Source organism: Streptococcus gallinaceus (genome assembly GCF_024170225.1).
Taxonomy (GTDB): Bacteria; Bacillota; Bacilli; order Lactobacillales; family Streptococcaceae; genus Streptococcus; species Streptococcus gallinaceus.
Genome location: NZ_JALJXU010000002.1, coordinates 55,796 through 171,138 on the forward strand (window position 1 = coordinate 55,796; position 115,343 = coordinate 171,138).

The following is a 115,343-nucleotide window of genomic DNA, read 5'->3' on the forward strand; positions in this document are numbered from 1 at the left end:
TTACTCCAGTATCAAATTCAGTAGCTGAAATGGGACAAAGAGAGGTGGCAAAATTGCTCTACTTTGTTCCCCATGGTGGAATAGTCTTTATGCTTATTTCAGTTCTATGCTATGTTCGAAAAGGTAAGTTTTTACATGATATGATTGGTAAAAGCGAGGTGGTTGTGATTGGAAAACATTAAAACTCTTCCCTTACTTATTTCTTTTGTAGCAATTATTACGATTGTTTACTTCCTTGCTTGGTATTGCAGAGATGAGTATAGCATCAAGAAACCATTCTTACTCTATTGTGTATTTGGAGGAGCATGGTGTGTTGCAAGTTTGTTTTTCCGAGTTCAGTTTTTCTTGGCTTTGGGATTGTTTTTCTTTGGTTTTATTGTCATGATTTTTAGAAATCAACATTATTTTGATAAGGAGTAAAAAAGTAAATGTCAACGTTAATGCACTACAGTCCAGATAATCTCTGGCAAATCGAGCAACGAGGTTTTAATGAAAATTTCCTTGGTAAGACCGAGAGTATCATGGTACTCGGAAACGGTTATCTCGCAACTAGAAGTAGCGAAGAAGAGTCTTATGTAGGGGAGGTTCGCGACACATTTGTAGCAGGGACATTCAATGCCTTTGATGAAAATGAAGTGACTGAGTTACCAAATGTTCCAGATATGTTGGGAATGAATTTTCAACTGAATGGGCAGAAACTTTCCCTTATTCAAGGAAAAGTCAGCGACTACGTTAAAACTTTGAATTTGCAAACAGGAGAGTTGAAACGTGAATTTATTTGGGAAAAAGAAGATGTAAAAGTGAAATTCACCTTCCGTCGCTTCGTCTCAAAAGCACGTCGGCATTTCTTTGCTAGCCAGGTGACTCTTGACAATCTCACAGATCAGAACTTGGTAGTAAAAGTGCGTTCAGGAATCAATGGACAACTTTCAAACGAAGGAAGTCAACATTTCACAGACGGCGAAAAAGGCTTGATGGATGGGCGTTATATCCAAATGATGCCAGTCACAACACAAAGTAAGATTCAATTTGTGCAAACGACTGAGCATAAATTTGAGGGAGTTTCCTTAACGGAGTCTCGTCCAGAAACGACTCGTCGCGGATTTCTAATGAACTACGCCTTTACTCTAGCTGGAAATGAAAAAACGACTTTTGAAAAGCGTTCGTCTATCTATACTTCTATTGATAATGACTTAGAAAATCATGAAGTAGGAGTTATGCGGAAAGTTGCAGTTGCAGAGTTGATTGGATTGGAAAATCTGACTTTCGACCAACTTTTAGCAGAATCTACCCAAGAATGGAAAGGCGTTTGGGAGAAGCATCCAATTACTATTCAAAGTACAGATTTTAGAGATCAATTGGCAATCCGATTTGCCCAATACCATTTGCATGTGATGACACCAGCCCACGATGAACGGATGAACATCGGTGCTAAGGGGATGTCAGGTGAGGGCTATAAGGGACATACTTTCTGGGATACAGAAATTTTTATGCTGCCTTACTTTAGTTTTACACATCCAGAAATTGCCAAATCTTTGGTAACTTACCGTTATCTCGGATTGGATGGAGCTCATAAAAAGGCGGCCAGCAATGGCTATGTTGGTGCTCAGTATCCATGGGAAGCCGCTTGGCCAACGGACGGGGAAGTAACACCAGTTTGGGGTGCGGCGGATATCGTGACAGGGCAAGCAACAAAAATCTGGTCTGGATTTATTGAACAGCATATCACATCGGACGTTGCCTTCGGTGTCAAGCAATACTTGGATGTTACAGGAGATCAAGCTTTTGCCGATGAAAAAGGTTACGAGCTACTGGTAGATACAGCTAAATTCTGGGCTAGTCGCTTGGAGTACAATGCGGAGAAAGATTACTACGAAATCCGCGATGTCATCGGTCCAGATGAGTACAAGGAGCATGTTAATAATAACAGTTACACCAACTATACTGCACATTGGAACATGGTCTATGCCACAAACTTAATTGAAGAATTAGAGACAAATCGTCCAGAAATCTATGCTCGTTTGGCTGATAAATTTGACTTGCCAGACTTGGTAGCCACATTAAAAGAAAAAGCTGCCAAAATTTTCTTACCTCAGCCTACAGAAGAGGGGATTATTCCTCAGGATGATAGTTACTTGAGTAAGAAAATTCTGGATTTATCTAAGTACAAAGAAGCAGACGGTGTTGACTCGCTCTTCCATGATTACAATTTAGAGCAAGTTAATCAGATGCAAATTACTAAGCAGGCAGATGTTCTCTTGTTACTGCTCTTGTTTGAAGGTCTTTTTGAAAAGGAACTCAAAGAGAAAAACTTTGATTATTATGAGCCCAAAACAACTCACGATAGTTCACTCAGTTTGTCTACTCATGCTATCTTATCCGCTGATTTAGGAAAATTGGATAAGTCCTATAACTTCTTCAAACAAGCTAGTAACATTGATATGGGTGAGTACATGAAGTCTTCTGATCCAGGTATTCATGCAGCCAGTCTGGGAGGTATTTGGCAAATGGTCGTTTTTGGATATGGCGGTGTCCGTATTGTCAATGGTCAGTTGCGCATTGAACCTCATTTACCAAAAGAATGGACTAGCTTGACATTTGGATTTGATTACCAAGGTCAAGAGATTACTGTTGAAGTAGATCAAGAAAAAGCAAAATTGACTAAATCTCAAGGCTCAGCGGTAGAATTCCTATTTAGAGGTCAAGTCTACCAACTTACAAATTCGTTCACAATTAATTTATAAAATCTAGGAGGATTTTTTATGAAAACTTGGAAAAAGGTAATGGCTGCGGGTGCAGTCGTATTGACTGCTTCAACTTTAGTTGCATGTGCAGGTGGATCTTCAAAATCATCTGATTCAAAAACCTTGACAATTGGTTATTGGAAAGGTAGCGATACAGAAAATGCTGCGCTTAACAAATTGATCAAACAATTTGAAAAAGACAATGGAGTGAAAATTGAGTCAAAAGTCTATACTGACATCACAACTCAGTTGCCAACTGACTTAGCAAGCGGAACTGCTCCCGATGTATTTTATATTGACTCAAGCTTCTATCCATACTTACAAAAAGAAGGTGTCTTGAACGACTTGTCTAAAGTTATCGATAAGGACGATTTCTATTCAACCATTGCATCTGCGTTTGAGACAGACGGAAAAATTTATGCAGCCCCTAAAGATGTGTCAACATTGGCGCTTTATGTAAATAAATCTATCTTTGAAAAAGCAGGTTTGAATGTAGCGGATGTACCAAAATCATATGAAGATTTCATTAAATGGGCACCGGCAGCACAAGCTAAAATCGATGCCGCATATGGTGCAGGTAACGTCTACCTCATGAACTTCAATGCGGACTTAGCTCGTAACTGGCAATTCATTGTAGCAGACGGACAAAATCCAATCAAAGAAGATGGTACAGTCAATGTTTCAAATGAAAAAATTGCTAAGAATTTAAAAATAGCCTTGGATCTATTCAATACAGGTGCCGTTGTAACACCACAACAAATTGGTGCGGGTGATGAAGGGGCAGGATTTGGTACAGGTAAATTCGCCCTAGTTCTCTCAGGAAACTGGAATTATAAAGTATTCCAAGAACAATACAAAGATCTAGACTTTGAAATCGTTCCCAATATGAGTTTCCTTGGTGAGCAAAAAACAATGGAATTTACAGTTGGTTGGGGTGAATACAAAGATACAGACTCTAAAAAATTGGCAGACAAATGGATCCAATTTGTATCTGGTAAAGAAGGAATGTCAACTTGGACAGAAGGAGTTGGGACTTTAGCAACTCGTCCAGATGTTGCAGAAGGTTCTAAATTCTTGGCAGACAATCCACGTCTCAAAGTTCACCAAGATGCGATTGAATACGCAATTGCGTGGCAAGATGGTACTAATTTGACAACCTTAGTAAGTTCATATGGTAACTTTATCTCAGATGCTTTCAAGAAGGGTGCGACAGAAGCTGATTTAACAAAAGCATTGAAACAAATTGATGAAGATGCTAACAGTAAAATTAGTAAGTAAGTCAGTTTTAAAGAAGAGGGTGGGAAACTCCCCCTTTCTTTTTAGATAAAGCAATTTTGGAGAAATATGATGGCAACAGCGAAACCAAAGTCCAATAAAAGACACGTAGAGGAAATGATCCAAGGGTATGGATTTCTAGCTCCAGCTTTATTGGTCATCTTTGTCTTTTTCATTCTATCCATTCTTTTTGCGATTTATTTGACATTTCATAATGTTAATTTGATTGCCCACACTTATGAATGGAATAATTTTAAAAACTATCACAATATCCTAGGTGATAAGCAACTGATTCGCGCACTGCAAAACACAGTTTTTTTTGCTTTGATTGTAGTTCCTGCACAGACAGTGATAGCACTGATTATGGCATATGTATTAGCAAATCGTGATGTGAAAGGGAAGAAGCTATTTCGTTTGATTTACTTCCTGCCTACACTGACAAGTTCTGCGGCCTTGACCTTAATTTTCATGTTTATCTTTAATCAAAATGGTCCGATTAACCAAATGTTGCTCAATATGCACTTGATTCATACGCCAATAAACTTTATCAATGATACCAATTGGACATTGAAGGTTATTATGGTCATGAACATTTGGTCAACAGTACCTTACTTTATGACCATTTACCTAGCTTCTTTGGTGGATTTACCCTATTCACTCTATGAAGCAGCAGAGATTGACGGGGCGAATACATTTGAGAAATTACGCTATATCACCGTTCCCTATCTTCGTCCAATTACAACTTATGTACTGTTGGCAGGGATTATTGGGACTTTTCAGATGTTTGACCAATCCTATATCTTTTCAGGAGGTACTGGAGGGCCAGCAAACTCTACCTTGACAGTTTCGCTTTTGATTTACCAATATGCATTTGGGCAAAATAATCAAATGGGCTATGCAGCAGTTCTTGCCTTGCTTCTTGCTGTGATTATCTTTATCGTGACACGAATTGCTGAAAAATTAAATGGAGGTAACGGTCTTGAAAACAACTAATAAATCGAGAGTGCTCAAAGCACTTCTATATATTATCTTGATTGGCTATGCCTTTATTACCTTTTATCCATTTATGTGGGCAGTTTCTGCTTCTTTCAAACCCCTTTCTGAGATTACAAGTGGAAGTCTATCGATCATTTCAAAAAATTTCACTACAGAGCAGTATCAATATCTCTTTAGTCCTGAATCGGGTTCAATGTTTGTGCAGTGGTTTATCAACTCTGTCATTATCTCAACCATTGGTACAGCCATCAATCTGTTTTTAAATACCATGGCGGGCTACAGTCTTGCTCGTCTACACTATCCAGGTCGTTCTAAAATTTATTATGGTATTTTAGCCATGATGATGGTACCAACGCAGGTTCTCTTGATTCCAAACTATTTGATTATCACAAATCTTGGACTTTTAGATAGCTATTGGGCTTTGATATTACCTGCTGCAGTTAATATTGGGAATATCTTCATGATGCGGCAATTCTTCCTCAGTTTTCCAAACGATGTTGAAGAGGCAGCTCGCATTGACGGTCTAAGTCGGACAGGGACATTTTTCCGTATTGTCATGCCACTCGCAAAACCTTCTATCGCGACTCAGGCAGTTTTTGTCTTTATGGCTTTTTGGAATAATTTCATGTCTCCAATGCTTTATTTGAAATCACAAAATAAATTTACATTAACAGTCGGCTTACAAATGTTGCAGAAAGCTGACCAAGGTGGACAGATGTGGAATCGGGTAATGGCAGCCTCAGTCTTAACCATTATTCCCATTGTTATTCTCTACATTATCTTTAACCGTTACTTCCTTCAAGGAGTGCGGATGGATGGTGAAAAATAGGAGTACATATGCACGATTTTATTCTTACTTTAGAAGATTTGTCGACAAAGGCTATAGGAAATGTAGAGGCCTTATTTGCTCAGGCGAATGGTTTTATGGGGGTGCGGGCTAGTTGGCCTGTTCGGACGCCAGAGGCTACGCCGGGGTCATTTGTCAACGGTTTTTATGAGTCACATGAGATTATCTATGGGGAAAATGCCTATGGCTACGCCAAAGAGCATGAGACCATGGTCAAGCTCTTTGATTTTCGGTCTTTGGAATTGGCAGTGTATGGACAAGTTTTTGATAGATTGATTTCTGAAGAGCGCGCGCTCCATATGGATCAGGGGATTTTGCATGAATCGTTTGTCTACGCGACGGCAGTTGGGCACGAGCTTCAGATTGATCTGGAAAGTTTTACCAGCCATGCTAAGCGGGATACCTATGCGCAAAAATGGACAATCAAGGCACTGAATTTCTCTGGCAATCTGTCGGTGAAAACAGCGGCGCATCATTTGGTGGCCGAGTCGGATGATGAATTTGATCCCCGTATTCGAGAGGCTAGTGCGGACTTGATTTTTGAGGGTAATCGTCTTACAACTCGGCACAGTGGATTGAGTCTCTACTCGGAGTTTTCATCTGTTGACCAGCAGTTTGACTTGGCGGAGGGGGAGTCCATTTCCTTTGAAAACTTTTATCGGCTTTCCCGTGAAAATCACTTTGAACCGGTGGATTATGAAGACTTAAAAAACCAGCAAGCGGCTATTTTTGAAGAGTTTTGGAAGGTGTCCGATATCCTGATTGAAGGCGATGTGCAGTTACAAAAAGGGATTCGACTCAATCTTTATCATCTTTTTAACTCTGCCGGTCGAGATGGTGTGACAAATTTTGGTGCAAAAGGTCTGACTGGTGTGGGCTATGAAGGGCATTATTTCTGGGATACGGAAATATATTTACTTCCCTTTTTCATCTTTACCCAGCCCAATATTGCCAAGAATCTCTTGACCTATCGTTTGCAGAAATTGCCGCTAGCGAAAGAGCGTGCGGCTGAGTTGGATTTCAAGGGGGCACTCTTTCCTTGGCGAGGCATTTCCGGTCGGGAAACATCAGCTTATTATCCAGCTGGAACCGCTCAATTTCATATCAATGGCGATATCGCCTACGCTTTTTCCCTCTATGAAAAGGTGACGGGAGACCATGATTTTATTGAAAAATCAAAAGAAGTCATCTATGAAACAGCTAGATTTTGGCAGAGTTTCGGCTTTTTCTCAGAACGAGGGTTTGAGATTCACGAAGTGACGGGGCCAGATGAATACACAGCGCTGGTCAACAATAACTACTACACCAACAAAATGGCCCAGCACAATCTTTCCTACGCAGCTGAACTTGCCAAGCGGTTCGGAGAACATGTGCAGGAGGCGGCTGATAAGATCTATCTTGGATACGACCAAGAATGTCTGTTGACCAAGCAGGATGATAGTGCCCTAGACAAGCAAGTCTGGGATTTTGCAGGCACACCGAAAGAAAATTATCCGCTCTTGCTTCATTACCATCCGATTAAGATTTACAAGCATCAGGTCTTGAAGCAGGCAGATACACTATTGGCGCATATGCTTTACCCAGTTGATTTGGCGCAACAAGCGCGTGATTTTGACTATTATGAGCCCTTGACCACGCATGATAGTAGCCTATCAAAGGCTATTCACGGCATTATTGCTAGTCGTTTGGGACGGGATGAAGCGGCCTATCAATTCTTTGCGGACTCGGCCATTATGGATATGGTTGATGGACAGGGAAATGCCAGTCATGGTATTCATGCCGCTAATATGGGTGGTAGTTGGTTGGGCTTGATTTATGGATTTGCAGGGCTTGAGTTTGAAAATGGTAAGCCTGTTTTCCACAACCATTTGCCAGCCTCTATTCAGAAAATGAGCTTCAAGATAAAAGTGAAGGGACAGGTAGAGACTTATACCTTTACTCAGGAGGAAAGAAATGTTTAAAGCAGTTTTATTTGACTTGGACGGTGTCATCACAGATACTGCCGAGTACCATTATTTGGCCTGGAAGGCTCTTACAGAAGAGTTGGGAATTCAAGGTCTGGACAGAGCTTTTAACGAGCAGTTAAAAGGCGTTTCGCGAGATGATTCGCTTCGCAAGATTTTAGCATTGGGAAATGTCGTTGTGTCTGATGAAGAATTTGCTCGGCTAGCTAATCGTAAAAATGACAACTATGTGGACATGATTCAGAAGGTTACACCGGCGGATGTCTATCCAGGGATTTTACCATTATTAGGAGACTTGAAAGCAGCGGGGATCAAAATTGCTCTAGCTTCTGCTTCGAAAAATGGTTCCTTTCTCTTGCAACAAATGGGCTTGACAGAATACTTCGATGCTATCGCAGATCCAGCCAAGGTTGCGGCTTCTAAGCCAGCGCCCGATATTTTCCTTGTGGCTGCTGAGCAAGTGGGCGTTCCCATCACAGAAGCGATTGGGATTGAGGACGCATTTGCAGGAATCACCGCTATCAAGGCTGCAGGTGCTCTACCAATTGGTGTTGGGCGAGCAGAAGATTTGGGAGAAGACATTGCGCTCGTGCCCGATACCAGCCAGTTCAGTCTAGCTTATCTCAAAGAGGTCTGGTCTTCAAAATAAAATCAGCCTCAAGACCGATGAGAAAAATCTGGATAGAAGGTATACTATTATTAATCCTAAATATTTTTCATAATCTCCTTGAAAGCACCGTTGTGAAACGGTGTTTTCTTTGTTTTTAAGGAGTTGAATCCCATCATTTTATACAAAAAAATGGTATAATTGTATAAATTGTATCACAGTAGAAGGAGTCAAGTTTGCAACATACAGACTATCTATCAGTCAGCAGTTTGACAAAATATTTAAAACTAAAATTTGACCGAGACCCCTATCTGGAAAAGGTCTATCTGACAGGGCAGGTATCCAATTTCAGAAAGCGTCCGAATCACCAATATTTTTCGCTCAAGGATGACAAGGCCGTTATCCAAGCGACGATTTGGGCGGGTATTTATAAAAATTTAGGCTTTGATCTAGAAGAGGGCATGAAGGTCAATGTCATTGGGCGTGTCCAACTTTATGAACCAAGCGGGTCCTACTCGATGATCATTGAAAAGATTGAACCAGACGGGATTGGTGCCTTGGCGCTTCAATTTGAACAGCTCAAGAATGCTTTGCAAAAAGAAGGTCTATTTAATCCCGAATTCAAACAAGCTCTGCCACGATTTGTCAAAAAAATCGGGGTGATTACTAGTCCCAGTGGAGCTGTTATCCAGGACATCATTACGACGGTTAGCCGTCGTTTTCCCGGTGTGGAAATCCTACTTTTCCCCACCAAGGTGCAAGGGGAGGGAGCTGCTCAGGAAGTGGTGGTCAATATCCAAAAAGCCAATGCGCGAGATGACCTAGATGTCTTGATTATTGGTCGCGGTGGTGGTTCCATTGAGGACTTGTGGGCCTTCAATGAAGAAATTGTGGTGAGAGCTATTTTCGAATCACGCCTACCGGTCATTTCAAGTGTGGGGCATGAAACGGATACGACCTTGGCTGATTTTGTGGCGGATAGACGAGCTGCAACGCCGACGGCTGCTGCAGAATTAGCCACGCCTGTGACCAAGCTAGATGTGCTCAATCATCTCAGTCAACAAGAAAATCGTGCCAGCCAAGCTATGACCCATCGCATTCAATATTTGCGCAGTCAGCTGACGCGTGTGGGGCAGTCCGTCATTTTCCGTCAGCCAGAAAGACTTTATGATGGCTACCTGCAAAAGTTGGACCAATTGACAACCAAATTAAGCAAGCAGATACAAGGGATTTTCCGTGAAAAAATGCAGGAAACCCAGCTCTTGGCACAAGGCTTGAAGGGGCTAGACATGCAGCAAAAGCTCAGTCGGTACCAAGAAAGAGTGAGCCAGATGGAACGCCTGCTCAAGAGCAATATGGCCAACATCTATGACAATAAAATGGCGCGTGCGGACAAGTTGATGGAAGCCTTGACCATGCTGGATACCACACGAATTGTGGCGCGAGGCTATGCCATTTTGGAGCAAGATGGTCGTGTGCTGGATAGCGTAGAGAAGATTGAAACAGATAAGACACTGACCTTACGCATGCGGGATGGTCGAGTAGATACAGAGGTAAAATATGTCGAAAAAAATGAAAACATTTGAAGAAAATTTAGCGGAATTAGAAGCCATTGTCACTAAGTTAGAGCAAGGTGATGTGGCCTTGGAAGAGGCCCTGGCTGCTTTCCAAGAGGGAATGATTTTGTCAAAAGATCTGCAAAAAACGTTAACCGAGGCAGAAAAGACCCTGGTCAAGGTCATGCAAGCTGATGGCGGCGAAGTGGAATTGGAGTCCTAATGGCTGAATTGAAGAAAATTGATGCAGTCATTGACCGCTATTACCGACAGACTTATGATGTCGTGTCAGAAGATTTAGTGGAAGCTATTTTGTATTCTGTTCATGGTGGTGGCAAGCGAATTCGTCCTATGATTTTGCTGGAATTGCTGGAAGGTTTTGGAATTGCTTTGATGGATGGACATTATCAGGTTGCAGCTGCGGTGGAGATGATTCACACAGGGTCGCTCATTCATGATGATTTGCCAGCTATGGACAATGATGATTACCGTCGTGGTCGACTGACCAACCATAGGCAGTTTGACGAAGCGACGGCTATCTTGGCAGGTGACTCCCTCTTTTTAGACGCTTTTGACATGGTGGTGAAGGCTGGTTTTGATGTGGAGAAGAGCCTTGCCTTGGTAGAATCTTTATCGCTATCTTCAGGAACTTTTGGGATGGTGGGCGGTCAGATGCTGGATATGAAAGGCGAAGAGAAGCAGTTGACGATTGAAGAGTTGGCGGCTATTCATGCCAATAAAACTGGTCGTTTGCTAGCTTTCCCTTTTCGGGCAGCTGGGATTTTGTCGGAGCAGTCGCAAGAAGTGATTAGCCATCTCTACAATGCTGGCTTGCTGGTAGGATTGGCCTTTCAGGTGCGGGATGATATTTTGGATGTGACCGCAAGCTTTGAAGAAATCGGGAAGACTCCTCAGAAGGATTTGGTGGCGGAAAAATCAACCTATCCAAGTCTTCTTGGCTTAGAGAAATCTTACGAAATTCTCAATGATTCCTTGGACCAAGCGCTAGCCATTTTCCAAAAAATAAAAGAAAATCAAGACTTTAATGCAGGTCAAATTACAAGATTGATAGAAAGGTTACGACTCAATGCCTAAGGAAAGAGTAGATGTCTTGGCTTACAAGCAAGGGCTTTTTGATACACGAGAACAGGCCAAACGTGGCGTCATGGCGGGTCTGGTGGTCTCTGTGCTCAATGGAGAACGCTATGATAAGCCTGGTGAGAAGATTGATGAGGCGACCGAACTAAAACTCAAGGGAGAAAAACTCAAATACGTCAGTCGTGGGGGTCTCAAATTAGAAAAAGCCCTGACTGTGTTTGGCATTTCGGTAGAGGGCAAGACGACCATTGACATCGGGGCTTCGACAGGAGGTTTCACAGATGTTATGCTGCAAAATGGGGCCAAGCTCGTTTACGCAGTGGACGTAGGGACCAATCAGCTGGTCTGGAAATTACGCCAAGATGAGCGCGTTCGATCGATGGAACAGTACAATTTCCGCTATGCAGAGCGGAAAGATTTTACAGAAGGCTTGCCATCATTTGCATCAATTGATGTCAGCTTTATTTCTCTCAATCTGATTTTGCTGGCTTTACATGGAATTTTAGCCGAAGGTGGCGAAGTTGTAGCCTTGATTAAGCCGCAATTTGAAGCAGGTCGCGAGCAGATTGGGAAAAATGGCATTGTCAAAGACAAGGCTGTCCACCAAGCAGTTTTGAAAAATGTGACATCATTTGCTGTCGATTTCGGATTTACAGTAAAAGGGCTGGATTTTTCACCTATCCAAGGTGGCCATGGCAACATTGAATTTTTAGCTCATTTGGAGAAATCAGATTCAGCCCAAAATAAGGTGCTGGAGCAGATTTCAGACATTACAAATAAGGCACACGAGGAATTTTAAAAGAATGAAGAAAAGTGATCGTTTACAGTTGATTAAGGAATTAGTCTTGCGCTATCCGATTGATACGCAAGATGAGATTGTCGAGCGCTTAAAAGAGGCTGGAGTTGTGGCCACACAGGCGACCGTCTCGCGTGATATCAAGGAATTGGGCATTATCAAAGTCCCTTCTGAAAGCGGCTATATTTATGGATTTTCAAAGACAAATGCAGCCAAATTACAAATCAGCAATATTCGCCAGTTATCGACTATGAATAACATGGTCAATCTACGCTTGGTACCAGGAAGTGCGACCGTTTTGAAGCGTCAGATTTTGGAGTTTTTTGCAGATGAAATTTTCAGTATTATTGCGGATGACGACTCGATTCTCCTGATTGTTAAGGATGAGGCTGTCATTCCACAAATGGAACAGACAATGAAGGTTTGGTAGGCTATGCTGTTAGAAATTTCGATTAAAAATTTCGCCATTATCGAAGAGGTCAATCTGGCATTTGATAAAGGAATGACTGTTTTGACTGGGGAAACTGGTGCAGGGAAGTCCATCATTATTGATGCCATGAATCTGCTCTTGGGTGCACGCGCGACGACAGATGTGATTCGCCATGGCAAACCCAAAGCGGAGATGGAGGGGCTATTTACTGTTGAGGCAGGCCCCTTAACGGCTTTTTTAGCAGACCAAGGTATCGAAGTAGGAGATGACCTGATTATTCGCCGCGAGGTTTTGGCAAATGGTCGTTCAGTCAGTCGGATCAACGGTCAGCTGGTCAATCTTTCTGTTCTTCGTGAAGTTGGTCAGTATTTGGTGGATATTCACGGGCAACATGACCAGGAAGAACTCATGAAGGCTCAGCACCATATTCAGCTCTTAGATAGCTTTGGTGAAGCAGAATTTTGGTCTTTGAAAGCCGATTATCAGGCGACATTCGACAATTATCGTCGTTTGCGCAAGCAAGTGCTTGAAAAGCAGAAAAATGAGCAAGAGCACAAGGCGCGTATTGAAATGCTGGAATATCAGATGGCTGAAATCGAAGCCGCCAGCCTACAGCCGGGCGAAGATGTCAAATTGGAGCAAGAACGGGAAAAATTGCTGAACCATAAGCAGATTGCCGATACCTTGACCAACGCCTTTAGCATGCTGGACAATGAAGATTTTTCAAGCCTATCCAATCTACGTTCTGCCATGAATGATCTGCAAAGTCTAGAAGAATTCGACGTAGAATATAAGGAAATGTCCACTAGCTTAACGGAAGCCTACTACGTGGTAGAAGAAGTTACCAAGAGCTTGGGAGATGTGTTAGACAATCTAGATTTTGATGGGAATCGCCTGCTTCAGCTGGAAAGTCGCTTGGACATGCTCAACACCATTACGCAGAAATATGGCGGAACGGTTGACGATGTCCTAGGCTACCTGACGAAGATTACAGATGAGTACAACTTGTTGACGGGGAATGACTTGTCGGACGGAGACTTGGAAAGTCAACTCAAGCAGATGGAGAAGCACTTGGTGGATTTATCTGCACAGTTGAGTCAGGCACGACACGATTTGGCCCAGCAATTAGAAGCAGAGATTCGTCAGGAATTGCAAGACCTCTACATGGAAAAAGCCCAGTTCAAGGTGCAATTTAACAAAGGGAAATTTAACCGTGAAGGAAATGAAGTGGTCGAGTTTTACATTTCAGCCAATCCAGGTGAGGATTTTAAACCGCTTGTTAAGGTGGCTTCTGGCGGGGAATTGTCTCGTCTCATGTTGGCCATCAAGTCAGCATTTGCTCGTCGCGAAGACAAGACGTCTATCGTCTTTGATGAGGTGGATACAGGTGTTTCAGGTCGAGTTGCTCAAGCCATTGCCCAAAAGATTTACAAGATTGGTCAGCACGGTCAGGTACTTGCCATCTCTCACCTTCCACAAGTCATCGCCATTGCCGATTACCAATTTTTCATCGAAAAAGTGTCAGATGAAGCTTCTACAGTATCGCGGGTTCGCTTGCTCTCAACGGAAGAGCGCGTCGAAGAAATCGCCAAAATGTTGGCCGGTAGCGATGTAAGCGATGCTGCACGCGTGCAAGCAAGGGAATTACTGAAAAAGTAGTCTAGATTACTTGGAGAGGGAAGATGAAGAGTCAGGAAGAAATTTTACGGAAAACGGAAGCCTTTGTAGAGGAACAACTAGCTGGTGAAGCCAGCGGTCATGACTGGTGGCACATTGTTCGGGTGCGCAATATGGCTCAACGATTGGCTGTGGAAGAAGGCGCAGATACCTTTATTTGTCAGCTGACAGCCCTCTTTCATGATGTAGCAGACCAAAAGATTGCTTGTACAGAGGAAGCGGGTCTTCAGACAGTCAGAGAATGGTTGGAGTTGCAAGAACTTTCGGAAAATGATTGTAGGGATTTTGGACAGTATTCAAAAACTGTCTTTTAAAGGCGGCACGCAACTCGATGCGACCTTGTCTCTGGAAGGCCAGGTGGTGCAGGATGCGGACCGGTTAGATGCCCTGGGTGCGATTGGAATTGCCCGGACCATGGCTTATTCGGGGAATAAAGGTAGATTGATTCACGACCCAACTCTTTCCCCGCGTCAATCCATGACTTTGGAAGAGTACCGCTCTGGCAAGGATACAGCCATTCTGCATTTTTACGAGAAGTTACTTCTCCTTAAAAATTATATGAACACAGAGACGGGAAAACGCATTGCAGCCGAACGTCACGCTTTCATGGAAAATTATTTACAGCAATTTTATAGAGAGTGGGATGGCCTGGATGGGCTTTCATAAAGTGCATGTGTCAGTACCTATTTTTCTAAAATTTTGGTATAATGGTAGTCAAGAAATTCAAAGAATGTGAAGTAGAAGAGAAATGGCAAGTATTAAAATTGTAACGGATTCCAGCAACACAATGGAACCAGAGTTGGTAAAAGAGCTAGGTATTACAGTTGTCCCTCTTTCAGTGATGGTAGATGGCGTGGTCTACTCGGATGCCGACTTGGCAGAAGGTCAGTTCCTGAATTTGATGAAAGGGAGCAAAAATCTTCCTAAAACCAGTCAACCACCGGTTGGTTTGTTTGCAGAAGTATTTGAACATTTGGCTAGCGACGGCAGTCAGATTATCGTCATTACCCTATCACATGCCTTATCAGGTACGGTGGAAGCTGCTCGTCAAGGGGCAACCTTGTCTGGTGCAGATGTGACTGTTATCGACTCGGGCTTTACAGACCAAGCTACTAAGTTCCAAGTAACGACTGCTGCTCGTATGGCAAAAGCTGGCGCAAGCAAGGAAGAGATTCTTGCTGCTATCCAAGAAGTCCACGACAAGACTCGTCTTTACATCGGTGTATCTACTTTAGAAAATCTCGTAAAAGGTGGTCGCATTGGCCGTGTTACTGGTCTCCTTAGCTCTCTTTTAAATATCCGTGTCATCATGGAAATGAAAGACCACGCTCTGAATCCGATTGTCAAAGGTCGTGGTGCTAAGACTTTCAAGAAATGGTTAGATGAATTCATTGCTGGGCTAGGTGATAAAAAAATTGCCGAATTAGGAATTTCCTATGCGGGAACGTCTGAATTTGCTGAAGAAATGAAAGCTCGTTTACAGAGCTATGTTCCAGGAAATATTCCTGTCCTAGAGACAAGTTCCATCATCCAAACTCACACGGGCGAAGATGCATGGGCAATTCTTGTGCGCTATGAATAATCGAAAAATATTGCAAGGACTGGTCTTCTTTTTTACCGGTCTTTTAGGTTTTCTTTTTCTCTTTCATCTATTGATTCCAGCGGCTCCATCTTTGTTGACCAATAAAGACTATCAAAAGACGCAGGCGACACCGCTACACTATGTGGCTTTAGGGGATTCGCTGACTCAAGGAGTAGGAGATTCGACCAATCAGGGCGGCTTCGTTCCACTCTTATCCCAGTCCCTCATCAATGAATACGGCTATGCTGTAGAGGCTGAAAATTATGGCATTTCAGGCAATACTAGCAAGCAAATATTGGCCCGAATGCAGGAAAATTCGGAGTTGGTAGCTAGTTTGAAAAAGGCAGATTTGCTGACACTGACAGTAGGGGGCAATGATCTTCGACAGGTCATCTTGGACAATCTTCAAAATTTGACCGTTTCAACCTTTAAAAAACCAGCTCGAACGTACAGCAAGCGCCTGGAAAACATTATTGAAACTGCCAGGAAGCAGAATCCAGACCTCCCAATCTATGTTTTAGGCATCTACAATCCCTACTATCTCAACTTCCCTGGGATGACAGAGATGCAGACCGTTGTGGATAATTGGAATACGACGACAGAAGAAACAGTGAAGGCCTATGAGAATGTTTATTTCATTCCCATCAATAATCTACTTTACCAAGGCTTGAATGGTCAGTCGAGTTTTGCCAATGATGACCAGACAACTTCTGCTGGTTCGACTAGCTCGACAAAAACCAACAACCTTCTGTACGAGGGGGATCATTTTCATCCAAACAATACAGGATATGAAATCATGAAAGAAGCAGTAATGGAGAAAATTCGTGAGACAAAAGACAAGTGGAAACATTAACGGCTGGAAGTGGGCATTTTTACTTCTCTTATCGGCTCTGTTGGCTGGGGCAATGGTACTTGCCTTTCGGATGACTACTCGTCGTGAAAATACGAGTCAGATTGTGACAACGAGCAATAAGGACCCTAAAATCGGGACCTTTACCACGACGCGAGACCAGTTGAATGACACCATTGCAGCCTATCTGAAAGACTATCAAACCAAGGATTTCACCTATAAAGTTTATGCGACCAATCAGTTGGTCCTATTTGAAGGACAATACGAGCTCTTTGGAACAGAAATTCCTCTTTACATTTATTTTCAACCAAGTAAGCTTAATGATGGAAGTGTGCTACTAACCGTGACTGAAATTTCAGCGGGCAGTTTATCGTTTCCAAAAGATGAGGTCCTGACCTATCTACAAAAAAATTATAAATTGCCAGCATTTATTGGTATCGACCCTGCTACAGCGACTGTGAAAGTGAATCCAGCAGACATCAAAAATAGCTTAGGAATTTATGTAAAAGCCAATACAATTGACCTTTATAATGACCAAATTTTATTTGATTTGTATCGTAAGAAATAGTGAAAAAAGGTTTGAAAAACCGGCTAAAAACTTGACGATAAGCGTTTTTTTAGGTAAGATAATAGGGTGAGTAAAAACTCAGAAAATTATTGGAGGACTTAGCAAAATGGCTAATAAACAAGACTTGATCGCAAAAGTTGCAGAAGCAACTTCATTGACTAAAAAAGATTCAGCAGCAGCAGTTGATGCAGTATTTGCAGCAGTAACTGACTACCTTTCAGCTGGTGAAAAAGTACAATTGATCGGTTTCGGTAACTTTGAAGTTCGCGAACGTGCAGAACGTAAAGGTCGCAACCCACAAACTAAAGAAGAAATCACTATTGCAGCTTCAAAAGTTCCAGCATTCAAAGCTGGTAAAGCATTGAAAGACGCTGTTAAATAATGACACGTTAAAAAGCCTATTGTATCAACGTTTTAGCGTTGTGCAATAGGCTTTTTTCTATGTTTTTGAATGTTTACTGGTATAGTTTTGAAATTGTCAGTAATACTTATTATGGTTTTATTTGAAGTGAGAGAATATCTTTGAAATCTTACTTTTTACTTTAAAGAAAATGATTTGCCATGTTCTTCTATAAAAAAGGGCCAGTATTCTATTTTGAAAAGTTCTTATCACGTTTTGTCGCCAATAATATTTAAGATCCCTATGTCTATTGTGACGCATTTCCACAATACCATAAGAGTCAGGTGTAGGATTGAATGGTATTGTGAGGAATCGTTTTGGAGTCTCTAATTCTAAAAAGTGGCCTTACATATATTTATATGGTTGATAAAAGGCGAATGTTCCTTTAAATACAGAATATGATGGAACTATAATTGGTAGAGTTGAGGTATATCTGTTGAATTTCGTATATTTGCCTCCCACTTTCATTTCAATCTGGATTACATCATCGAGAAGCTCACCTTGGTCACTACTATATTCTTGCGATTCTTTCTCCGTAATTGTCAAACCTGTAATTATCGATGGGGTTTGAGAATCGTTAATAATAATTATTTCTACAAACATTACTTGCCTGTTTTGCCCATTTGAGTGAGTTTTCTCGCTGAAATAAACTTTTCCAGTTGCAATACCGAGACGATATAGTTGTCGATAGTGGTTTATTATAAAAAGAATAACCGATAAGGATATAGATATTATAGATAGAATTAACGCAAGCACACATTTCTCCAAACATTTATTTTTAATTATATCACATAGAACAGGTAAGTCATACAGAAATGAGACTATATTTAAGATAGACTGCAACGCAAAAATCCAACCGATTGGCTGGATTTCTAAGGAGATTTTCCTCGAGTCTCACGACTGGAGAGGAAATATTTAGGATACGAGATTAGTATAGAATGTTTGCAGTAGAATGGCATCCGTCTCAGGGCTGATTTTACAAAGTGGGTATTTTATGATAGGATAGAAACACTATTAAGGAGGATGGTCATGATTCGAAGAGCAGAACAGGCGGATATTCCAGTCTTGAACCGGTTGTTGCAACAAATTTTACAGGTCCATCATGTAGCGCGACCAGATATTTTTAAGGCTGAAGGGCAGAAGTTTACGACTAGTCAGCTGGAAGAGTTGCTGAAAAATGAGGACAAGCCAGTATTTGTCTATGAGAAAAATGGTGAAATTTTAGGGCATCTTTTTTGTGAAATTGGCCAGGCGGATGGGCACGTTTTAGAGCCTGTTAAAACACTGTTTATCGATGATTTGTGTGTGGATCAGGCGGCGCGTGGTCAAGCAATTGGGCAGCAGTTGATGGATTTCGCCCGTGCCTATGCAAAAGAAATTGGCTGTCATAATCTGACCTTGGATGTCTGGAATGACAATGCTGGTGCGACTCGTTTCTATGAGCGTTTGGGGATGACACCTCAGAAAACACGTATGGAAATGATTTTAGAAGATTAAAAAACCTTGGACGAAGTTCCGAGGTTCTTATTTTTTTGTAATTTTAACAGTCAATTGTGCGGTGGTGGGTTAAAAAGGTCCGGGAGATCTTTTTAATCTGGAAATGACACTTGCAAGGCAAGTGTCAACAACATCAATTTCTACGAAATCACGATTGAGTCCCACTCTCTTTTAGTCTATTATCTTGTTCGTAATTGTTTGAGAAGATTTTGTGCTGTTTCTAGGTTCATGTGTTTTTCTTGACTCAGTAATTGGGCTAGGAACTCAATTTCCTCCTCGTTGGCACCTGCTAGAAGAGCCAGAGATTTTGCATGGAGTTTCATATGTCCTTGCTGGATTCCAGATGTCACTAGGGCTCGGAGAGCTGCAAAATTTTGGCATAGTCCAGTTGCAACAATAAGGGAAGCCAGCTGACGGGCATCAGGGTGACCCAAGAGTTCGAAAGCAATTTGGACTTTAGGATTGAGGCCAATTGAACCACCTACAGTTGCAATGGGCATGGGAAGTGTCAGACTTCCGACCAATTCATCTTCTTCAATAGTCCAAGTGGAAAGACCACGATACTGACCATCATGGCTGGCGTAGGCATGTGCACCAGCTTCTACAGCCCGCCAATCATTGCCAGTAGCAAGTACTAGTGCATCTATTCCATTGAAAATTCCTTTGTTGTGCGTTGCAGCACGGTAGGTGTCCACTTGGGCCAGTTGACTTGCAAGAGATAGTTTTTCAGCTGTACCTTTGGCGGTTTCAGGGTTCGTGTGGAGGCTACTAATCTTGATACGGCAACTAGCTGTTACAAGAGAATCCGTAGCGTAATTAGAAAGGATAGCCATGAGACTTTTTCCAGCGGTTACTTCTTCCAGATACCCCTTGATTCCCTCCAGCATGGTGTTGAGAATATTGGCACCCATGGCTTCTTGGACATCCACGTGTAGGTAAAGGATAAGAAAGTCTTCTTTTATCGCTAGGGAAATGGCTCTAGCCCCGCCCCCGCGTTTGACGATAGAAGGATGAGCTTGATTAGCCAAGGCGAGAATGGTTTGTTCTTGCTCCTTCAAAAGAGCGCTAGCTTTTTCCATATCTTCAATCGCGTACAGTGCCACCTGACCAATCATGAGGCGTTGGTGGACTTGTGTCTGAAAGCCGCCAGATTTTGCGATGATTTTGGCTCCGAAAGAACAAGCAGCGACAACGGAGGGTTCCTCGGTCACCATAGGCAGGCTGTATTCTTGACCGTTTAGGACAAATTCAGGCACAACAGAAAAGGGGAGAGCAAATGTCCCTAGATGATTTTCGGCCATCTTCCCTGCAATGTTTTCTGGTAGATTGAGGTCTTCATCTAATGTTTGTTTTTGCTGGGCTGACAAGCCTTTTTTTTCTGCTAAAATGGCAATCCGCTCAGCGCGTGTTTTTTTGTAAAATCCTGAAAAGTCTGACATAGAGTTCCTTTCAAACTAAAAAACTCCAGCATCGCAGCTGGAGGCAGTGATTTATCCTTTGCGATAAATGCGTTTGTGGTCTTCGATTTTGTGAAGTGCAAATGGTGCAGTATCCGTAAGTTCAGCAGCATTTCCTTGGTCATCCACTTGGAGTTCTTCGAAGAAGATAGACTCGTATTGATCAACGGTCAGACGCGTCCGTGCTTCTAATTTTTCTAGACGTTGACTATCTAACTGATCGCGGAAGCCTTCAACCAAGCGGCCGCTGAAAATTTCACAAACCGCTCCCGAACCATAGCTATAAAAGAGTACTTGGTCGTCTGCTTGGATAGCTTGACTATTTTCTAGGAGAGAGAGCAAGGATAAGAAGATAGAGCCTGTGTAGATGTTTCCGACGATTTGGTTGTAGACGATTGCTTCGTGGAAGCGTTCTGTGAGACGCTCCAAATCTGAACCTTGAGCGATAGCTTGGAGGCCTTTAAGACCTTGTTTTGAGAACGGGATGTGGAGGCACATGGCTGCAAAATCAGCGAGGCTCTTGCCTGTTTTTTCTTGGTAACGTGCAAAAGTGGTTGTCAAGCAGTCAGTGTATTGCTCTGTTGAATATTTACCGTCCACACGAGGGTATTTGTCGTAGTTTGGACGCCAGAAGTCCATAATGTCGCGTGTTTGGCAGATATTGTCATTGTTGAGGACCATGATGCGAGGGTCAGCAGAGACTAGCATGGCAATGGCGCCAGCACCTTGCGTGGACTCGCCACCAGAGGCAATCCCGTATTTGGCGATGTCGCTAGCAATCACCAAGACTTTTGAAGTTGGAAACTGTGCAACATGGCTCTTAGCCAAACTCAGACCAGCAGTCGCTCCGTAGCAGGCTTCTTTGATTTCAATCGAGCGGGCAAAGGGGTGAATTCCCAATAGACCGTGGATGGAAACCGCTGCAGCCTTACTTTGGTCGACGCTGGACTCAGTACCTACGATGACCATATCGATAGCTTGTTTGTCTTGGTCGGTCAAAATAGCTTGCGCTGCTTGAGCACCAAGGGTGACAATGTCTTGACTGACTGGAGCAACAGCCATCTGGCTTTGCAAGAGTCCAATTTTGAATTTATTTGGGTCAATATTGCGGGCAGCTGCCAAGTCTGCTAAGTCTAAGACGTAGCTAGGAGCAACAAAACCAATTTTATCAATACCAATGTTCATGTTTTATCCTTTTGCATTTGAAATAATGAGGGAAATTCCTTGCCCACCACCGATACAGAGGGAGCAGAGCCCCATTTTTTTTTGGCGTTTTTCTAATTCGTGAATGAGACTAACCAAAATCCGCGCACCACTGGCACCGATTGGATGACCGAGCGCAATCGCACCGCCATTTACATTGACTTTTTCTGGTGCAATATCGAGTTGGTCTGCCACGGGAATAGCCTGAGCAGCAAATGCTTCATTGAGCTCGAAAAGATCAATGTCTGAGACAGAAAGTCCAGCCTTGTCCAGTGCTTTTTGACTTGCAGGAATAGGACCCAATCCCATGAGGTCTGGGGATACACCTGCCGTAGCATAGCTTTCGATATAAGCCAAAGGCTCGATAGCTAGTTCTTGAGCCTTTTCCTGAGACATGAGGACCAGCACTGCACAGCCATCGTTGATACCAGAGGCGTTTCCTGCTGTGACCGTACCGTCTTTCTTGAAGGCGGGTCGGAGTTGGCTTAGCTGCTCGAGAGAGGTCGCGCGTGGGTATTCATCTGTGTCAAACAGTACTTCCTTGCGGCCTAGTTTGACAGTTAGGGGGGCAATTTCATTTGTAAATCGTCCAGCTGCAATGGCCTGCGCAGCCTTTTCTTGACTGGCTAGGGCAAAGGCATCTTGTTCCTGGCGTGAAATGCCGTGCAGGCTAGCAACATTTTCAGCTGTGATGCCCATATGTTGACCTGAAAAGGCATCTGTCAAGCCGTCCAGAAGCAGGCTGTCTTCTAATGATAGATGACCAAGTTTGCTACCAAATCGTGCTTGTTTGTTGAGATAGGGAGCTTGGCTCATGATTTCAATCCCACCTGCGACGACGACATCTGCGTCACCGAGCAAGATAGATTGGGCGGCCAAGACAACTGCTTGTAGTCCAGAGCCACAAACTTTATTGACAGTATAGGAAGGAACCTCTTCTGGAATGTCTGCTGTAATGGCAATTTGTCGGGCAATATTTTGTCCGTGACCAGCAGCCAAGACATTTCCGAAGATAACCTCGTCAACAGCAGTGGTTGGAATTTGTTTCTGATTGAGCGCAAAACGGGTCACATCTGCACCGAGTTTTGCAATGTTCACATCTGTGAGACTGCCACCAAATTTGCCGATAGCAGAGCGGTAAGCAGAGACAATAGCGACTTTATTCATGGTATCTCCTGTCTTTGGACACATCATGTGTCTTAATCAGCTTTTCCATTATACCATGTTTGGCTAAAAAAGTTTGGAAAGATTATCCGTCTTGAGGCTGATTTTGGCAAGGAAAAAATATGAAAACGCAACCATCTTGCTATAAGTCTAGCTATTTTTGCTAATTTTGTGTAAAATAGAAAAGTAAAAGAGGATAACCTCAAAATAAAAAGGAGAATCCAATAGAATGGTAAAATTGGTTTTTGCTCGCCACGGTGAGTCAGAATGGAACAAAGCTAACCTTTTCACAGGTTGGGCTGACGTTGATTTGTCAGAAAAAGGTACACAACAAGCAATCGACGCTGGTAAATTGATCAAAGAAGCTGGTATCGAGTTTGACCTTGCTTACACTTCAGTCTTGAAACGTGCTATCAAAACAACTAACCTTGCTCTTGAAGCAGCTGACCAACTTTGGGTACCAGTTGAAAAATCATGGCGCTTGAACGAACGTCACTACGGTGGTTTGACAGGTAAAAACAAAGCAGAAGCAGCTGAGCAATTCGGTGATGAGCAAGTTCACATCTGGCGTCGTTCATACGACACATTGCCACCAAATATGGCACGTGATGATGAGCACTCAGCACACACAGACCGTCGTTACGCTCACCTTGATGATTCAGTTATTCCAGATGCTGAAAACTTGAAAGTGACTTTGGAACGCGCTCTTCCATTCTGGGAAGACAAAATCGCTCCAGCACTTAAAGATGGTAAAAATGTTTTCGTTGGTGCACACGGTAACTCAATCCGTGCCCTTGTAAAACACATCAAACAATTGTCAGACGACGAAATCATGGATGTTGAAATTCCTAACTTCCCACCACTTGTATTTGAATTGGATGAAAAATTGAACATCGTTTCAGAATACTACCTTGGTAAATAATCAGAAGAGAGCAAATTAGCTCTCTTTTTTATGCATTTATGCGAAAAATGCTACAATGAATCATATTAACTCGTAGTTAGGAGAACAGATGATTCAGTCAATGTGGTTAAATTTTGCAACCAAATCAGTTGTAGATACGGGGAAGTTTTTTAAAGAACTTGGTTTTGAAGTGCCTTATCCTCAGGGAGAAAGTGGTTCAATCGTGGATATTCGTCTAGGGAAAAATGGGCAGATTGTCTATTTCGACGAAAACGTTTTTGCCCAAATAGCACCATTTTCAGTGTCGAAGGATGAAGTCTTGGTCAGTATGGATGCAGAGAGCTCGGAGGAAGTAGAGGATTTTCTTGCCAAAGTAGCTGCAGCTGGTGGGCGTATCAGTGCTCCAGCAGGGGACCGAGGAGGAATCTTTGGTGGCGCTTTTGAAGATTTAGACGGCCACTATTTTACGATTATCGTGATGCCAGGCTAACAAATACTATGTCGGCGATGCAATAAAAATCAGAAGAGGTGTGCCTATGCTTTCTCAGCAATTGGTGGCCACAAAGATCGGTCAGATCTATACAGAATTTCGTAAGGGGAAAAACTGTATCGTATTTTTAAGTGGTGTTGGAGATTTTTCTACCAGCGATAATTTTCAACAAGTTTTGAAAAAGATGCCAGAAGATTGGGGTTATTTGACAGTGGATTATCCTTGTTCTGGGAAAAGCCCGGTGCAAGATCAGTCAGAATTTGGTGTAGGAGACTACATTGAGGCTGTCCGTTCACTTCTTCAGCAATTTCAAATAGAAGATTTTATCATGTGTGCGCATAGTATTTCAGGAGTGATTGTACTGAATTTAGCCAACAAAGCTGGTAATCCCTACAAAGGCGCTGTTTTACTAGAACCAACAACGAGTGCAATCCTCTTTGGAGGCTTAGCGGAGCATCTCTATCCTGAGTTTGTAGCTCTTGAACAAGAAATTTCAGAAAAATACGGTAGCACGTTCAACTATTTGAAGGAGATGAGTCAGTCTTATTTTAATGAACACGATTATCAACTTTTGTGGCAACATGCGAGTGATAGTGCTTGTCGAAACGAAGTAGCGAGGTTATCAGGAATTCAAGAGTTACCACAAATTTCTCCTAGAGATTTTGAAAGTCAAATTTCAGAGAAACAGCCAGTTGTCATCTTTGCACAGGCTTTTCGACAGGATGAATACAACCGTTCAGAATATAAAAATCATCATCCATTGAGCCAAGTCATGCTAGGTGGTTCTACTCATTATCTGCAGTGGTCAGAGTCTGAAAAAATCGTAGAAGCATTGGGTGATTTGTTGGATAGGGCGTTGTGATTTTAAAAATTCGGTGCCATTCCCCTTCTCCATCTCAAAGCTATAGACGGTGGTCTACGGCTTTTTCTTTTTGAAAATTCAGTTGTTATCTAATCGGTAAAGATTTTTTAGAAAAGTGTTGACATTTAGATGCTTAACTGGTAAAATATAATCTGATTTTCATTAACCAGTTAATTTTTAGTCAGGAGAGTTTATGAAGAAAAAACAATTATTGTATAGCGGTTTGATACTGGCGGCACTTGCCTCTGGTTCAGCGCTAGCCTATCAATTGGGGGTGAGTAATGGCAAAAGCAGTACCAAACCATCTGTTCAATATGTGAAGAATTCATCAAAAGATGCGGACAAGAGTGAAACAATGGCATCGGATGCATCGAAAAAAGATGCAAAAGAAGAGGGAATTGCTGCAGAACAAATTGTTGTCAAAATAACCGATGAAGGCTATGTAACTTCTCACGGGGATCATTTCCACTATTACTCTGGGAAAGTTCCTTATGATGCCATTATCAGCGAAGAACTGCTCATGAAAGATCCGAACTATGTTTTGGACCAAAGCCATGTTGTTAGTTCCATTAAAAATGGTTATGTGATCAAGGTTGATGGCAAGTACTATGTCTACTTGGAGCCTAACAAACCACATGATCAAGTAAGAAGTAAGGAGCAGATTGCGCAACAACGCCAAGGAAATTATGGTCACCAAGCGGGCGCAAATCAAACAAATACAGAACGAGTAAAAAATGGCGGTAGCTACAAGACGGATGATGGCTATGTCTTTCATCCGAGCGATGTGATGGATGATTTGGGAGATGCTTATATCGTTCGTCACGGTGACCATATGCATTACGTGCCGAAGTCAGATTTGTCTGAGAGCGAAAGAGTGGCTACGAAGCAGTTTTGGACTCAACATAAACCTGCTCTTACAGCGGTTGCACCTGCAAGACATTCGCAAGGAAGCAGCGCAACGGTTACGCCTGTGGACAAGGTGCAGGCGGTACCATCTGCACCAGCCGTTCCTAATGCTGACGAGAGCCTGGCTGCGAAACGTGCCTATATGGCGAAGATGTACAATTTGCCTCTTTCAGTAATTCAAATTGCGGGAGACTATTTCACTTATCCACACGGTAATCATCGCCATGCGATGTTGATTTCAAAAGTAGTTGTGGGACAATTTCCGACAGCAGAAAGTGTCGCAGCGGATTTGAATCATGGTCATGAACCAATGGTTAAGCCAGCAGAGCCTGCTACACCAGTTCAGCCGAGTCAACCATCCACACCAACTCCAGCACCAAGTCAGTCAAAAGAAGAACCGACAGAGACAAAACCAGTTTTAGACAAGGAATTGAAAGCTAAAATCGACTATATCTCTCAACTGTATGGCGTTGATCCGGCAACAGTTCAAGTACAAGGTGATAGCTTGATTTGGCCACATGAAAATCATTCACATAGCATTAAGATTGCAGATGTGGTCATTCCTAAAATGAGTGATGACCCAGAAGCGGACTTTGAAGCTGAGTTGAATACCCTTGCGAAGAGCATGCATGTTGATTCATCTAGCATCATCATTGCGGATGGTACGATGACGATTTCCCACGTGGATCACACTCATACTTACAATATCAAGAGCCCAGGCTGGCGTGATTACATTAAGAACAAGGTACCAATTCCAAGCGGTGCTTATATCCCTGGAACCTTGGACCGAAAAGTAGTAAATGATAAGGTCACTTCTTTGATTCAATTGGCAGAAGAAGTGTATAAAGACAAGCCAAAACAAGTCCGTCGGATCAAATCAGCCTTGAATAGCTTCCAACAAGATTTGGTTTGGGCGACAAACTCAACAGCTGGTTACTTGAAGATTCTCTCAGACTTTGAGAATAAATACATCCAAGCAAGTACTGCACCAACTCCGTCAGAACAACCAATCGCAACACCTTCAGACAAGGAAGTAACCTGGAAAGAATTGGACTTCTTGTCTAATAAGATTTCGGCAGCGTTGACAAAAGATCATCCTGAATTTACGCAAGCAAACTTTAAACTGCGTGATTTGAATGTGACGATTTCATTCCGCCAAGGAGATAAGGCGGCCTTGAAAGCCAAACTCTTGCAGTTTGCGGCTGATTACCACTTGCCGATTGATGCCGAAGCACCAAAACCAGGTACAGCAACTACTCCATCAGACAAGCCTGCAACCTGGCCAGAAGTAGATGCTCTATCTAAGGCTGTTTCAGCGGTTCTGACCAAAGAACATCCACAATTTAGCGATGCAAAACGCAAGTTGCACTCCCTCTCTACAACCATTGCTTACCGTCAAGGGAAGCCGGCAGCTTTGGAAGAACAGTTGAACCAATTTATGGCAACATACAATCTCAAAGTGGCCTCAGTTTCTGCAGACAGCAAACCAGCAGAAAATGCTGAAACAACAAAACCAAATGGCAGACAGCTTGCGAACTTGAAACAATACTTAACAGCCAACCAATTCGATAAACGATTGACAGCTGAAGTGCGTAAAGCCGTCCAAGCAGCTCTTTGGAACGGGACAAGTAGTGTACAAGAACTTGAAAACCTCAAGCAACAAGTAAAAGATTGCTTCCGCCAATACGAAGAAAAACAAAGTCAGTTATCAGCTCGCATTGCAGATTCATTGGCGAAGTCACAAGACTTGCTCTCAGTGGTAGGAGATGCTGAACGTAAGGCAGCTTTCCAAGCAACTTTGGATGATTTTAAGGCACAATTGCAAGCATCAGATACAGATAAGACAGCTCTTTATGCAAAAGCAAAAGAATTGCAAGCACAATTAGAGCAAGAAAAAGCAATTGCAGAGGCACCAGTTGTTCCAGCAGAGGCAAGCCAACCAGCCCCTTCAGCAAATGAAGACAGTGCTGCGCTTGCTCATCAAGCCGAAGTGAAAAAACAGATTCAGGAAATTGTTGACTTTATCAATCAAAACAAAGATAAGATAGAAACAAAACCTGCTAGTCTGAAACAAGATTTGTTGAATCAATTTGTAGCTTTACAAGCTCAGTTAGCAAATGGTTCAGCGAATGTGGATGAATTGTTAGGGCAATTCCAAGCGCTAAAAGCACAAATTGAACCACATATCAAGGCCAATACAGGTTATCGTTTTAATCCTAGTGACTGGTCAGGTATGTATTAAGCTAGATTGATAGCTTCTGTTAAACTATTTCTTTACAAAAAATGCAGTCTCCAATTAGGAGGCTGCGCTTTTGTGTCAATTATCCATTAGCTAATCAGTAATGAGAGAAGCCAGATAAGCAAAAAGTGAGCTGGTTAAAAGCTGTAGTTAAACCATTTGGACTGTTTTCCGCGTTGACCATTGTAAAAGAGGAGGGCGAGAAAGGCGAAAATAGAAGACAACTCTTTCAAAAAGATCAGGTAGCCCAATGTTTGACGGAGAAGAGCTGGGAATTTTCCTTTGTGACCAAAGTAGAAAATCAACCCTAACCCGATACCATAAAAGCCGAAGTTTACAGAGAAGACCTCTGACAAGGCGATACCGCTCACAGAAAGCAGAAGGACAATCGGGATAGACCGGTAGCGAAATTTATCAATGGCCCAATCAATGCCCATGAGGATGACAAAGAGCAGGACAAATGTTGTGAAAATATTTTGATGTGCCCACTCCACTTGTCCATAAGTGGCAAGGTCAAAAGGCAACTTGGAAATTAGTGCGGATAGGATCAAAAAGCCCAGCATCTTCAGCCGATTGCGCGTATGGAAGAAACTCTCTACTATCAAAAAAACAAAAAATGGGAAAGGCGATAGTTCCTAGAAAAGCACACACATCGCTGATAAAGGCAAGTAGGGGATGATAGGAGCGATTGAGCAGTAGCAAGAGAAAGCCCTTGTTAAAGTGGTCGAGGAACATCGATACGTAGGCAATGTATTTTAAATGAGCAGCGTTAAGACTGATTTTTTGCATTGTCTGTTTTCCTTTTATCAATAAAATTTTTTAATATGTTATCAAACTGTTTAAATGCTTGTCAATCAATTGGCTTAGAGAGCTCTCGTATCATACAGTTTTTACAGTTAGATTTCCCCTTTGGTGCCTGATGTCGGCGGAATTTATGGTATAATAGGGACAACAAACGCAGTAAAGGAGATACAAATGGCAAGTATTAAAATGCTTCACGCTTGTTTGCGTGTAGAAAATTTAGAGGCATCAATGAAGTTTTATGCGGACTGTTTTGGTTTTGTCGAAACACGCCGCAAGGAATATCCTGAGCACAAGTTTAGTTTGGTTTACATGGCTTTGCCGGGCGATGAATTTGAGATTGAATTGACCTACAACTACGACCACGATCCCTATGTAGTAGGAGATGGATTCTCACACTTGGCTCTTTCTTCAGATGATTTAGAAGGAGATAATGAAAAGCACAAGGCTTTGGGCTACAAGACGACCGACCTTTCTGGCTTGCCAGGCAACCCAGGTCACTACTATTTTGTAACAGACCCAGATGGTTATCGTGTAGAAGTTATTCGCGCAGATTAATAGACAAACGGCAAGAGAATCCCCTTGCCGTTTCTTACAAAATTGTTATGTTCCCCTAGTTGACAGGGGTAAGGGATTCAATTACTATGGAAGGAAAGATTAGAAACGGGTGAAATGATGAAAAAATGGTGGTGGTTGTTGCTTATAAATATCGTGCTAGTTATTGCTGTAGGGTTGGGCTCTGTCTCTGCTTATAAATCTTATATTGAGCGTACATTGGCTCATACGATTGAGCAAAAAAAGGAACAGCTGGCGCCAACTACTGCCTATGACCTGCAAGAAGGCAATAGCGGTAGCAGCAAAGTCATCGCTTATTTTCCAAAAGGAAAAGATGGCAAGCGCATCAGCACTCTGGAGAGTAAGATGTATGCTTCCATTGACAAGCGAGTTGGACGCAAAGCTGCTAAAAAGCGCGTGAGTCAACTCTATCTCTTGTGGACTAAAGAAGAACAAACTAATGTTCCAAAAGTTAGAAAAGAACGATTGCACTCCGTTTCTTATCGGATTAAGGGCAACAAGCTTGAGCAAGAAAAGCAGGAAGAAGAAGGAGCCGTCTTATTGACAGAGGACAATCAGCCCTTCAACTTTACGAATTTATTTAAAGATGCTAGTCATGTCGGCGATGCCTATGCCAAGCAGTTGGAAGATGAATTGACAAAGGCTGGAAAGTCTGATGAAGAGAAAAAAGCCGCTCTTGCAACTTTGAAGCAGATTGACTTGGCTAGTGTTGAATTCAAATATGAAAATAGCCAACTGACGCTTCTTTTACCAACTTCATTAGCAGGTATTAGCCAGCTCAGCTTGCCAGTTTCGCGCTTTTATGACGTTATCAATGTAGACTATCTGGTTGATGCTGATAAGAAAGCTTACGAGGCTTACAAAGCGGAGCAAGAGGCTAAAAAGAACCAAAATCGGATTGCTTTGACTTTCGATGACGGTCCGAATGCGACAACTACTCCGCAAGTACTGGACTTGCTGAAAAAGTATAATGTAAAGGCTACTTTCTTTGTATTAGGAAAAAATGTAGCGGGCAATGAAGCCATTCTGCAACGGATGCATGCAGAAGGTCACGAAATTGCTAACCACAGCTGGAGTCATCCACAGTTGACAGCCCTCTCTGCGGACCAAATCAAGCAAGAAATTGACCAGACACAGGCCGCTATCAAGGCAGTTATTGGCAAGGCGCCCACAGCCTACCGTCCGCCTTATGGTGCGGTCAATCAAGCAGTTCAAGCGGTGACACATTTGCCAGCTATCTACTGGACGGTGGATACTCTGGACTGGAAGAGCAAAAATCCAGCTGCTATTTTAGGGGAAGTAAAAGCTCATACTCAGCCAGGAAGCATCATTTTAATGCATGATATCCACCCAACAACTGTAGCTTCATTGGACAATGTCTTGGCCTATCTGACAAGTTGTGGCTACAGCTTTACGACTGTTGACGACCTTATCGGTCCAAATGTAAATCCGCAATATGTTTACTACAGTCAGTCATCTTCTGGTCCTGCACGATAAAAAAGAGCCCTTGGCTCTTTTTATTTTGTGATAGAAAGAATATAATCCTTGAGCCCTGGGGCCTTTTCAAGATTAAATTTACGGGAGAACAAGTGTCCCAACTCCCGTCCTTTTTCCAACTGTGCAATGTCCTTTTCGCTGTCTGTCCACTCGTAAGGACGACCGTCCCACCAGTTGATATAACGAAGATTGCCTTGAAACTCGTCTGGTACTTCCTCTACAGGATCGTAGTGGTAAATCTTGTCGAGCAGGTTAGCACGTTTTAGCACCATGGCAAAGAAGTATTCGTCTGAGCAGAAGGTGAAGCGGAAATGTTTGCGGATAAAGGCTTCATTTTCAAGTACGGTCAGAAGAACCTCGTGATTGAAGGATTTCCATTCAGAAAATCCATCGAAACCCATTTCAGCGCGTTTTCCATGTAGGCGGTCCACTTTGAGCGCAGTCTGGAGCTTGTTTTCAGCGATTTGATAAACGCGCAAGACCTTGCGGGCAATTGGAGACAGATTGCGTGGATTAATCCGACGCGAGAGATGGTAATGCTCGACTAATTTATGAAGTTTTAACTCCTCGGCTTCTTCTTGATTGTAGCGTGTGATAAAGATCTTGTCTTCTTTATCTTTGAAAAAATCGTGGATAACATCTTGAGATTGGAGAGGCAAGTCAGCACCAGAAATCAAGTGATACATGGCGTACGGTCCCTTTTCTGCAACGGCTTTATAGAGAATCAGCTCGCATTCTACCAATGAGAAATGTCCCCAGTAAACCGCAATCCGAGGCGTGAAGTAGACCTTGGAGTACTTAGCAGCAGAGACCAGCCGCTCCTTGTCAGCCTCTGTCAATGTACTGCGTTTATCAATGTGGATGAAAATATCATTTCTAGGATCATCTACTAATGAAATTTGGAAAGCAAGTTGCTCGTATTTATCATAAGCGATGACAAGATAAGCATGTTTGTTCATAGATTATTCCTTAACATTTACTGGTATAGAAGTCCTTACCATTCTAAACTAAATGTTCCCGTTTTACAAGCTAGGAGGAAAAGTTTATAATAAACAGACAAGTAACCAATGAAAGAGAAAATTATGTCTGAAAATATAGAAGCGAAACAGTCTCATGGGAAAGCGACCATGGTACGAGGAATGGCTTGGTTAACGGCAGGTAGTTTTATCAGTCGTTTGCTGGGTGTGGTCTATATCATCATCTGGTATCGTTGGATGGGGGAGCACAAGGCAGAAGCTAATGCTCTCTTCAATATGGGCTATCAAGTCTATGGAAACTTCTTACTCTTATCAACGGTTGGCTTACCGACGGCAGTAGCCAAGCAGATTGCCAAGTATAACATTCAGGGTCGAGAAGATGTTTCCTATTATTTGGTGAGAGAATTCTTCAAGCTCATGTTGATTTTTGGTGCTATTTGTGCTGGAATTATGTACCTTTCATCCCCTTTACTAGCGCAAATGTCGGGGGCAAAAGAAGAGTTGACACCAGTTATGTATAGCTTGGTGCCCCCCTTGTTTATCTTCCCGACCATGAGTATCATGCGTGGATTTTTCCAAGGACACCACAATATGAAACCCTATGCCATCAGTCAGATTATCGAGCAGATTGTCCGCGTTATCTGGATTTTGGTAGCGACCTTCATCATTATGAAGCTAGGTTCTGGTGATTACCGAGAAGCAGTTGTGCAGTCAACTTTTGCGGCCTTTATCGGAATGATTGCGAGCGTAGGAACCTTAGGTTATACCATGCACAAGCAAGGCTTCATTAAGAAAATTTTTCGACCAAAACCTGCGTCCATTACGATTGACCTGAAAAGCCTGATCATCGAAACGGTTAAGGAAGCCATTCCGCTGATTATCTTAGGATGTGCTTTCCAGATTTTCCAATTGATTGACCAGATGACATTTGTTAACTTTATGGCCTTGATTACCGACCAAAGTAAGAAGAGCTTGCTCGTATTGTACTCTTATATGACGGCCAATCCAAGCAAGATTACCATGTTGATTATCGGGGTGACAGGTTCATTAGGAAGTGTGGCTATTCCGCTGATTACAGAACGATTTGTTCAAGGAGATAAAAAGGGAACGGGGCAACTCATCGAAGACAATCTTCAAATGCTCTTTATTTTCATGATTCCAGCTATCACTGGAACTGTCCTTCTAGCCCGTCCACTCTACAGTATTTTCTACGGTGTCGCTTCTGACATTGAGATTTACCTCTTTATTGCAAATCTGCTCTTGATTTTTGTGCAAGGCTTGTATGCAATTTTTGGTGTTGTCATTCCAGCCATTTTCCAAAATCGGGCAGCCATCCAGTATTTCTTCATCGGTTTCTTGGTTAAATGTGTTCTCCAATTACCAGCACTCTATCTTTTCCATGCTTACGGCTCACTCGTGGCCTCAGCAATAGGTCTAACGGTGACTGTTTATCTTTTTTACAAGCGTATTAAGCAGGTGGTTCCTGTTGACGAACATCATGTGAAGACAGACATCCGCACCATTAGCGCTATTAGTCTTGTGATGGGAATTGTTGTCTGGCTGGTTGAATGGGCTTTGAATGACCTGCTTCCGCTGACAGGTCAATTGACGAGTGCAGTGCATGTGGCTGTCAGTGGGTCGGTCGGAGTAGCAGTCTTTGTTTTACTGACCTTGAAGACACGTCAATTGGATAAATTGATTGGTTCACGTGCGGACAGACTTCGTCGTAAATTGAAAATTTCCTAAAAGAAAACCATAAGGTTTTCTTTTTTTGGAGATTTTGTGGTAAAATAGTCTAGATAAATACAGAGGAGTAAGATGATGAAACCCAAATATGAACGTATTCTAATCAAATTGTCAGGAGAGGCTTTGGCTGGTGAACGTGGTGTCGGAATTGACCTACCAACCGTTCAAGCAATGGCAAAAGAAATTGCGGAAGTCCATAGCTCAGGTGTCCAAATCGCTTTGGTAATCGGTGGCGGAAACCTCTGGCGCGGCGAACCTGCGGCAGCAGCTGGCATGGATCGTGTGCAAGCAGACTACACTGGTATGCTTGGTACAGTGATGAATGCGCTCGTGATGGCAGATAGCCTTCAACAATACGGAGTGGATACGCGTGTGCAAACGGCTATTCCAATGCAGAATGTTGCGGAGCCTTACATTCGTGGACGTGCTCTTCGTCACTTGGAAAAAGGACGTATTGTCGTATTTGGTGCAGGTATCGGTTCACCTTATTTTTCAACAGATACAACAGCAGCTCTTCGTGCAGCTGAAATCGAAGCAGATGCTATTCTCATGGCCAAAAATGGCGTTGATGGTGTCTACAATGCAGACCCTCGTAAGGATGCCAATGCTGTCAAATTCGACGAATTGACACACGTTGAAGTCATCAAACGTGGCTTGAAAATCATGGATGCAACAGCATCTACCTTGTCAATGGATAACGATATCGACCTCGTTGTCTTCAATATGAACGAACCAGGAAATATCAAACGCGTTGTCTTCGGTGAACAAATCGGTACAACCGTTTCAAATAAAACAGAACACAAATAAGAAAAGGAATCTTTATGTCGAAAGAAATCGTAACAAAAGCACAAGAACGTATGGCTCAATCACACCAAAGTTTGGCTCGTGAATTTGGTCAAATCCGTGCAGGTCGTGCCAATGCTAGCTTGCTTGACCGCATCACTGTGGAGTATTATGGAGCAGAAACACCGCTCAATCAATTAGCAGGGATTACAGTTCCTGAAGCGCGTGTCCTCTTGATTACCCCATTTGATAAGTCAATCTTGAAAGAAATCGAACGTGCCTTGAACGCATCAGACCTTGGCTTAACACCACAATCTGACGGTACAGTCATTCGCTTGGTTATCCCAGCTTTGACAGAAGAAACACGTAAGAGCTTGGCAAAAGACGTGAAAAAAGTCGGAGAAAACTCAAAAGTTGCCATCCGCAATATCCGTCGCGATGCTATGGATGATGCCAAAAAGGCTGAAAAAGCAAAAGAAATCACTGAAGATGAGTTGAAAACTCTTGAAAAGGACATCCAAAAAGCAACGGATGACGCCATCAAGACAATTGACGATATGACAGCTGAGAAAGAAAAAGAACTCCTGTCTGTATAAGAAAAGGCCTGAGTCAGTTTAAGCTGGCTCTCTTTTTAACATTAAAGGAAAAATATATGAACCATTTATTAGCAACCTTCATCGTCGGTCTTGTGACGGATGAAAATGACCAATTTTATTTTATTCAAAAAGAAGGCTTCACCTTTGCCTTGGCAAAAGAAGAAGGGCAGCACAAGCTAGGTGAGTCTGTTAAAGGCTTTGCTTACTTGGATATGAAGCAAAAACCACGTTTGACGACCAAAGATGTGACGGCAACCCAAGAAACCTTTGGTTGGGGAACAGTGACGGATGTCCGTAAAGACTTGGGTGTGTTCTTGGATACTGGATTGCCGGACAAGGAAGTCGTTGTGTCTCTCGACATTCTCCCAGAAATAAAGGAATTATGGCCTAAAAAAGGCGACCAACTCTATGTTCGTTACAGCATAGATAAGAAAGATCGTATTTGGGCGCTTCCAGCATTTCAAGAAGAATTCCAAAAGATGGCGGGACCTGCCTATGACAATATGCAAAACCAAAATGTTAAAGCCATCGTTTTCCGTCTGAAAATGAACGGCACCTTTGTCTATCTGCCAGACAACAATATGCTAGGCTTCATTCATCCAAATGAACGCTATGCAGAACCGCGTTTGGGACAGGTGCTAGATGCGCGTGTCATTGGCTACCGTGCCGTAGACCGTACCCTCAATCTCTCTCTCAAACCGCGCTCTTTTGAGATGCTGGAAAATGATGCGCAGATGATTTTGACCTACTTGGAAAGCAATGGCGGCTTTATGACCTTGAACGATAAGTCTTCTCCAGCAGACATCAAGGCAACCTTTGGCTTGTCAAAAGGTCAATTTAAAAAAGCCCTTGGTGGGCTGATGAAGGCTAAGAAAATTAAGCAAGACCAGTTTGGGACAGAGCTCATCTAGCCGTCTCGACCAATCATGTATTTTCCAATATAGTTGAAAAATTCACGGGATACAGGGAAAAGCCCGTAGTGGAGTTGGCTGGCGTATTGTTTCCACTCGGGATGTTGTCGAGCATAGTCGATTGGACATTCGCGTACGATTGGTAGGTAGTCCATATCCTTTCGGAATGGATGAAAGGATTCGTTCATGTTTACTTTGTAGACGGTATCGTCTGTCAGTTGTCCCAGTGCGGTAAAGGCTTGATAGGCTTCTTTGGTTTGCATGGACAGCTTAGGGCTGTAGTAAATCAAGTAATCGCCCTTTTTCATCCTGCTGAGTGACGCCTTTTTCCCATGACCTACTTGGGAAAATCCGTCTTTGACAGCTAGGTCTACGTGTTCTTTTGAAACAACTCCAATCCAATAATTTATAAACATTCCTTTGCTAGATTTTTATAGTATAGGAGTGTTTCATCAAAAATGCAATCAATTGCTAGAAATGAAGGTGTGTATGCTCGTTTATATTGCAGGAAGCGGAGCCATGGGTTGTCGCTTTGGTTACCAATTGTCTAAAACCAACCATCGTGTGATTTTGCTGGATAACTGGGAAGATCATATCGCAGCTATTTCTGAAAATGGTCTTCAGGTGACGGGAGATGTTGAGGACTGTGTCCGTTTGCCGATTATGAAGCCAACTGAGGCGACAGAGATTGCGGATCTGATTATCCTCTTGCCTAAGGCTGACCAACTCCCTAAAATGTTGCAGGATATTCGGGGAATTATCGGTGAAAATACCAAGGTTCTCAGCCTTTTGAACGGACTGGGACATGCCACCACCATGCGTCGTTATCTGGCGCAGGAAAATATCATGGTCGGTGTGACCATTTGGTTAGCTGGTTTGAAAGGACCAGGACAGGCCTTTTTACAAGGAACCGGCAGCCTTTCTGTCCAAAATATGGTGGGAGATGGGGATGCTGTTGCACCGCTTATTGAGATGTTTAACGAAGCGGGGCTGAATGCCTCTTATGACGACAATGTTATTGAAGCCATCTGGCGCAAGGCCTGCGTCAATGGTGTGATGAATCCAACCTGTGCAGTTTTGGATTGTACCATTGGAGAGTTGTTTGGGACAGAAGCAGGTCTCAATCTGGTCCAGCATATCTTTGATGAATTTATAGCCGTTGCCCAGTCTGAGGCAGAAGGGATTGACAAGCAAGCGATCTGGGCTTATATCATGGAGACTTCGAAAAAAGCTTCTAGCCACTATCCGTCTATGCACCAAGATTTGATTCAGCACAAGCGGCGCACGGAGATTGATTACCTGAATGGGGCTGTGGTCTTCAAAGGAAAACGGGCAGGCATTCCGACGCCTTATTGCCAAATGATAACCGATATGATTCACGCCAAAGAGGCCATGCTCGGTCTGCGTTAGATTAGAAAGGACACTATGCGCAAATCATTTTATAGCTGGCTCATGACCCAGCGTAATCCCAAGTCCAATGAGCCTCTGGCCATCTTGGCAGACCATGCTTTTGAGGATACCACCTTCCCCAAGCATACAGACGACTTCGATACAGTCAGCCGCTATCTGGAAGACCAAGCCAGTTTTGTCTTTAACTTAGGCCATTTTGACCAGATTTGGGAAGAGTATTTGGGGCATTGAGATGGATATTTCATTTAAAACGGAATCTGTACGTTTCAATCTTCGTGTAGCAGCAGTGATTCACCAACAAGAAAGGTTGCTGGTGATTCGGGAAGAGAATGCTCCCTATGCCTACTTGCCAGGAGGTCGTGTGCACATGGGTGAGGATGCAGAAGCCGCTATTTTACGAGAAATAAAGGAAGAAATGGGGGAACAAGCCAAGATTGTTCGACCTCTTTGGTTGTCCCAAAATTTCTTTCGAGAAGAAGTCAGCGAGGAAGATTTCCATGAATTGTGCTTGTATTTCCTTGTAGATGTACCTAATATCCGAAAATCTGACTTTACTGTTGTGGAAAAGGGACGCGAGAACCACTTTTTCTGGCTGGATTTTGACCAATTACAAGAGGACAGAGTCTATCCACAATTTATAAAAAAAGAAATAAAGCAATTACCAAGGGAATTGACCCTGAGAATAGCTCGAGACTGATAAGAAATCCCCCCCCTTGGGGATTTTCTGCTATAATGAAGCTAGAAATAAAAAAGGAAGAAATGAATAGTGCAAGATTTTTCGGTTGAGATTGCCTTGAGTCATCCAGATGATGTGCTGGCTCTGTTTGGGAGTAATGAGCGTCATCTGCGTTTAGTAGAGGAAAATTTAGGAGTTGTCATCCATGCGCGGACAGAACGGGTGCAGATTTTAGGGGATGATGAGGAGGCAGTCGAGCTGGCTCGCATCACGCTACAAGCTCTTTTGGTTCTTGTTAGTCGTGGGATGTTGGTCAATACTTCAGATGATGTGACAGCTCTCTCCATGGCTCAGGCGGGGACTATTGATAAGTTTGTAGCCCTCTATGAAGAAGAAATCATCAAGGACAACTATGGTAAGCCCATTCGGGTCAAGACCTTGGGTCAAAAGGTCTATGTCGATAGCGTCAAAAAGCACGACGTGGTCTTTGGGATTGGTCCTGCGGGAACGGGGAAAACATTTTTAGCTGTGACCTTGGCAGTGACGGCTTTAAAACGAGGACAGGTCAAGCGCATTGTCCTGACGCGACCAGCTGTTGAGGCAGGTGAGAGTTTGGGCTTCCTACCGGGGGATTTGAAAGAAAAAGTGGATCCTTACTTGCGTCCGGTTTATGATGCCCTGTATCAGATTTTGGGCAAGGAGCAGATGACGCGGCTCATGGAGCGTGAAATCATTGAGATTGCGCCCCTGGCTTACATGCGTGGGCGTACCTTGGACGATGCCTTTGTCATTCTGGATGAAGCGCAAAATACGACTATCATGCAGATGAAAATGTTTTTGACGCGGCTTGGTTTCAATTCGAAAATGATTGTCAACGGGGATACGAGTCAGATTGACCTACCACGCAATGTAAAATCAGGTTTGATTGATGCTCAGGAAAAATTACAAGCCATTCAGCAGATTGATTTTGTGCATTTTTCAGCTAAGGATGTGGTCCGGCACCCAGTGGTGGCTGAGATTATCAATGCTTATGAGCAGCCAGTTAGCGTAGCTGACCCCGAAGCTGTGACAGCAGAGAAATAAATCTTGTCATTAGGGATGGGATTTGATATAATAGATTTCGTTCGGTTAATACGAACTACAATTTGTATTTTAATTCATAGAATTAAATGGGCCTAGGATAAATTTCTAGGTTCTTTATTATGTTTTTACATTGATATTTAAGGAGGGAGTATGACAGCTAAAAAATGGCATGTTGTACCAGCGATGATTGCAACAGCAATTTTGAGTTTTTGTGGTATTTTATTTGAAACGTCAATGAATGTGACCTTTCCAACTCTCATGAAAGAGTTTGGAGTGGGAGCGACTGTCATTCAATGGGCGACAACGGGCAATCTGCTCGCCGTAGCGGCTACGGTGCCTCTATCGGCTTATCTGATTCGAAATTTTTCTGAGCGTCAGATTTTTATTATGGCGAATTCCCTTTTTCTCATGGGAGTAGTGGTAGATAGTTTTGCCTTTAACTTGTCCTTACTCTTGATTGGGCGCGTGTTGCAGGGGATTGGCACGGGGCTGGCTCTGCCCTTGATGTACCATATCATTTTGCACTATGTGCCTGTAGAGAGACGGGGCTTTATGATGGGGATTGCGGCCATGACAACCTTGCTGGCGCCAGCTATTGGTCCGACCTATGGTGGCTTTGTTTTGGCGCATTTTGGCTGGCAAATGATTTTCGTGCTCTTGTTCCCAGTTTTGATTGGGTCCAGCATTGTCGGCTTATTGTCTATTCCAAGTGCAAAAGTGGAGATTACGGAGAAACTCAATCTTCCAGCTTTCATTTCCTTGGGGATTGGGCTTGTCTTCCTGCTTTTATCCATTGAAAAATTATCTCTGATTTTCCTAGCGGCGGCTCTTTTAGGGCTTGTCATTTTCTATTATTTCAATCGGAAAAATCGTCTGCTTAACTTGGGTGTGTTTGGCAATCATGTATTTGTGGTCTTATTGTACGGCGTGTTTGCCTATCAGATTGTTCCCTTGGCCTTGTCATTCGTACTTCCCAACCATTTGCAACTGGTTTTGGGACAAAATTCGACGCAGGCAGGCATGTTCATGTTTCCTGGGGCGATTATCGTTGTTGCTATGTCACCAGTTTCAGGCTATTTATTTGATAAAGTCGGTTCGTTTAAGCCAATCCTGGCAGGCTTGGTGACAGTACTCGTCGGTTTATCAGCCATGTTCCTCTTTATAATGGGCAATTCTGTTTGGCTGTTATTGCTAGCGGATATTATTGTTAAGTTGGGAATGGGGATCGGAGCCAGCAACATGGTGACTTCTGCTTTGACCAAACTTTCGAAAGAAGAATCTGCGGATGGAAATAGCGTGCTCAACACCTTCCAACAATTCGCAGGAGCCTTCGCAACGGCAGTGGCTTCACAGTTGTTTAGCCTAGGAGAAGCAACGGGCCTATCAAATGGTGCCAGTCTCGGTGGCCGAAATGCAGTGGTCTTTGTCATGATTACCGTGATACTGGCTATGCTGGGGCTGATCTTTTTGAGACAGAAGAAAGAATTACGCTAGAAATAAGTCTGGTTTTCCAGTCTTATTTTTTTATTGACAAAAATAGAGTACTTAAGATATAATAGAAAAGCGCTGGTTTAGCTCAGTCGGTAGAGCGCATCCATGGTAAGGATGAGGTCGCCGGTTCAATCCCGGCAACTAGCATATTTAAGCAATTGGCGCATAAAATACTTTGGTAATTTTAAACTTCTTGACCAAGTTTGTCTTGTCTACCAAATATTGTGAATAATACTTTTTATTGTGTGTTTTAATATGAAGACAACATGCAGTTGGGCGCTACACCTCAATAGTGGGACATGAGAAAAACACTGTTATGAAACCAATTTCCTGAATTGAACGGGAGATTGGTTTTTAAAATGTCATTCAATCCTAGTTTCATTATAAAATGTGATGTAGTTCTTGATAATATTTGTTATACTACCGTTGTTGGTGACATGTTCACTTATGTTTCACGTTATGGGGGCAGTGCAGTTGGGATGAAGTTTTGTTATAAATGTAATAAGATAATATACCAAAAATCTATGTTTCTTTAGGAACAAGTGTACCTAAAAAGCATTTGTTATGTTTTAAAATATCTGAACAGATTAGGGAATGCCTTTTGAATTGAAGGAAAGAGTAGTATAGAATTGCGCATAGACTAAGTCATGAGGTTTTCATTTTATTTTATTTATGCTATATTAGATAAGACTAATTTTTTAGGAGAGTTGTAGTGAAACAATTACGATTAACAGGTTTACAATTAAAAATAATTGCTCTAGTCGGTATGATTATTGATCATATAAACACCTATTTTGGTTATCAGTTAGGTTTTCCAGACTGGATAGGTTGGGTTGGTAGATTTGTAGCGCCTGTATTTCTATATTTATTAATGGAAGGATTTATTTACACCTCTAATCGGTCAAAGTATTTTCGACGTTTATATACTGGTGCGTTCGTGATGTTTTTGATAAATTTTGCAAAAAATATTGTAACCAAACATTATTATCATCCAGTAACAAAGGAATTTGATGGTTTTATGCTGATAGAGGGAAATAATATTTTTCTAACATTGATGTGTTTTTTCATTATTTTTTGCCTCGTTGAACGTTTTCAAAAAAATGAACGCAATAAGTGGAAATATCTTGTTTTGCTTTTTCCAATGGTAATGGTCACTTGTTTTACAGAAGGAGGATTATACCTATTGCCTTTAGGACTTGTATTGGCATATTTTGGTAGTTCTAAAAACGCCACAATTTGGACATTGGCTACGACTTCCTTATTATTGGCTATAAAAGCAGTTATTAATTATTATTCTTTTGGAGTTACTTATTCAAATCTATACCATTATTTAGCATTTGATAATCAATTTATGCAGTGGTTAGCTGTTCCGCTTATTCTGGCTTATAATGGCGAGCGAGGAGGCAAAGGGAAACGCTGGGAAAAAGATTTATTCTATGTTATGTATCCAATGCATCTTATAGTTATTTATGTTATTAAAATCATTATTCAATAATTATTGAATAAATTCAGAAAAAGGAGAATATTGTTATGATACTACATCTTTTTTGGGGTGTTCCTTTTCTTATATTTTTACTTCTTTTTATCGTTGATTCTCGTCATTTATTGAACGCTTATCTCTTTTTGATTTCCTTTATTTTATTTGTGATTGTTCTTGCTGGTTATTTTGTTATTCAAGTGGAACGTTGGGATCAGCAATTAGCAATTGCGATTCTTATTTGGGGATTATTGTTGATTCCGTTAAGTATAGTTTTTTCTACTGTTTATCTATTTTTCAATGGAAAACAGATGTTAACATTTGAGGGACGACGATTTGCTAATCTTCTTTCTCTTTTTTATGGTGTTGTGATTGTTTTGGTAATTTTATTGCATTTTTTACCAAGTTATTTTATTACAATGAAGCTCATAAATTTGGTAGATGCTCTATTGTTTTATGGAAGTTTCCTTTACCTATCCTATATGATTTATGGTCTTGTCTATAATCTTTTTCCGATTACTTATCAACCAGATTACATTGTGGTACTGGGATCAGGTTTAATTGGAGATAAAATTCCGCCACTTTTGGAGCAGCGCCTAGAAAAGGGGATCTTTTACTATGAAAAATTTGATAAAAGACCCAATATTATTGTTTCAGGAGGCCAAGGCAGTGATGAGACTATTTCTGAAGCTCAAGCGATGGCTCAATATCTCTTAGCCAAGGGAATAAAACAGGAAAAACTTCTTGTTGAAAATAAATCCACAACAATGCTTGAGAATTTGACTTTTTCCAGAAGATTGGTTGTTGAAAAAATAAAGGGCACCCCTCGATTTTTAGTTGTAACCAATAGCTTTCATTCTTTACGAGCAGGAATTTATATGAGAAAACTAGGACTAAAGGGTCGTAGTGTTGGTTCAAAAACAGCGTTTTACTACTTACCTAGCGCATGGCTACGAGAAACTATTGGGCTTGTTGTGATATATTGGAAATGGCATGTAGTAATTGTCGGCTTTTATTTAGCTTCATGGTTCATTTCATTTTTTGTTTAGATAAGGAGAAAAGGCTTTCCTAGTTAATGTTAGTAGAGATAAAAAATTAAGTATGTGTATAGGAAAGGTAACAGGAACTTATCGAAAATAATTTCGCTTAAATAAAGAGCATACCTGTAGACATCAAGATATGCTCTAAAATAGGGGTTAAGCAAGTATATTTTGATTGTTAATAGAGATTAATAAAATTCTACATTAAGAATACCATTTGGATCAAATAAATTTATTTTTGTTTGTTCTGTAAATGGTGTAATAAGGAGTTTATTATTTTCTATAGCAGATGCAATACCAATAATTTGACCATCTACGATAATAGAAGACCCTGATTGTCCTTTGACTCCACTAATATTTGTTTCCAGCAAGCCGTCAGGGCGAATTTTAGTAATTTTTCCTGTTTCATATACCCATCGACCAGGAAGATTGATTGTATTTGAAACAATGGTAAATTTTTTACCTCTTAACTGTCGAAGGTTACGGTAAACTCGTAATCGTACTTGACTGGTATTTATGTTTGAGGTTTCAGATGATGGATCGGTAATTTTTACCAAAGCTATATCATTTACTCTATTCCAAGCGCCTGAATAAAATGGATAGATAATAAAGGGATTTTCACTGTTTGGAGAACGATAAATATCGGAGCTGTTTGTATAAGTAGCAGGTAGATTGGCGCGAAGAGCACTTGCAGAAGTTGTTTCCTCAGATATATTTCCTGTCTGCTCATCGGCAATTCCATGTGCTACAGTTAATAGTATATTGGGGGCAATTAATGTTGCTGAACTTTTTTTGTAATTATTTTCGCCAACTGTAACCTGTAAGATATAGGATAAATTATATGGCGATTGATTTGCTAGAGAAGTTCCTTCAATGGGTTTTGTAGCAGCTGCTGCATTTTCAAAGAAAGAGACCATTAAGCCTAGTACAAACAAGATACGAAATATTTTTCTTTTCATAGATATTTCCTCCAGAAATGTAATAGAGTACAGTTAATAACTTGCTTAGACCCAATTTTATTATATAATTTTTTATGAAAATACACAAATTAAGATGAAGTGATGTATGACCCAATCTATCCTTTTACTTTGACTAAAAAGGACACTGTTTTTCTTGAGGAATTTTTAGAAGATTATGGAGAAAAGTTGTTAAAACATTATCTAAAGTGGGAATAGTTTATACTTTACCTGCTTTTTGTATGGTTTTGATACGTTGTTGAAGGACTGTTTTAAAAAGCGTTTTTAGAGATGTCAGAAAACTAGGGTTATAGAAAGAAGGCTATTGAAGCAATCTCTTAAGTCTGTGATGGCTTTAAAAGCAGTGTTAGCCCTTTATCAAGTGAATCAGGAATATAGCTCAAGTAGTAAATCTTACTAAAAAAAATAATTCACCGAGCTTTATTACCGTTCACTTATATGGTAAACAAGTTGAAATAATAGCTCAGCGTCTTTCTAAATGCTCATCAATATTGGTCAAGTGTGAGGTTATTCAATGCCCTTATACAAATCAACAGGGACAATGTCGTACTTCCCAGTATATTACCCATGGTAACTGGATAGCATAGAGAATAAGGAAGTGACCACGAAGTGTAAACAAGGGGGATTTTACGGCTTCTCAGCCAGTAAATTTATTTTAATTAATCAGAACGCATACAGGAAGTTTTCTTGTATGCGTTCTTTTAGGATATTACTAAATTATGAATAAGAAGGGGAAGTTGAAAAAATTAGCACTATGTAGTATAATTGGGTTTGTTCAATTAATAAAAAAGGAGTTTGATCGTGATGAAACTTTATTATGCACCAGGGACCTGTGCCCTCGCTTGTTGGATTGCTCTGGAATGGGCAGGAGCTGAATATAGTGTAGAGAAGGTTAATCCGCGTTCGGAAGAGTACAAGAAGATAAACCCATTAGCAATGGTTCCAGCCCTCGAAATTGGCCTATCTCGACCGATGACGCAGGCAGATGCGATTTTGCAGTATATTGCAGAAAGATACCCTGAAAGCCAGCTTGGTAGCGCAGAAGGTCTTGAAAACCAATTTGAATTCAATGAAACCATGGCCTTCTTAACAGGAGATTTCCATCCAGCCTTTTGGCCCATGTTTGTGCCATTTCGCTATACTGTTTCTAAAAAAACAGCTGATTTAGAGAATGTCCGTGAAGCGTCTTATCCGCTCATTGACAAGGTTATGAATCATCTGGATCATCTTATCGGAGACAGAGGACATGTGTATCAAAATAAGCGTAGTGTAGCCGATGCTTATGCATTTGTCATGGCACTCTGGTCTGAAAAGACGCCTAAGACCTGGAAAGATTACCCATATTTGTCAACCTTTATGGAACAAATGATGCAGGACCCTGTTGTCCAATCTGTTCTGGAGCAGGCTAATCAATAGGGGGGGATAAATGAAAAATATGGATTGGCTACGGGTTTTCGCCACATTATCTTTTTTTCTTGGAGTTCTGAGTTTTGTGGCAAAGAGTATTAGCCCAGAATACATTGATAAACAAGGTGTACTACATGAATATTTTTTTCTTGTTCCTACAGGATTCTTATTCATATTCCTTGGCTTACTTTTATTTATGCTATGGTTCTATAAAAAATTTGGAAAGAAGAGTTAAATATGTCTGGATCTCGACTAGAAGCATTTAGTGATGGTGTATTGGCAATCATTATTACAATTATGGTTTTAGAATTAAAAATTCCAAATACAGATAGTCTTGCAGGGTTATATTCTTCTCTTCCCACCATACTAGCCTATGTTCTGAGTTTTTTATATGTTGCAATTTACTGGAATAATCATCACCACCTTGCGAAAAGTATTACTAGAGTGACTTCTACAATACTTTGGTCTAATATGTTTTGGTTGTTTTGCATATCGCTTATCCCATGGGCGACAGCATGGCTTAATAGATTCTACAACAGTGTTATACCAGTTATGACATACTGTTTTGTCTTATTTATAACTGGAGTAGCTTACTATATTTTTCAAAATCAGGTTAGAAAAATAAACAATGAACTACATGCCGTTTTAGGATCAGACTATAAAGGAAAAATTTCTATTATGGTCTATCTTATTTCGTTTTTGGTTGCTCCATTATCTCCTTATTTATCTCTAATCGGTGTTATTTTGGTAGCGATTATCTGGTTTATTCCTGATCAACGTATTAGTAAGATGTTTTAAGTTATTTCAAACTTATTCTTATTAAAAAGTATATAGAGCTCTTAGGATTCAGTTTCTAAGAGTTTTTTACAGCTTGAACAAACTAAACTTATGGAGATATGTATTACAAAAGGTAATTTATGATCAATATGAGGCTGTTCGTAAAATTATGAGTTATTCGAGAGAAATAAATGTTTGGAATTTACTAAATTTTAACTTAAAATATGACAGAACTGGCTTTTATTGGCATTTCAACGATTTCGATAACCATCATAATAGTTATAGAGACAACCTTGTTTTGCAGGGTTGTTTTTTTGTTTCTACACACTAATGCAAAGAATGTTAAAAAAATCACAATTTTATATTGACAGAAAACGCATTTAGGAGTATAGTAGCTCTTGTAAGTAGCTACTAAAAAGGAGTATATATGCTGGTTCAAAAAATGAAACAGTTTGGCTTTGCTGAATCTGAAACAAATATCTATTTAACTTTGGTTGAAAATGGCTTGATGACCGGATATGAAGTGAGTAAAAAATCTGGTGTGCCAAGATCAAAAGTATACAATAGCTTAGAAAAGTTGGTAAAAAGAGGAGTCGTACTGGTCAATAAAAGTGAACCTAAATTATACTCAGCCTTGTCACCAGAGGAGCTTGTGAGCATGCTAAAGCATTCGACTTTGAGTGATATTGATTATTTAAAGGATCATTTGTCTGGGGTTAAAGAAAAGGAGAAAGACACCTTATTATGGCAATTAGAGCATAGGGAAGCAACTTTGTTGAAGTTGCTATACATGATTGAGCATACGAAAAGCAGTTTATACATTCAAATTTGGGAAGATGAGTTAACCCCAGATATTATCAATGCTTTACGGGATGCGGAGGCTCGTTTAGAGACCTTTGTTTGTATTCTCTTTAGCAATAGCGGCCATTATGACTTGCCATTCAAGCGTTTTTATCCTCATGGATTTGAAGCAGACAAGATTCGAGATATGGATGGCCGTTGGGTAAATTTAGTCTGTGATGATGATATTGTATTATTTGGCACGGTGGATGACCATTGTGACGTTATTTGGAGCCACAATAAAGCTATGCGACTTCTTGCAAAAGAGTACGTGAAACACGATGCCTATACGTTAAAAATCATTCAAGAGCACAGACCAGAATTACAAAACGACTATGGAAAGGATTTCGAAGGAATCCGCAAGATTTATTGATGGAGATTAAAAAATGTCATTCAAAGATATTTTATTGTTATTAGTTGTTGTTGTGAATGCGTATTTTGCCGTTATTTTTGTGAAAGATTTATTGGTTCATAGAAATGAAATTATGTCGGAAAAAGCAAATACGATTGCTCTTCCGTTTACGAGTGCGATTATCTTTTTCTTATCAACAGTTGGTATTTCAGACTTTGCGATTAGTACCAGTTTGTATCCAAAACTAAATTGGACGAGTGTGAAAAAATTGCCAGGTACATTGAATACCCAATGTACAATTCCAGTTGCTGTGATGGCGTTGGCCTACATTACAAAAATTGAAGTTAGTGTGGTAACCTTGATTGTCTGTATTGTTAGCCAAATGGTTGGTTCATATTTTGGAGCAAAATTTGCGGTTAAGTTACCTGCTGATAAGCTGAAAGTGTCAATTGGGATTGGGATGATTATCGCATCCTTGATTATCTTAGGTGGGAAATTTGGATTCTTGCCAGGTGGTGGCGATGCGACTGCATTAACAGGAATTAAATTAGTGATTGCAGCAATTGCTTTGGCGATTTTTGGAGCCTTGAATAATATCGGTATTGGTTCCTACGCTCTCACGATGATTACAGTCTATCTTTTGGGATTAAATCCAGCAGTGGCCTTCCCAATCATGATGGGGGCAGCGACTTTCTCTGTACCAGTTGGTAGTGTGCAGTTTGTCAAATCTGGAGAATACAGTCGTAAAATCACCCTATTTACATCAACTTTTGGTGTCCTAGGTGTGCTCTGTGCAGTCTTTGTGGTTACAAGTTTAAATACAGCTATCCTGCAATGGTTTGTTGCATTTATTCTCTTGTATAGTGCCTACGGTATGTTGAAGAAAAATTAAGAGTCTGGAGGAAAGAATATGCTTATTTTAACGAAATCAGACATCCAAGAATGTTTTTCAATGAAAGATGCGATTGCAGCGGCTAAGGATGCTGTTCGATTGTATTCATCTGGGAATGCGACAGTGCCCTTGCGCACAAATTTGGATGTAGTTGACTACCATGGACAAAGTTTATATATGCCTGCAGTGACGCGAGGCGAACAGAATGCTCTTGGTGTGAAAATTGTGTCTGTCTATCCTGAAAATATTGAAAAAGGATTGCCTTCTGTACCTGCCACCATGGTCACTCTTGACCCAGAGACAGGGATTGTATCGGCTGTGTTAGACGGCACTTATTTGACACAATTGCGTACAGCGGCAATTCAAGGAGCTGGAACAGAAGAATTGGCTAATCCAGATGCAAAAATCGCTGGGCTTATCGGAACAGGTGGACAAGGTTACCAGCAAGCGATTGCCATGATGACAGCTCGTCATTTAGAGGAATTACGCGTGTTTGATATTGATTTTCAGCGGGCACTATCCTTTGCTGAACAATTAAGTAAGGATGTAGCGGATACTTTTGCAACGAAGATTTATGCGGTAGAAACAGCAAAAGAAGCTGTAACAGATGCAGATGTTATCACAACAGTCACTACCTCTAAGGTCAATACTTTTGACGCAGCAGATGTGAAAAAAGGAGCCCATATCAATGGTATCGGAGCCTACACACCTGAAATGTTGGAATTACCGGCAGAATTATTGGTTAAAGCGAATGCAGTTGTCTTTGATACCAATGACGGGGTATTAGCAGAAGCAGGAGATATTTTAGAACCGATTAAAAAAGGACTGTTGACCAAAGAAGATTACACCGGAGAATTGGGTGATTTGCTTCTTGGAAATATTCATGGTCGTCAAAACAAGGAAGACATCACTGTTTTTAAGAGCGTGGGCTCAGCTGTTCTAGATATTGTGACTGCTCAAATAATTGTTGAAAAAGCCATTAAAAATGGTATTGGAACTCAAATTGATTTTTAAAAACAAGGATGCGAATAGGTCTACGGATTTATTCTTACCTTACTAACTACCGGTAGAACTCATAGGTGTTTTTCGGATTTGCTAGTTTGCTTCAAGCTGCAAATGCACAGAGAAACACTTATGAGTTTTTACTTTGTCGCTTCCTGGAGAATATAAAAGATTCCTCTGAAATTTTTAGTAAAATTTTAAAATTATTACTAAATACAATTGATAAAACGCTTACAATTTGATATGATGTCATTGTAGAAAATCAAAAAACAATCATTTAGGAGGAAATCTACAATGAAAAAATCAACAGTGAGTATGCTAGTTGCAAGTGTTTTGGTATCTAGTGCAGTGCTAGCTGGATGTGGTTCGTCGTCTGCGAGCAAATCTGGTAAAACTGATGTGGATTCACTTACAGTTTGGGCTTGGGATGCTAAGTATAATGTAAAAGCGGTTGAGTTGGCGGACAAGATTTACCAAAAGACAGATGATAAACCTGTAAAAGTAAAAATTGTAGAATCAGCTCAAGACGATATTGTACAAAAATTAAATACGGCTCTTAGTTCAGGTGTTACAAAAGGTCTGCCTAATATTGTATTGATTGAAGATTACCGTTCTCAAAGTTTTCTAGCTGCTTATCCAGATAGCTTTTTCCCTCTAACAGATGTCATCAATAGCAAGGACTTTGTGGATTATAAGATTGCTGCAGGTACTTACAATAAGGAAGTTTATAATGTTCCGTTTGATACAGCTTCAACAGGGATGTATGTGCGTACAGATATTTTAGAAAAAGCAGGCTACAAGCTAGAGGATTTACAAAATATCACTTGGAAACAGTACACAGAGATTGCCAAAGTTGTCAAAGAAAAGACAGGTGTGAAAGCAATTACCAACCAAATGGATGATTTGGGGCAAATTCGTGCCATGATTAACTCAAGTGGTGCTTGGTACACAGGAGAAGATGGAAAAACACCAACTATCAAAGACAATGTTGCGTTAAAAGAAGCATTTGAAGACATGAAGACATTGAACGATGGTGGTTTGATGAATTTGCATAATGACTGGGCTCAGTATGTTAGTGCATTTAACAAAGGAACAGTTTGGTCAGCACCAGCCGGTAATTGGTTGACACCATCTATCACAGCTGAAGCTTCTCAATCAGGAAAATGGGCTGTAGTGCCTTACCCTCGTCAGTCTGTAGAAGGCTCAGTAAATGCTTCAAACATGGGTGGTTCTTCATGGTATGTTATCAATCAAAATGGTAAGGAAGAAGCCGCAGAATTCTTGAAGGAAACATTTGGCTCTTCAGAAGAACTTTACAAACAATTGACGGAACAAATCGGTGCCATCGGTTCCTACAAACCAGCTACTGCCTCAGGCACTTATAATACAAAAGTTGATTACTTTGGCGGACAAGAAATTTACAAAGATTTTGCTGGCTGGGCAGAAAAAATTCCTGCAGTTAACTATGGATCAAATACTTACGAAATCGAAGATATTTTAGCTAAAGCCTTCCAAGATTATTCTAAAGGTGGAGATCTTGATAAGATATTGTCAGATGCTCAAAAAGAAGCAGAAGATCAGCTCAAATAAGATTTTCAATCAAAGTCTTAGGATGGAGAAATGTGCGGATAGAATTCTTTGATATCAGTCGAAGGTTTTATCCGCTTTCGATTTTAGGAAAGGTTGTGAAGAATGAAATCACATCTAAAAAAACAAATTGTCGGGTGGCTCTTTATTGCAGTGCCGGTTGCCCTTGTCTTTCTATTCTACTTTTATCCAATGATTCAATCCTTTATTCTTTCGCTTCAATCAGGCAAAGGGGTAAATATGGAATTTGTAGGATTGAAGAACTATAGTCGATTGTTCAAAGATCCAGATTTTGTTGTTGCAGTGAAAAATACCTTGATATTCTTGGTTTTTCAAGTTCCGATTATGGTTATTTTGGCCATGTATTTTTCAGTGCTTCTCAATAAAAAAACACTCAAATTCAAAGGGATGTTTCGAACAATTGTTTTTTTACCAGCGGTAACGTCTTTAGTAGCTTATTCTATTGTTTTTAAGTATTTGTTTCAAAATGATGGGATTATCAATAAGTTTTTGATGAGTTTACACCTGATTTCTGACCCGATACTGTGGTTGTCAGATCCAGTTTTAGCCAAAGTATTGATTGTCATTGCGATTACTTGGCGGTGGACGGGTTACAATATGATTTTCTTCTTGTCTGCTTTGCAAAATATCGACCCGCAGGTCTATGAAGCGGCAAGGATTGATGGGGCAAATGAACGTCAACAATTTTTCAAGATTACCATGCCTCTATTAAAACCGGTTATTTTATTTACTTCCATTACGTCTACAATCGGAACCTTGCAACTTTTTGATGAGCCGATGAATATTACTAATGGTGGACCAGGTAATGCTACGATGACCATTTCTCAGTATATTTATAATTTATCGTTCAAATATACCCCAGATTTTGGTTATGCAGCAGCGGTGTCTTATGGTATTGTGATTTTAGTGATAATCTTCTCGATTATGCAATTTAAGGTAGGTGGACGTGATGACTAAAAATAAGAATATTGGCTCCTATATCTTTCTAGGTTTGATGTCCATTGTTTTTGCATTCCCATTTTATTTCCTTTTGGTGAGTGCGACAAATAAATCAATTGATGTGACAAATGGTCGTCTTCTTCCTGGAGGTTACTTTTTTGAGAATTTAAAAAATCTTTTTGAAACAGCAGATATTGCTCGTGCTTTGAAAAATTCAGCTGTTATATCTGTTTTGCAGACTGTATTAGCCTTGTTTTTCGCTTCCTTAGCTGGCTATGGCTTTGAAATTTATCGATCCAAATACAAGGATATTGTTTTTAATGTTCTCATGTTGGCCATGATGATTCCATTTGCTTCTCTGATGATTCCGCTTTTCCGCTTATTTGGTAGCTTGTCCAATACAGTTCCAATTATTGGGATTGATACTTATGCCGCAGCGATTTTGCCCTATATTTCTACAGCTTTCTTAATTTTCTATTTCCGTCAAAATACGAAAATGTTTCCTAAGGATTTGTTGGAAGCGGGACGGATTGATGGGTTGTCAGAATTAGGTTGCTTTATTCGTATTTACATGCCATCTATGAAAACAACCTATGCCGCAGCAGGAATCATTACTTTCTTGTCTGCTTGGAATAACTATCTCTGGCCATTGATTGTTTTACAAACACCAGAAAATCAGACGATTCCATTGCTGATTTCAAATCTTGGCTCAAGTTACTCACCGGATTATGGTGTGATTATGACGGCTATTGTCCTAGCGACTTTACCAACCGCCTTGATTTTCTTTATTTTACAAAAACACTTTGTAGCCGGTATGCTTGGTTCCATCAAGTAATAGGAGAAATATATGTTAATCGAAAATTTTTATGAAAATGTAGATGTGCTCCATGTCAATATGATGCCGCGGAGAAATTACTACATTCCTTTTGAGAGTGCCGAGGCTGCCTTGGGTTCCAAACGTCGTTCGGAGTCGGCTCGGTTTGTGGACTTGAACGGTCAGTGGGGATTTCTGTATTATTCCTCCATCTTGGATGTGTTGGACAAAAGTTTAGAGGCTTTGGTGAATGCCCAGACAGAGAGTATTTCGGTGCCATCAACTTGGCAGCATTCAGGATATGACCAGGCAAATTACACCAATGTTCGCTACGCCATTCCTTTTGATCCTCCCTTTGTTCCAAATGATAATCCTGTCGGGCTCTATACGCGTTCATTTTCGGTAGAAGAAAGTGAGCTGGAATTCGACTTTCACTTGAATTTTGAAGGAGTGGACTCAGCTTTTTATGTTTGGGTCAATGGGCAATGGCTGGGCTACAGTCAAGTTTCTCATTCCATTTCAGAATTTGATGTGACTCCTTATTTACAGGTTGGGGACAATCAGCTGGCGGTTCTCGTCTTAAAATGGTCTGATGGGACTTATTTTGAGGATCAAGATAAGTTTCGGACGAGCGGAATTTTTCGAGATGTCTATCTCTTGAAACGTCCAAGAGAGCATTTAGTTCATTACTTGGTGCAACAGGAATTAAGCGATGATTTTTCAACGGCTCATCTGGATTTGGATTTCTTGGTGATGGACCCAGATTTGGTTGTTTCTGCCTATCAACTCTATGGGCCAGATGGTCAACTCTTGCAGGAAGGCGAGAGCTGGCAGGAAGTGACGATTGAGCAGGTACACCTCTGGACTGCTGAAACACCAGAACTGTATACCTTGATTTTTCAAGTGGGGCAAGAATGGTTCCGTGAGCGCATTGGTTTCCGACGTTTTGAATTTATTGACAATGTATTTCACTTGAATGGCCGGCCGATTAAACTCTATGGCGTCAATCAACATGATAGTCGTCCACGTACAGGGGCAACGGTTTCCGTTGCTGAGCAGATAGAAGATTTGCGCCTGATGAAAGAGCACCATATCAATGCGATTCGTACGGCTCATTATCCAAAGTCGCCCGAATTTTATGAGCTTTGTGACCAGTATGGTTTCTATGTCATGAGCGAAGCTGATGTGGAAGAACATGGCGTTGTTGAATTGTACGGTCGCGGTTGGAATGCGAATTACAATCAATTGGCAGATGATCCACGCTATATTGAGGTCATTAAGGACCGTGTGGCAGCATCAATTATTCCAAACCAGAACTTTACAAGCATTTTTATGTGGTCAATGGGCAATGAATCAGGTTTTGGGATTACCTTTGAAGAAGCTCTCAAATATGCCTATGAGTTAGATCCAAGTCGTCCTCGTCATTATGAAGCCTTTCACTATGCGGACCCTGATCGCGTTAATGATACGACCTATCTTTCTTGCTATTCTCGGATGTATCCAAGTGTAGAAGAGACGGAAGAACTCTATCTCAAGCAACCTGAGAAACCATTTGTCCTGTGCGAATATGCGCATGCTATGGGAAATGGACCAGGTGACTTGCGTGCTTATCATGAATTGATGGAGCGTTACCCGACATTTATGGGAGGCTTTGTCTGGGAATGGTGCGACCATGCTATTGTCCTAGGGACTGATGAGCATGGTCACGATTATTTCGGTTATGGTGGGGATGAGGGTTCTCGTTTCCACGATGGAAATTTCTGTGTGGACGGATTGGTTTCTCCTGACCGTGTACCGCACCGTGGTTTGAAGGAATTTCAAGCGATTCATAGACCGATTGTGTTAAAAGCTGTCGATACTGAAAAAGCATGTATCACCTTGCAAAATCAACTCTTCTTTGCCTCAACGGATAGTCGGTTCCGAGCAACTCTTCAGCACCAAGAAAATGGCGTGATTGTAGAGGAATACAAGTTTACTGTGCCAGCTATTCCAGCCAAGGGAGAGGCAGTCCTAGAGGTACCATTTGTCTTTCATCCTGATGTGCTGACCCACTTAAACTTGCATGTAGAATGGGCAGAGGAGCAATTGCTTATCCAAGCAGGAACGGCAGTGTCCAGCGAGCAATATCTGGTCTATGACCAACCGCTCATCTTGCCAGAATCTGAAAACGTATCTCTAGGCCAATCGTGGTTAGTAGAAGACTATGCAGACCGTTTGCAAATCTCAAACAGGGAAAATCAGTGGACGTTTGATAAACGAACAGGTGGTTTCTCTAGTTGGTTAGTAAATGGGCAGTCTGCATTAGAAACTCCGATGGAGTGGACTGTCTGGCGTGCTCCGACGGACAATGACCGCAATGTGAAGCCGGCCTGGCAGGATGCCGGTTTTTATCAGCCAACTACCAAGTTCTACTCTTGTGAATGGGAAATTGTAGGAGAGGACTTGGTTCTTGAAACGCATCTAGGTTTGGTGCCGATTTATAGGGAAAAAATCTTGGATATCAAAGCAAGATGGATCTTGACGAGTGCAGGTCGGATAAGCCTAACCGCTGATTTGACGCGCAATCAACTTCATCCGTTCTTGCCTCGGATTGGTCTCCAGTTGGGCTTGAAGAAGGAGTTGGACCGAGTAGAGTATCTGGGGAATGGACCATGGGAAGCTTACCAGGATAAGCATGAAGCCAGCTATTTCGGTCGGTTTGCAGCTCGGGTAGTGGATTTGTATGAGCACCATATTCGTCCGCAGGAATCTGGCTCTCATCGAGGAACGCATGAGCTAATCGTGCACGGACAGGCAGGTCAGGGCATCTGTATTCAATCGCAAGCAGGTTTTAGTTTCAATGCATCCTATTACTCACTTGAAACGTTGACAGAAGTAAGCCATGATCATGAGTTGACGGAGGCGGATCATCTGGTCTTACTCCTAGATGTGGAGCAAGCGGGAATTGGTTCCAATTCATGTGGGCCAGCACTCAGCACAGATTATCACCTCTTAGACGAAACCTATCGTTTAGAATTGACCATGCACTTGTTGTAGAAAGAGGGTAAGACTTGTTCTTACCCTTTATTTTAGATAAAATAGACAGAAAAGGAGGGAAGAAGTTGGCGACCTTAAAAGATATTGCGGACCAGGCTGGGGTGTCTCAGGCAACTGTTTCGCGCGTGCTCAATTATGACCAAGGACTTTCTGTGACGGATGAAACCAAGCGTAAAATTTTTGAAATCGCTGAATTGCTCCATTATGAGCAAAAAAGCAAAAAGAAAAAGAAGAAAACGATGGGCGCTCTAGGAATTTGTTACTGGTATTCTTATGAGGAAGAATTGGAAGACGTATTTTACCTATCGCTTCGCAAGTATATCGAGCTATGCGTCAAGGCCGAAGGATACGAAGCGAAGTTCTTCCAATTGACCAATCTGCCCACGGCTGAAGATAATTTGTCTGGAATTGTGACCATTGGAAAGTTCACAGAGGAACAAATTTCCTACCTCAAAACGGTCACTCCTCATATCTGTACGATTGACAATGATGCGATAGATTACGATGTTGATGCGGTCAATGCCAATTTGTACCAAGGAACCTTACTAGCGATTGAACAGCTCTTGCGGCTGGGACACACGCGTCTAGGAATGCTCGGAGGAGCTCGCAAAACAGAGCTTGAAAATGCATCTGAGCCACGATACGACGGACGTCAGCGTTATTTTGAGCGGATTTTACGGAGAATAGGGATGAACACAAGCGAGTTTCCAATTCTGATGACCAGTTTCACGGTTGATTCGGCTTACACAGCCATGAAGTCCTACCTTGAAGCAACTCCTGCATCGGATTTGCCAACAGCTTTTGTGGCAGCAAATGACCCAATTGCGATTGGAGCTATGAAGGCGATAAAGGAGGCCGGCTATCGTATACCAGAGGATATAGCGATTATCGGTATGAACGATGTGCATATCGCTGAATACGTATCGCCCTCTTTGACAACGGTACAAATACCGATTGAGCAGATGTGCAATGAAGCCCTTCGTTTACTGAAAAGTCGCATTGATGGAGAGACGGAAGTTGGCCGACAAATCCTATTATCCACCAAATTAATTGTCCGAGAAAGTTGTTAATCATTAAAAAATTAGAAAATAGGCTTGACAAGCGTTTCCCTTGTGCTATAATAAGACACAAATAATACCTAAGAAAGGAGAAACATCATGAACAAAGAAATGATGCGTGCAAAATTGAATAAGCAACCCCTCCTTTCTGAGATGCTGTCTTAGTCCTTTTTACTGTGATTAGGATACATATTACCTGTTAAGGTCTCAAATGGAGGAATCTGTTTGAGGCCTTTTTGCGTACATTTTTGAGGTGAAGTGATGTAGTGTTTAGTAGAATTCTTTGGAAAGAATGGAAATAGGAGATGAAAAATGTTTGGTTTAATTTTTAACTATGTCAAGAAACATAAGTGGATGTACCTCTTGATTGCTCTATTATTGATTGTTTACGACATGACCATGTTGGTACCGACCAAGGTCATTCAGGGATTGGTGGACAACTTGTCCAATCAACAGTTGACTGCTCAGGTTCTCTGGTCAAATGTGGGGATATTGGTGGCAGCGACCCTGGTCAACTATCTGTCAGCCTATATTTGGCATTACAAGCTCTTTCAAGCATCGGTCAATTTCAAATTTGACATGCAGTGGCAGGCTTTTCGAAAATTAGTATCCATGCGGACGCCTTTCTATGAGAAATTTCGTTCAGGTGATATGATGACCCGTTTTTCAACGGATGTGGAAGGTCTGATGGAAATGGTGGGCTACGGTCTCATGATTGTCGTCTACGCAGGCGGGATGATTGCCTTTATCATTCCAACTATGTTTTTGATGTCTTGGCAGATTACCCTGGTAGCCATGATTCCGATGGCGGTACTGATGACAGGTTCCTACTTTATCAGCCGCAAACAGGATGACTTGATAGAAGCAAGACGTGAGGCGATTTCTAACCTCAACAATGAGGTGCTTGAGGCGGTAGAAGGCATTCGTGTCATGCGGGCTTATTCGAAAAAGGCCAGACAGGAAAATCGGTTCGCCAAGCGTACCAGTGCCTTGGTAACATCGGGTGACCAGATTACAGCCTTGCAGTCGCTTTATCAGCCTATGGGGAGTCTCTTGATTGGCATGTCCACTGTACTTGTTCTGCTTCTGGGGGCTCATTTTTTGAAAATGGGTCAAGTTAGCTTGGGGCAGGTTATCGCCCTTCAGCTCTATATGGTTTCCTTGATTGAGCCGTTCTGGATGTTGTCAGACTTTATCTTGGTCTACCAGACAGGAAAGACGTCATTTGCCAAAGTCAATGAGCTGATTACAACAGGGGACGATATGGAAGTTGACGGGGAAGTGAGTTTGGCTCCTGGTCAGGATTACCAATTTAGAAATTACGACTTTTCTTATCCCAAGGCTGAACGGCCTAGCTTGCGCGGTATCAATTGGACTTTGAAAGCTGGTCAGACGGTTGGAATTGTCGGGAAAACGGGCTCTGGGAAGACAAGCTTGGTTCGTCAATTTTTGCGGCAATATCCACAGGGACAGGGAGAATTTTTGGTTAATGGCCTGCCGATTACATCCTATATGCGTCGTTCGGTGGAGCAGCTAATTGGCTATGTCCCTCAAGAGCACATCCTTTTCTCCAAATCTGTAGGTGAAAATATTGCTCTTGGGAAGTCGGATGCAAGTCAAGAAGAGATTTTGAAAGCTGTTGAGACGGCAGCCTTTGAAGAGGATTTGAAGCGGATGTCAGCTGGTCTTGAGACCATGATTGGTGAGCGTGGGGTGTCCATTTCCGGCGGGCAAAAGCAGAGGATTTCCATTGCACGTGCCTTCTTGTGTGACCCTGATTTGCTGATATTGGACGACTCCTTGTCTGCGGTCGATGCACGGACAGAACGTCAGATTATCCACAATATCCAAAAAGAGCGGGCAGGGAAGACCAATATCATCGTGACCCACCGTCTGTCTGCGGTCAACCATGCAGATTGGATTTTGGTGCTGGACGACGGTGCTATCGTCGAGGAAGGAACTCCTGCCGACTTGTTAGCGCAAGGTGGTTGGTATTATGAACAGTATCAGCGCCAACAAAGTGAAGAGAAAGGGGAGGAATAATGAAAATTATCGTTCCATTAGTAAAAGAAATTAAACATGTGGCCGTCCTCTTTTTCTGGGGAGTTCTGCTATTTTTACTGGCTACATTGGCTAGTCAGGTTGCTCCCTTGCTCTTGCAGGCGGTCATTGATGGACCTTTGACAGATTTGAGTAAGCACATGGCCTTTGATGAGGCGGATTTTTTAGAGCGTTTGGCAGGCTATGTGGGCTTGATAGCACTGGGTGGGGGTCTTTCCTATCTAGCAATGCGTATCTTGATTCATTCTGCCAATAAAATCGCAGAAAATCTGCGGAATCGTGCCTATGATGTCATGCAAAATCTACCAATTTCCTACTTTGACGATAAACCAGCGGGTAAGATTGCAACGCGGATTGTTAATGATACGGAGACCCTGCGCAATCAATTTTACAGCATGCTGGTCTATATCGGCTCCAACGTCGTCCGTGTTGTGATTACCTACGGCATCATCTTTTATATGAATGTTAGCCTTGGTTTGGTTTTGCTGCTGTTGATACCTGTTTTTTATCTGATACAGCTCATCTATGCCAAGATGACCAATGCTCCTATGAAGGATTTCTATGATGCCAGAAGCGAAGTCAATACACAAGTCAATGAAACCATGAACGGTGCCAGTCTGATTCAATTATTTGGACAAGAAGAGCATATCTTAGACGAATTTGAAGCGACAGCTACCAAAATGAAGAATGCAGATAATCGGATTATCTGGGCCCAGTCCATTGCCTCTTGGCCCTTGACTGAATTCATTAAAAATATGGTGGTAGCAGCTATTTTGACTCTGATCGGGATGCAGTTCTTATCAGGACATGCAGCTATCACAGCAGGCCGTCTCTTTATCTATCTTAATTATGTCATCGAGTTATTTGACCTCATGGGTATGCTAGTTCGCCAACTTCCAAATATCCAACGTTCTATGGAGACGGGGCAACGTGTCTTGAACCTGCTAGATGCCGAAACAGAAATAGATGCGGCAGAAGAGTTAGTTGTAAAAGATGGGCGCGTGCGGTTCGAAGCAGTCCAATTTGCCTACGAGGAAGGTAAGCCTGTCTTACAGGACATTAACCTTGAAGTGGAAAAGGGGCAAACCATTGCCTTGGTGGGACACACTGGTTCGGGGAAATCATCCATTATGAACCTCCTCTATCGCTTTTATGACCCGCAATCTGGTCGTATTTTGATTGATGATCAGGATATCAGCCAGTTTTCACGCGAAAGTCTCCGTTCTTACATGGGGATTGTCCTCCAAGACCCCTATTTGTTCACAGGGACGATTACGACAAATGTAGCTATGGACAAAACGGATGCCAAGGATGAGGACATTCTTGCAGCCTTGGAACAAGTGGGAGCGGGAGATTTGCTTAGCCGCTTGAGCAAGGGCATTCATGAACCTGTCGTAGAAAAAGGTGCTTCCTTTTCAAGTGGGGAGCGTCAGTTAATTGCCTTTGCGCGGACCCTCTTTTCTAATCCCAAGATTTTGATTTTGGATGAGGCAACCTCGCATATTGATACCGAGACAGAGGACATTATCCAGCGGGCTATGGAAGTGGTCAAGGCTGGACGGACGACCTTTATCATCGCCCACCGCTTGTCGACTATTCAAAATGCGAATCAGATTTTGGTACTGGACGCAGGACAGATTGTCGAGAGAGGCAATCATGAAGAACTGCTGGCTCTTGGCGGTATTTACGCTCACATGCACAAGATTCAGCAGAAAGTATAATTAGAAAGTATAAGAAAAAATGACAGATTATCAGAAAATCAACCAAGAAACTATTGATCGTTGGGTCGAGGAAGGCTGGGAATGGGGCATTCCTATTTCACATGAAGATTATGTCCGAGCTCAAGAAGGCAAGTGGGAGATGCTCTTGACGCCAACCGTTCCTGTTCCCCACGATTGGTTTGGAGACTTGGCAGGCAAAAAAGTGCTGGGACTAGCTTCTGGCGGTGGTCAGCAAATGCCCATTTTTGCAGCATTGGGAGCAGATTGTGTAGTTTTGGATTATTCAGGCCAGCAAATCGCGTCCGAAATCATGGTGGCAGAACGTGAAGGCTACACCATTGAGACCATTCAAGGCGATATGACCAAGCGACTTCCTATTGAGGATGAGACTTTTGACTTGATTTTTCATCCGGTTTCCAACTGCTATATTAAGGATGTGGAATTTGTCTTTGCCGAGGCCTATCGTGTCTTGAAAAAAGGCGGCATTTTCCTAGCGGGACTTGGAAATGAAATCAACTATATCGTGGACGAGGCAGAGGAGAAAATCGTTTGGAAGATGCCATTTGATCCAACAACAGATGAAAAAGCGCGTGCTTTTATGGAAGCAGAAGATTGCGGTATGCAGTTTTCCCACACGATTGAAGAGCAAATCGGTGGTCAATTAAAAGCAGGCTTTACCCTCAAGGACCTCTACGAAGACACCAATGGAACAGGTCGGCTCCACGACCTCAATATCAAGACCTTCTTAGCAACAAAAGCGGTTAAATAAGGAGTTTTATGCCAGAATATTATTTTGCTCTGAAGGGAGACAATCCCCAGCAAGCACGAATTATTTCAGAAAATAGGATGAACTATATCTTAGGCTTTGCGGATGGTCATGTGGAAGATGTTTCAAAAAAACAAGGCCAGAAAAACTTGTTTGTGGGGGATATTGTTGCCTTATCTACCGAAGGGAATCATGAGCGATTACATGTGGTCGAGCGGAAAAATAAGATTCAAAAAGCCAATAATACAACGGCAAAGAGTTATCATTTTTCAGATCAAGATCAGGTGCTAGCGACCAATATTGACCAGGTGTTCATTCTGATATCGCTGGACCAAAATTTTTCTATTTCAAAGTTAGAACGTTACGTGCTGGTCTTTTCTCAGCAGGAAGTCAACTTGACCATTGTCTTGAGTAAGAAGGATCTGTGTCCTGACTATGCGACTGTCATGGAGGAAATCCAGCAACTCTACTCCAATATTACTCTAGTGGCCATTAGCAGTGAGGATCAAGACTCTATTGATACGCTAAAAGGAAATTTAGTAGCGGGTGGGATTGGTCTTTTCATCGGGACGTCTGGAGCAGGCAAGTCCACCTTGGTCAATCTCTTACAGGAAGAATTCTCTGCCAAAGTCAATGCCGTGAAGCGACAGGATGGGAAAGGCAAGCACACGACGACTAGCAGCACCTTTGTCTACTGTCCAGACTTAGATTACTATGTGGTGGACACACCGGGATTCAAGGGAATTGACAGCCATTATGCTATGGACACCAAGTCCTTGTTTGCAGTCATTGATGACTTGGCTGCAGCTTGTAAATTTAGCAATTGCCAGCACAGGACAGAGCCCAAGTGTGCGGTCAAAGCCGCTCTTGAAAATGGGACTCTTAATCCAACTATTTTAGAACGCTATCACTATAACTTGGACAAGATGGAACTCTTATCCCAACGAAGAGAAAGCTGGCGCTTGTGAGTTGGTTCAATGGTAAGTGGGGAAACTATGAATATGCTATAATGCTTAGTAATAAATGGGGACTGCCTGGCAGCCCCTTTTTTCTTTCGGCATTGGTTGGCTTTGTGGTATAATGGAAAAAAGACAGAAAAGAGAAAAACATGTATATTGAAATGGTGGATGAGACGGGGCAAGTATCGTCTCAAATGCAGGAACAAATTACGGAGTTGCTGAATTTTGCAGCTAGCAATATTGGTAAGGAAAATAAGGAAATGGCTGTCACTTTTGTGAATAATGCACGGGTGCACGAAGTCAATTTGGAATACCGTGGGATTGACCGCCCAACAGATGTGGTGAGTTTGGAGTATAAGCCAGAGCAGGAAATCCTCTTTGATGAGGAAGATTTGGCTGAAAATCCTGAACTGGCTGAGATGATGGACGAGTTCGATAGCTATATCGGTGAGCTCTACATTTCCATTGATAAGGCGCGTGAGCAAGCGGAAGACTACGGTCATTCTTATGAACGGGAAATGGGATTTTTAGCGGTACACGGTTTCTTGCATATCAACGGGTATGATCATTACACACCAGAAGAAGAAGCAGAAATGTTTGGACTACAGGAAGAGATTTTGACTGCTTATGGACTTACACGAGAATAACTCACAAAAAAAGTGGAAAAACCGTGATTTAGTAGCCAGTATGGAATTTGCCATCACTGGTCTGTTTACGGCTTTTAAGGAAGAGCGCAACATGCGCAAGCATACGGTGTCAGCCATCTTGGTCTTGATAGCAGGATTGATTTTTCGTGTGTCGGTGACCGAGTGGCTCTTCTTGCTCTTGAGCATTAGTCTGGTTATCGCTTTTGAGATTGTCAATTCGGCTATTGAAAATGTGGTGGACCTGGCTAGCGGTTATCACTTTTCCATGCTTGCAAAAAATGCCAAGGATATGGCAGCTGGGGCGGTTTTATTCGTCTCGGGCTTTGCCTTGCTGACAGGGCTAATTATTTTTGTTCCAAAAATTTGGAATTTACTATTTTAAGGAGAAACTATGACATTTAAATCAGGATTTGTGGCGATTTTAGGTCGTCCAAATGTTGGAAAATCAACCTTTTTGAATCATGTAATGGGTCAAAAAATTGCCATCATGAGCGATAAGGCGCAGACAACTCGTAATAAAATCATGGGGATTTACACAACGGATACCGAGCAGATTGTCTTTATCGATACGCCGGGGATTCATAAGCCTAAGACAGCGCTTGGGGATTTCATGGTGGAATCCGCTTATTCGACCTTGCGCGAGGTGGAGACCGTTCTCTTCATGGTACCGGCTGATGAAAAACGTGGCAAAGGGGACGATATGATTATCGAGCGTCTCAAAGCTGCAAATATCCCAGTTATCTTGGTGATCAATAAAATTGACAAGGTGCATCCAGACCAGCTCTTGGAGCAGATTGACGACTTCCGTAGCCAGATGGATTTCAAAGAAGTGGTGCCTATTTCAGCCCTTCAAGGCAATAATGTCGAAACCCTTCTTTCGCTTTTGAAGGAAAATTTGGAAGAAGGCTTTCAGTACTTCCCGGAAGACCAAATCACCGACCATCCAGAACGCTTCCTTGTATCGGAGATGATTCGTGAGAAAGTTTTGCACCTGACGCAGCAAGAAGTGCCTCACTCTGTAGCTGTAGTGATTGAGTCCATGAAACGCGATCCAGAGACGGATAAGGTGCATATTCGTGCGACCATCATGGTAGAACGTGATAGCCAAAAAGGCATTATTATCGGGAAACAAGGCGCGATGCTCAAGAAGATCGGTAAAATGGCCCGTCGCGATATTGAACTCATGCTGGGGGACAAGGTTTACCTCGAAACTTGGGTCAAGGTCAAGAAAAACTGGCGTGATAAAAAGTTGGACCTAGCTGACTTTGGCTATAATGAGAAAGAGTATTAGAGAACAAGGTAAAACAAATGAACCAAGACTATATTTCCTACATCCGATCAAAAGTTGGTCATGATAAGATTATGCTCAACTTTGTGGGAGGTATTCTGACGGATGAGGCTGGGCGCGTGCTCTTGCAACTTCGTGGTGATATGCATACTTGGGGGCTACCAGGTGGCGCCATGGAGCTTGGAGAAAGTTCGGTTGATACCTGTAAGCGGGAATTTTTGGAAGAAACGGGGATTACCGTAGAGCCAGTCCGCTTGCTGAATATTTATAGCAATACGGAAACCCACTATCCAAATGGAGACAAAACGCAGTCTATCGTCATCCTCTATGAGGTCAAGGCTTTGTCGGATGCGACAAAATTGGACTTTACGGACTCGGAAACCTTGGCACTCCGCTTTTTCTCAAGAGAAGAGATTGCTGGGATGACAGATCTGTTTGAAAAACACCGTGTCATGCTGGAAGAATTCTTTTCTGGTCATTTTGAAATGGGTCGATAAGTTGAGCTTTGCTCAGCTTATTTATTTTTCTTGACAGGTAGAAATTATTGTTTTATAATAATTTAAAACAAACAATTATTGTAAAACAATAAAGTAGGATTGTCATGAACAGTCAAAATAGTAAATTTATCGTAACTTTCTTGTTCAGAATGCTGCAGTTTATCTTGTTGATGTGGTTTCTAGTTAGAGGAGGTATCGGCATAGTTATGTTGATTTTAGACTGGAAGCAGTCTTATGAGCCTGTTCAAGTCTTATTTACCCTACTTTTTCAACTATTTTGGGTGGGGTTGTTGCCAATTCTTTTGTTGAATGCTGTCCGTAAATTTGTACTAAATTTAATAGAAAATCGTCTGTTCACAGAAGAGACTTATCAGCTGAGTAAATAGATTTTTGTGCTAAATCTTGTCCTTATCTTTTGCAGTGTGGTAGATGATGTTTTTATCAGCCTGAAATCATTTAGCGGTTTTGAGTAAGTCTTTTTGAACTATATTTTTCCATACTTTGACAATGACATATTGTTATTGGTGTTTGTCAGTCTGATGATTATTGTGAAAAATGGACTTCAATTAAAAGAAGAGATGGATGGATTTATCTGATGGGGGAGATTAGAGTACATCTGGATAAAGTGTTGGCCGAGCGGGGTATTAGTTCCAAAGAACTAGCTCAGCTAATCGGGATTACACAGGCAAATTTATCCATATTAAAAACCGGCAAGGCAAGAGGGATTCGATTTGCAACCTTATTAGCCATTTGTGAGGCTTTGGATTGTCAGCCGGGAGATATTTTAAGCTATTCGAAAGAGGATTAGAAAGGAATACTATGCCAGAATTGCCAGAAGTGGAGACGGTGCGTCGAGGTTTGGAGCGCTTGGTTCTTGGAAAAGAGTTGAGAACTGTCGAAGTACGAGTTCCAAAAATGATTCGCAGTGGTGTTGAAGATTTCGTCACCTATCTCCCTGGTCAAAAATTCGTGTCAGTTGGTCGTCGAGGGAAATACTTGCTCATCTACCTGACAGATTTTGTCCTGATTTCCCACTTGCGGATGGAAGGCAAGTACCTGCTCTTTCCAGATCAAGTACCTGAAAACAAGCACTTTCATGTCTTTTTCAAGCTAACTGATGGTTCAACTTTGGTCTACCAAGATGTGCGTAAGTTTGGTACCATGGAATTGGTAGACAGTGAGGCTGTGGAAGCCTATTTCCAGTCTAAAAAGATTGGCCCAGAGCCGATAGAGGCGGATTTTCAGCTCTGCCATTTCCAAGAAAAGTTATCCAAGTCTGCAAAAACCATCAAAAATCATCTTTTGGATCAGACTTTGGTCGCAGGTCTGGGCAATATCTATGTGGATGAGGTGTTGTGGGCTGCGCAAATCCATCCTAGTCGGTCATCTTCTAGTCTAACCGATGAAGAAAGCGCGCGGATTCGTGAGGAGATTATCCGCATTCTGCAGCTGGCGGTGGAAAAAGGTGGCTCGACTATTCGGACCTACCGCAATGCCTTGGGCGAAGACGGTACCATGCAGGAATATTTGCAGGTTTATGGGAAAACTGGCCAGAAGTGCCCACGCTGCCAGACGACCATTGAAAAAATACAACTAGGTGGACGGGGGACACATTTTTGTTCGAAGTGTCAGGTGAAAAAATGACAAAGATTATCGGAATTACAGGGGGAATTGCCTCTGGGAAGTCGACTGTGACAGCTTATTTGCGACAATTAGGCTACCAAGTAATTGATTCAGACCAAGTGGTGCACGACCTCCAAGTAAAAGGTGGAAAATTGTATCAGGCCTTGGTGGAGTGGCTGGGGCAGGATATTTTGGATCAAGAAGGCCATCTCAATCGTCCTGCCTTGGCACAAATTATCTTTTCATCCAAGGAAAATTTGGACCGGTCAGCAGACTTGCAAAATGGCATCATCCGCGCAGAGTTAGGGAAGAGAAGAGACCAGTTGGTGCAGACAGAGTCTGTGTTTTTCATGGATATTCCCCTGCTCATCGAGGCTGATTATGTGGACTGGTTTGATGAAATTTGGCTAGTGGCTCTAGATGAAGAAACCCAGTTGCAGCGCTTGAAAGAGCGCAATGGTTACTCGGACCAGGAGGCGAAAAAACGTTTGGACAGTCAGATGTCTCTGGCGCAGAAACATCCATTTGCTCATTGTGTGATTGACAATAGTGGCAGTAAAGAGGAAACTTTTGCCCAAATTAGGCACGCCTTGGAAGGAATTTCCTAAAAAATCAGTCTTTCTTCTGGCTTTGTGTTATAATAGTCAAAGACTTTACAGAGAAAGAAGATGATGACTTATTTCGACGAATGCAGTAAATTGGCGTCAAAATTTAAAAGTAGCTTGGCTCGGGAACTTCTTTACTGGGGCAAGCTTTTCACTTGTTATGCCCTTCATGGTGCTTTATGTAGAAGAGCTGGGTGCGCCTAAAAGCAAGGTGGAGCTGTATGCTGGCCTGGCCGTATCGCTTTCAGCCCTAGCCTCAGCTCTGGTTTCCCCGATTTGGGGTCGCTTGGCGGACCGATTTGGTCGCAAGCCCATGATGGTCCGAGCAGCGTTAGTCATGACCTTCACCATGGGTGGGCTAGCTTTTGTGTCCAATGTTTACTGGCTGTTGGTATTGCGGATATTGAATGGTGTCTTTGCGGGCTATGTGCCTAATTCGACGGCCCTGATTGCCAGTCAGGCTCCAAAGGAACATTCGGGATATGCCTTAGGGACCTTGGCAACAGGTGTTACGGGCGGCAGTCTGATTGGTCCCTTGCTTGGAGGGCTCTTGGCAGAGTGGCTCGGTATTCGACAAGTCTTTCTCTTGGTTGGCTTCATTCTCTTAATCTGTACCTTGATGACGATTTTCTTGGTTAAGGAAGATTTTGAGCCCATTACGCGGGAAGATGTGTTGCCGACTCGAGAAGTTTTCAGACAGGTTAGCAGCTTGCAAATCATGATTGGCTTGTTTGTAACCAGCATGATTATTCAAATTTCGGCCCAGTCTATTGCACCGATTTTAACGCTCTACATTCGTCATCTGGGGCAAACGACAAATCTCATGTTTGTGTCTGGTTTGATTGTGTCAGCACTTGGTTTTTCAAGCATGCTGAGCTCGTCTTTTCTGGGAAAAATTGGCGACAGAATTGGCAATCATAGACTTTTATTGCTTGCCTTGTTTTATAGCTTTGCCATGTATTTTCTCTGCGCTTTAGCTCAGACGCCGCTGCAATTAGGGATTCTTCGTTTCCTTTACGGTTTTGGCGTAGGAGCCCTCATGCCAAGTATCAATTCACTTCTGAGCAAGATTACACCTAGAGAAGGGATTTCACGGATTTTTAGCTACAATCAGATGTTTAGCTATATGGGGCAAGTGGCAGGGCCTTTTGTCGGGTCAATGGTGGCTACTCACCTAGGTTACCGAATGGTCTTTTACGTGACGGCGATGATTGTCTTTGTCAATTTTAGCTGGAGTTTAATCAATTTTAGAAAGTATCTTAAAGTAAAGGAAATTGTGTGAGAGTAAAAATTAATTTACAATGTTCAGAGTGTGGCAGCAAAAACTATCTGACCAGCAAGAATAGTAAAACTCATCCGCAGAAAATAGAGGTTCTAAAGTATTGTCCCAAGGAAAGAAAAGTGACCCTTCACCTTGAAACAAAATAGAATATGTGTTATACTGTAGGGAGTTATTGAAGGAAGTGAACAAAAAATGTACCAAATTTTATTAACCGTTCTTTTAGTTTTATCAGTGATTACAGTTGTTGTAATCTTTTTACAGCCTGCTAAAAACCAATCTAGCAATGTTTTTGATGCCAGTTCAGGTGCCCTATTCGAGCGAACAAAAGCACGTGGATTTGAGGCAGTGATGCAACGTTTGACAGCTATCCTTGTATTGTTATGGATGCTTGTAGCTGTTGGTTTGGTTATCATTTCAAGTAAATAAATGGTACAGGGGCTTATCAGTCCCTTTTTTTGTAGAGGAATCATGAAAAAAGATATTAAAGAATATATAGCAGAGGTCGGTCTTGTGACCATGGATCAGCTTGCAGATCAGCTAGGAGCGACGTCTTCCAAGGAATTTGTCGAGTTGATCAAACTGGTTTCCAAGATGGAAAGTCAAAGACAACTGCAATTTGACAAGAAGGGACGAATCTCCCTTCCTAAGAAGAAAGAAAAGCAGGCCATCACCATTAAGGGAATTTTTCGTGCCCATAAAAATGGATTTGGCTTTGTGACGGTGGATGAGGAAGAGGACGACCTCTTTGTCGGTCGAAATGATGTCAATCATGCCATCGAAGGCGATACAGTTGAGGTTGCCATTACCAAGGTAGCAGACCGTTTAAAAGGAACTGCGGCCGAAGCACGCGTGGTTGATATTTTAGACCATGCCTTGAAGACAGCTGTCGGCCTCTTGATTTTGGATGAAGAAAAGCCCAAGTATGCTGGCTATATCAAGTCAAAAAATCAAAAAATTCAGCAACGCATTTACGTTAAAAAATCACCACTAGTCCTAACTGGGACGGAGATTATCAAGGTTGATATTGAAAAATATCCAAGTAAGAAGCATGATTTCTTTGTGGCAACCTTGCGTGATGTGGTCGGTCATCAAGACGATGTCGGCATTGATGTGCTGGAAGTTTTGGAGTCAATGGATATCGTTTCCGAGTTTCCAGAAGAGGTTTTGGCAGAGGCCAATCGTGTACCCGAGGCACCGTCCGAAAAGGATATGGAAGGCCGTTTGGATTTACGGGATGAAATTACCTTTACCATTGACGGCGCAGATGCCAAGGACTTGGACGATGCTGTCCATATCAAGCAGCTGAAAAATGGCAATCTAGAGCTTGGTGTCCATATCGCTGATGTGTCTTATTATGTGATGGAAGGCTCAGCTCTGGACAAAGAGGCGCTCAATCGTGGGACCTCAGTCTATGTGACAGACCGTGTGGTACCCATGTTGCCAGAGCGGCTGTCAAATGGCATTTGCTCGCTCAATCCAAATGTCGACCGCTTGACCCAGTCAGCTATTATGGAGATTGACCGCAAAGGTCGAGTTGTCAAGCATTGGATTGGACAGACGGTCATCAAGACTGCCTTCCGTATGACCTACTCAGATGTCAATGAGATCATTGCAGGGAATGCGGAAAAAGCTGCGCAATTTAAAAAAATTGTGCCAAGTATTGAGCTGATGGTCAAACTGCACAAGACGCTTGAAAATATGCGACTCGGTCGTGGTGCCCTTAATTTTGATACCAGCGAAGCAAAAATCATTGTCAATAAAGATGGTTTACCTGTGGACATCGTCTTGCGTCAACGTGGACTGGCAGAGCGAATGATTGAGTCCTTTATGTTAGCAGCCAATGAAACAGTTGCAGAGCATTTTGCCCAGTTAGAACTGCCTTTCATTTATCGGATTCACGAAGAACCCAAGTCTGAAAAACTGCAAAAATTTATTGATTATGCTAGCACCTTCGGTCTGCCGATTTACGGGACAGCCAGTTCAATTAGCCAAGAAGCCTTGCAAGACTTGATGGCTAGAGTAGAGGGCGAATCTTATGCTGATGTGCTCAGCATGATGCTCTTGCGTTCCATGCAGCAAGCTCGCTACTCTGAGCACAATGCGGGCCACTATGGTTTGGGAGCAGAGTTTTATACTCATTTTACCAGTCCAATCCGTCGTTATCCCGACCTTTTGGTTCACCGGATGGTGCGTGAATATGGCCAGTTAACAGAAGAAAAAGTGGCGCATTTTGAGGCAGAAATTTCTGAAATTGCGAAATTAACTTCTAGCCGTGAGCGCCGTGCCATTGATGCGGAGCGTGAAGTAGAAGCCATGAAAAAAGCAGAATACATGCAAGAATTCGTGGGACAAGAATTTGACGGTGTGGTCTCAAGTGTTGTCAAATTTGGGGTCTTCGTCGAATTACCAAATACGGTTGAGGGCTTGATTCATGTGACCAATTTGCCAGAGTACTACAGCTACAATGAGCGGACCATGACACTACAGGGAGAAAAATCTGGTGTGGTCTTCCGTGTTGGTCAAGCCATTAAAATCAAGCTTACCAAAGCTGATAAGATGACAGGCGAGATTGACTTTGAGTACCTTCCATCCGAAGTGGATGTGGTTGAAAAAGTTGCCAAGTCTAGTCGGAAGAAGGCCAATCGTGGGGGGCGTGACCGAGATGACAAGTCTGTGAAAAATCGTGGCAAGTCTCACCGTAAATCGGATCAAGAGTCGCATTCTCCTAAAAAAGATAAGAAGAAAAAGAAACCATTTTACAAGGAAGTAGCAAAGAAAGGAGGCAAGAATGGCCAAGGGTCAAGGAAACGTCGTCGCACAAAATAAGAAAGCCAGCCACGACTACACCATTGTAGACACCATTGAGGCGGGTATCGTACTGACAGGTACCGAGATTAAGTCGGTTCGCGCAGCCCGTATCAACCTCAAGGACGGCTTTGCTCAGATTAAAAAAGGCGAAGCTTGGTTGGTCAATGTTCATATTGCACCTTACGATGAGGGAAATATCTGGAATCAAGACCCGACTCGTACCCGCAAGCTTTTGCTTAGAAAGAAACAAATCCAGCAGCTGGAAAATGAAGTCAAGGGAACAGGTATGACCTTGGTACCGCTCAAAGTCTATATCAAAGACGGATTTGCCAAAGTCCTAATCGGCCTTGCTAAAGGGAAGCACGATTACGATAAACGTGAGTCTATCAAGCGTCGCGAACAGGAACGTGATTTAAAACGAACCATAAAAGCGATTAATAGTCGATGAGAACTAGAGAAATCTAGTTCTTTTTTGTATAATAGAAAGAAAAGTATAAAAGTTGAGGAAGAAGCATGCCAGAATTAGTCGCTTATAAACGAATGCCTGTCTGGAACAAGGAAACTGTTCCAACTGAAATTACCCACAAACACAACACCAAGGTCGGCACTTGGGGAAAAATCAAGGTCTTAAAAGGTCAAATCAAGTTTGAAGCCATCTCAGATGACAATGAAATCACGGATACCTTTATCTTTGACCGTCGTCTGGATATTCCTATGGTGGAGCCTCAAGCTTGGCACCGCGTGACCCTCTTGACAGATGATACCGAATTTTTCGTGGAGTTTTTCTGTCAGCCTGAAGATTATTTTGCTAAAAAATACAATTATGGACGGACGCATTCGGAAATCATCGAGGCCATGGAAGTGGTCAAGGCACCTGGCAAGGTATTGGACTTGGGGTGTGGACAAGGTCGCAACGCCCTCTATCTTGCTAAAAAAGGCTTTGATGTGACAGCTGTCGATCGCAATGAGGTCAGCTTGGAGATGTTGGCAACTGTCTTGGATGCTGAGGATATGGATATGAACTTCGGTCTCTATGATATCAATGCAGCCAATCTCAGCCAGACTTACGACTTTATCTTGTCAACGGTTGTCTTTATGTTCTTGAACCCAGATGCTGTTCCAGCCATTATCAAAAACATGCAGGAGTCAACAGCAGTCGGTGGTTACAATCTGATTGTCTGCGCTATGGATACAGAGGATGCGCCATGTACCATGAATTTCCCATTCACCTTCAAGGCGGGAGAGTTGCGCGACTACTACCAAGATTGGGAGTTCATCAAGTATAACGAAGATTTTGGTCATCTTCATAAAGTGGATGAAAATGGCAATCCTATCAAGCTCCGCTTTGCAACCATGCTAGCTAAGAAAATCAACTAATTCATTTTGAAAATCATGTAGTTATTTTCTGGATTTTAGATGAAGAAACATCCGTTAAAACAAGGCGAAACCCGTTTTTTATTTTTTCAGAAAATAGATTGAAAAAATAGTTTCTATGAGAACTTTTTTTGTTGACAATATCCCCACATAGTGTATAATAGTTTTCATGGTAACTAATTGAAAGGAGATAAGTCATGGAAACCCCACTTCAACAACTTCGTAGACTAGTAAATCAGATTGAAAAGTTTTTGGATAAGGCTGCGACAGACTGTGGCGCAGAGCATTTGTCAGGACCGCAAGGTTTTATCGTTATGCATCTTTACCGCAACCCAGAAGCCCACTATTCTATCAAAGATGTTGAAGAAAAATTGAAAATCTCCAAGTCAGTTGCTTCGAACTTGGTCAAACGGATGGAAAAAAATGGATTTATCCAGATTCAACCATCTCAAACCGACAAGCGCGTCAAAAACCTTGCCTTGACGAACTTGGGCCGAGAGAAGGCTGCCAATTTTGAGAATTTTATAGCCTATGTTCATGAAACCCTGCTTGATGGTATCAGCCGTGAAGAAATTGATTCGGCACGTCAAGTCATGACAAGGTTAGCTCAAAACATTCAATTAGATGACAGCGAATCCTAAAGAAATTTAGGATTCTTCACTTTTTACAAAGGAGTAAATGCATGTTTAAGATTTTTAAACGCTTGAACGCTAGAGAGTGGGGCATGATTGTCCTTAGTACTGTCTTGATTTGTTTGGCGGTATGGATGGACCTGAAGAGTCCAGAGTACATGTCCGATATTACGACTCTCTTGCAGACAAAAGGGACAGAGATAAAAGACATTCTAGAGCCGGGCTCAAAAATGTTGGGCTTCTCACTCGGTAGTTTTTTGATTGCCGTTGCGGTTGGTTTTCTGGCTTCGCGTACAGCGGCTAGTTTTACAACACGTTTGCGCGGGGACATCTTTAACCAAGTGATGGATTATTCAGATGCGGAAATTAAGAAATTTTCCATTCCCTCTCTCTTGACTCGGACGACCAATGACTTGACGCAGCTGCAAATTCTCATCACCATGGGGATGCAGGTAGTCACTCGTGGACCGATTATGGCCATTTGGGCTTTGACAAAGATTTGGGGCAAGAGTAATGAATGGACCAGTGCCGTTGCGGTTGCTGTTGTGATGGTCTTGATTTTGCTCACAACATTGTTAGTCTTTGCCTTTCCAAAACAGCGCATGGTACAGGATTTGACAGATGCGCTCAATGCAACCACGCGTGAGTCCTTATCAGGTGTTCGTGTCGTTCGTGCCTACAATGCCGAAGAATACCAATCAGATAAATTTAGACAAGAAAATGCTGGCTTGACCAAGCTGAATCTCTTTGTCTTCCGATTGATGTCCTTGATGAATCCAGTGATGACGGTTGTCTCATCTGGTTTGACTTTGGCCATTTACTGGATTGGGGCGCATTTGGTCAATGATATCAAGCTTGCAGCCATGGATCAATCAAGTGCGGAAGCGATGAAAACATCAGCTTTGGCCATGAAAGATGCGATTGGAGACCGCGTTTCTCTCTTCTCAGATATGGTTGTCTTCTCGTCTTATGCTATGCAGGTTGTCATTGGCTTTATGATGATGGTGGCTATTTTCATCATCATGCCACGTGCCTTGGTATCTGCTCGCCGGATTAATGAAGTGCTTGCTTTGGAGCCATCTATTCAATTTAAGGATGCCTCCGCAGCAGACAATGGACAAAAAGGACAAGTGGAATTCCACGATGTTTCTTTCCGTTACACCAAACATTCTCGTGCTGTGATTGAGCATGTTTCCTTTACAGCAAAAGCAGGTCAGACCGTTGCCTTTATCGGCTCAACGGGTTCTGGTAAGTCTACTTTGGTAAACCTTTTGCCACGTTTCTACGATGCGACAGAAGGTTGGATTAAGGTAGATGGTGTTAATGTCAATGATTATTCACACGATGACTTGAATAATAAAGTGGGCTATATTCCTCAAAAAGCGGTCCTCTTCAGTGGAACAATTCGTTCCAATATGGAATTCGGGCTTTCAGAACAATCTCCTCTCACAGACCAAGAAATTTGGGAAGCTTTAGAATTAGCTCAAGCCAAGGATTTTGTTGCTTCAAAAGAAAAAGGTTTGGATGAAGAAGTGGCCCAAGGTGGGACAAACTTCTCTGGCGGACAAAAACAACGATTGGCCATTGCTCGTGCCTTGGCTCGCAAACCTGAGATTCTGATTTTTGATGATTCATTCTCCGCCTTGGACTACAAGACAGACCGTATTTTGCGGAATGAATTGAAAGAAAAAACGGCTGAGATGACCAAATTGATTGTGGCTCAGCGTATTTCAACCATTATGGATGCAGACTTGATTTTGGTACTGAACCAAGGTAAGGTTGTCGGTCAAGGTACCCACAAGGAACTCTTGGCTCAAAATGAGGTCTACCAAGAAATTGCTTATTCACAATTATCGAAGGAGGAGTTGGAAAATGGAAAATAAAAAACAAGAAAAAAGCTTATTTGCCAATCTGGCTCCCTACGTCAAGGGCTATAAGGCCTTCTTTGGAGTCGCGGTTGTCCTAGCTATTATTTCAAGTATTATCACCGTTATCGGGCCTGACCGTCTAAAAGAGGTAACAGACCTCATGGTCAAGGGCTTGACAGGAGATATCAATTTGACAAAAATCGGTAAAATTGCTGGTCAATTGGCCATCTTGTATGTGGGAGGTGCCTTGGTATCCTACGCAGCAAGCTTTATCGTGACAACGATTATTCAACGTTTCGCTCAACGGATGCGTGATGCTATCGCAGATAAAATTAACCGTATTCCGCTTCGTTATTTTGATGGGCATTCACAGGGAGATACCTTGTCTCGTATCACCAACGATGTGGACTTGATGACCCAATCCTTTAACCAATCCTTGGTTACAATGGTTGTATCGATTGTGCTGTTGATTGGTTCTATCTTTATGATGTTTAAGACGGACTGGCATTTGGCAACGACAGCTATTGTCTCTGTATTTGCAGGTTTTGCTTTGTCATCCATTATCATGTTTAAGAGTCAGCCGTTGTTTAAAAAACAACAGACAAATCTCGCCAATATTTCAGGCTATGTAGAGGAAATCTACACTGGTCACAATGTCGTAACTAGTTATAACGCCCGTCAGCAAGCCAAGTCTGAATTTAAAGACTTGAATGATAAGCTCTATAGTTCTATGTGGAAATCACAATTCTTCTCTGGCATTATGATGCCGCTGATGCAATTTATCGGGAACTTTGGCTATGTCATGGTCTGTGTTGTCGGTGCGGCACTGGCTTTAGACGGTACCATCACGATGGGGACCATCGTAGCCTTTATGACCTACGTGCGGATCTTCACCCAGCCCATCGGTCAAATTGCCCAAGGGATTACCCAGTTGCAATCAGCTAGCGCAGCGATGGGACGTGTCTTTGAATTCCTCAATGAAGCTGAGATGGAAGTTGAAGAAAGTAAGACACGTCAGTTGGAAACGGTCAAAGGTCATGTTACATTTGAGCATGTTAATTTTGGCTACACTCCAGAGAAAACGATTATCCATGACTTTACTTCAGAAGCAAAACCAGGTCAGAAGGTTGCGATTGTCGGACCGACTGGTGCTGGTAAGACAACCATTGTCAACTTGCTGATGCGTTTCTACGAAATCAATTCAGGAACGATTGCCATAGACGGCGTGAATGTTCATGATATGAAACGTAGTGAAGTGCATGATGCCTTTTCGATGGTTCTGCAAGATACCTGGCTCTTTGAAGGGACTATTAAGGAAAATCTGATTTTCAATCAAGACCATATCACGGATGAGCAAGTGGAAGCAGCAGCTAAGGCCGTGGGTGTGTATCACTTTATCAAGACCTTGCCAAATGGTTATGATACAGTCTTAGATGACTCAGTAACCTTGTCTGTCGGTCAGAAGCAGCTTTTAACCATTGCACGAGCCTTGCTCAAGGATTCTCCACTTTTGATTTTGGATGAGGCGACGTCATCAGTGGATACTCGGACAGAGGAGCTGATCCAAAAAGCAATGGATAAATTGATGGAAGGTCGTACTTCCTTTGTCATTGCTCACCGCTTATCAACGATTCGCAATGCAGACTTGATTCTTGTCATGAAAGATGGCAATATTATCGAGCAGGGCAACCACGATGAATTGATGGGTCAAGATGGCTTCTACGCAGACTTGTACAATAGTCAATTTACAGAAGATAGCGAAGAAGTAGCTTAAAGAAGAGACTGGACTGAGTTCCAGTCTTTTTCTGTCTTTGAAACTGAAAATCCTATTTTGATATGGTAAAATAGAACAAAGAACACATGAAAAAAGGAGACCTTATGTCTGATACAATTCAATTTGGTTATGGGAAAGCTGCCGCTCAACTTGTGCTGAAACGCTTGAACCGCCACGGTATTATTGCCGGAGCAACTGGTACAGGGAAAACGGTGACTTTAAAGGTATTGGCTGAGCAGTTGAGCGATGTTGGAATCCCCGTTTTTCTCTCAGATATCAAGGGAGATTTGACGAGTCTAGCTCAGGAAAATGCAGGTGATATTTCGCCGGAGCGTTTAGCGGCTACTCACTATGAGGATTATCATCCTGCCAGTTATCCTGTCGAGTTGTGGGATGTCATGGGGGAGCAAGGATTGCCAGTTCGGATGACCATTTCTGAGATGGGACCGGTCTTGTTAACACGATTATTGGGGCTCAATGAAACCCAGGAAAGTATTTTGAATATCGTGTTTAGTGTGGCAGATGAAAAAGGCCTTCTACTCATTGATATGATGGATTTGCGAGCCATGCTGAATTATGTTGCAGAAAATGCAACGGAGTTGAGCCAATATTATGGCAATATTCCTGCCCGGTCGGTCGGGGCTATTTTGCGCAGTCTAGTGGTTTTGGAGCAGCAAGGTGGCAAGATTTTCTTTGGTGAACCAAGTTTGGAAATTGCGGACTTGATGCGCACGGCAAATGATGGACGCGGTGTGGTCACTATCTTGAATGCCAAGCAGTTGTTTAACCAGCCAACTCTCTATTCAACGGTGCTCTTGTCCTTGCTAGCTGAGCTCTATGAGACCCTTCCTGAAGTCGGGGATTTGGATAAGCCTAAGATGGTCTTCTTCTTTGATGAAGCCCACGTTCTCTTCAAGGATGCACCAAAAGTTTTATTGGAAAAAATCGAGTTGATTGTACGCCTGATTCGCTCGAAAGGTGTCGGAGTTTTCTTTGTGACCCAGAATCCGACGGATATTCCAGACAGTGTAGCCAGTCAGCTGGGCAATCGTATCCAGCACGGTTTACGTGCCTTTACACCTAAGGAATTAAAAACTGTTGCAACGGTTGCGGAGACTTTCCGTCAAGCCGATGGAGAGGACTTGAGCAAGGTCATTCAAGAATTACAAGTGGGTGAAGCAGTGGTTTCTACACTGGGTGAGGATGGAGCACCGGGATTTGCAGACCGAGTAATGATTTATCCACCGAAAAGTCTTTTGGGAACAGCGGACCCAACACTCGTTCTGTCATTGGCTAATCATTCAAGTCTTTTAGACAAGTATGCAAATGCCATCAATCGCGAATCGGCCCATGAACAAATCATGGCCATGACGCAGGAAAAAGAAGCTCAATTGATAAAAGAAGCTGCGGATACAGAAGCTAAAAAGGCAGAAGAAAAAGTAGCTAAGGAAGCACAAAAAGAAGCCGAAAAACGAGCAAAGGCTGAGGAAAAAGCAAGTGAAAAACGCGCGACCACTAGCAGCCGTCGTTCAGATAGCGCAATGGATCGATTTACAAAAAATATCATGAGTGCTGTTGGACGAGAAGCCGGTCGCATCTTGGTTCGTGGTATCACAGGTATGTTGAAAGGAAAATAAAAAGAAGGGAAACCTTCTTTTTATATAACTTATTTGTTTACAAATGTAAACGAATTTGATATACTAAAGACAGAAAAGTAAAAAAGGAGAAAACCATGGCTTTAGAGACTTATAAAGTAGAAGGAATGACCTGCGCAGCTTGTTCCATGACTGTGGAAAAAGTAGTGGGAAAAGTGGACGGAGTAGACCAAGCAGCTGTCAATCTCGCCACAGAAAAATTAACCGTGCGTTTTGAACCAGAACAAGTTTCTCCAGAAACATTGGTTCAAGCGGTGGAAAAAGCAGGCTATCACCTGATTCTCACCTCAGAAGAAGCGGCGGTAGCAAGCGCCAAACCCTCACGTGAATCTATCTTGTGGAAGAGATTTATAGGCTCCCTACTCTTCTGCCTCCCCTTGCTCTATGTAGCTATGGGTAGCATGGTCGGTCTTCCCCTGCCAGCATTTTTAGAACCGATGGCTCATCCTCTGGCATTTGCCTTAGTGCAGATTGGTTTGGTCTTGCCAATTGTTTACCTAGGTCGAGCGTTTTATGCCAATGGATTGCCCAGTTTATTTCGAGGGCATCCCAATATGGATAGCCTGATTGCGGTAGGTACAATTGCGGCCTTGGGACAAGGTTTTGTTATGACAGCTCTCTTAGCTATGCACAAAGTGACGTTCTCCCATCATCCCGAACTGTATTTCGAGTCTGCGGGAGTTATTTTGACCTTGATTACCCTGGGAAAATATCTCGAAGCCGTCTCCAAAGGGAAAACCTCCAGTGCTATTCAGCATCTCGTGGCTTTGGCACCAAAGACAGCTCATCTGGTGAAAGATGGAGTGGAAATGGAAATCCCAGTTTCCGATCTCATGGTTGGGGATATCTTGCAGGTGCGTCCTGGGGAAAAAATCCCTGTGGATGGTCGCTTGCTAGAAGGACAATCAACTGTTGATGAGTCTATGTTAACAGGCGAGAGTTTGCCAGTCAAAAAAGTCAGCGGTGACCAAGTTTTTGGTGCAACCATCAATAAAAACGGCAGTTTCACCTTGGAAGTGACCAAGGTTGGAGAGGATACGGCTTTGGCGCAGATTATTCGTCTGGTCGAAGAAGCGCAAGGTTCAAAGGCGCCCATTGCTCGATTAGCAGACCAAGTAGCCGCGGTTTTCGTACCAGTCGTCATGACTCTGGCTTTGCTTTCTGGCTTTGCTTGGTTTGTTTTTGGAGGAGAGTCTTGGACTTTTGCCTTGAATATTGCAGTTTCCGTCTTGGTCATTGCCTGCCCCTGTGCCCTAGGTCTTGCCACTCCGACGGTTATTATGGTCGGAACTGGGCTAGGTGCAGAGCACGGTATTCTCATTAAGTCGGGTTCAGCCTTGGAATTGGCTCAGTCTGTGGATACCATCGTCCTCGATAAGACAGGAACGATTACAGCTGGTCTAGCTAGTGTGACAGATATCTTACCTGCAAATAATACAACTGAAGATGAGTTAGTCAGATTGGCGGCAGCTGCTGAGCAAGGTTCGGAGCACCCATTGGGACAAGCAATCGTCGATTTGAGTAAGGAAAAAGGTTTGGTACTGCCGACTGTTTCTGAATTTGAGGCCTTGTCTGGCCGAGGCATTTCAGCTAAGGTAGCAGGCAAGATGATGTATCTTGGCAATCAAGCTCTCATGGCAGAAAAAGGAATGGATACATCGCTTAGTCACGGTCGAGAATTGGAATTGGCACAAGCTGGAAAGACCCCCATTTTTCTGGCCTATGATGGTCAATTTTTAGGGTTGCTAGCCATCGCAGACCAGATAAAAGAAACCAGTCCAGCGGCCATTGCCCAGTTGAAAGATATGGGTTTAGAGGTTGTCATGTTAACAGGGGACAATGATACTACAGCGCAAGCCATTGCCCAAGAAATCGGTATCGAAAGAGTGGTCAGTCAAGTGCTGCCGGAGCAGAAATCTTCAGTCCTTGCGGATTTACAGGCTAAAGGTGCCCGAGTAGCCATGGTCGGAGATGGTATCAATGATGCGCCAGCCTTGGCTCAAGCAGACATCGGAATGGCAATTGGTACAGGTACGGACGTAGCCATTGAATCGGCAGACTTGGTGCTGATGCAGGGAGACTTGACAGGTGTTGCGCGTGCCTTGCACCTGAGTCGCTTGACCATGAAAGCCATCAAGCAAAACCTATTCTGGGCCTTTGCCTACAATGTCATCGGTATTCCAGTTGCCATGGGCCTGCTGTATCTCTTTGGTGGACCCTTGCTCAATCCCATGCTAGCAGGTGCAGCTATGAGCTTTAGCTCTGTGTCTGTCTTGCTTAATGCCCTTAGACTGAAAAGAGTAAAGATCTAAACGAAAATACCGGTCAAATGACTGGTATTTTTTTGAGAGAATGCTTACAATAAAATCAGAAAGTGAGGAGATGACATGACGACCTTTATCGGAAAAGAAGTAACATTGATTGGAAAACAGCCACAGGTTGGAGAACTAGCTCCTAATTTTAGCTTGATGGCCAATGATTTGACACAAAAGCAGTTGACAGACTTTAGCGGTATCAAGGTCTTGAGCGTAGTGCCTTCGATTGATACAGGCATTTGCTCTGCCCAGACTCGCAGATTTAATCAGGAACTATCGGATAGGGATGGAGTGACTGTGATTACGGTATCTGCTAACCTACCTTTTGCGCAAGCTCGTTTTTGTGGAACAGAAGGCTTGGACAATGCCATCACTCTATCAGACTATTATGACCACACTTTTGGGAAAGCCTATGGTCTGCTCATGGAAGAATGGAATTTATTGGCACGTGCAGTGTTGGTATTGGATGCGGACAACAAGATTATCTATACCGAATACCTTGAAAATGTCAACGAACACCCAAACTATGAAGCAGCTTTGGCAGTGGTAAAATAAAAAGAGAACCTGTAAGAAGAAACTTACAGGCTTTTTTGGGGGTTAGTCCGCAAGAGCGAGGCCAGAAATCATCTGAGCCAGTTCCTGTGGAGATTGCTGAAAATCCGTAGCTATCCAGTGACTGATGACACTTTCAATGCTAGCAATGTAGACTTCACGAGCAAATTCAGCTGGCAAGTCATACCGAAGATAAGCCTGCTTTTCCCAAAAAGGATAGAGGCAAATAATGCGGTAGAGAGTGTCCTTGATGGCTTGGGCAAATAAAAAATTCTTACTTTGAGATAGGGCGGAAATGAAGACTTGGTCTTCTTCTACAAATTCTAAAATGGACAAAATGACGGTTTCTGGCTGGTCGCGGTGCTCCTGAATCCGTATATCCATTGCAGCTAGCCATTCTTCCTTGTACTGCTCCATCATATCAGCCTTATCAGAGAAATGCAGATAGAAGGTGCCCCGATTGATACCAGCTTTTTTACAAATCTGACTAATGGAAATCTGCTCCAAAGGTTCTTCCCGCAAGAGTTGACCAAGTGCTTGACGGATGTAGGTTTTTGTTTCGGTTTGTCGTTTTTGCATGTCACCACCTTAAATCAACAAAGTGTTGAGATTTGTTCTTGTAGGATCATTACTGACATGATACCATAGTAAACAAGTATAAATCAACAAGTTGTCTATTTAATCCTAAAAAATAATTGCCGACTTATGCTATACTAAAATCAATGAAAGAAGAAAAGAATGGCTTATATTGAAGTAAAACACAGTTCCAAGTACTACCAAGTCGGGGACAACCAGATTATTGCCAATCACGATGTGAATTTTGAGATTGAAAAAGGGGAGTTGGTCATCATTTTAGGCTCCTCTGGTGCAGGAAAATCAACGATTCTTAATATCTTGGGCGGTATGGATACCAATGATGAAGGTCAAGTGATTATTGATGGCGTGGACATTGCTACCTACAATTCTCATCAGAGAACCAATTACCGTCGGGATGATGTAGGCTTTGTCTTCCAGTTTTACAATCTGGTGGCTAACTTAACCGCCAAGGAAAATGTAGAACTTGCTTCGGAAATTGTAAAAGATGCCTTGGATCCAGTCGAGATTCTAACTGAAGTTGGTTTGTCCCACCGGATCAATAATTTCCCAGCTCAGTTATCAGGTGGAGAGCAGCAACGTGTGTCCATTGCGCGTGCCGTAGCTAAAAATCCTAAAATCCTCCTCTGTGATGAACCAACTGGAGCCTTGGATTACCAGACGGGTAAGCAAGTCTTGCAGATTTTGCAGGACATGTCTCGTCAGCAAGGAGCGACTGTTATTATTGTCACCCACAATTCAGCGCTAGCACCTATTGCAGACCGGGTCATTCATATGCGGGACGCAACGGTTAAGTCCATCAAGGTCAATCCACAGCCGCAAGATATTGCGACCTTGGAATACTAGGAGACGTCTATGAAAAAAGTCTATTGGAAAAATCTTTTCAAGTCAGTGTCTTCATCCAAGGGACGATTCTTCTCCATTTTTAGTCTCATGTTCATCGGAGCAGTGACCTTGGTGGGGCTCAAAGCTACATCACCAAATATGGAACGCCTAGCTCAAGCTACCATTGGAAAAACACAAATGATGGATTTGGCGGTCATTGCAGATATGGGATTGGACAAGGAGGACCAAGCGGAGCTCAGCTCAATCCCCCATGCGACGGTCGAATACAGCTACATGACAGATGTGACTCGTAAGGGAACGACGGACGCTGTTCGTATTTATTCTCAGACGGAGAAAATCTCCCTATTTCAACTCATATCAGGTCAACTTCCCAGTCAGTCAGACCAGATTGCCCTAGACACGAGTCTCAAGGGAGATTATCAGCTTGGAGATAAGATTGAATTTTCCCAATCAGATAAGGGGAGTTTGAAAAAAACGACTTTTACAGTGACTGGATTTGTCCATTCGCCGGAGATTTGGAGTACAAAAAACCTTGGAAATTCGAGCGCTGGATCAGGCAGTTTGACAGCCTATGCCGTGGTTAGCAAGGAAGCATTTGACTCGGATGTTTACATGATTGCCCGCCTTCGTTATGATGATTTGAAAGATTTGGTTTATACCTCTTCAACTTATGACAAGCGTTTGGCAAAGCATGCAGAGGAACTGGAAAAGTTGGTGGCTGACAATGGCAGTCTACGGCTCGCTCGCGTTAAGTCAGATGGGCAAAAGGATATTCAGCAAGGGCAAGAAAAAGTTGCTGACGCGGAAAATCAACTCAGCCAGTCTGCACAGAAAATTGCCGATGGAGAACAGCAGATTGCCGACGGCGACCAACAAATCACAGCAGCAAAAGAACAGATTGCCAAGGGTGAAAATCAATTAGCAAAAACGGAGCAGCAACTAAAGGAAGCAGCTGCAACCTTAACTAGCAAGAAAGCTGAACTCGATAAGGCAAGAAGCGATTTGGATGCTAGTAAGGCCCAGTTAGATGCCAGTCGCAGTCAGTTAGACAGTGCCAAGAGTCAACTCGACCAGGCTCAGGAAACGATTGCACAAAAACAAGCAGAACTAGATGCAGCAGCTGGTCAAATACAGTCTGGACAATTGGCTCTTCAAACAGCAAAAAATACTTTACAAGAGCAAATAGAATCCCTGACAGCTGCTGGAGAAGATCCAAGTCAAAATCCAGCGATCCAAGCGGCGCAAGCAAAAATTGCCCAAGATGAAGAAACGCTGGAAGCTTCTTTGACCAATTACAATCAAGGATTTGCAGCATTAGAAAATGCCAAAGCGGCCTACCAAGTCCAAGAGACTACTTACCAATCTGGTGAGCAAGAGTATGCTAATGGCTTAGCCCAGTATCAAGCAGGTGAGTCTAGTTATCAAACTGGCTTGACCCAATACCAAGCAGCTCAAGCGACCTATCAATATGGGGTGGCTCAGTATGAGACAGGAAAGGCTGATTTACAATCTTCCCAAGCAACCATAGCTGAAAAAGAAGCCCAGCTAGGCAAATCCAAGACCGAGATAGCTACTGCAAAAGACACCTATACCGATAAGAAATCTGAGGCAGACAAGAAAATATCTGACTCGAAGGAGAAATTGACCGACGCGGAAACTAAATTGTCTAAGTTAGAGGAGCCAAATTACCTGGTCTACAATCGCAAAACCATTCCTGGTGGGACTGGCTATGAGAATTATCGCGTAGCAACGGGAAGCATCTCAGCTGTCGGAACCATTTTTCCAATTGTTCTCTATCTAGTAGCAGCCATGGTGACTTTTACAACTATGACACGTTTTGTAGATGAGGAGCGGACCAATGCCGGAATTTTCAAAGCTCTAGGCTACACGAATCACGACATCATCCGAAAATTTGTCCTTTATGGCTTGGTAGCTAGCATGCTAGGTACCCTCGTTGGAGTTGCAGTTGGGACCTATTGGCTCTCTCCAGTCATCAGCCAAGTTGTCACCGAGCATATGGTTCTAGGAGCAGCCACAAGCTACTTTTACCCAACCTGGCTCGTGATTGCTATCTTACTAGGTCTAGTATCTGCAGTCTTACCCGCCTACTTAGTGGCCAACCGTGAATTAAAGGAAAATGCCGCCCAACTCTTACTTCCCAAACCGCCTGTATCAGGTTCTACCATCTTACTTGAAAAGATTTCTTTTATCTGGAAACGATTGACCTTTACCCAAAAAGTCACTGTCCGCAATATTTTCCGCTACAAGCAGCGGATGTTCATGACCATATTTGGGGTCGCAGGGTCTGTCGCCCTCCTCTTTGCAGGCTTGGGGATACGCTCTTCAATTTCTGGCTTGGTCGATCGTCAGTTTTCAGATTTGTTGCAATATGATATGATTGTGGTGAAAAATTCAGCTACCAGTAAGGCTGAAGCAAATACTGTAGAAAAGGAATTCTCAGAGAAATCCGTAGATTCCCACCTCTCTATTTCCTATCAAAGTTTGGAGCAATCCATTCCCCATCAAGATGAAAAACAGGCCACTAGCCTTCTTGTGACTGAGCAAACAGATCAATTATCAGATTATATTCGTCTCTCCAATCGCAAAAACGGTGAACCACTTACCTTGTCACCTTCAGGAGTTATCATCACTGAAAAACTAGCGCAGCTATATGATGCAAAAGTAGGAGATAAGATAACTTTGACAATTGATAATCAAGAAGTGTCTGTAGAAGTGACTGGCATTGCCGAAATGTATGCGGGACACTCAGTTTACATGACAGCAGACTACTACAAAAAAGCAACCGGACAGGCACCGACAGATAATGCATGGTTGGTCAAGTTGACCAACCACCAGTCGAACAGCGTGAAGTCAGTATCGGCCAAGTTCCTACAACTGGCAGGCGTATCAGCAGTTGTACAAAACACAACTATGGTAGCAACAATTGACAATCTTGCTCAGTCTCTTCAGTCCATTATGTTGATACTGATTGTTCTGTCTTTATTGTTGGGGATTGTCATTCTCTATAACTTGACCAATATCAATGTTGCCGAGCGTATTCGTGAGTTATCAACAATCAAGGTTCTCGGTTTTCATAATAAGGAAGTCACTCTCTACATCTACCGAGAGACCATCTTCCTTTCTCTAGTTGGAATCGTACTTGGTCTTCTAGGGGGAAGAGCTCTACATCTCTTGATACTGGATATGATTGGAACGGACTCAATTATGTTCAATCCGACGGTGACTTGGGATGTCTATCTAACACCTGTTCTAGCTATTTTAGGCATTCTAGCTGTCTTGGGCTGGTTTGTTAATTATCACCTAAGAAAAGTAGATATGCTTGAAGCCTTAAAATCCGTTGAATAAAACGAAACCAGTCTCGAAAGAGACTGGTTTTATGCTATAATTAAGCCATGAAAAATTATGAAGAAGTCTATCATAGCTGGGCTGACTATTTAGCGAAATACCCCCCCTATCAGAAAGCAACTATCTGGCTCAACCGTTATATCACTTACATCATGTATCTGATTTATCCACTCTTTCTTTTAGACAGAGTCATTCAAGACAGCTGGGACTGGAAATATCTGCTCATCCCAGCTCTTGGTTTTGTCCTCCTGAGTCTAGTCCGAAAGGTCATTAACACTCCTCGCCCCTATGAAGTTTATGCCATTCACCCTCTAATCTCCAAAGCCAGTAAAGGAAATTCCATGCCTAGCCGTCATGTCTTTTCAGCCACTATCATCTCCATGTGTCTCTTGACGAGCAATCTTGGTTTGGGGTTATTAGGACTGTTTCTTTCAGCTACCTTGGCATTTTGTCGTGTCTTGGTCGGAGTTCATTTTCCAAAAGATGTCCTAGTTGGTCTATTTCTTGGAATAGGGATAGGAAGTTTGCTATTTGTTTTTTAGGGGAAGGATATGAAATATAGTAAAGAGAAACAGGTTACCAAAGATTTGGTAGAATGGATGAATGCAAAGATTGCCTACTTGTAGGCGATTTTTTATTGACCACGGATTGAACATAGAACCGTTGACACAAGTAAACAATGCAAATTACCGTTCAAACTCATTTGTCACACGATGTAGTCGTCATAACTTATTTTCCGAATAGTTCGATGCACCAAGTGGTTAATGTATTTAGTCTTCCAAATAGCATGACACACCATGTAGTTGTAGTATTTTGCCTTTCGAATAGCACGATGCAACGTGTGGTTGTTGCATTTCGCTTTCCGGATAACGTGATACATCGTGTGGTTGTTGTATTTCTTCCTCTGAATAGGACGATACACCGTGCAATCAAGTTGTTTTTAGCTCTAGAGGGAATTACTTTATAGAAAATGAGCTTATTTTTTACTTAATATCGATTTTTTCAAAACTATTTTCGAATAACTAAGATGAGAAATAAAAAAGCATGTTAGCTAAAAAGGAGAAATACATGAAGAAACAATATGCTACCTCCCCCTTAAATCTTCGGACTCTTGACCAAGAGCAAACTTATCAGCTTATCAAAGACTCGCAAATTACCATCGGTGCCTTTGCCAAGACCCATAAGTCAGAATTGATTTACACAACTTATTCTATTTGACTGCAAGACTATTTGGCAGAATTTGAAAAAAGGACTCCATAAAAGCCGCGCTAGCCTTTATACTCAACAGTTACGAGAGACCGATAAAGAACGGTCAGACGCTGCTGTAACCTTGGTAAATCTCATTCGCGCCTATGGCAAGAGTCGGGACAAGAATAGCCAAGCTGCTTATCAGTTGTTGGCACCCTTGATGAAGAACTATCAACAGCTAACAGAGAACATCTATGAGAAAAAGACGGAAGCTATCAATCACTTGGTCAATCAATTAAGAGAGGAAGTCTATCAAAATGCTTTGGCTCAGCTTTATCTGTCTGTTCAGTTCGAACATTTAGTGCAGGCGCAGAGTCATTTTGATGGCGTTTATAGCCAACGTATCCAAGAGCAGGCTAGTAAAACTCCGGGAAAAATCAGAGAGACCCGTGGAACTCTAGTAGAATCCTATAACTTTATCATCGACTACACAGCCATCATGGCCTATGGTTTTCCAGAAAAGACAGAATTTGCCCAATTACGTAAGCAACTCAATACCATTCGTAGTCGGTATAAGGTGAGAAAACCGGATACGAAAGATAAGAATGTAGCAATTGTGAAAGAGGAAGTTCTAGCAGAAAAGGAGTGAAAGAAAAGACCCAGTTGGGTCTTTTCGTGCTATAATAAGACTATGACAAACAAGAATAGATTACTTTTAATTGACGGTTCTTCCGTTGCTTTTCGTGCCTTCTTCGCACTATATAATCAAATTGATCGTTTTAAAAATGCTGACGGTCTTCACACCAACGCAGTTTATGGTTTCCACCTTATGCTCAATCATTTGCTGGAGCGGGTTCAACCAACGCATATCCTTGTTGCTTTCGATGCTGGAAAGACAACCTTCCGTACAGAGATGTATGCGGACTATAAGGGTGGTCGTGCCAAGACACCAGATGAGTTTCGGGAACAGTTTCCATTTTTGCGCCAACAATTAGATGTCCTTGGAATCAAGCATTACCAGTTGGATCGCTATGAGGCGGATGACATCATCGGAACCTTGGTCAAGCAAGCAGAAGCAACAGACGAGCACTTCGATATTACCGTTGTTTCTGGAGACAAGGACTTGATTCAGCTGACTGATGAGCATACGGTTGTTGAGATTTCTAAAAAAGGTGTGGCGGAGTTCGAAGAGTTTACACCTACCTATCTCATGGAGAAAATGGGGATTACCCCTGCTCAATTTATCGACCTGAAAGCCCTCATGGGAGACAAGTCAGATAATATCCCAGGAGTGACCAAAATCGGAGAAAAAACAGGACTCAAACTCTTGATAGAACATGGCTCCTTAGAAGGAATTTATGAGCAAATTGATGGGATGAAGGCTTCCAAGATGAAGGAAAATCTCATCAATGATAAAGAGCAGGCTTTCTTGTCTAAGACCTTAGCAACCATCGATACAGATTCTCCGCTTGAAATTGGTCTAGCAGACATTCACTATGCGGGTCCGCAGGACTTAGATGCTCTGGCGACCTTTTATGAAGAAATGGACTTCAAGCAATTTCGTGCTCAGTTGGGAGCCACTCCGTCTGTTGAACAGGAAGAAATTGACTTTGAATTTGTGACAGAAGTGACAGCAGAGATGCTAAGGGAAAACCAATTTTTCTATTTTGAAATGTTGGGGGAAAACTACCACAAGGAAGATATGATTGGCCTTGCTTGGGGAGATAGCCAGCAGATTTATGTTGGGAAGCCTGAACTTTTGCAGAATCAACTATTGAGCGACTTTTTGTCAACAACTGCCTTGAAAACCTATGACTTCAAGCGGACAAAGGTGCTCTTGCATCGTGCAGGTATTGAGGCCGAGAACCTGAAGTTTGATAGTCGACTTGCCAAGTATCTCTTATCCACAGTTGAAGACAATGAATTGACTACGATAGCACACCTATACGGACAAACTCAGTTAGTGGCAGATGAAGTAGTCTATGGCAAAGGCGCTAAACGAGCGATTCCAGACGACCAAGCGCTCTTTGACCATTTGGCTAAGAAAGTTCAAGTCTTGGTTGAAACCGAAGAACCTATGTTGGAGCAACTCAGCAACCACAATCAGCTAGAGCTTCTCTTTGATATGGAGCAACCATTAGCTAAAGTACTTGCCAAGATGGAAATCGCAGGAATCAAGGTAGAAAAAGAAACCTTGCAAGCCATGCAAGCTGAAAATGAAATTCTCATCCAAAATCTGACGCAGGAAATCTATGAACTGGCTGGTGAAGAATTCAATATCAATTCTCCAAAACAGTTAGGAGTTATTCTCTTTGAAAAAATGGGTCTGCCTTTGGAATTTACCAAGAAAACCAAGACAGGTTACTCAACAGCAGTCGATGTACTAGAACGTTTAGCACCTATTGTTCCAGTAGTTTCTAAGATTTTGGAATTCCGCCAAATCACCAAACTCCAATCGACCTATGTCATTGGTTTGCAAGATGCTATCATGGCAGATGGGAAAATCCATACCCGTTATGTGCAAGACTTGACGCAGACAGGGCGTCTGTCCTCTACAGATCCAAATCTGCAAAATATACCCGTTCGTTTGGAACAAGGTCGCTTGATCCGCAAGGCTTTCGTGCCTGAGTGGGAAGATGCAAGTTTTCTTTCTTCGGATTACTCGCAGATTGAATTGCGTGTCTTGGCCCACATTTCACAGGACGAGCACCTAATCCAAGCCTTCAAGGATGGCATGGACATTCACACTTCAACTGCTATGCGGGTCTTTGGTATTGAAAAGCCTGAAGATGTGACAGCAAATGACCGCCGTAATGCAAAGGCTGTTAACTTTGGTGTGGTTTATGGTATCTCTGACTTTGGCTTGTCCAATAACCTGGGTATCAGCCGTAAAGAAGCCAAGGATTATATTGACCGTTATTTTGACCGTTTCCCAGGAATTAAAAACTACATGGAAAGTATCGTTCGAGAAGCGAGAGATAAAGGTTTTGTAGAAACGATTTACCATCGTCGTCGAGAGTTGCCAGATATCAATTCACGTAATTTTAATGTCCGGAATTTTGCAGAGCGGACAGCTATCAACTCGCCAATCCAAGGATCGGCAGCTGACATCCTAAAAGTCGCTATGATCAATCTTGATCAAGCTCTGACAGACGGAAACTTCAAGACCCGTATGCTTCTGCAAGTGCACGATGAAATTGTCCTTGAAGTGCCAAATGATGAACTGGATGCTGTGAGAGCTCTTGTCAAGGAAACAATGGAATCTGCTATTGAGCTAGCAGTGCCTCTTCTGGCAGATGAAAATGCAGGACAGACTTGGTACGAGGCCAAGTAATTAGAACTTGTCATCAACTATATACCTATAGAGAGGAGCTTGTAAGCCTCCCTGTTTTGTGGTATGATGTGAGACAAAAAGGAGGTGCAGACAAAGATGCTTCCAAAAGTTGATCATGAAGAAAAAGCTCTAAATCTGCTATATGATTTGATTTTAAATCCAGAAGTAAGTCAGGCAGAACGGGATTTACTGGTTGAGGCCAAGAACTTGATTGAAAAAGGGGATGATATTTTACCCGTTTTTAATCGATTACTTGGGTAATTACGTCCCTTTGCCATTAACCGAAGCATGACCAAGCCGGTTTTGGACTTTTATCTGAAAGCCATGACGCGACCAGCATCTGACCAGAAATTCTGGGGATTGATCTATGCTGCTTGGATTTTTAGTATGAAATAAGGAGTGCTTATGACCTATCATTTTCAAAATCCAAATCAAAATATTATTTTTGATTATCTGAGAAATAGCCAAACTATTGCGGTTGTTGGTCTGTCAGACCGTCAAGAAACCGCCGCTTATGGTGTGTCAAAACTCATGCAAGATGCAGGGTATCGGATTATCCCGGTCAATCCTAAACTTGTTGGTCAAGAAATTCTTGGCGAGCAGGTTTACAGACGATTGCAGGATATTCCTGAAAAGATTGACATAGTTGATGTTTTTCGCCGGAGTGAGTTTTTAGCAGATGTCGCGCGGGACTTTATAGAGACAGATGCGACCATTTTCTGGGCTCAGTTAGGTCTTGAAAGCCAAGAAGCAGAAGAAATCTTACGCGCTGCCAATCGGCATGCCATTGTCATGAATCGTTGTATTAAGATTGAATACCTAGCCATGCAAGGCTAAACAAAAAAAGAAGCGATTGCTTCTTTTTTTGTTTAGTTGAGATTTCCTGTTAAGAGGTCTTCTTTCCATTTCCGGTCTTTTAGGAGTGCATCGTAGAAATGAATCTTAGCAGCACCATAGTATGGATAGACATAAATTCCCACGAGTCCAAAACTTAGTCCTTGAAGGATAAACCATCCGATGAAGGAAAGATTGAGTACGAAGAATTTTGCTTTGTAGCCTTTCATGAGGCGACGGCTTTCTTTGATAAGTGCCATCGGACCAGAATAAGTACCCGCTTCCAAGTGTTCCAACAATAAGATTTCGACTTGTGAATAAGCTAATTCTTGAGGAATATAAATGGCAAGTCCAATGATGAAAACAATAAAGCCGACGATAAATAATGTTCCAAATACAGCCAGTGTTGGTTCTATAGAAGCATGGCTTGTATTGGACATGGATACGATGATAGCTAGTACGGCACTTCCAATCGCTCCGATAACTAAGAGAACTAATCCAATATAATAGACCAATCCCCATAGGAAGAGCAAGAGCCCTTTAACAAAAACAGTTAGAAAAATCTTTCCAAAATGCGGATGCTGGAAGATACTAAAGCCGTCTTTCCAGCCAGTCATTTCTTGACGATGACGGAGGATATTCAAAATAGTAAAGGTCAAGGATAAAAGAATGAAACTCAATAAAATTCCGATTAAAAAAGGAAAAAGACTAGCTGAGATGCTGTAGAAAAATGGAGATGAGTTAGCTGTGATTTGGTTAATATCCCCTGAGGACAAAGAGTTAACAATTTCTTGATTCATAGTAGAAGCAGATGAATTGCGGAAAAAACTCACGAGACTTGAAAATAAGGATACAAGGGCTGGGACCAATCCAAGCAGGTAAATCCCTGGGGTTTGGTCAATGGTTTGTCGTGCCTGTGCACGAATTTGACTAATAGAAAACATAAGATACCTCCTTTCTTTATTTTAGCACAATATCAGATGACAATCTAGCTGAATTTTGTTACACTAGAAAGGCTGAAAAGCGCACAAGACTGTATTTCTTGAAAGCGAGGAACTTATGACGGATTATCCAATCAAATACCGTTTAATCAAAAAAGAAAAGCACACAGGTGCTCGTTTGGGTGAGATTATCACACCGCATGGAACTTTTCCGACACCCATGTTTATGCCAGTAGGAACGCAGGCTACGGTTAAAACGCAGTCCCCTGAAGAACTCAAAGAGATGGGTTCGGGCATCATCTTGTCAAATACCTATCATCTCTGGCTTCGTCCAGGTGATGAACTCATTGCTAAGGCTGGTGGCTTGCACAAATTCATGAACTGGGACCAGGCAATCCTGACAGATTCAGGTGGTTTCCAGGTTTATTCATTGGCAGATAGTCGCAATATCACTGAAGAAGGGGTGACCTTTAAAAATCACCTCAATGGGTTCAAGATGTTCTTGTCACCTGAGAAGGCTATCTCCATTCAAAATAATCTCGGTTCGGACATCATGATGAGCTTTGATGAATGTCCGCAATTTTACCAACCATATGACTACGTCAAAAAATCAATCGAACGTACCAGCCGTTGGGCTGAGCGTGGTCTCAAAGCTCACCGCCGTCCACATGACCAAGGATTATTTGGGATTGTGCAGGGGGCTGGTTTTGAAGACCTGCGTCGCCAGTCAGCGCAAGATTTAGTTGGTATGGATTTTCCGGGTTATTCTATTGGTGGCTTGGCAGTGGGAGAAACGCATGATGAGATGAATGCTGTGCTTGATTTCACAACGCCACTCTTGCCAGAGAATAAACCGCGTTACCTCATGGGGGTTGGAGCACCAGATAGCTTGATTGATGGCGTTATCCGTGGTGTTGATATGTTTGACTGCGTGCTTCCGACACGAATTGCCCGCAACGGGACTTGTATGACATCACACGGCCGTTTGGTGGTCAAAAATGCTCAATTTGCAGAAGATTTTACACCGCTCGACCACAACTGTGATTGCTACACATGTAAAAATTACACGCGTGCCTACCTCCGTCACTTGCTTAAGGCCGACGAAACCTTTGGTATCCGTTTGACTTCTTACCACAATCTTTATTTCCTTGTGAATCTCATGAAAAATGTTCGTCAGGCTATCATGGATGACAATCTCTTGGAATTCCGCCAAGACTTTATGGAACGGTATGGTTATGGTAAAAATGGCCGTAATTTCTAAATAGAAAGCTAGAGAGAGTGGGATAAAAATCGTGATTTCGTAGAAATCGATTTTGTCGTCCCACCTCCGCACAGTTGACTAGCTTCAAAGGTTCGGGGAACTTTTGAAGGTTGGAGATAGGGCTAACAAAGTTAGCCTCAAATATTCGAAATTGCTGCGTAGCAAGGAATGAGAGCATTCAGTCAACCCCTGCGTCAAACTGCTAAAATTATAAAAAATCAAGAGCCCAGGATTGAGTCCTAGGTTCTTTTCTTTCACCTTCTATCTATCTTAAACATGCAATCTGACGGGATTTTTGTTATAATGTTTTAATTAAATAAAGGAAGCAAAAACATGAAGAAAATTCTAATTGTAGATGATGAGAAGCCCATCTCAGATATTATCAAATTTAATATGACGCGTGAAGGCTACGAAGTGGTGACGGCTTTTGATGGCCGTGAGGCCTTGGAAATGTTTGAAGCAGAAATTCCTGATATTGTCATTCTGGATCTCATGTTGCCAGAAATCGACGGTCTGGAAGTGGCGCGAAACATTCGTAAGACCAGTAATGTGCCCATTATCATGCTCTCTGCAAAAGACAGCGAGTTTGATAAGGTTATCGGCTTAGAAATTGGTGCAGATGACTACGTGACCAAGCCATTCTCAAATCGTGAATTACAAGCGCGTGTCAAGGCGCTTTTGCGTCGTAGTGAGTTGACGGAAACGCAAGTCATTGAGACAGAAGCTGGTGGTCAGACGGAGTTGGTGATTGGCGATTTGACAATTTTACCAGATGCTTTTGTGGCTAAAAAGCATGGTAAGGAGTTGGAATTGACTCACCGCGAGTTTGAGCTTTTGCACCATTTGGCCAATCATCTCGGTCAAGTCATGACACGGGAGCATTTATTGGAAACCGTGTGGGGCTATGACTATTTTGGGGATGTGCGTACGGTTGACGTGACTGTTCGTCGTTTGCGTGAAAAAATTGAGGACACGCCAAGTCGTCCCGAATACATCTTGACCCGTCGTGGTGTCGGATATTATATTAAAGCTAATGATTAATAAATTACGTTATCTAATGACGACTCCAGAATTTTGGTTTATCGTCATTTTAGTTGGTTTCGTGGTGGCTCTTGTTTTCATGATTATCGAAAATCACCGCGACAACAAACACATTAAAATCTTGAACCAAAAGGTCAAGGAATTGATTGCGGGGGATTATTCGGATATTTTAGATATGCGTGGAAGCCCAGAAATCACTGACATGACCAACTCTCTCAATGACTTGTCCGAAGTGATTCGCCTGACGCATGATAATCTGGAGCAGGAAAAAACACGTCTGTCCTCCATCTTGTCCTACATGAGTGACGGTGTGATGGCGACCGACCGGATGGGGCGGATTATTATGATCAATGATATGGCTCAAAAACAGTTAGGGCTAACTAAGAAATCAGCCTATCAGACAGATTTGCTGGATATTTTGGATTTGGAAGAGCAGTACAGCTTTCGAGACTTGTTAGCGCAGACACCAGAGGTCTTGGTCAATCATGCCAATGAACATGGAGAATATTTGGCGCTTCGGGCTAATTTTGCGACCATCCGGAGTGAAAGTGGCTTAATTTCAGGTTTGGTGGTTGTCTTGCACGATATGACAGAGCAAGCCAAGGAAGAACGCGAACGCAGGCTTTTTGTATCCAATGTCAGTCACGAATTGCGAACCCCCTTGACTTCGGTTAAGTCCTACTTGGAAGCACTGGATGAGGGCGCGCTCAATGATACGGTGGCACCGAGCTTTGTCAAGGTTTCGCTGGATGAAACCAACCGAATGATGCGGATGATTTCGGACTTGCTCAGTCTCTCTCGGATTGACAATGCCGTGACCCACATGGACTTTGAGTTGACCAATTTCACAGCCTTTGCGACCTTTATCCTCAATCGATTTGACCAGATGAAAAGTCAAGATACCAAAAAGGAATACAACATTGTTCGCGATTACCAAATTACCCCTATCTGGATTGAAATTGATACAGACAAGATGACTCAAGTTTTGGATAATATCTTAAACAATGCCATCAAGTATTCACCAGATGGTGGGAAGATTACCTTCAGTATGAAGACGACTGATAGCCAGTTGATTGTTTCGATTTCTGATGAAGGATTAGGGATTCCAAAAGCCGATTTGCCTAAGATTTTTGACCGATTTTATCGTGTGGACAAGGCACGCTCCCGTACGCAAGGTGGTACTGGTCTGGGACTTGCCATCGCTAAGGAAATTGTCAAACAGCATAAGGGCTTTATTTGGGCTAAGAGCGAGTATGGATACGGTTCAACATTTACCATCGTTTTGCCATACAATAAGGACGTAACCTTTGATGAATGGGACGATGGGACAGATACAGAGGAAGAATAGGAGACTATGAGCGAAGTAGGTTTTCAATACAGTATTTTAGCCTCAGGATCAAGTGGAAATTCCTTCTACTTAGAAACTGAGAAGAAGAAAATTTTAGTGGACGCAGGCTTGTCTGGTAAGAAGATTACCAGTCTCTTGGCAGAAATTGACCGCAAACCCGATGACTTAGATGCCATTTTAGTAACCCACGAACACAGTGACCACATCCATGGAATCGGTGTTTTAGCGCGGAAATACGGTATGGACATTTATGCCAATCAAGAAACCTGGGACGCTATGGATAGTAAACTGGGTAAGATTGACACAGCCCAGAAACATATTTTTGAGCTGGGTGTGACCAAGACCTTCGGTGACTTGGATATTGAGTCGTTCGGTGTTAGCCACGATGCGGCTTGCCCACAATTCTATCGATTTATGAAAGACGACAAGAGTTTTGTTATGTTGACCGATACAGGCTATGTGTCGGACCGTATGGCGGGGATTGTTGCCAATGCCGATGGCTACTTGATTGAGTCCAATCATGATATCGAAATTCTGCGGGCGGGTTCTTATTCCTGGAATCTCAAGCAACGGATTTTATCAGATAAGGGTCACCTTTGCAATGAAGATGGTGCAGATGCCATGATTCGTACCTTGGGCAATCGAACCAAGAAAATCTATCTCGGCCACCTTTCCAAGGAAAACAACATCAAAGAATTGGCCCACATGACCATGGTCAATCAGCTAGCTCAGGCGGATTTGGGGGTCGGAGTTGACTTTCAAGTCTACGATACCTCGCCAGATACAGCAACCAAGCTGACACGGATTTAGGAGACTATATGCGCATTGTGTATCTTGTAGTAGGAAGTTTGGCGCTGCTTTTAGGAGTTATCGGAGTGCTGCTTCCAGTTCTACCGACGACGCCCTTTCTGTTGCTAGCGGTATTTTGCTATGCCCGCTCGTCGGAGGCCTTTGAAAAATGGCTGCGCTCTTCAAAATTGTATCAGCTCTATGTGGCAGACTATGCCGAGACAAGGACTATTCCCAAAGCTAGAAAGAAACGAATTGCTTGTCAAATCCTTCTCTTGATGGGAATTTCTATCTTTTTCGCACCAATTATCTGGGTCAAGGTTGGACTAGTTGGGTTACTAATTTTCATCCTTTATTACTTGTTTTACGTGATTCCAGACCGGGAGGAATAAATGAAGTTAATCTTGTGGGGGGACAGTCTCTTTGCCCGTCATGAAGGACAAGACATTCCTCATATCAATCATAGCCTATTGGTGCTTAGAACGGATTTGCAGATAGAGAATCGAGCCGTTTCAGGTGACAATAGCTACGACCTTCTGAAATGGCTAGAGGAAGCAGAAGACTGGTCGGCAGCTAGAGTTTTTGTCTTGATTGGTGCCAATGACTTGGCCATGCATAAGCAGATCTTTCTGGGAGAATACCTTGAAAATTTGAGAAAAATCGCTGGGCTCTTAAAAGACAGGGTCGAGGCAGATAAGATTTGTTTTCTCTCACCGCCACCTGTTGATGAAGAATTACAAGCCTATCGGACCAATCGATTGGTGGACTATTACACGGAAATCGTGGAACAAGTTGCCAAGGAAGAGGGAATTGATTTCCTTTCAACTAGAGCTCTTTTTGAGAAAAGTGGCCTGCCTGTGAAGCAAATTTTACGTGGGCAGATGAATGACGGATTGCATTTTGGCTCAAGCGGCTATGCTTTGCTAGCACAGGCCATGCTTGAATGCATAGAAAAATGAGAGTGGGACAGAAGTTCCGCTCTCATTTCTTTTGTTTGTGTTCTTTAATTTCTCGAAAGGATGCCAAGACTTGGTAGACTAGGATGAAGAAGGTCAGTCCTAGTAGAAGTTGATTTGGTAAGCCTGTGAGGAAGTGCAGCCGACTATTAGCAAGGCAAATGAGTACGATAGCCAGACTAGTGAGCGTTAGGATAGACTTTTTCATGCAGGTCTCCTAGCGCATGGTGACAAATTCTTCTGAACCAGTCGGGTGGATGGCAACTGTTGCATCAAAATCAGCCTTAGTCGCTCCCATTTTAATGGCCACAGCAAAGCCTTGGATCATTTCATCGACGCCGTAGCCGATACCATGAAGGCCGACAACTTTTTCTTCAGGGTCAACTGTTACTAGTTTCAAGCGTGTGACTTGGCGGTGCTCGTCCATGGCAGTGTACATAGAAGTAAAGTTCGAGGTGTAGCAGGTAACAGCCTCCGAACCATAAGTATTTTTGGCTTCTTCTTCGCTTAAGCCAACTGTTCCAATAGCAGGGTGTGAAAAGACAACAGTTGGAACAGTTTCATAATCCATCTTAGCCGTCTCTTGGCCGTTGAAGAGGCGCTCAGCAAGAATGCGGCCGGCCTTGATAGCAATAGGGGTTAATTCTTTTTCTCCGGTTACATCACCGAGGGCGTAGATGCCTGGTGTTACTGTATTTTGATAGCTATCGACAGCAATGTAACCACGTTCTGTCAAGGTCACACCGGCAGCTTCAAGATTGAGATTTTCTACATTTGGTCTGCGGCCGATGGCCCAAAGGACTTGGTCAGCAATATGATGAGTTCCATCTTCAAAATGAAGCGCAAGCTGGCCATTTTCTAACTTTTCAATCTTACTTGGTGTTTTGTGGGTGTGCAGTTGTAGACCAGTCTTGTCCATTTCATCAACCAGCGCATCGATAATATAGGCATCGAAATTACGCAGTGGTCGGTCCTTACGGACAAATAAATCCGTTTTGACACCCAGATGATGTAGAACACCTGCCATCTCAACAGCGATGTAACCAGCCCCAACAACGGCTACAGACTGGGGTAATTCTTCCCAAGCAAAGACGTTATCAGATACGATTCCCAACTCTTTACCAGGGATGTCTGGAATACTTGGACGAGCTCCTGTTGCGATGACGATATGCTTGGCCGTCAGTTTTTCCCCATTGACCTCAATGGTATGCGGATCGATAAAATGCGCATAGCCTGAGATATGTTCGACTCCGTTACGAGCCCAGTTGTTGGCATAGCCATTGCGGGAGCGGCTGACGTAGCCTTCGCGATTTTGACGTAATTTTCCAAAGTCGAATTGGATATTTTCTGTTGAAAATCCATATTCGCTAGCGTAGGTGTGGAGGGTTTCTGCCACTTGTGCACCGTACCACATAATTTTCTTCGGAACACATCCTAGGTTGACGCAGGTGCCACCGACTTGTCCGCCTTCAACAACAGCGACTTTTGCACCATGCATGGCAGCACGATTGACAAAACCAGAACCACCAGAACCGCCACCAATGGCAATAACATCAAATTCTCTCATAGGTTTCTCTCCTCAATTCATATGTATATGTTCATTCTAGCTTTTTTAAACCATTTTTGCAAAAATCCGCTACGAGGGCTTACAAAAGTGTAAGAAACTGTAAGTTAAGGCACTGGCAAGTATGAAAGGAGAGGTGTAGTATAAAATCATGTAAAAGCCTTGCATTATTTTTTGTTTAGGTGTATCATAACAGTAACACAAAAACATCATCATAAAAAATGATGAATTCGTTTATTAAAGGAGAGATTTTATGTTAAAGTCTAAAAAAGCAAAGATTGCTTTGTTTTCTGGATTGGGAGTTGTAGCAGTGGCACTAGTTGGGGGAGCCCTGTTATTTGGCGGTAAGTCTTCAACGACGGATGCCAAAGAAGGAGCAGATGCCTTGCATTACCGAGTAGCAAAAGAAGGCTCGATCGCCTCATCTACCTTGCTCGCAGGTACAGTATCAGCAGCAGAAGAGCAATATGTCTACTATGATGCGACAAAAGGCGACATTACTTCTGTCAATGTAAAACAAGGGGATCAAGTGACCGCAGGTCAATCCTTGGTACAATACGATACGACAGAATTACAAGCAAATTATGATACAGCTGTCCGAGCTCGTGACAAGGTTGGCCGTCAAATTTATGACCTACGTACCAATGGGCAAACGGTTCAAACAACAGGTGATGACGCGACAGACAATGCAGCAGTTCATTCAGCACAGCGTTCAGTTGATATGCAGTTGCAAGACCTAAACGACAGCTATGCAGATGCTCAGGCGGCCCTAGATAAGGCCTCAGCTGCTTTAAATGAAGCAACAGTGAAAAGTACCGTTTCAGGTACAGTTGTCGAAGTTAATCACTCTGTTTCAAAATCAAATACCAGCACGAACCAAACAATTGTCCATATTGTTAACCAAGGTAGCCTCCAAGTAGCAGGGAGCTTGTCTGAGTATGACTTAGCCAATATCAAAGTGGACCAAGAGGTGAAAATTTCATCTAAAGTTTACCCAGACCAATCATGGACTGGAAAAATCAACTATATTTCCAACTACCCAAGCCAAGAGACAGCTGGACAAACAGGTAGTACAGCAGGCAGCGGCTCTAAGTATCCATTCAAAGCGACCATCACCAGTGAAGTTGGTCCATTGAAACAAGGTTTTTCAGTCAATGTTGAGGTGGTCAACAGTGCCAAACGTATTTTGATTCCTGTGGCTGCGATTGTCAACGAGAATGGGAAAAACTTTGCTTGGACACTTGTAGATGGAAAAGCGAAAAAAGTAGAAGTTCAAGTTGGAAATTCAGATGCGACAAACCAAGAAGTTACTTCTGGTTTGAAGGCAGGCGATAAGGTCATCTCTAATCCAAATGGCAGTCTAAAAGAGGGTGAAAAGGTGGATGCAGATGAAGAAAAAGCTAATTAAGTTACAAAATATTAACAAAAGCTATAAAAACGGAGATCAAGAATTACGTGTCTTAAAAGATGTGAGCCTAGAAGTGGAAGAAGGTGAATTTGTAGCCATCATGGGACCATCTGGTTCAGGAAAATCAACCCTAATGAATATCATTGGCTTATTGGACCGCTCTAGCTCGGGAGAGTACTATCTTGAAGATACAGAAGTCAGCCAATTGTCAGAAAAAAAATTGGCGGTGGTTCGTAATGACCAAATCGGCTTTGTCTTCCAACAATTCTTTCTCTTGTCTAAACTCAATGCTTTGCAGAATGTTGAGTTACCGCTTATATATGCGGGCGTTCCTTCTGGGAAACGAAAGGAATTATCTAAGCAATATCTTGAAAAAGTTGAATTGGGAGAACGCATGCACCATTTGCCATCTGAATTATCTGGTGGACAAAAACAGCGTGTTGCGATTGCGCGTGCCCTTGTCAACAGTCCTGCGATTATACTAGCTGATGAACCAACAGGAGCCTTGGATACCAAGACTGGGGATCAGATTATGTCGCTGTTGACGGAGCTAAATCGTGAAGGCAAGACTATTATCATGGTAACCCATGAGCCTGAAATTGCTGAGTACGCTACCCGTAAAATCGTCCTTCGAGATGGTGTCATTACAGAAGATAGTCGTAAGGAGGTGTTCTAATGGAAAATTGGAAATTTGCCTTAAAATCCATTTTAGCCCACAAGATGCGCTCTCTTCTGACCATGTTGGGGATTATTATCGGGGTGACGGCTGTTGTGGTGATTGTTGCATTGGGAAATGGAATGAGCAGCAGTATCGCTAAGGCCTTGTCGGGTGACCAGCAAAACGTCAATATTTATTTTTCGAATAGTAAAACAGACAAGACCACAGACGGCTTAATGACTTCTTGGACAGAGGAACAAACGACCGAGGAAGCAGAGCCGGTACTGCAAGATTCGACATTAAAAGGTCTGTTGACCGTTGATGGTGTGGAAAATTATTACACGCAAAATGGAACTCAGGCAGAAGTCGCTTTTGGAAGTAAGAAGGTCGATAGTGTCAATATCACCGGTGTTAGCCAACAGTACTTTACTGTTAAAAAATATGATGTACTAGCAGGCCGAAAATTCACGCCGAATGACTATACTAAATTTGCCCGCATTATCATGCTGGATAAGAATTTGGCCAAGGATTTATTTGGCAGTTCAGGAGCAGCCTTGAACCAAACGGTTAGTGTGAAGGGACATGCCTATCTTGTTGTCGGTGTCTACAAAGATCCAAATGCTGGTACGGCTATGTACGGCATGGCCTCTGGTGGGAATGCTGTGATGGCCAATACTCAGTTAGCAGCCGAAGAAGGAATTCCAGAAAATCAACAAATTTATGTCCATGTTAAGAACGTTTCTCGGTCCTCAGAGGTCGGTACAGCAGCAGCTGCTTATCTGACCAAGGCAACAGGATTACGTGAAGCCAAGTATGACATTTTTGATATGTCGGCCATGCTGAGCGAATTTAATCAAGAAATGGCTGGAGTTACACTCTTCATCGGAGCTGTCGCAGGGATTTCTCTCCTGGTAGGTGGTATCGGAGTCATGAATATCATGTTGGTATCTGTTACAGAGCGGACGCGTGAAATCGGTCTTCGGAAGGCACTTGGAGCAACGCGGAACAATATCTTGGTTCAATTTTTGATTGAAGCTATGGTGCTGACTAGCTTGGGTGGTCTTATCGGACTTGGATTGGCGCAAGTGATTGTATTTGCTGTAAATGCCAGTCATGTCATGGGAAGCAATATCACGGCTGTTGTTTCAGCTCCAGTTATGCTTGGAAGTATTCTCTTTTCAGCCGCTGTCGGTGTGGTCTTTGGCGTATTGCCAGCCAATAAAGCATCGAAATTGGACCCAATCGAAGCCCTTCGCTATGAATAATTTCTAGGGAGGTTTTGATATGAAAAAGAAATTCATCCTTCTAGGAGCGCTCTTGACTTGTTTTCTCGTCACAGCATGTAGTATTTCTAAAACAAAATCTCCCAAAGTGCAGTCTGTCGAATCTATCACGGTTTTTGATGCAGATGGCAATAAGTTATTTAAACGGACTGAAAAAGAGATTCTGGATCGATTTTCAGACTATGCCAGTGATACAGAAGTAGACGGCAGTGATTTGTTGGAAAAAATGCCAGCAGATGCAGTCGTAGCCTATCGTTATGTCTATAAAACAGACCCTGGTCGCGAATTAGTGATGCGCTCGTATGTCAATAAGGATATTTTGTTTGTCGAAGGCTTGCCTATAGTTGGAGACGTCCGGATTAAATTAGAAAAAGAAAGTGCCGATTGGTTTAGAAATCCGCAAAATTGGTAAATAACAAGAAGTTAGGAGAATCATCCTAGCTTCTTTTTTGTGATAGGAAAAGACTAATGGCCGCATAAAAAACAAGTATTAGTCGGCATTCTCTTCTTTTGATACAATAAAAGGAAAAGGAGAAAGATATGGCAGATTTACTAGAGATTTATCATTCACTACAAGACAAGAAATGGATTGATTTGACCCATTCCCTTAACGCGGATATTCCACGCTTTCCAGCGCTCCCTGCCTTGGAAAAGAAGGATATTTTCACTCTGGCAGATGGTTTTCATGTGCAGCAATTTTCAGTTGTGACGCAATTAGGAACCCACATTGATGCGCCCATTCACTTTGTAGAGGGTGGTCGTTGGTTGGACGAGTTTGCTCTTAAAGATTTCCTTCTGCCAATTTTTGTGATTGACAAGAGCCAGGCAGTCGCAGACAATCCAGATTATCGTTTGACAAAAGAGGATGTGTTGGAGTTTGAAGACCAATATGGGCAAATTCCAGTTGGGAGTTTTGTGGCTTTCCGCAGTGATTGGCATAAACGCTGGCCGAGTCAAGATGCCATGCGCAATTTGGATGAGGCTGGTGTCCAACATAGTCCGGGTTGGTCTCATGAGGCGCTGGAGTTTTTGATTGAGGAGCGACAAGTAAAAGCTATCGGGCATGAAACTTTAGACACGGATGCAGGTGTCGAAGCGGCGGAAAATGGCGGTGCACTGCACCAAGAGTACTATGTTTTGTCTAAAGATATTTTTCAATTGGAAGTTTTGGCAAATCTGGACCAACTGCCAGCAACCGGAGCCTTGATTTCCATCGCATTTCCACATTGGGAACAAGCAACGGGTTCGCCAGTCCGAGCAGTGGCAATCTTGCCAGAATAACGTTTGGAGTTACGAAATCAGAATAGGCTGTCTTTGCAGTCTTGTTTTTTATGAGCAGATTTCTTTACATTGTCACTAATTAAAGATAAAATAAAGTCACAAACCTAAAGGAGCAGGATATGAAGATTGAACTTGGCATTTCAACATTTGGTGAAACGACGCAGCTGGAAGGGACAGACCAGACCTTTTCACACGCAGAACGCATTCGGCAGTTAGTGGCAGAGATTGAGCTGGCAGATAAAGTTGGTTTGGACCTGTATGCGATTGGAGAGCATCATCGCGAGGATTTTGCGGTCTCAGCGCCCGAGATTGTTTTGGCGGCTGGTGCGGTCAATACCAAGCACATTCGCCTGTCTAGCGCGGTAACCATCCTGTCATCCATTGACCCGGTTCGAGTTTACCAGCAGTATGCGACTATTGATGCCTTGTCAAATGGCAGAGCAGAAATCATGGCAGGTCGTGGTTCCTTTATCGAGTCCTTCCCTTTGTTCGGCTATGATTTGGCGGATTATGAAGAACTCTTCAATGAAAAACTAGACATGTTACTGGCTATTCGTCAAGATACCAATCTTACATGGCATGGGAAATTGGCCCAATCCGTTGATAATTGTCCAGTTTACCCACGTGCAGTCCAAGAAGATTTCCCGATTTGGGTCGCGACAGGTGGCAATCCCGAATCAACCATTCGCATCGCTGAAAAAGGCTTGCCCATTGCCTATGCGACGATTGGTGGCAATCCCAAGCATTTTGCCCGCCTAGTTCGTATGTACAAGGAAATTGGCGCTTTAAATGGGTATTCACCCGAACAGCTCAAGGTTGCTGCCCACTCATGGGGCTGGATCGAAGCTGATAACCAAGCTGCCATTGACCATTATTTCTACCCAACCAAGCAGACGGTGGACAATATCGCGAGAGGACGCGCCCACTGGTCTGAAATGACGAAAGACCAATATCTCGCCTCTGTCGGTCCAGACGGAGCTATGATGGTCGGTGACCCCAAAACTGTCGCTACAAAAATTATCCAACACATAGAGACTCTCCAACTCGACCGCTTCATGCTCCACCTCCCACTCGGCTCAATGCCACACGAAGCAGTCCTAGAAGCCATCCGACTTTACGGAGAAGAAGTCGCCCCAATCGTGAAAGCTCACTTTGAAGGAAAGTAAATTAGAATAGAAAAGTAAAAAACAAGCCATTTCGGCTTGTTTTTTTTTTGAGGTTTGGGGAAGAATAGCAGGATAGATTCGTATTTTATAAAGAGTACAAAAAAGCACCGAATCGGTGCCCACTTTTATAAAGTTGAATACGGACTGGATTAAAAAATCACTGCCTTATTTTAACTCGCTGTGTTGTTTCGAATAGTTCCAACCAATGTATTATAACTCATTCGTTTATTAGAATCAAGTTTTATTTTAACTAAATTAAAAAGAAAAACTATAAATTAAATTTATAAAAAGAATGATTTTATTAGTACTTTTTTATAAAAAGTAGCAAAAACCTATTTCAAAACGCTTCTATATGAGGTATACTAATGTTGTCTATATTTTAGAGTTAAATTTTACATAAAAGGAGAAAAATATGAAGAAACCATATTCTATCGGCCTTGATATTGGCACTAATAGTGTTGGATACTGCGCGATTGATGATGATTACCAAGTCATCACTAAAAAAATGCGCGTAATGGGAAATACAAGTCGTCAGTATGCGAAAAAGTCAATTCTAGGAGCCTTACTATTTTCAGAAGGAAATACTGCAGAAGATAGAAGATTGAATCGTACGACAAGACGTCGATATAACCGGCGTCGCCAGCGTTTACTTTACTTGCAAGAAATTTTTCAAGAGGAAATGAGTCAAGTAGATGAGAACTTTTTTCACCGTTTAGATGAAAGTTTTCTTCAACAGGAGGATAAGTCGTTTTCTAGATATACGATTTTTGGAACGTTGGAGGAAGAAAAGGAATATTATGATAAATATCCAACCATTTATCATCTTCGTCGTGATTTGGCTGATAAAGGTGAGAAGGGTGACTTGCGTCTGATTTATTTGGCGTTAGCTCATATCTTAAAATCCAGAGGTCATTTTTTACAAGACGGAGATATTGACCTTGATAATATTGGTGTTCAAGAGAAATTTCAAGAGTTTTTAGGAGCATATAATTCCGTTTTTGGTCAGGAAATCAAAGTAAATAGTCATGAAGTCGAAGATATATTAACAGGTCTTACAAGTAAATCACGTAAAATAGAGGCGATTCTTGATTTAATTCCAACAGAAAGTTCAACAGGAATATTGGCACAATTTTTGAAACTTATTGTAGGAAATCAAGGAGACTTTAAAAAAGTCTATGATTTAGAAGATAAAGTACCACTGAGTTTTTCAAAAGAAACTTACGAAGAAGACTTAGATAAATTACTTTTACTTATCAATGATGAGACACAACGAGTTCTTTTTGATCTTGCCAAATCCGTTTATGATGCCGTGCTACTGTCGGGTATTTTAACTGTTAAAGACAAGTCAACTAAGGCTCCGTTATCATCATCAATGGTACAAAGGTATGACGACCACCAACAAGATCTCAAAAATTTGAAACTATTTTTCAAGAATTATTTATCAAATGAGTATTATTCTATGTTCAAAGACAAATCTGTTAAGGGGTATGCTGGTTACATAGAGGGACTTTATAAAAAAGATAAAAGCGGAAAATTTATTGCAACCTCAAAACCTGTCTCACAAGAAGAATTTTATAAATATACTCGAAGTGTTATTGGGAATATTCCGGAAGCTAAAGTATTTTTAGATAAAATAGACAAGGAAGTCTTTTTGTTAAAACAACGTAGTTTTGAAAATGGTACTATTCCCCATGAAGTCCATTTGAAAGAATTGCGCGCGATTATTAAGCGACAAGGGCAGTTCTATCCGTTCTTATTGGATAATTTGGCCAAAATCGAAAGTATTTTAACATTCCGTATCCCTTATTATGTAGGTCCTTTGGCGCGTGGAAATAGTGATTTTGCTTGGATTGAGCGTAAATCAGACGACAAAATCAGACCTTGGAATTTTGGACAATTAGTTGATTTAAGTGCATCGGCTACGGCCTTCATTGAGCGTATGACTGTTAATGATACTTATCTTCCTGAAAAGAAAGTGTTACCAAAACGTAGTTTGATTTATCAAGAATTTACGATTTTTAATGAACTGACGAAAGTACGTTATACAGCCGAGGGGATGTCCAGTTATGAGTTTCTAACAGGAAGTCAAAAAGGGAATATTTTTAACTCTCTTTTTAAAGAAAAACGTTCAGTATCAGCCAAGGATATAAAAAATTATTTAATTAAAGAAAATGGTTATGTAGGGGTAGAATTAGAAGGAATTGAGGAAAAATTTAATGCCAATTATTCTACCTACCATGATTTGAAGAAAGTTCTAGAAGAATTTTTGGATGATGAAACTAATCGAGAGATTATCGAAGATATTATCCACACGTTAACTATTTTTGAAGATCGGAAAATGATTGAGCAAAAATTGGTCGGATACAGTAATCTATTAACTGAAAAGCAGATTTCAGAATTAGCTCGTAAGAAATATACTGGCTGGGGACGTTTTTCACGTGATTTGATTGATGGAATTAAAGATAGGCAGTCAGGGAAAACTATTTTAGATTTTCTAAAGGATGATGGTTTTAGCAACAGAAATTTTATGCAGCTGATCAATGATGATAGTCTAGATTTTAAAGATATTATCAAAAAATCTCAGGTCATTAAAGATAGTTCAACTAATCGAGCTATCGTAAAGGATATTCCAGGAAGTCCGAAGATAAAAAAAGGTATTTTACAAAGTTTGGATATCGTAGATGAGATTGTCAAAGTAATGGGATATAAACCAAAACAGATTGTTGTTGAAATGGCTCGTGAAAATCAAGATTCTCAATACGGACGTGATCAATCACGTCAACGTTTGAAGAAGATTGGCGATGGTCTAGAACAGTTATCAAGTGATTTGTTAATAGAGAAACCTATCAAAGATAATAAGCTTCTTCAAAAGGAAAAACTTTTCCTCTACTACCTCCAAGATGGAAAAGATATGTATACTGGGAAACCATTAGATAGCAATCCAGAGAGTCTCGCTACTTATGACATTGATCATATTGTCCCACAAAGTTTTTTGAAAGACAATTCAATTGATAATAAGGTTCTGACTAGAGCAAAAGAAAACAGGAAAAAACTAGACGATGTCCCATCGCAAGAAGTTGTCGATAAACAGTATGCTTGGTGGCTTCAGCTAAAAAAAGCTGGTCTTATTAGTGAGCGAAAATTTTCTTATCTAACTAAGGGGGAATTAACAGAGCAAGATAAGGCAGGATTTATCAATCGTCAATTGGTAGAGACGCGTCAGATTACAAAGCATGTTGCTCATATTTTGGATGAAAAATTCAATGTAACTAAACAAGGTGAGCATACTCGAGATGTGGAAATTGTCACATTGAAGTCTGTTTTTGCTAATCGTTTTAGAAATGAGTTTAAATTACGAAAAATTCGTGGTCTGAATGATTTTCATCATGCCCACGATGCCTATTTGAATGCTGTTGTGGCTAAGGCGGTTCTAACTGTCTATCCTAAGCTGAAAAAAGAGCTTGTTTATGGCGATTATTATCATGAGAGTATTTTTGATAAAAAGCGTTTGTCAGCAACAGAACGTCTTTATATGTACAATAATATTTTGAAGTTTTTCACGAAGGACTATAAAGTTTCTGATGAAACTGGTGAAATTCTTTGGAAGAAAGAAGATGTTGTCAAAGTTGTAGAAGATGTCCTTTACCATAAACCCGTGACTATTGTTCGGAAAACGGAAACGAATCACGGTGCTTTATTTAAGTCGTCTAATAAGGCGGTTGGCTATAATAATAATTTGATTCCTCGAAAAACAAAAGAAATATACCTAGATGTCACCAAGTACGGCGGATTCATTGAACCAAGTGAAGCTTATACAGTAGCTATATTGACTTGTGGAACAAAGGGTAAGTTGAAGAATAAACCGCAATGGTTATTACGAGGCATTTCGCAACTTGAACAAAAAGATTTTGAAAAAAATCAAAAGGCTTTCCTTGAGGAAAATGGCTATTCCAATTTCAAAAAAGTACTCAAATTACCGAAATACAGCTTGTTTGAGTTTGAAAATGGTCGTAGACGATATTTGGCTTCTTCGGGAGAACTACAAAAAGGCAATCAAGTAACACTTCCAAAGCATTTAGTAGAATTCCTTTATCAATTACAAGATTATGGAGATGTGGTGAATGATCGGGCGAAAGACTATGCTATTGAAGAACATATGGGTGATTTTGAAGAATTGCTAAGTATTTTTGATAAATATAACACAGAGTATATCAAAGCAGACAGTAATTTTTCAAAAATTAAATCGCTATTTGAAGAAAGTGAAGAACGAGACCCCGCTAAACTTTCGGAATCGTTTATCAATTTGTTGAATTTCACGCAAATGCGAGCTTCTAGTGATTTTACATTTTTGGGAACAAATATTGGTAGAAAACGTTATAGTTCTCCTAATGAAATTTTATCCGCTACGCTCATCCACCAATCTATCACCGGTCTCTACGAAACACGTATTGATTTAAGTAAATTAGGAGAGGAATTATGGGATGGCGAACAGTAGTTGTTAATACACATTCAAAATTGTCCTATAAGAATAATCACTTGATATTTAAAGATGCCTTTCAGACAGAGATGATTCATCTGTCTGAAGTGGACATCTTGTTGTTGGAAACTACAGATATTGTATTGTCAACCATGTTGATTAAAAGACTTGTTGACGAGAATATTCTGGTTATTTTTTGTGATGATAAACGTTTGCCGACGGCAATGTTGAGTCCATTTTATGGGCGCCATGACTCTAGTTTGCAGTTATCTCGTCAAATTTCCTGGGAGGATGATTTAAAAGCAACAGTTTGGACAGAAATTATTGCGCAAAAAATTTTGAATCAGAGTTTCTTTTTAGCTGAACATCATTTTTATGAAAAATCGCAATCAATAATGGATCTGTATCATGGCTTAGAGACATTTGATCCAAGTAATCGCGAAGGTCATTCAGCGCGGATTTACTTTAATACTTTGTTTGGCAATGATTTTTCCAGAGAGCAGGACAATATCATCAATGCAGGATTGGACTATGGTTATACGTTGTTGTTAAGCATGTTTGCGCGTGAATTGGTGGTTTGTGGTTGTATGACGCAATTTGGTTTGAAACATTCAAATCAATTCAATCAATTTAATTTTGCTAGTGATATTATGGAGCCGTTTCGTCCGATTATTGATAAGATTGTGTATGCTAATCGCAAAGCAAATTTTATTAAAATCAAGCGGGAATTATTATCTATATTTTCTGAAACGTATCTTTACAACGATAAAGAAATGTATCTTTCTAATATTGTCAGTGATTATACAAAGAAGGTAGTCAAGGCACTTAATAATGAAGGGAAGGGAGTTCCTGAGTTTAGGATATGAGCTATCGATATATGCGAATGATTTTAATGTTTGATATGCCAACTGATACGGCAGATGAACGTAAAGCTTATCGTAAATTCCGTAAATTTTTGCTGAGTGAAGGTTTTATTATGCATCAATTTTCAATTTACAGTAAATTATTATTGAACAACTCAGCCAATAAAGCCATGGTGGACCGTCTGCAGGAAAACAATCCTAAAAAAGGAAGTATTACCCTACTGACGGTTACTGAAAAGCAATTTGCCAGAATGGTGTACTTGCATGGGGATCACAACACTAGTATTGCAAATTCAGATAGTCGTTTGGTATTTTTGGGAGAGGCTTACGATGAAGATTAATTTTTCTATTTTGGATGAGCCTATAGAGCTAAATTCTGGGACGATTCTTGCTATAGAAGATGTAACAGTATTTTCATATTTAGTAAGACAGTTATACAATTATTCTGAGGATGGTGAACTTAAGCTATTTGATAAGAAGCTACATTCACTTAAAGAATCAGAATTAATGATTGTTACGGATATTCTAGGTTATGACGTTAATGCACCAACGATATTGAAATTGATTCATGCTGACTTAGAAGATCAATTAAATGAGAAGCCAGAAGTGAAATCAATGGTTGAGAAATTAGCCGCAACTATCACTGAATTGATTGCATTTGAGTGTTTGGAAAATGAGCTAGATTTAGAATATGATGAAATTACGATCTTAGAGTTAATCAAAGCTCTGGGTGTCAAGATTGAAACGCAGAGCGACACTATTTTTGAGAAGTGTTTAGAAATTATTCAAGTCTATTATTATTTGAGCAAAAAGCGACTGTTAATTTTTGTAAATGCGGGTGCATATTTGACCGAAGATGAAATGGAGAAATTATTGGAATATAGTTGCTTAACGAGTCAAACTGTTTTGTTTTTAGAGCCAAGAAAACTCTATGATTTTCCACAATATATTTTGGACGAAGATTTCTTTTTAAACACCGAAAATATGGTATAATAGAGTTAGAAAACACAGCAATATCAAGGAACATTCGATACTGAAGTCTGGCTGAGACGAGTAGCGCGATTACGAAATCTTGTGAGAAAAAATGGTCCACGAGGTTTTAGAGCTGTGTTGTTTCGAATGGTTCCAAAACTATGCCTGAAATCAAAGTAACATTCGCAGAGTTTTAGAGCTGTGTTGTTTCGAATGGTTCCAAAACTAATACCGATGAAGAAACGTAATGCTTATAGTTTTAGAGCTGTGTTGTTTCGAATGGTTCCAAAACGATAACAGGGTAAGAGCTATCCTTCTCCCAGTTTTAGAGCTGTGTTGTTTCGAATGGTTCCAAAACCTGTATCGTGTATTGCCTTATAGCTAGCTCGTTTTAGAGCTGTGTTGTTTCGAATGGTTCCAAAACACGACAACGCTTGGGTCTATGGCGATGCTCGTTTTAGAGCTGTGTTATTTCGAATGGTTCCAAAACATCGATATTTTTATCTTTTAATACAAAGTCATAGGAGTTTGTATTATTCAAACAAAAAAAGCTTTGTAACTTCTTAGAGAATTTCTCTATTAGAAGCTATAAAGCTTTTTAATTTTTTAGCATAACTATTTTATTTGCAATGCAGCTTGTAATTCAGGATCAACAGCATAGATATACAATCCATTGACCCCTCGGGTTAGTAGCACATTTAATTCATTTTTGAGTAATAGTTCTCCAAAGTTTTTCTTAGTCACATCAGCCATTGTACGATTGCTAGTTGCATTTTTATTTTTACTATTTTCAGGGTAGAATATGATTTTTCCGTCTCTGTATTGTACAGATGGTTCGATGATAACAGCAGCGTAGTTTAAGTCAAAACCTTGGATTGTAAATGTAGATTCAATTTCATCAATTGTTTGTGATTGTTCTGCCCATGAGAGATGATTTTTACCTCGATTTTTGGGCAGTTGTAGATTCCAGGGCAAAGAGAACTCTCCAATTGTAACATTTCAATATTCACTTTCTACTGGTTTAGTATTTCGATACTCCCAGTCAAATGTTGCTAGGATACGAGAGATACCATTGTCCTCATTTGTAGCTTTTTCTTTAATAATTTTATGCATGGCAGTTGGATTATCAGAAATCTTGATATCATATTTACTATCTTCTGGAATAGCTCCAATAACTCCTTCGTCAATAATCCTACGAATCCAGCGAATAGTATCCTCGTTTGCATTGATTCGCATTTGATTTTCCAAATGGATATAATTATTATTTTGAATTGCGTTGAGACGAAGTGTAGAAAGCTCATCTTCTTCCCAAACTTGTTCTGTTAATAGCGTTTGATTGGGATCATAAACAGCAACCACAACACGTGCATTGGCCAATAAATCTTTTGACATATAGATGAAGTTCATATTGTCTCTCAAGATAAGGGTGCATGACAGCTCATTTTATTATGTGAATTCTTAATAGATTATACCGTTAGGCTAGTTTCAACTACTACTAAGCCCAGAATCTTCTTTCTGATAACAAAACATATAAGCTCGAAACAAAAAATGAACTTGTTCCCTCCTTTCAAAAGAAGAAGCGATCAAGTTCGTTTTCATTTTTTTAGTCTGATACCTTATCAAACGCTACTCGCAAACCGTTTAAAGTGATATTTACTTCATCGTTGGGAACAACAAGACATCACGAATGGTTGTTGTGTCTGTGAGGAGCATGCAGAGGCGGTCGATACCGATACCGAGTCCGCCTGTTGGTGGCATACCGTATTCGAGGGCTTCTACGTAGTCGTAATCGATGCCAGTTGCTTCGTCGTCACCCAGTTCTTTTGCGGCTGCTTGCGCTTCGAAACGAGACAATTGGTCGATTGGGTCGTTCAACTCAGTAAAGGCGTTGGCGTACTCTTTGGTCATGATAAAGAGTTCGAAACGGTCTGTAAAGCGAGCGTCGTCATCGTTTTTCTTAGCTAGTGGTGACACTTCAACAGGGTGTCCAAAGACAAATGTTGGTTGAATCAATGTTTCTTCGACGAATTCTTCAAAGAAGGCATTGATGATGTGGCCGACAGTTGTGAAGTGTTTTTCAAGTGGGACATGTTTTTCTTGCGCCAAGGCTTGCGCTTCTTCGACGGTCATTTCTTTCCAGAAGTCAACACCAGTTGTTTCCTTGATAGCGTCTACCATGTGCACGCGTTTGAATGGTTCGTTGATCCGAATTTCAGTGCCTTGGTAGTTGACAGGTCCGTCACCAATGACAGATTTGGCTGCGTGTTGGATAATTCCCTCAGTCAAGTCCATGATGTCTTGGTAGTCAGCGTAGGCTTGGTAGGCTTCGATAGAAGTAAATTCAGGGTTGTGAGTCGCATCCATACCTTCGTTACGGAAGATTCGTCCGATTTCGTAGACGCGTTCCATACCACCTACGATGAGGCGTTTCAAGTGCAATTCAGTCGCGATACGAAGGACCATGTCAATGTTTTGTGCATTGTGGTGAGTGATAAATGGACGGGCAGAAGCACCACCAGCTTCATTGTGGAGCACAGGTGTTTCCACTTCCAAGAAACCATTGCTGTCCATGTAACGACGGATTTCAGAGATGATTTTTGAACGTGTCACAAAACGGTTAAAGCTTTCACGGTTTGAAATCAAGTCCAAATGGCGTTTGCGGTAGATGGTTTCAACGTCTGTCAAACCGTGGAATTTTTCTGGTAGAGGACGAAGTGCTTTTGACAAGTGAGTGAGTTTGGTTGCCTTGATCGACAATTCACCCATATCTGTACGCATCACTTCCCCTTCGACACCGATAAAGTCGCCGAGGTCAGCTTTTTTAAAAATTTCGTAGTTTTCTTCACCGACAGAATCTTTCCGAACGTAGAGCTGGATTTGGCCTTCGCGGTCTTGCAAGTGAGCGAATCCGACCTTACCTTTGCCACGTTTTGTCATGAGACGACCAGCAATGACAGCTGTTTCGTTCAAGTCGTATAGTTCTTCTTTTAATTTATCAGCGTATTTATCTTTTAATTCTTGAGAATTGGCAGTGCGTTCGAAACGTTTACCGAATGGATCAATTCCTTGTTCAGCCAAGGCCGTCATTTTTTCACGACGGACAATCTGTTGGTCATTTAATTCTTCCATATGTTCGTTGGACATATTTCCCTCCAAATAGTTTTCCCTAAAAAGGCATATATTTAATCTATTGTACCATAAAAACCTAGAAAAAACACGACTTTCCAGCCTAGTTTGAATTCTAGATGAAAAAAGGGTATAATCGTGAACGGAATAAAAGAAAAAGAAAGGTCACCATGATTACTTCAATTGTTTTTGACGTTGATGATACGATCTATGATCAGCAAGCTCCCTATCGCAAGGCAATCGAACGTTGCTTCCCTGATTTTGATATGAGCCAAATCAATCAAAATTATATCCGTTTCCGCCACTATTCAGACACAGGATTTCCAAAAGTTATCGCAGGTGAATGGACAGTGGAATATTTCCGCTTTTGGCGCTGCCGTGAGACGCTTCGAGAGTTCGGCTATACTGAAATTGATGAAGAAACAGGTCGTAAGTTTCAAGAAATCTATGAGTACGAGTTAGAACGTATCACGATGCTAGATGAGATGCGGATGACTTTGGATTTTTTGAAATCAAAAAATGTGCCGATGGGTGTTATCACAAATGGACCAACCGAGCACCAGTTGAAAAAGGTGAGAAAGCTTGGTTTGTATGATTATATTGAGCCGCAATGCGTGATTGTCAGTCAGGCTACCGGTTTTCAAAAGCCAGAAAAAGAGATTTTCAATCTTGCTGCAGAGCAGTTTGAGATGAATCCTGAGACGACCTTGTATGTGGGGGATTCCTATGACAATGATGTGATGGG

Annotated in this window: 112 protein-coding genes, 1 tRNA gene, 2 pseudogenes and 1 CRISPR repeat array (2 of these 116 running past the window's edge); of the genes and pseudogenes, 99 read left to right on the forward strand and 16 right to left on the reverse strand. The window is 41.9% G+C overall.

Features of this window, described 5'->3' with window-relative positions:
• The 19 genes and pseudogenes from J2T50_RS02740 to J2T50_RS02830 form a co-directional block, all read left to right on the forward strand.
• Window positions 1-182, forward strand: partial view of an RDD family protein gene (locus J2T50_RS02740; protein WP_253363441.1) — the 3' portion only. The gene continues 214 nt to the left of window position 1, outside the view; the window shows 182 of its 396 coding nt (coding positions 215-396); its start codon lies off the left edge, out of view; it ends in the stop codon at window positions 180-182.
• Complete coding sequence (locus J2T50_RS02745; protein ID WP_253363442.1) at window positions 169-420, forward strand: hypothetical protein; 252 nt, start codon at window positions 169-171, stop codon at window positions 418-420. Before J2T50_RS02740 ends, J2T50_RS02745 begins: the two co-directional genes overlap by 14 nt.
• Before the next feature lie 8 nt (window positions 421-428).
• Window positions 429-2,744: a glycoside hydrolase family 65 protein gene (locus J2T50_RS02750; protein ID WP_253363443.1), complete on the forward strand. Its 2,316-nt coding sequence runs from the start codon at window positions 429-431 to the stop codon at window positions 2,742-2,744.
• An 18-nt stretch (window positions 2,745-2,762) separates the two neighbouring features.
• Window positions 2,763-4,022 (forward strand): ABC transporter substrate-binding protein, encoded by a 1,260-nt coding sequence (locus tag J2T50_RS02755; protein ID WP_253363444.1) that lies wholly within the window; start codon window positions 2,763-2,765, stop codon window positions 4,020-4,022.
• A 69-nt stretch (window positions 4,023-4,091) separates the two neighbouring features.
• Window positions 4,092-5,012, forward strand: coding sequence for a carbohydrate ABC transporter permease (locus J2T50_RS02760; RefSeq protein ID WP_253363445.1), 921 nt, complete (start codon window positions 4,092-4,094; stop codon window positions 5,010-5,012).
• Window positions 4,984-5,844, forward strand: a complete 861-nt coding sequence (locus J2T50_RS02765) for a carbohydrate ABC transporter permease (RefSeq protein ID WP_253363446.1) — start codon at window positions 4,984-4,986, stop codon at window positions 5,842-5,844. Before J2T50_RS02760 ends, J2T50_RS02765 begins: the two co-directional genes overlap by 29 nt.
• A gap of 8 nt (window positions 5,845-5,852) precedes the next feature.
• The gene (locus J2T50_RS02770) at window positions 5,853-7,823 is read left to right on the forward strand and encodes a glycoside hydrolase family 65 protein (protein WP_253363447.1); all 1,971 of its coding nucleotides are present in this window, start codon (window positions 5,853-5,855) and stop codon (window positions 7,821-7,823) included.
• A complete protein-coding gene (pgmB, locus tag J2T50_RS02775) occupies window positions 7,816-8,475 on the forward strand; it encodes a beta-phosphoglucomutase (protein ID WP_253363448.1) in 660 nt (219 codons plus the stop codon). Before J2T50_RS02770 ends, pgmB begins: the two co-directional genes overlap by 8 nt.
• A 194-nt stretch (window positions 8,476-8,669) precedes the next feature.
• The gene (gene xseA / locus J2T50_RS02780; protein ID WP_253363450.1) at window positions 8,670-10,019 is read left to right on the forward strand and encodes an exodeoxyribonuclease VII large subunit; all 1,350 of its coding nucleotides are present in this window, start codon (window positions 8,670-8,672) and stop codon (window positions 10,017-10,019) included.
• Window positions 9,994-10,212, forward strand: coding sequence for an exodeoxyribonuclease VII small subunit (locus J2T50_RS02785; protein ID WP_253363452.1), 219 nt, complete (start codon window positions 9,994-9,996; stop codon window positions 10,210-10,212). The genes xseA and J2T50_RS02785 overlap by 26 nt, the downstream gene beginning before the upstream one ends.
• Entirely contained in the window at window positions 10,212-11,084 is an 873-nt protein-coding gene (locus J2T50_RS02790; protein WP_253363454.1) for a polyprenyl synthetase family protein, read from the forward strand. The genes J2T50_RS02785 and J2T50_RS02790 overlap by 1 nt, the downstream gene beginning before the upstream one ends.
• Window positions 11,077-11,886, forward strand: coding sequence for a TlyA family RNA methyltransferase (locus tag J2T50_RS02795; RefSeq protein ID WP_253363455.1), 810 nt, complete (start codon window positions 11,077-11,079; stop codon window positions 11,884-11,886). Before J2T50_RS02790 ends, J2T50_RS02795 begins: the two co-directional genes overlap by 8 nt.
• A 4-nt stretch (window positions 11,887-11,890) precedes the next feature.
• Window positions 11,891-12,313 (forward strand): arginine repressor, encoded by a 423-nt coding sequence (locus tag J2T50_RS02800; RefSeq protein ID WP_253363457.1) that lies wholly within the window; start codon window positions 11,891-11,893, stop codon window positions 12,311-12,313.
• 3 nt (window positions 12,314-12,316) lie between these two features.
• Window positions 12,317-13,972, forward strand: a complete 1,656-nt coding sequence (gene recN / locus J2T50_RS02805; protein WP_253363459.1) for a DNA repair protein RecN — start codon at window positions 12,317-12,319, stop codon at window positions 13,970-13,972.
• 23 nt (window positions 13,973-13,995) lie between these two features.
• Window positions 13,996-14,656: pseudogene (locus tag J2T50_RS02810) on the forward strand (HD domain-containing protein).
• Between the two features lie 82 nt (window positions 14,657-14,738).
• Window positions 14,739-15,572 carry a DegV family protein gene (locus tag J2T50_RS02815; protein WP_253363461.1) on the forward strand — a complete coding sequence of 278 codons (834 nt, stop codon included), beginning with the start codon at window positions 14,739-14,741 and terminating at the stop codon, window positions 15,570-15,572.
• Window positions 15,565-16,425, forward strand: a complete 861-nt coding sequence (locus J2T50_RS02820; RefSeq protein WP_253363463.1) for an SGNH/GDSL hydrolase family protein — start codon at window positions 15,565-15,567, stop codon at window positions 16,423-16,425. Before J2T50_RS02815 ends, J2T50_RS02820 begins: the two co-directional genes overlap by 8 nt.
• Window positions 16,397-16,990: a YpmS family protein gene (locus J2T50_RS02825; protein WP_253363465.1), complete on the forward strand. Its 594-nt coding sequence runs from the start codon at window positions 16,397-16,399 to the stop codon at window positions 16,988-16,990. Before J2T50_RS02820 ends, J2T50_RS02825 begins: the two co-directional genes overlap by 29 nt.
• Before the next feature lie 106 nt (window positions 16,991-17,096).
• Window positions 17,097-17,372, forward strand: coding sequence for an HU family DNA-binding protein (locus J2T50_RS02830; protein WP_253363467.1), 276 nt, complete (start codon window positions 17,097-17,099; stop codon window positions 17,370-17,372).
• 363 nt (window positions 17,373-17,735) lie between these two features.
• Here J2T50_RS02830 and J2T50_RS02835 read toward each other — a convergent pair whose 3' ends face one another.
• A complete protein-coding gene (locus J2T50_RS02835) occupies window positions 17,736-18,146 on the reverse strand; it encodes a hypothetical protein (RefSeq protein WP_253363469.1) in 411 nt (136 codons plus the stop codon).
• A 273-nt stretch (window positions 18,147-18,419) separates the two neighbouring features.
• Here J2T50_RS02835 and J2T50_RS02840 point away from each other — a divergent pair, with 273 nt between their 5' ends.
• Window positions 18,420-18,887, forward strand: a complete 468-nt coding sequence (locus J2T50_RS02840) for a GNAT family N-acetyltransferase (protein ID WP_436300027.1) — start codon at window positions 18,420-18,422, stop codon at window positions 18,885-18,887.
• 179 nt (window positions 18,888-19,066) lie between these two features.
• Here J2T50_RS02840 and J2T50_RS02845 read toward each other — a convergent pair whose 3' ends face one another.
• The 3 genes from J2T50_RS02845 to J2T50_RS02855 are packed head-to-tail and all read right to left on the reverse strand — an operon-like array spanning window position 19,067 to window position 22,714.
• On the reverse strand, window positions 19,067-20,326 hold the full coding sequence (locus tag J2T50_RS02845; protein ID WP_253363473.1) for a hydroxymethylglutaryl-CoA reductase, degradative: 1,260 nt from the start codon (window positions 20,324-20,326) through the stop codon (window positions 19,067-19,069).
• Window positions 20,327-20,377: 51 nt separating this feature from the next.
• Window positions 20,378-21,529: a hydroxymethylglutaryl-CoA synthase gene (locus J2T50_RS02850; RefSeq protein WP_253363476.1), complete on the reverse strand. Its 1,152-nt coding sequence runs from the start codon at window positions 21,527-21,529 to the stop codon at window positions 20,378-20,380.
• A 3-nt stretch (window positions 21,530-21,532) separates the two neighbouring features.
• Complete coding sequence (locus J2T50_RS02855; protein ID WP_253363478.1) at window positions 21,533-22,714, reverse strand: thiolase family protein; 1,182 nt, start codon at window positions 22,712-22,714, stop codon at window positions 21,533-21,535.
• A gap of 226 nt (window positions 22,715-22,940) precedes the next feature.
• Between J2T50_RS02855 and J2T50_RS02860 the strand changes: the two genes are divergently transcribed.
• From J2T50_RS02860 to J2T50_RS02875, 4 genes are all read left to right on the forward strand, one after another.
• Complete coding sequence (locus J2T50_RS02860) at window positions 22,941-23,633, forward strand: phosphoglycerate mutase (RefSeq protein ID WP_253363480.1); 693 nt, start codon at window positions 22,941-22,943, stop codon at window positions 23,631-23,633.
• A gap of 88 nt (window positions 23,634-23,721) precedes the next feature.
• The gene (locus tag J2T50_RS02865) at window positions 23,722-24,102 is read left to right on the forward strand and encodes a VOC family protein (protein WP_253363482.1); all 381 of its coding nucleotides are present in this window, start codon (window positions 23,722-23,724) and stop codon (window positions 24,100-24,102) included.
• Between the two features lie 46 nt (window positions 24,103-24,148).
• Window positions 24,149-24,964, forward strand: a complete 816-nt coding sequence (locus tag J2T50_RS02870; RefSeq protein WP_253363484.1) for an alpha/beta fold hydrolase — start codon at window positions 24,149-24,151, stop codon at window positions 24,962-24,964.
• A 193-nt stretch (window positions 24,965-25,157) separates the two neighbouring features.
• A complete protein-coding gene (locus J2T50_RS02875) occupies window positions 25,158-28,112 on the forward strand; it encodes a pneumococcal-type histidine triad protein (protein ID WP_253363486.1) in 2,955 nt (984 codons plus the stop codon).
• 134 nt (window positions 28,113-28,246) lie between these two features.
• Here J2T50_RS02875 and J2T50_RS02880 read toward each other — a convergent pair whose 3' ends face one another.
• Together J2T50_RS02880 and J2T50_RS02885 are read right to left on the reverse strand one after the other, a co-directional pair.
• On the reverse strand, window positions 28,247-28,672 hold the full coding sequence (locus J2T50_RS02880; RefSeq protein ID WP_253363488.1) for a TraX family protein: 426 nt from the start codon (window positions 28,670-28,672) through the stop codon (window positions 28,247-28,249).
• Complete coding sequence (locus J2T50_RS02885; protein WP_253363490.1) at window positions 28,623-28,898, reverse strand: TraX family protein; 276 nt, start codon at window positions 28,896-28,898, stop codon at window positions 28,623-28,625. Before J2T50_RS02885 ends, J2T50_RS02880 begins: the two co-directional genes overlap by 50 nt.
• Window positions 28,899-29,084: 186 nt before the next feature.
• Between J2T50_RS02885 and gloA the strand changes: the two genes are divergently transcribed.
• Window positions 29,085-29,468 carry a lactoylglutathione lyase gene (gloA, locus tag J2T50_RS02890; protein WP_253363492.1) on the forward strand — a complete coding sequence of 128 codons (384 nt, stop codon included), beginning with the start codon at window positions 29,085-29,087 and terminating at the stop codon, window positions 29,466-29,468.
• 114 nt (window positions 29,469-29,582) lie between these two features.
• The gene (locus tag J2T50_RS02895) at window positions 29,583-30,983 is read left to right on the forward strand and encodes a polysaccharide deacetylase family protein (RefSeq protein ID WP_253363494.1); all 1,401 of its coding nucleotides are present in this window, start codon (window positions 29,583-29,585) and stop codon (window positions 30,981-30,983) included.
• Between the two features lie 20 nt (window positions 30,984-31,003).
• On the opposite strand, the gene J2T50_RS02900 is transcribed toward J2T50_RS02895, so the two are convergent.
• Window positions 31,004-31,942, reverse strand: coding sequence for a beta-1,6-N-acetylglucosaminyltransferase (locus tag J2T50_RS02900; RefSeq protein WP_253363496.1), 939 nt, complete (start codon window positions 31,940-31,942; stop codon window positions 31,004-31,006).
• Window positions 31,943-32,065: 123 nt separating this feature from the next.
• Between J2T50_RS02900 and J2T50_RS02905 the strand changes: the two genes are divergently transcribed.
• The 4 genes from J2T50_RS02905 (at window position 32,066) to cvfB (ending at window position 35,996) form a co-directional block, all read left to right on the forward strand.
• Window positions 32,066-33,706 carry a putative polysaccharide biosynthesis protein gene (locus J2T50_RS02905; RefSeq protein WP_253363498.1) on the forward strand — a complete coding sequence of 547 codons (1,641 nt, stop codon included), beginning with the start codon at window positions 32,066-32,068 and terminating at the stop codon, window positions 33,704-33,706.
• A 75-nt stretch (window positions 33,707-33,781) separates the two neighbouring features.
• Window positions 33,782-34,513, forward strand: coding sequence for a UMP kinase (gene pyrH, locus J2T50_RS02910; RefSeq protein ID WP_253364045.1), 732 nt, complete (start codon window positions 33,782-33,784; stop codon window positions 34,511-34,513).
• Window positions 34,514-34,527: 14 nt separating this feature from the next.
• Window positions 34,528-35,085, forward strand: a complete 558-nt coding sequence (frr, locus tag J2T50_RS02915; protein WP_253363507.1) for a ribosome recycling factor — start codon at window positions 34,528-34,530, stop codon at window positions 35,083-35,085.
• Window positions 35,086-35,141: 56 nt separating this feature from the next.
• The gene (gene cvfB, locus J2T50_RS02920) at window positions 35,142-35,996 is read left to right on the forward strand and encodes an RNA-binding virulence regulatory protein CvfB (protein WP_253363509.1); all 855 of its coding nucleotides are present in this window, start codon (window positions 35,142-35,144) and stop codon (window positions 35,994-35,996) included.
• Here the strand turns inward: cvfB and J2T50_RS02925 are convergent.
• On the reverse strand, window positions 35,993-36,412 hold the full coding sequence (locus tag J2T50_RS02925; RefSeq protein ID WP_253363511.1) for an EVE domain-containing protein: 420 nt from the start codon (window positions 36,410-36,412) through the stop codon (window positions 35,993-35,995). The two genes, cvfB and J2T50_RS02925, sit on opposite strands and share 4 nt — an antisense overlap.
• A gap of 73 nt (window positions 36,413-36,485) precedes the next feature.
• Between J2T50_RS02925 and J2T50_RS02930 the strand changes: the two genes are divergently transcribed.
• The 8 genes from J2T50_RS02930 (at window position 36,486) to J2T50_RS02965 (ending at window position 43,182) form a co-directional block, all read left to right on the forward strand.
• On the forward strand, window positions 36,486-37,406 hold the full coding sequence (locus J2T50_RS02930; protein WP_253363513.1) for a 2-dehydropantoate 2-reductase: 921 nt from the start codon (window positions 36,486-36,488) through the stop codon (window positions 37,404-37,406).
• Window positions 37,407-37,421: 15 nt separating this feature from the next.
• Window positions 37,422-37,637 (forward strand): YozE family protein, encoded by a 216-nt coding sequence (locus tag J2T50_RS02935; RefSeq protein ID WP_253363515.1) that lies wholly within the window; start codon window positions 37,422-37,424, stop codon window positions 37,635-37,637.
• A gap of 1 nt (window position 37,638) precedes the next feature.
• On the forward strand, window positions 37,639-38,103 hold the full coding sequence (locus tag J2T50_RS02940; protein ID WP_253363517.1) for an NUDIX hydrolase: 465 nt from the start codon (window positions 37,639-37,641) through the stop codon (window positions 38,101-38,103).
• 69 nt (window positions 38,104-38,172) lie between these two features.
• Window positions 38,173-39,165, forward strand: a complete 993-nt coding sequence (locus J2T50_RS02945; RefSeq protein WP_253363520.1) for a PhoH family protein — start codon at window positions 38,173-38,175, stop codon at window positions 39,163-39,165.
• Between the two features lie 150 nt (window positions 39,166-39,315).
• Window positions 39,316-40,659 carry an MFS transporter gene (locus J2T50_RS02950; RefSeq protein ID WP_253363521.1) on the forward strand — a complete coding sequence of 448 codons (1,344 nt, stop codon included), beginning with the start codon at window positions 39,316-39,318 and terminating at the stop codon, window positions 40,657-40,659.
• Between the two features lie 71 nt (window positions 40,660-40,730).
• Window positions 40,731-40,803: transfer RNA gene (locus J2T50_RS02955), tRNA-Thr, on the forward strand.
• A 565-nt stretch (window positions 40,804-41,368) separates the two neighbouring features.
• The gene (locus tag J2T50_RS02960; RefSeq protein WP_253363523.1) at window positions 41,369-42,151 is read left to right on the forward strand and encodes a TraX family protein; all 783 of its coding nucleotides are present in this window, start codon (window positions 41,369-41,371) and stop codon (window positions 42,149-42,151) included.
• Window positions 42,152-42,186: 35 nt separating this feature from the next.
• Window positions 42,187-43,182 carry a YdcF family protein gene (locus J2T50_RS02965; protein ID WP_253363525.1) on the forward strand — a complete coding sequence of 332 codons (996 nt, stop codon included), beginning with the start codon at window positions 42,187-42,189 and terminating at the stop codon, window positions 43,180-43,182.
• A gap of 179 nt (window positions 43,183-43,361) precedes the next feature.
• On the opposite strand, the gene J2T50_RS02970 is transcribed toward J2T50_RS02965, so the two are convergent.
• Window positions 43,362-44,132 (reverse strand): trypsin-like serine peptidase, encoded by a 771-nt coding sequence (locus J2T50_RS02970; RefSeq protein WP_253363527.1) that lies wholly within the window; start codon window positions 44,130-44,132, stop codon window positions 43,362-43,364.
• Between the two features lie 392 nt (window positions 44,133-44,524).
• Here J2T50_RS02970 and J2T50_RS02975 point away from each other — a divergent pair, with 392 nt between their 5' ends.
• The 36 genes from J2T50_RS02975 to tpx all read left to right on the forward strand — a co-directional run bounded on the left by J2T50_RS02975 (window position 44,525) and on the right by tpx (window position 81,305).
• Complete coding sequence (locus tag J2T50_RS02975) at window positions 44,525-44,737, forward strand: single-stranded DNA-binding protein (RefSeq protein ID WP_366515773.1); 213 nt, start codon at window positions 44,525-44,527, stop codon at window positions 44,735-44,737.
• A 217-nt stretch (window positions 44,738-44,954) separates the two neighbouring features.
• Window positions 44,955-45,566 carry a glutathione S-transferase family protein gene (locus J2T50_RS02980; RefSeq protein WP_253364049.1) on the forward strand — a complete coding sequence of 204 codons (612 nt, stop codon included), beginning with the start codon at window positions 44,955-44,957 and terminating at the stop codon, window positions 45,564-45,566.
• A 10-nt stretch (window positions 45,567-45,576) separates the two neighbouring features.
• On the forward strand, window positions 45,577-45,792 hold the full coding sequence (locus J2T50_RS02985; RefSeq protein WP_253363537.1) for a DUF3955 domain-containing protein: 216 nt from the start codon (window positions 45,577-45,579) through the stop codon (window positions 45,790-45,792).
• Window positions 45,793-45,794: 2 nt separating this feature from the next.
• Window positions 45,795-46,355 (forward strand): TMEM175 family protein, encoded by a 561-nt coding sequence (locus tag J2T50_RS02990; protein WP_253363539.1) that lies wholly within the window; start codon window positions 45,795-45,797, stop codon window positions 46,353-46,355.
• A gap of 406 nt (window positions 46,356-46,761) precedes the next feature.
• Window positions 46,762-47,547 (forward strand): TrmB family transcriptional regulator, encoded by a 786-nt coding sequence (locus J2T50_RS02995; RefSeq protein WP_253363541.1) that lies wholly within the window; start codon window positions 46,762-46,764, stop codon window positions 47,545-47,547.
• 13 nt (window positions 47,548-47,560) lie between these two features.
• Entirely contained in the window at window positions 47,561-48,418 is an 858-nt protein-coding gene (locus J2T50_RS03000) for a sulfite exporter TauE/SafE family protein (protein WP_253363543.1), read from the forward strand.
• 18 nt (window positions 48,419-48,436) lie between these two features.
• Complete coding sequence (locus J2T50_RS03005; RefSeq protein WP_253363545.1) at window positions 48,437-49,432, forward strand: ornithine cyclodeaminase family protein; 996 nt, start codon at window positions 48,437-48,439, stop codon at window positions 49,430-49,432.
• A gap of 282 nt (window positions 49,433-49,714) precedes the next feature.
• Entirely contained in the window at window positions 49,715-51,010 is a 1,296-nt protein-coding gene (locus J2T50_RS03010) for an ABC transporter substrate-binding protein (protein ID WP_253363547.1), read from the forward strand.
• Window positions 51,011-51,112: 102 nt separating this feature from the next.
• Complete coding sequence (locus J2T50_RS03015; RefSeq protein ID WP_253363549.1) at window positions 51,113-51,985, forward strand: carbohydrate ABC transporter permease; 873 nt, start codon at window positions 51,113-51,115, stop codon at window positions 51,983-51,985.
• Window positions 51,978-52,802 carry a carbohydrate ABC transporter permease gene (locus J2T50_RS03020; RefSeq protein WP_253363551.1) on the forward strand — a complete coding sequence of 275 codons (825 nt, stop codon included), beginning with the start codon at window positions 51,978-51,980 and terminating at the stop codon, window positions 52,800-52,802. The genes J2T50_RS03015 and J2T50_RS03020 overlap by 8 nt, the downstream gene beginning before the upstream one ends.
• Before the next feature lie 12 nt (window positions 52,803-52,814).
• Window positions 52,815-55,817, forward strand: coding sequence for a glycoside hydrolase family 2 TIM barrel-domain containing protein (locus J2T50_RS03025; protein ID WP_253363553.1), 3,003 nt, complete (start codon window positions 52,815-52,817; stop codon window positions 55,815-55,817).
• A gap of 65 nt (window positions 55,818-55,882) precedes the next feature.
• Entirely contained in the window at window positions 55,883-56,887 is a 1,005-nt protein-coding gene (locus tag J2T50_RS03030; RefSeq protein WP_253363555.1) for a LacI family DNA-binding transcriptional regulator, read from the forward strand.
• A gap of 300 nt (window positions 56,888-57,187) precedes the next feature.
• Window positions 57,188-58,918: an ABC transporter ATP-binding protein gene (locus J2T50_RS03035; RefSeq protein WP_253363557.1), complete on the forward strand. Its 1,731-nt coding sequence runs from the start codon at window positions 57,188-57,190 to the stop codon at window positions 58,916-58,918.
• The gene (locus J2T50_RS03040; protein WP_253363559.1) at window positions 58,918-60,657 is read left to right on the forward strand and encodes an ABC transporter ATP-binding protein; all 1,740 of its coding nucleotides are present in this window, start codon (window positions 58,918-58,920) and stop codon (window positions 60,655-60,657) included. The genes J2T50_RS03035 and J2T50_RS03040 overlap by 1 nt, the downstream gene beginning before the upstream one ends.
• 19 nt (window positions 60,658-60,676) lie before the next feature.
• Complete coding sequence (locus tag J2T50_RS03045; protein ID WP_253363562.1) at window positions 60,677-61,426, forward strand: class I SAM-dependent methyltransferase; 750 nt, start codon at window positions 60,677-60,679, stop codon at window positions 61,424-61,426.
• 8 nt (window positions 61,427-61,434) lie between these two features.
• Window positions 61,435-62,391 carry a ribosome small subunit-dependent GTPase A gene (gene rsgA / locus J2T50_RS03050; RefSeq protein WP_253363564.1) on the forward strand — a complete coding sequence of 319 codons (957 nt, stop codon included), beginning with the start codon at window positions 61,435-61,437 and terminating at the stop codon, window positions 62,389-62,391.
• Between the two features lie 140 nt (window positions 62,392-62,531).
• Window positions 62,532-63,029: an rRNA maturation RNase YbeY gene (ybeY, locus tag J2T50_RS03055; protein WP_222346811.1), complete on the forward strand. Its 498-nt coding sequence runs from the start codon at window positions 62,532-62,534 to the stop codon at window positions 63,027-63,029.
• A complete protein-coding gene (dagK, locus tag J2T50_RS03060) occupies window positions 63,010-63,411 on the forward strand; it encodes a diacylglycerol kinase (protein ID WP_253363566.1) in 402 nt (133 codons plus the stop codon). The genes ybeY and dagK overlap by 20 nt, the downstream gene beginning before the upstream one ends.
• A 9-nt stretch (window positions 63,412-63,420) precedes the next feature.
• Entirely contained in the window at window positions 63,421-64,320 is a 900-nt protein-coding gene (gene era / locus J2T50_RS03065; protein WP_253363568.1) for a GTPase Era, read from the forward strand.
• Window positions 64,321-64,337: 17 nt separating this feature from the next.
• Window positions 64,338-64,814 carry an NUDIX hydrolase gene (locus J2T50_RS03070; RefSeq protein WP_253363570.1) on the forward strand — a complete coding sequence of 159 codons (477 nt, stop codon included), beginning with the start codon at window positions 64,338-64,340 and terminating at the stop codon, window positions 64,812-64,814.
• A gap of 104 nt (window positions 64,815-64,918) precedes the next feature.
• Window positions 64,919-65,200 (forward strand): hypothetical protein, encoded by a 282-nt coding sequence (locus J2T50_RS03075; protein WP_253363572.1) that lies wholly within the window; start codon window positions 64,919-64,921, stop codon window positions 65,198-65,200.
• A gap of 209 nt (window positions 65,201-65,409) precedes the next feature.
• Window positions 65,410-65,622 carry a helix-turn-helix domain-containing protein gene (locus J2T50_RS03080; protein WP_253363574.1) on the forward strand — a complete coding sequence of 71 codons (213 nt, stop codon included), beginning with the start codon at window positions 65,410-65,412 and terminating at the stop codon, window positions 65,620-65,622.
• An 11-nt stretch (window positions 65,623-65,633) separates the two neighbouring features.
• Window positions 65,634-66,458 carry a DNA-formamidopyrimidine glycosylase gene (mutM, locus tag J2T50_RS03085; RefSeq protein WP_253363576.1) on the forward strand — a complete coding sequence of 275 codons (825 nt, stop codon included), beginning with the start codon at window positions 65,634-65,636 and terminating at the stop codon, window positions 66,456-66,458.
• Window positions 66,455-67,045 (forward strand): dephospho-CoA kinase, encoded by a 591-nt coding sequence (coaE, locus tag J2T50_RS03090; protein ID WP_253363578.1) that lies wholly within the window; start codon window positions 66,455-66,457, stop codon window positions 67,043-67,045. Before mutM ends, coaE begins: the two co-directional genes overlap by 4 nt.
• Before the next feature lie 70 nt (window positions 67,046-67,115).
• Entirely contained in the window at window positions 67,116-68,324 is a 1,209-nt protein-coding gene (locus tag J2T50_RS03095; protein ID WP_366515774.1) for a multidrug efflux MFS transporter, read from the forward strand.
• The gene (rpmG, locus tag J2T50_RS03100) at window positions 68,321-68,470 is read left to right on the forward strand and encodes a 50S ribosomal protein L33 (protein ID WP_075099873.1); all 150 of its coding nucleotides are present in this window, start codon (window positions 68,321-68,323) and stop codon (window positions 68,468-68,470) included. Before J2T50_RS03095 ends, rpmG begins: the two co-directional genes overlap by 4 nt.
• A gap of 46 nt (window positions 68,471-68,516) precedes the next feature.
• On the forward strand, window positions 68,517-68,750 hold the full coding sequence (gene secG / locus J2T50_RS03105; RefSeq protein ID WP_253363582.1) for a preprotein translocase subunit SecG: 234 nt from the start codon (window positions 68,517-68,519) through the stop codon (window positions 68,748-68,750).
• Between the two features lie 42 nt (window positions 68,751-68,792).
• Window positions 68,793-71,150: a ribonuclease R gene (gene rnr / locus J2T50_RS03110; protein ID WP_253363584.1), complete on the forward strand. Its 2,358-nt coding sequence runs from the start codon at window positions 68,793-68,795 to the stop codon at window positions 71,148-71,150.
• Complete coding sequence (gene smpB, locus J2T50_RS03115; RefSeq protein ID WP_253363586.1) at window positions 71,113-71,580, forward strand: SsrA-binding protein SmpB; 468 nt, start codon at window positions 71,113-71,115, stop codon at window positions 71,578-71,580. The genes rnr and smpB overlap by 38 nt, the downstream gene beginning before the upstream one ends.
• A gap of 65 nt (window positions 71,581-71,645) precedes the next feature.
• The gene (gene tehB, locus J2T50_RS03120) at window positions 71,646-72,509 is read left to right on the forward strand and encodes an SAM-dependent methyltransferase TehB (protein WP_253363588.1); all 864 of its coding nucleotides are present in this window, start codon (window positions 71,646-71,648) and stop codon (window positions 72,507-72,509) included.
• Between the two features lie 194 nt (window positions 72,510-72,703).
• Window positions 72,704-73,147, forward strand: coding sequence for a MarR family winged helix-turn-helix transcriptional regulator (locus J2T50_RS03125; RefSeq protein ID WP_253363590.1), 444 nt, complete (start codon window positions 72,704-72,706; stop codon window positions 73,145-73,147).
• Between the two features lie 41 nt (window positions 73,148-73,188).
• Window positions 73,189-75,021 (forward strand): ABC transporter ATP-binding protein, encoded by a 1,833-nt coding sequence (locus J2T50_RS03130; protein ID WP_253363592.1) that lies wholly within the window; start codon window positions 73,189-73,191, stop codon window positions 75,019-75,021.
• Window positions 75,011-76,780: an ABC transporter ATP-binding protein gene (locus J2T50_RS03135; protein ID WP_253363594.1), complete on the forward strand. Its 1,770-nt coding sequence runs from the start codon at window positions 75,011-75,013 to the stop codon at window positions 76,778-76,780. The genes J2T50_RS03130 and J2T50_RS03135 overlap by 11 nt, the downstream gene beginning before the upstream one ends.
• Window positions 76,781-76,884: 104 nt before the next feature.
• A complete protein-coding gene (locus J2T50_RS03140) occupies window positions 76,885-78,417 on the forward strand; it encodes a helicase HerA-like domain-containing protein (RefSeq protein ID WP_253363596.1) in 1,533 nt (510 codons plus the stop codon).
• Between the two features lie 95 nt (window positions 78,418-78,512).
• Window positions 78,513-80,747 carry a heavy metal translocating P-type ATPase gene (locus J2T50_RS03145; RefSeq protein WP_253363598.1) on the forward strand — a complete coding sequence of 745 codons (2,235 nt, stop codon included), beginning with the start codon at window positions 78,513-78,515 and terminating at the stop codon, window positions 80,745-80,747.
• Between the two features lie 75 nt (window positions 80,748-80,822).
• Entirely contained in the window at window positions 80,823-81,305 is a 483-nt protein-coding gene (tpx, locus tag J2T50_RS03150; protein WP_253363600.1) for a thiol peroxidase, read from the forward strand.
• A gap of 42 nt (window positions 81,306-81,347) precedes the next feature.
• Here the strand turns inward: tpx and J2T50_RS03155 are convergent, their stop codons facing one another.
• Window positions 81,348-81,881 carry a TetR/AcrR family transcriptional regulator gene (locus J2T50_RS03155; RefSeq protein ID WP_253363602.1) on the reverse strand — a complete coding sequence of 178 codons (534 nt, stop codon included), beginning with the start codon at window positions 81,879-81,881 and terminating at the stop codon, window positions 81,348-81,350.
• Between the two features lie 159 nt (window positions 81,882-82,040).
• Here J2T50_RS03155 and J2T50_RS03160 point away from each other — a divergent pair, with 159 nt between their 5' ends.
• From J2T50_RS03160 to J2T50_RS03170, 3 genes are read left to right on the forward strand one after another with little or no spacing between them, the layout of a single operon-like run.
• Window positions 82,041-82,742 (forward strand): ABC transporter ATP-binding protein, encoded by a 702-nt coding sequence (locus J2T50_RS03160; protein ID WP_253363604.1) that lies wholly within the window; start codon window positions 82,041-82,043, stop codon window positions 82,740-82,742.
• Window positions 82,743-82,751: 9 nt separating this feature from the next.
• Window positions 82,752-86,108 carry an FtsX-like permease family protein gene (locus J2T50_RS03165; protein ID WP_253363606.1) on the forward strand — a complete coding sequence of 1,119 codons (3,357 nt, stop codon included), beginning with the start codon at window positions 82,752-82,754 and terminating at the stop codon, window positions 86,106-86,108.
• A 47-nt stretch (window positions 86,109-86,155) separates the two neighbouring features.
• Window positions 86,156-86,650, forward strand: coding sequence for a phosphatase PAP2 family protein (locus tag J2T50_RS03170; RefSeq protein ID WP_253363608.1), 495 nt, complete (start codon window positions 86,156-86,158; stop codon window positions 86,648-86,650).
• Between the two features lie 164 nt (window positions 86,651-86,814).
• On the opposite strand, the gene J2T50_RS10530 is transcribed toward J2T50_RS03170, so the two are convergent.
• Complete coding sequence (locus J2T50_RS10530; RefSeq protein WP_301282799.1) at window positions 86,815-86,946, reverse strand: hypothetical protein; 132 nt, start codon at window positions 86,944-86,946, stop codon at window positions 86,815-86,817.
• 230 nt (window positions 86,947-87,176) lie between these two features.
• Between J2T50_RS10530 and J2T50_RS03175 the strand changes: the two genes are divergently transcribed.
• From J2T50_RS03175 to J2T50_RS03195, 5 genes are all read left to right on the forward strand, one after another.
• Entirely contained in the window at window positions 87,177-87,326 is a 150-nt protein-coding gene (locus J2T50_RS03175) for a hypothetical protein (RefSeq protein WP_253363610.1), read from the forward strand.
• Window positions 87,327-87,348: 22 nt separating this feature from the next.
• Complete coding sequence (locus J2T50_RS03180; RefSeq protein WP_253363611.1) at window positions 87,349-87,945, forward strand: DUF6261 family protein; 597 nt, start codon at window positions 87,349-87,351, stop codon at window positions 87,943-87,945.
• Window positions 87,946-87,987: 42 nt separating this feature from the next.
• Window positions 87,988-90,630, forward strand: a complete 2,643-nt coding sequence (polA, locus tag J2T50_RS03185; protein ID WP_253363612.1) for a DNA polymerase I — start codon at window positions 87,988-87,990, stop codon at window positions 90,628-90,630.
• A 96-nt stretch (window positions 90,631-90,726) separates the two neighbouring features.
• A complete protein-coding gene (locus tag J2T50_RS03190; protein WP_253363615.1) occupies window positions 90,727-90,891 on the forward strand; it encodes a bacteriocin immunity family protein in 165 nt (54 codons plus the stop codon).
• A gap of 144 nt (window positions 90,892-91,035) precedes the next feature.
• Window positions 91,036-91,467, forward strand: a complete 432-nt coding sequence (locus tag J2T50_RS03195) for a CoA-binding protein (RefSeq protein ID WP_253363617.1) — start codon at window positions 91,036-91,038, stop codon at window positions 91,465-91,467.
• 32 nt (window positions 91,468-91,499) lie between these two features.
• Here the strand turns inward: J2T50_RS03195 and J2T50_RS03200 are convergent, their stop codons facing one another.
• Window positions 91,500-92,408 carry a DUF975 family protein gene (locus J2T50_RS03200; protein WP_253363619.1) on the reverse strand — a complete coding sequence of 303 codons (909 nt, stop codon included), beginning with the start codon at window positions 92,406-92,408 and terminating at the stop codon, window positions 91,500-91,502.
• 115 nt (window positions 92,409-92,523) lie between these two features.
• On the opposite strand from J2T50_RS03200, the gene tgt reads away from it, so the two are divergent.
• The 6 genes from tgt (at window position 92,524) to J2T50_RS03230 (ending at window position 97,803) form a co-directional block, all read left to right on the forward strand.
• Window positions 92,524-93,666 carry a tRNA guanosine(34) transglycosylase Tgt gene (tgt, locus tag J2T50_RS03205; RefSeq protein WP_253363621.1) on the forward strand — a complete coding sequence of 381 codons (1,143 nt, stop codon included), beginning with the start codon at window positions 92,524-92,526 and terminating at the stop codon, window positions 93,664-93,666.
• Window positions 93,667-93,999: 333 nt separating this feature from the next.
• Window positions 94,000-94,707, forward strand: a complete 708-nt coding sequence (yycF, locus tag J2T50_RS03210; RefSeq protein WP_253363623.1) for a response regulator YycF — start codon at window positions 94,000-94,002, stop codon at window positions 94,705-94,707.
• The gene (gene vicK, locus J2T50_RS03215; protein ID WP_253363626.1) at window positions 94,700-96,055 is read left to right on the forward strand and encodes a cell wall metabolism sensor histidine kinase VicK; all 1,356 of its coding nucleotides are present in this window, start codon (window positions 94,700-94,702) and stop codon (window positions 96,053-96,055) included. The genes yycF and vicK overlap by 8 nt, the downstream gene beginning before the upstream one ends.
• Window positions 96,056-96,061: 6 nt before the next feature.
• A complete protein-coding gene (locus J2T50_RS03220) occupies window positions 96,062-96,865 on the forward strand; it encodes an MBL fold metallo-hydrolase (RefSeq protein ID WP_253363628.1) in 804 nt (267 codons plus the stop codon).
• An 8-nt stretch (window positions 96,866-96,873) separates the two neighbouring features.
• Window positions 96,874-97,236 (forward strand): YbaN family protein, encoded by a 363-nt coding sequence (locus J2T50_RS03225; RefSeq protein WP_253363630.1) that lies wholly within the window; start codon window positions 96,874-96,876, stop codon window positions 97,234-97,236.
• Window positions 97,237-97,803 carry a GDSL-type esterase/lipase family protein gene (locus tag J2T50_RS03230; RefSeq protein WP_253363632.1) on the forward strand — a complete coding sequence of 189 codons (567 nt, stop codon included), beginning with the start codon at window positions 97,237-97,239 and terminating at the stop codon, window positions 97,801-97,803.
• Between the two features lie 22 nt (window positions 97,804-97,825).
• Here J2T50_RS03230 and J2T50_RS03235 read toward each other — a convergent pair whose 3' ends face one another.
• Both J2T50_RS03235 and gorA read right to left on the reverse strand, forming a co-directional pair.
• A complete protein-coding gene (locus J2T50_RS03235) occupies window positions 97,826-98,008 on the reverse strand; it encodes a hypothetical protein (RefSeq protein ID WP_253363634.1) in 183 nt (60 codons plus the stop codon).
• Between the two features lie 9 nt (window positions 98,009-98,017).
• Window positions 98,018-99,367, reverse strand: coding sequence for a glutathione-disulfide reductase (gorA, locus tag J2T50_RS03240; protein WP_253363636.1), 1,350 nt, complete (start codon window positions 99,365-99,367; stop codon window positions 98,018-98,020).
• Between the two features lie 250 nt (window positions 99,368-99,617).
• Here gorA and J2T50_RS03245 point away from each other — a divergent pair, with 250 nt between their 5' ends.
• The 10 genes from J2T50_RS03245 to csn2 all read left to right on the forward strand — a co-directional run bounded on the left by J2T50_RS03245 (window position 99,618) and on the right by csn2 (window position 111,493).
• Complete coding sequence (locus tag J2T50_RS03245; protein ID WP_253363638.1) at window positions 99,618-100,772, forward strand: efflux RND transporter periplasmic adaptor subunit; 1,155 nt, start codon at window positions 99,618-99,620, stop codon at window positions 100,770-100,772.
• Window positions 100,753-101,448, forward strand: coding sequence for an ABC transporter ATP-binding protein (locus tag J2T50_RS03250; RefSeq protein ID WP_253363640.1), 696 nt, complete (start codon window positions 100,753-100,755; stop codon window positions 101,446-101,448). The genes J2T50_RS03245 and J2T50_RS03250 overlap by 20 nt, the downstream gene beginning before the upstream one ends.
• Window positions 101,448-102,695 carry an ABC transporter permease gene (locus tag J2T50_RS03255; RefSeq protein ID WP_253363642.1) on the forward strand — a complete coding sequence of 416 codons (1,248 nt, stop codon included), beginning with the start codon at window positions 101,448-101,450 and terminating at the stop codon, window positions 102,693-102,695. Before J2T50_RS03250 ends, J2T50_RS03255 begins: the two co-directional genes overlap by 1 nt.
• Before the next feature lie 19 nt (window positions 102,696-102,714).
• On the forward strand, window positions 102,715-103,125 hold the full coding sequence (locus J2T50_RS03260) for a hypothetical protein (RefSeq protein WP_253363644.1): 411 nt from the start codon (window positions 102,715-102,717) through the stop codon (window positions 103,123-103,125).
• A 128-nt stretch (window positions 103,126-103,253) separates the two neighbouring features.
• Window positions 103,254-103,994, forward strand: coding sequence for a cyclase family protein (locus J2T50_RS03265; protein ID WP_253363646.1), 741 nt, complete (start codon window positions 103,254-103,256; stop codon window positions 103,992-103,994).
• A 119-nt stretch (window positions 103,995-104,113) separates the two neighbouring features.
• Window positions 104,114-105,160 (forward strand): LLM class flavin-dependent oxidoreductase, encoded by a 1,047-nt coding sequence (locus J2T50_RS03270; RefSeq protein ID WP_253363648.1) that lies wholly within the window; start codon window positions 104,114-104,116, stop codon window positions 105,158-105,160.
• Between the two features lie 412 nt (window positions 105,161-105,572).
• Window positions 105,573-109,655, forward strand: coding sequence for a type II CRISPR RNA-guided endonuclease Cas9 (gene cas9, locus J2T50_RS03275; protein WP_253363659.1), 4,083 nt, complete (start codon window positions 105,573-105,575; stop codon window positions 109,653-109,655).
• Window positions 109,637-110,503 carry a type II CRISPR-associated endonuclease Cas1 gene (gene cas1 / locus J2T50_RS03280; protein WP_253363671.1) on the forward strand — a complete coding sequence of 289 codons (867 nt, stop codon included), beginning with the start codon at window positions 109,637-109,639 and terminating at the stop codon, window positions 110,501-110,503. Before cas9 ends, cas1 begins: the two co-directional genes overlap by 19 nt.
• Window positions 110,500-110,841, forward strand: coding sequence for a CRISPR-associated endonuclease Cas2 (gene cas2, locus J2T50_RS03285; protein WP_253363674.1), 342 nt, complete (start codon window positions 110,500-110,502; stop codon window positions 110,839-110,841). Before cas1 ends, cas2 begins: the two co-directional genes overlap by 4 nt.
• The gene (gene csn2 / locus J2T50_RS03290; RefSeq protein WP_253363676.1) at window positions 110,831-111,493 is read left to right on the forward strand and encodes a type II-A CRISPR-associated protein Csn2; all 663 of its coding nucleotides are present in this window, start codon (window positions 110,831-110,833) and stop codon (window positions 111,491-111,493) included. Before cas2 ends, csn2 begins: the two co-directional genes overlap by 11 nt.
• A gap of 102 nt (window positions 111,494-111,595) precedes the next feature.
• Window positions 111,596-111,962: direct repeats of the CRISPR family, unit length 37 nt; unit sequence AGTTTTAGAGCTGTGTTGTTTCGAATGGTTCCAAAAC.
• A gap of 125 nt (window positions 111,963-112,087) precedes the next feature.
• Here the strand turns inward: csn2 and J2T50_RS03295 are convergent.
• Window positions 112,088-112,858, reverse strand: a pseudogene (locus J2T50_RS03295) (DNA/RNA helicase domain-containing protein); the annotation flags it as partial.
• 267 nt (window positions 112,859-113,125) lie between these two features.
• Window positions 113,126-114,616, reverse strand: a complete 1,491-nt coding sequence (lysS, locus tag J2T50_RS03300; RefSeq protein WP_253363678.1) for a lysine--tRNA ligase — start codon at window positions 114,614-114,616, stop codon at window positions 113,126-113,128.
• Between the two features lie 152 nt (window positions 114,617-114,768).
• Here lysS and J2T50_RS03305 point away from each other — a divergent pair, with 152 nt between their 5' ends.
• Window positions 114,769-115,343 carry the 5' portion of an HAD family hydrolase gene (locus tag J2T50_RS03305; protein WP_253363680.1) on the forward strand. Its footprint extends 325 nt past the window's final position, so 575 of the gene's 900 nt are visible here — the first part of the coding sequence; its start codon is at window positions 114,769-114,771; the stop codon falls past the right edge of the window.

Coding starts and splice junctions, on each gene's coding strand:
- J2T50_RS02750 (WP_253363443.1), top strand. CDS start 429: ATGTCAACGTTAATGCACTACAGTCCAGATAATCTCTGGCAAATCGAG.
- J2T50_RS02755 (WP_253363444.1), top strand. CDS start 2,763: ATGAAAACTTGGAAAAAGGTAATGGCTGCGGGTGCAGTCGTATTGACT.
- J2T50_RS02760 (WP_253363445.1), top strand. CDS start 4,092: ATGGCAACAGCGAAACCAAAGTCCAATAAAAGACACGTAGAGGAAATG.
- J2T50_RS02765 (WP_253363446.1), top strand. CDS start 4,984: ATGGAGGTAACGGTCTTGAAAACAACTAATAAATCGAGAGTGCTCAAA.
- J2T50_RS02770 (WP_253363447.1), top strand. CDS start 5,853: ATGCACGATTTTATTCTTACTTTAGAAGATTTGTCGACAAAGGCTATA.
- pgmB (WP_253363448.1), top strand. CDS start 7,816: ATGTTTAAAGCAGTTTTATTTGACTTGGACGGTGTCATCACAGATACT.
- J2T50_RS02785 (WP_253363452.1), top strand. CDS start 9,994: ATGTCGAAAAAAATGAAAACATTTGAAGAAAATTTAGCGGAATTAGAA.
- J2T50_RS02790 (WP_253363454.1), top strand. CDS start 10,212: ATGGCTGAATTGAAGAAAATTGATGCAGTCATTGACCGCTATTACCGA.
- J2T50_RS02795 (WP_253363455.1), top strand. CDS start 11,077: ATGCCTAAGGAAAGAGTAGATGTCTTGGCTTACAAGCAAGGGCTTTTT.
- J2T50_RS02800 (WP_253363457.1), top strand. CDS start 11,891: ATGAAGAAAAGTGATCGTTTACAGTTGATTAAGGAATTAGTCTTGCGC.
- recN (WP_253363459.1), top strand. CDS start 12,317: ATGCTGTTAGAAATTTCGATTAAAAATTTCGCCATTATCGAAGAGGTC.
- J2T50_RS02815 (WP_253363461.1), top strand. CDS start 14,739: ATGGCAAGTATTAAAATTGTAACGGATTCCAGCAACACAATGGAACCA.
- J2T50_RS02820 (WP_253363463.1), top strand. CDS start 15,565: ATGAATAATCGAAAAATATTGCAAGGACTGGTCTTCTTTTTTACCGGT.
- J2T50_RS02830 (WP_253363467.1), top strand. CDS start 17,097: ATGGCTAATAAACAAGACTTGATCGCAAAAGTTGCAGAAGCAACTTCA.
- J2T50_RS02840 (WP_436300027.1), top strand. CDS start 18,420: ATGATTCGAAGAGCAGAACAGGCGGATATTCCAGTCTTGAACCGGTTG.
- J2T50_RS02845 (WP_253363473.1), bottom strand. CDS start 20,326: ATGTCAGACTTTTCAGGATTTTACAAAAAAACACGCGCTGAGCGGATT.
- J2T50_RS02850 (WP_253363476.1), bottom strand. CDS start 21,529: ATGAACATTGGTATTGATAAAATTGGTTTTGTTGCTCCTAGCTACGTC.
- J2T50_RS02855 (WP_253363478.1), bottom strand. CDS start 22,714: ATGAATAAAGTCGCTATTGTCTCTGCTTACCGCTCTGCTATCGGCAAA.
- J2T50_RS02860 (WP_253363480.1), top strand. CDS start 22,941: ATGGTAAAATTGGTTTTTGCTCGCCACGGTGAGTCAGAATGGAACAAA.
- J2T50_RS02865 (WP_253363482.1), top strand. CDS start 23,722: ATGATTCAGTCAATGTGGTTAAATTTTGCAACCAAATCAGTTGTAGAT.
- J2T50_RS02870 (WP_253363484.1), top strand. CDS start 24,149: ATGCTTTCTCAGCAATTGGTGGCCACAAAGATCGGTCAGATCTATACA.
- J2T50_RS02875 (WP_253363486.1), top strand. CDS start 25,158: ATGAAGAAAAAACAATTATTGTATAGCGGTTTGATACTGGCGGCACTT.
- J2T50_RS02880 (WP_253363488.1), bottom strand. CDS start 28,672: ATGCTGGGCTTTTTGATCCTATCCGCACTAATTTCCAAGTTGCCTTTT.
- J2T50_RS02885 (WP_253363490.1), bottom strand. CDS start 28,898: ATGCAAAAAATCAGTCTTAACGCTGCTCATTTAAAATACATTGCCTAC.
- gloA (WP_253363492.1), top strand. CDS start 29,085: ATGGCAAGTATTAAAATGCTTCACGCTTGTTTGCGTGTAGAAAATTTA.
- J2T50_RS02895 (WP_253363494.1), top strand. CDS start 29,583: ATGATGAAAAAATGGTGGTGGTTGTTGCTTATAAATATCGTGCTAGTT.
- J2T50_RS02900 (WP_253363496.1), bottom strand. CDS start 31,942: ATGAACAAACATGCTTATCTTGTCATCGCTTATGATAAATACGAGCAA.
- J2T50_RS02905 (WP_253363498.1), top strand. CDS start 32,066: ATGTCTGAAAATATAGAAGCGAAACAGTCTCATGGGAAAGCGACCATG.
- pyrH (WP_253364045.1), top strand. CDS start 33,782: ATGAAACCCAAATATGAACGTATTCTAATCAAATTGTCAGGAGAGGCT.
- frr (WP_253363507.1), top strand. CDS start 34,528: ATGTCGAAAGAAATCGTAACAAAAGCACAAGAACGTATGGCTCAATCA.
- cvfB (WP_253363509.1), top strand. CDS start 35,142: ATGAACCATTTATTAGCAACCTTCATCGTCGGTCTTGTGACGGATGAA.
- J2T50_RS02925 (WP_253363511.1), bottom strand. CDS start 36,412: ATGTTTATAAATTATTGGATTGGAGTTGTTTCAAAAGAACACGTAGAC.
- J2T50_RS02930 (WP_253363513.1), top strand. CDS start 36,486: ATGCTCGTTTATATTGCAGGAAGCGGAGCCATGGGTTGTCGCTTTGGT.
- J2T50_RS02935 (WP_253363515.1), top strand. CDS start 37,422: ATGCGCAAATCATTTTATAGCTGGCTCATGACCCAGCGTAATCCCAAG.
- J2T50_RS02940 (WP_253363517.1), top strand. CDS start 37,639: ATGGATATTTCATTTAAAACGGAATCTGTACGTTTCAATCTTCGTGTA.
- J2T50_RS02950 (WP_253363521.1), top strand. CDS start 39,316: ATGACAGCTAAAAAATGGCATGTTGTACCAGCGATGATTGCAACAGCA.
- J2T50_RS02965 (WP_253363525.1), top strand. CDS start 42,187: ATGATACTACATCTTTTTTGGGGTGTTCCTTTTCTTATATTTTTACTT.
- J2T50_RS02970 (WP_253363527.1), bottom strand. CDS start 44,132: ATGAAAAGAAAAATATTTCGTATCTTGTTTGTACTAGGCTTAATGGTC.
- J2T50_RS02980 (WP_253364049.1), top strand. CDS start 44,955: ATGAAACTTTATTATGCACCAGGGACCTGTGCCCTCGCTTGTTGGATT.
- J2T50_RS02985 (WP_253363537.1), top strand. CDS start 45,577: ATGAAAAATATGGATTGGCTACGGGTTTTCGCCACATTATCTTTTTTT.
- J2T50_RS02990 (WP_253363539.1), top strand. CDS start 45,795: ATGTCTGGATCTCGACTAGAAGCATTTAGTGATGGTGTATTGGCAATC.
- J2T50_RS02995 (WP_253363541.1), top strand. CDS start 46,762: ATGCTGGTTCAAAAAATGAAACAGTTTGGCTTTGCTGAATCTGAAACA.
- J2T50_RS03000 (WP_253363543.1), top strand. CDS start 47,561: ATGTCATTCAAAGATATTTTATTGTTATTAGTTGTTGTTGTGAATGCG.
- J2T50_RS03005 (WP_253363545.1), top strand. CDS start 48,437: ATGCTTATTTTAACGAAATCAGACATCCAAGAATGTTTTTCAATGAAA.
- J2T50_RS03010 (WP_253363547.1), top strand. CDS start 49,715: ATGAAAAAATCAACAGTGAGTATGCTAGTTGCAAGTGTTTTGGTATCT.
- J2T50_RS03015 (WP_253363549.1), top strand. CDS start 51,113: ATGAAATCACATCTAAAAAAACAAATTGTCGGGTGGCTCTTTATTGCA.
- J2T50_RS03020 (WP_253363551.1), top strand. CDS start 51,978: ATGACTAAAAATAAGAATATTGGCTCCTATATCTTTCTAGGTTTGATG.
- J2T50_RS03025 (WP_253363553.1), top strand. CDS start 52,815: ATGTTAATCGAAAATTTTTATGAAAATGTAGATGTGCTCCATGTCAAT.
- J2T50_RS03035 (WP_253363557.1), top strand. CDS start 57,188: ATGTTTGGTTTAATTTTTAACTATGTCAAGAAACATAAGTGGATGTAC.
- J2T50_RS03040 (WP_253363559.1), top strand. CDS start 58,918: ATGAAAATTATCGTTCCATTAGTAAAAGAAATTAAACATGTGGCCGTC.
- J2T50_RS03045 (WP_253363562.1), top strand. CDS start 60,677: ATGACAGATTATCAGAAAATCAACCAAGAAACTATTGATCGTTGGGTC.
- rsgA (WP_253363564.1), top strand. CDS start 61,435: ATGCCAGAATATTATTTTGCTCTGAAGGGAGACAATCCCCAGCAAGCA.
- ybeY (WP_222346811.1), top strand. CDS start 62,532: ATGTATATTGAAATGGTGGATGAGACGGGGCAAGTATCGTCTCAAATG.
- dagK (WP_253363566.1), top strand. CDS start 63,010: ATGGACTTACACGAGAATAACTCACAAAAAAAGTGGAAAAACCGTGAT.
- era (WP_253363568.1), top strand. CDS start 63,421: ATGACATTTAAATCAGGATTTGTGGCGATTTTAGGTCGTCCAAATGTT.
- J2T50_RS03070 (WP_253363570.1), top strand. CDS start 64,338: ATGAACCAAGACTATATTTCCTACATCCGATCAAAAGTTGGTCATGAT.
- J2T50_RS03075 (WP_253363572.1), top strand. CDS start 64,919: ATGAACAGTCAAAATAGTAAATTTATCGTAACTTTCTTGTTCAGAATG.
- J2T50_RS03080 (WP_253363574.1), top strand. CDS start 65,410: ATGGGGGAGATTAGAGTACATCTGGATAAAGTGTTGGCCGAGCGGGGT.
- mutM (WP_253363576.1), top strand. CDS start 65,634: ATGCCAGAATTGCCAGAAGTGGAGACGGTGCGTCGAGGTTTGGAGCGC.
- coaE (WP_253363578.1), top strand. CDS start 66,455: ATGACAAAGATTATCGGAATTACAGGGGGAATTGCCTCTGGGAAGTCG.
- secG (WP_253363582.1), top strand. CDS start 68,517: ATGTACCAAATTTTATTAACCGTTCTTTTAGTTTTATCAGTGATTACA.
- rnr (WP_253363584.1), top strand. CDS start 68,793: ATGAAAAAAGATATTAAAGAATATATAGCAGAGGTCGGTCTTGTGACC.
- smpB (WP_253363586.1), top strand. CDS start 71,113: ATGGCCAAGGGTCAAGGAAACGTCGTCGCACAAAATAAGAAAGCCAGC.
- tehB (WP_253363588.1), top strand. CDS start 71,646: ATGCCAGAATTAGTCGCTTATAAACGAATGCCTGTCTGGAACAAGGAA.
- J2T50_RS03125 (WP_253363590.1), top strand. CDS start 72,704: ATGGAAACCCCACTTCAACAACTTCGTAGACTAGTAAATCAGATTGAA.
- J2T50_RS03130 (WP_253363592.1), top strand. CDS start 73,189: ATGTTTAAGATTTTTAAACGCTTGAACGCTAGAGAGTGGGGCATGATT.
- J2T50_RS03135 (WP_253363594.1), top strand. CDS start 75,011: ATGGAAAATAAAAAACAAGAAAAAAGCTTATTTGCCAATCTGGCTCCC.
- J2T50_RS03140 (WP_253363596.1), top strand. CDS start 76,885: ATGTCTGATACAATTCAATTTGGTTATGGGAAAGCTGCCGCTCAACTT.
- J2T50_RS03145 (WP_253363598.1), top strand. CDS start 78,513: ATGGCTTTAGAGACTTATAAAGTAGAAGGAATGACCTGCGCAGCTTGT.
- tpx (WP_253363600.1), top strand. CDS start 80,823: ATGACGACCTTTATCGGAAAAGAAGTAACATTGATTGGAAAACAGCCA.
- J2T50_RS03155 (WP_253363602.1), bottom strand. CDS start 81,881: ATGCAAAAACGACAAACCGAAACAAAAACCTACATCCGTCAAGCACTT.
- J2T50_RS03160 (WP_253363604.1), top strand. CDS start 82,041: ATGGCTTATATTGAAGTAAAACACAGTTCCAAGTACTACCAAGTCGGG.
- J2T50_RS03165 (WP_253363606.1), top strand. CDS start 82,752: ATGAAAAAAGTCTATTGGAAAAATCTTTTCAAGTCAGTGTCTTCATCC.
- J2T50_RS03170 (WP_253363608.1), top strand. CDS start 86,156: ATGAAAAATTATGAAGAAGTCTATCATAGCTGGGCTGACTATTTAGCG.
- J2T50_RS03175 (WP_253363610.1), top strand. CDS start 87,177: ATGAAGAAACAATATGCTACCTCCCCCTTAAATCTTCGGACTCTTGAC.
- polA (WP_253363612.1), top strand. CDS start 87,988: ATGACAAACAAGAATAGATTACTTTTAATTGACGGTTCTTCCGTTGCT.
- J2T50_RS03190 (WP_253363615.1), top strand. CDS start 90,727: ATGCTTCCAAAAGTTGATCATGAAGAAAAAGCTCTAAATCTGCTATAT.
- J2T50_RS03195 (WP_253363617.1), top strand. CDS start 91,036: ATGACCTATCATTTTCAAAATCCAAATCAAAATATTATTTTTGATTAT.
- J2T50_RS03200 (WP_253363619.1), bottom strand. CDS start 92,408: ATGTTTTCTATTAGTCAAATTCGTGCACAGGCACGACAAACCATTGAC.
- tgt (WP_253363621.1), top strand. CDS start 92,524: ATGACGGATTATCCAATCAAATACCGTTTAATCAAAAAAGAAAAGCAC.
- yycF (WP_253363623.1), top strand. CDS start 94,000: ATGAAGAAAATTCTAATTGTAGATGATGAGAAGCCCATCTCAGATATT.
- vicK (WP_253363626.1), top strand. CDS start 94,700: ATGATTAATAAATTACGTTATCTAATGACGACTCCAGAATTTTGGTTT.
- J2T50_RS03220 (WP_253363628.1), top strand. CDS start 96,062: ATGAGCGAAGTAGGTTTTCAATACAGTATTTTAGCCTCAGGATCAAGT.
- J2T50_RS03225 (WP_253363630.1), top strand. CDS start 96,874: ATGCGCATTGTGTATCTTGTAGTAGGAAGTTTGGCGCTGCTTTTAGGA.
- J2T50_RS03230 (WP_253363632.1), top strand. CDS start 97,237: ATGAAGTTAATCTTGTGGGGGGACAGTCTCTTTGCCCGTCATGAAGGA.
- J2T50_RS03235 (WP_253363634.1), bottom strand. CDS start 98,008: ATGAAAAAGTCTATCCTAACGCTCACTAGTCTGGCTATCGTACTCATT.
- gorA (WP_253363636.1), bottom strand. CDS start 99,367: ATGAGAGAATTTGATGTTATTGCCATTGGTGGCGGTTCTGGTGGTTCT.
- J2T50_RS03245 (WP_253363638.1), top strand. CDS start 99,618: ATGTTAAAGTCTAAAAAAGCAAAGATTGCTTTGTTTTCTGGATTGGGA.
- J2T50_RS03250 (WP_253363640.1), top strand. CDS start 100,753: ATGAAGAAAAAGCTAATTAAGTTACAAAATATTAACAAAAGCTATAAA.
- J2T50_RS03255 (WP_253363642.1), top strand. CDS start 101,448: ATGGAAAATTGGAAATTTGCCTTAAAATCCATTTTAGCCCACAAGATG.
- J2T50_RS03260 (WP_253363644.1), top strand. CDS start 102,715: ATGAAAAAGAAATTCATCCTTCTAGGAGCGCTCTTGACTTGTTTTCTC.
- J2T50_RS03265 (WP_253363646.1), top strand. CDS start 103,254: ATGGCAGATTTACTAGAGATTTATCATTCACTACAAGACAAGAAATGG.
- J2T50_RS03270 (WP_253363648.1), top strand. CDS start 104,114: ATGAAGATTGAACTTGGCATTTCAACATTTGGTGAAACGACGCAGCTG.
- cas9 (WP_253363659.1), top strand. CDS start 105,573: ATGAAGAAACCATATTCTATCGGCCTTGATATTGGCACTAATAGTGTT.
- cas1 (WP_253363671.1), top strand. CDS start 109,637: ATGGGATGGCGAACAGTAGTTGTTAATACACATTCAAAATTGTCCTAT.
- cas2 (WP_253363674.1), top strand. CDS start 110,500: ATGAGCTATCGATATATGCGAATGATTTTAATGTTTGATATGCCAACT.
- csn2 (WP_253363676.1), top strand. CDS start 110,831: ATGAAGATTAATTTTTCTATTTTGGATGAGCCTATAGAGCTAAATTCT.
- lysS (WP_253363678.1), bottom strand. CDS start 114,616: ATGTCCAACGAACATATGGAAGAATTAAATGACCAACAGATTGTCCGT.